General features: G+C 64.7%; 108 protein-coding genes, 2 tRNA genes, 1 pseudogene and 2 riboswitches (2 of these 113 only partly in view). Of the genes and pseudogenes, 46 read left to right on the forward strand and 65 right to left on the reverse strand.

What is annotated here, in order from left to right:
• A protein-coding gene (locus WDM24_RS26545) for a glutathione binding-like protein (protein ID WP_338827757.1) crosses the window boundary here: on the reverse strand, nt 1-448 show its 5' portion. 257 nt of this gene lie to the left of the window's left edge; only the first 448 of its 705 coding nucleotides appear in the window; the start codon lies at nt 446-448; its stop codon lies beyond the left edge, outside the window.
• A 99-nt stretch (nt 449-547) separates the two neighbouring features.
• On the opposite strand from WDM24_RS26545, the gene WDM24_RS26550 reads away from it, so the two are divergent.
• Nucleotides 548-1,570 (forward strand): methionine synthase, encoded by a 1,023-nt coding sequence (locus WDM24_RS26550; protein WP_338827759.1) that lies wholly within the window; start codon nt 548-550, stop codon nt 1,568-1,570.
• 16 nt (nt 1,571-1,586) lie between these two features.
• On the opposite strand, the gene WDM24_RS26555 is transcribed toward WDM24_RS26550, so the two are convergent.
• Genes WDM24_RS26555 through WDM24_RS26565 form a run of 3 tightly spaced genes read right to left on the reverse strand, consistent with a single transcriptional unit; the run spans nt 1,587 to nt 3,544 of the window.
• Complete coding sequence (locus tag WDM24_RS26555; protein ID WP_338827761.1) at nt 1,587-2,210, reverse strand: hypothetical protein; 624 nt, start codon at nt 2,208-2,210, stop codon at nt 1,587-1,589.
• Nucleotides 2,211-2,254: 44 nt separating this feature from the next.
• Nucleotides 2,255-2,782 carry a xanthine phosphoribosyltransferase gene (gene gpt / locus WDM24_RS26560; protein WP_338690481.1) on the reverse strand — a complete coding sequence of 176 codons (528 nt, stop codon included), beginning with the start codon at nt 2,780-2,782 and terminating at the stop codon, nt 2,255-2,257.
• A 6-nt stretch (nt 2,783-2,788) separates the two neighbouring features.
• The gene (locus tag WDM24_RS26565) at nt 2,789-3,544 is read right to left on the reverse strand and encodes a competence/damage-inducible protein A (protein ID WP_338690483.1); all 756 of its coding nucleotides are present in this window, start codon (nt 3,542-3,544) and stop codon (nt 2,789-2,791) included.
• Nucleotides 3,545-3,769: 225 nt separating this feature from the next.
• Here WDM24_RS26565 and WDM24_RS26570 point away from each other — a divergent pair, with 225 nt between their 5' ends.
• From WDM24_RS26570 to WDM24_RS26595, 6 genes are all read left to right on the forward strand, one after another.
• Complete coding sequence (locus WDM24_RS26570; RefSeq protein ID WP_029081555.1) at nt 3,770-5,188, forward strand: circularly permuted type 2 ATP-grasp protein; 1,419 nt, start codon at nt 3,770-3,772, stop codon at nt 5,186-5,188.
• A gap of 176 nt (nt 5,189-5,364) precedes the next feature.
• Complete coding sequence (locus WDM24_RS26575) at nt 5,365-6,312, forward strand: alpha-E domain-containing protein (RefSeq protein WP_029081556.1); 948 nt, start codon at nt 5,365-5,367, stop codon at nt 6,310-6,312.
• Nucleotides 6,313-6,473: 161 nt separating this feature from the next.
• A complete protein-coding gene (locus tag WDM24_RS26580; RefSeq protein ID WP_338827764.1) occupies nt 6,474-7,316 on the forward strand; it encodes a transglutaminase family protein in 843 nt (280 codons plus the stop codon).
• Between the two features lie 189 nt (nt 7,317-7,505).
• Nucleotides 7,506-7,916: a carboxymuconolactone decarboxylase family protein gene (locus WDM24_RS26585; RefSeq protein WP_338827766.1), complete on the forward strand. Its 411-nt coding sequence runs from the start codon at nt 7,506-7,508 to the stop codon at nt 7,914-7,916.
• A gap of 194 nt (nt 7,917-8,110) precedes the next feature.
• The gene (locus WDM24_RS26590) at nt 8,111-8,329 is read left to right on the forward strand and encodes a hypothetical protein (protein ID WP_166306282.1); all 219 of its coding nucleotides are present in this window, start codon (nt 8,111-8,113) and stop codon (nt 8,327-8,329) included.
• Between the two features lie 378 nt (nt 8,330-8,707).
• A complete protein-coding gene (locus WDM24_RS26595; protein ID WP_029081559.1) occupies nt 8,708-9,001 on the forward strand; it encodes a GYD domain-containing protein in 294 nt (97 codons plus the stop codon).
• A 134-nt stretch (nt 9,002-9,135) separates the two neighbouring features.
• Here the strand turns inward: WDM24_RS26595 and WDM24_RS26600 are convergent, their stop codons facing one another.
• The gene (locus WDM24_RS26600; protein WP_338827769.1) at nt 9,136-10,698 is read right to left on the reverse strand and encodes an ABC transporter substrate-binding protein; all 1,563 of its coding nucleotides are present in this window, start codon (nt 10,696-10,698) and stop codon (nt 9,136-9,138) included.
• A 305-nt stretch (nt 10,699-11,003) separates the two neighbouring features.
• Between WDM24_RS26600 and WDM24_RS26605 the strand changes: the two genes are divergently transcribed.
• Nucleotides 11,004-11,765, forward strand: a complete 762-nt coding sequence (locus WDM24_RS26605) for a proteasome-type protease (protein ID WP_166306279.1) — start codon at nt 11,004-11,006, stop codon at nt 11,763-11,765.
• Nucleotides 11,766-11,777: 12 nt separating this feature from the next.
• On the forward strand, nt 11,778-12,539 hold the full coding sequence (locus WDM24_RS26610; RefSeq protein ID WP_338827771.1) for an SDR family oxidoreductase: 762 nt from the start codon (nt 11,778-11,780) through the stop codon (nt 12,537-12,539).
• Between the two features lie 322 nt (nt 12,540-12,861).
• Here the strand turns inward: WDM24_RS26610 and WDM24_RS26615 are convergent, their stop codons facing one another.
• Both WDM24_RS26615 and WDM24_RS26620 read right to left on the reverse strand, forming a co-directional pair.
• Nucleotides 12,862-14,085, reverse strand: coding sequence for an MFS transporter (locus WDM24_RS26615; protein ID WP_029081563.1), 1,224 nt, complete (start codon nt 14,083-14,085; stop codon nt 12,862-12,864).
• A gap of 318 nt (nt 14,086-14,403) precedes the next feature.
• Nucleotides 14,404-15,243 carry a peptidoglycan-binding domain-containing protein gene (locus WDM24_RS26620; RefSeq protein ID WP_338827773.1) on the reverse strand — a complete coding sequence of 280 codons (840 nt, stop codon included), beginning with the start codon at nt 15,241-15,243 and terminating at the stop codon, nt 14,404-14,406.
• Between the two features lie 334 nt (nt 15,244-15,577).
• On the opposite strand from WDM24_RS26620, the gene WDM24_RS26625 reads away from it, so the two are divergent.
• Nucleotides 15,578-16,834, forward strand: coding sequence for a NupC/NupG family nucleoside CNT transporter (locus WDM24_RS26625; RefSeq protein ID WP_338827775.1), 1,257 nt, complete (start codon nt 15,578-15,580; stop codon nt 16,832-16,834).
• A 245-nt stretch (nt 16,835-17,079) separates the two neighbouring features.
• On the opposite strand, the gene WDM24_RS26630 is transcribed toward WDM24_RS26625, so the two are convergent.
• Together WDM24_RS26630 and WDM24_RS26635 are read right to left on the reverse strand one after the other, a co-directional pair.
• Nucleotides 17,080-17,655: a cupin domain-containing protein gene (locus tag WDM24_RS26630; protein ID WP_338827776.1), complete on the reverse strand. Its 576-nt coding sequence runs from the start codon at nt 17,653-17,655 to the stop codon at nt 17,080-17,082.
• A 112-nt stretch (nt 17,656-17,767) separates the two neighbouring features.
• Nucleotides 17,768-18,058 carry an usg protein gene (locus WDM24_RS26635; RefSeq protein ID WP_166306264.1) on the reverse strand — a complete coding sequence of 97 codons (291 nt, stop codon included), beginning with the start codon at nt 18,056-18,058 and terminating at the stop codon, nt 17,768-17,770.
• Between the two features lie 381 nt (nt 18,059-18,439).
• On the opposite strand from WDM24_RS26635, the gene groES reads away from it, so the two are divergent.
• The gene (gene groES / locus WDM24_RS26640) at nt 18,440-18,754 is read left to right on the forward strand and encodes a co-chaperone GroES (protein ID WP_029081568.1); all 315 of its coding nucleotides are present in this window, start codon (nt 18,440-18,442) and stop codon (nt 18,752-18,754) included.
• 58 nt (nt 18,755-18,812) lie between these two features.
• A complete protein-coding gene (gene groL / locus WDM24_RS26645) occupies nt 18,813-20,453 on the forward strand; it encodes a chaperonin GroEL (RefSeq protein WP_029081569.1) in 1,641 nt (546 codons plus the stop codon).
• An 81-nt stretch (nt 20,454-20,534) separates the two neighbouring features.
• On the opposite strand, the gene WDM24_RS26650 is transcribed toward groL, so the two are convergent.
• The 5 genes from WDM24_RS26650 to WDM24_RS26670 all read right to left on the reverse strand — a co-directional run bounded on the left by WDM24_RS26650 (nt 20,535) and on the right by WDM24_RS26670 (nt 26,828).
• A complete protein-coding gene (locus WDM24_RS26650; protein ID WP_338827778.1) occupies nt 20,535-23,894 on the reverse strand; it encodes an adenylate/guanylate cyclase domain-containing protein in 3,360 nt (1,119 codons plus the stop codon).
• 247 nt (nt 23,895-24,141) lie between these two features.
• Complete coding sequence (locus WDM24_RS26655; protein WP_338827780.1) at nt 24,142-25,305, reverse strand: slipin family protein; 1,164 nt, start codon at nt 25,303-25,305, stop codon at nt 24,142-24,144.
• A gap of 337 nt (nt 25,306-25,642) precedes the next feature.
• Nucleotides 25,643-25,708: transfer RNA gene (locus WDM24_RS26660), tRNA-Arg, on the reverse strand.
• A gap of 2 nt (nt 25,709-25,710) precedes the next feature.
• Nucleotides 25,711-25,781 (reverse strand) — tRNA-Phe (locus WDM24_RS26665).
• A gap of 207 nt (nt 25,782-25,988) precedes the next feature.
• The gene (locus tag WDM24_RS26670; protein ID WP_338827782.1) at nt 25,989-26,828 is read right to left on the reverse strand and encodes a LysR family transcriptional regulator; all 840 of its coding nucleotides are present in this window, start codon (nt 26,826-26,828) and stop codon (nt 25,989-25,991) included.
• A gap of 128 nt (nt 26,829-26,956) precedes the next feature.
• Here WDM24_RS26670 and WDM24_RS26675 point away from each other — a divergent pair, with 128 nt between their 5' ends.
• From WDM24_RS26675 to WDM24_RS26695, 5 genes are all read left to right on the forward strand, one after another.
• Nucleotides 26,957-27,550, forward strand: coding sequence for a cysteine hydrolase family protein (locus tag WDM24_RS26675; protein ID WP_338827784.1), 594 nt, complete (start codon nt 26,957-26,959; stop codon nt 27,548-27,550).
• Between the two features lie 10 nt (nt 27,551-27,560).
• The gene (locus WDM24_RS26680) at nt 27,561-28,190 is read left to right on the forward strand and encodes a glutathione binding-like protein (RefSeq protein WP_338827786.1); all 630 of its coding nucleotides are present in this window, start codon (nt 27,561-27,563) and stop codon (nt 28,188-28,190) included.
• 516 nt (nt 28,191-28,706) lie between these two features.
• Nucleotides 28,707-29,063 carry a phasin family protein gene (locus WDM24_RS26685; RefSeq protein ID WP_338832449.1) on the forward strand — a complete coding sequence of 119 codons (357 nt, stop codon included), beginning with the start codon at nt 28,707-28,709 and terminating at the stop codon, nt 29,061-29,063.
• A gap of 218 nt (nt 29,064-29,281) precedes the next feature.
• A complete protein-coding gene (locus tag WDM24_RS26690) occupies nt 29,282-29,494 on the forward strand; it encodes a hypothetical protein (protein ID WP_029081577.1) in 213 nt (70 codons plus the stop codon).
• A gap of 41 nt (nt 29,495-29,535) precedes the next feature.
• Nucleotides 29,536-29,733, forward strand: coding sequence for a hypothetical protein (locus WDM24_RS26695; RefSeq protein WP_029081578.1), 198 nt, complete (start codon nt 29,536-29,538; stop codon nt 29,731-29,733).
• A 16-nt stretch (nt 29,734-29,749) separates the two neighbouring features.
• Here the strand turns inward: WDM24_RS26695 and WDM24_RS26700 are convergent, their stop codons facing one another.
• From WDM24_RS26700 to WDM24_RS26740, 9 genes are all read right to left on the reverse strand, one after another.
• Complete coding sequence (locus tag WDM24_RS26700; protein ID WP_166306243.1) at nt 29,750-30,529, reverse strand: Crp/Fnr family transcriptional regulator; 780 nt, start codon at nt 30,527-30,529, stop codon at nt 29,750-29,752.
• Nucleotides 30,530-30,847: 318 nt separating this feature from the next.
• The gene (locus WDM24_RS26705) at nt 30,848-32,344 is read right to left on the reverse strand and encodes an AMP nucleosidase (protein ID WP_338827789.1); all 1,497 of its coding nucleotides are present in this window, start codon (nt 32,342-32,344) and stop codon (nt 30,848-30,850) included.
• Between the two features lie 145 nt (nt 32,345-32,489).
• A complete protein-coding gene (lepB, locus tag WDM24_RS26710) occupies nt 32,490-33,230 on the reverse strand; it encodes a signal peptidase I (protein ID WP_338827790.1) in 741 nt (246 codons plus the stop codon).
• Between the two features lie 91 nt (nt 33,231-33,321).
• Nucleotides 33,322-34,437 carry a tlde1 domain-containing protein gene (locus WDM24_RS26715; RefSeq protein WP_414645629.1) on the reverse strand — a complete coding sequence of 372 codons (1,116 nt, stop codon included), beginning with the start codon at nt 34,435-34,437 and terminating at the stop codon, nt 33,322-33,324.
• 433 nt (nt 34,438-34,870) lie between these two features.
• Nucleotides 34,871-35,566, reverse strand: a complete 696-nt coding sequence (locus tag WDM24_RS26720) for a DUF899 family protein (protein WP_338827792.1) — start codon at nt 35,564-35,566, stop codon at nt 34,871-34,873.
• Between the two features lie 78 nt (nt 35,567-35,644).
• On the reverse strand, nt 35,645-37,147 hold the full coding sequence (locus tag WDM24_RS26725; RefSeq protein ID WP_338827794.1) for a glycosyltransferase family 39 protein: 1,503 nt from the start codon (nt 37,145-37,147) through the stop codon (nt 35,645-35,647).
• A 7-nt stretch (nt 37,148-37,154) separates the two neighbouring features.
• Nucleotides 37,155-38,288 carry a glycosyltransferase family 2 protein gene (locus tag WDM24_RS26730; RefSeq protein ID WP_338827796.1) on the reverse strand — a complete coding sequence of 378 codons (1,134 nt, stop codon included), beginning with the start codon at nt 38,286-38,288 and terminating at the stop codon, nt 37,155-37,157.
• A gap of 250 nt (nt 38,289-38,538) precedes the next feature.
• A complete protein-coding gene (locus WDM24_RS26735) occupies nt 38,539-38,742 on the reverse strand; it encodes a hypothetical protein (RefSeq protein WP_338827797.1) in 204 nt (67 codons plus the stop codon).
• Between the two features lie 67 nt (nt 38,743-38,809).
• The gene (locus tag WDM24_RS26740; RefSeq protein WP_338827798.1) at nt 38,810-39,166 is read right to left on the reverse strand and encodes a hypothetical protein; all 357 of its coding nucleotides are present in this window, start codon (nt 39,164-39,166) and stop codon (nt 38,810-38,812) included.
• Nucleotides 39,167-39,306: 140 nt separating this feature from the next.
• On the opposite strand from WDM24_RS26740, the gene WDM24_RS26745 reads away from it, so the two are divergent.
• From WDM24_RS26745 to dapD, 3 genes are all read left to right on the forward strand, one after another.
• Nucleotides 39,307-40,140, forward strand: a complete 834-nt coding sequence (locus WDM24_RS26745; RefSeq protein ID WP_338827799.1) for a DUF72 domain-containing protein — start codon at nt 39,307-39,309, stop codon at nt 40,138-40,140.
• 11 nt (nt 40,141-40,151) lie between these two features.
• Nucleotides 40,152-40,613 (forward strand): DUF488 domain-containing protein, encoded by a 462-nt coding sequence (locus WDM24_RS26750; RefSeq protein WP_338827800.1) that lies wholly within the window; start codon nt 40,152-40,154, stop codon nt 40,611-40,613.
• Nucleotides 40,614-40,805: 192 nt separating this feature from the next.
• Entirely contained in the window at nt 40,806-41,777 is a 972-nt protein-coding gene (gene dapD, locus WDM24_RS26755) for a 2,3,4,5-tetrahydropyridine-2,6-dicarboxylate N-succinyltransferase (RefSeq protein ID WP_338827802.1), read from the forward strand.
• Between the two features lie 142 nt (nt 41,778-41,919).
• On the opposite strand, the gene WDM24_RS26760 is transcribed toward dapD, so the two are convergent.
• The 9 genes from WDM24_RS26760 to WDM24_RS26800 all read right to left on the reverse strand — a co-directional run bounded on the left by WDM24_RS26760 (nt 41,920) and on the right by WDM24_RS26800 (nt 51,037).
• Nucleotides 41,920-42,849 (reverse strand): PhzF family phenazine biosynthesis protein, encoded by a 930-nt coding sequence (locus WDM24_RS26760; RefSeq protein ID WP_338827804.1) that lies wholly within the window; start codon nt 42,847-42,849, stop codon nt 41,920-41,922.
• A 100-nt stretch (nt 42,850-42,949) separates the two neighbouring features.
• The gene (locus WDM24_RS26765) at nt 42,950-43,849 is read right to left on the reverse strand and encodes an amidohydrolase family protein (RefSeq protein ID WP_166306213.1); all 900 of its coding nucleotides are present in this window, start codon (nt 43,847-43,849) and stop codon (nt 42,950-42,952) included.
• Nucleotides 43,850-43,864: 15 nt separating this feature from the next.
• A complete protein-coding gene (locus WDM24_RS26770; protein WP_338827806.1) occupies nt 43,865-45,109 on the reverse strand; it encodes an MFS transporter in 1,245 nt (414 codons plus the stop codon).
• A 46-nt stretch (nt 45,110-45,155) separates the two neighbouring features.
• Nucleotides 45,156-45,884, reverse strand: coding sequence for a GntR family transcriptional regulator (locus tag WDM24_RS26775; protein ID WP_338827807.1), 729 nt, complete (start codon nt 45,882-45,884; stop codon nt 45,156-45,158).
• Nucleotides 45,885-45,959: 75 nt separating this feature from the next.
• Entirely contained in the window at nt 45,960-47,276 is a 1,317-nt protein-coding gene (locus WDM24_RS26780; RefSeq protein ID WP_338827808.1) for an adenylate/guanylate cyclase domain-containing protein, read from the reverse strand.
• 127 nt (nt 47,277-47,403) lie between these two features.
• Nucleotides 47,404-48,567, reverse strand: coding sequence for an ABC transporter permease (locus tag WDM24_RS26785; protein ID WP_166306205.1), 1,164 nt, complete (start codon nt 48,565-48,567; stop codon nt 47,404-47,406).
• A gap of 6 nt (nt 48,568-48,573) precedes the next feature.
• Nucleotides 48,574-49,533: an ABC transporter ATP-binding protein gene (locus WDM24_RS26790; RefSeq protein ID WP_338827811.1), complete on the reverse strand. Its 960-nt coding sequence runs from the start codon at nt 49,531-49,533 to the stop codon at nt 48,574-48,576.
• Nucleotides 49,530-50,315 (reverse strand): efflux RND transporter periplasmic adaptor subunit, encoded by a 786-nt coding sequence (locus WDM24_RS26795; RefSeq protein WP_338827812.1) that lies wholly within the window; start codon nt 50,313-50,315, stop codon nt 49,530-49,532. The genes WDM24_RS26790 and WDM24_RS26795 overlap by 4 nt, the downstream gene beginning before the upstream one ends.
• On the reverse strand, nt 50,312-51,037 hold the full coding sequence (locus tag WDM24_RS26800; RefSeq protein WP_338827814.1) for a TetR/AcrR family transcriptional regulator: 726 nt from the start codon (nt 51,035-51,037) through the stop codon (nt 50,312-50,314). Before WDM24_RS26800 ends, WDM24_RS26795 begins: the two co-directional genes overlap by 4 nt.
• Nucleotides 51,038-51,452: 415 nt before the next feature.
• Between WDM24_RS26800 and WDM24_RS26805 the strand changes: the two genes are divergently transcribed.
• A complete protein-coding gene (locus tag WDM24_RS26805; RefSeq protein WP_338827816.1) occupies nt 51,453-52,205 on the forward strand; it encodes a DUF4239 domain-containing protein in 753 nt (250 codons plus the stop codon).
• A 148-nt stretch (nt 52,206-52,353) separates the two neighbouring features.
• Here the strand turns inward: WDM24_RS26805 and WDM24_RS26810 are convergent, their stop codons facing one another.
• On the reverse strand, nt 52,354-52,764 hold the full coding sequence (locus WDM24_RS26810; RefSeq protein WP_029081602.1) for a DUF2000 family protein: 411 nt from the start codon (nt 52,762-52,764) through the stop codon (nt 52,354-52,356).
• A 154-nt stretch (nt 52,765-52,918) separates the two neighbouring features.
• Here WDM24_RS26810 and WDM24_RS26815 point away from each other — a divergent pair, with 154 nt between their 5' ends.
• Nucleotides 52,919-54,031 (forward strand): alpha/beta hydrolase family protein, encoded by a 1,113-nt coding sequence (locus tag WDM24_RS26815; protein WP_338827817.1) that lies wholly within the window; start codon nt 52,919-52,921, stop codon nt 54,029-54,031.
• Nucleotides 54,032-54,143: 112 nt separating this feature from the next.
• Entirely contained in the window at nt 54,144-54,758 is a 615-nt protein-coding gene (locus WDM24_RS26820) for a tetratricopeptide repeat protein (protein WP_338827819.1), read from the forward strand.
• Between the two features lie 208 nt (nt 54,759-54,966).
• On the opposite strand, the gene WDM24_RS26825 is transcribed toward WDM24_RS26820, so the two are convergent.
• From WDM24_RS26825 to WDM24_RS26865, 9 genes are all read right to left on the reverse strand, one after another.
• Nucleotides 54,967-55,317 (reverse strand): DUF4189 domain-containing protein, encoded by a 351-nt coding sequence (locus WDM24_RS26825; RefSeq protein ID WP_338832451.1) that lies wholly within the window; start codon nt 55,315-55,317, stop codon nt 54,967-54,969.
• A gap of 312 nt (nt 55,318-55,629) precedes the next feature.
• Nucleotides 55,630-57,234 carry a molybdopterin-binding/glycosyltransferase family 2 protein gene (locus WDM24_RS26830; protein WP_338827820.1) on the reverse strand — a complete coding sequence of 535 codons (1,605 nt, stop codon included), beginning with the start codon at nt 57,232-57,234 and terminating at the stop codon, nt 55,630-55,632.
• Complete coding sequence (locus WDM24_RS26835; protein WP_338827822.1) at nt 57,231-57,932, reverse strand: XdhC family protein; 702 nt, start codon at nt 57,930-57,932, stop codon at nt 57,231-57,233. The genes WDM24_RS26830 and WDM24_RS26835 overlap by 4 nt, the downstream gene beginning before the upstream one ends.
• A 2-nt stretch (nt 57,933-57,934) precedes the next feature.
• On the reverse strand, nt 57,935-58,258 hold the full coding sequence (locus WDM24_RS26840) for an XdhC family protein (RefSeq protein WP_338827824.1): 324 nt from the start codon (nt 58,256-58,258) through the stop codon (nt 57,935-57,937).
• A gap of 29 nt (nt 58,259-58,287) precedes the next feature.
• Complete coding sequence (locus WDM24_RS26845; RefSeq protein WP_175619325.1) at nt 58,288-59,490, reverse strand: vWA domain-containing protein; 1,203 nt, start codon at nt 59,488-59,490, stop codon at nt 58,288-58,290.
• A 137-nt stretch (nt 59,491-59,627) separates the two neighbouring features.
• Complete coding sequence (locus WDM24_RS26850) at nt 59,628-60,536, reverse strand: AAA family ATPase (RefSeq protein WP_029081610.1); 909 nt, start codon at nt 60,534-60,536, stop codon at nt 59,628-59,630.
• Nucleotides 60,537-60,584: 48 nt separating this feature from the next.
• On the reverse strand, nt 60,585-61,391 hold the full coding sequence (locus tag WDM24_RS26855; RefSeq protein WP_166298090.1) for an FAD binding domain-containing protein: 807 nt from the start codon (nt 61,389-61,391) through the stop codon (nt 60,585-60,587).
• Nucleotides 61,392-61,428: 37 nt separating this feature from the next.
• Entirely contained in the window at nt 61,429-61,914 is a 486-nt protein-coding gene (locus WDM24_RS26860; protein WP_021077804.1) for a (2Fe-2S)-binding protein, read from the reverse strand.
• Between the two features lie 168 nt (nt 61,915-62,082).
• Nucleotides 62,083-62,529 (reverse strand): SRPBCC family protein, encoded by a 447-nt coding sequence (locus WDM24_RS26865; RefSeq protein ID WP_016840413.1) that lies wholly within the window; start codon nt 62,527-62,529, stop codon nt 62,083-62,085.
• A 210-nt stretch (nt 62,530-62,739) separates the two neighbouring features.
• Here WDM24_RS26865 and WDM24_RS26870 point away from each other — a divergent pair, with 210 nt between their 5' ends.
• From WDM24_RS26870 to WDM24_RS26880, 3 genes are all read left to right on the forward strand, one after another.
• On the forward strand, nt 62,740-64,095 hold the full coding sequence (locus WDM24_RS26870; protein WP_338827826.1) for a 3-carboxy-cis,cis-muconate cycloisomerase: 1,356 nt from the start codon (nt 62,740-62,742) through the stop codon (nt 64,093-64,095).
• 18 nt (nt 64,096-64,113) lie between these two features.
• Nucleotides 64,114-64,896, forward strand: a complete 783-nt coding sequence (pcaD, locus tag WDM24_RS26875) for a 3-oxoadipate enol-lactonase (protein ID WP_338827828.1) — start codon at nt 64,114-64,116, stop codon at nt 64,894-64,896.
• 129 nt (nt 64,897-65,025) lie between these two features.
• Nucleotides 65,026-65,418, forward strand: a complete 393-nt coding sequence (locus WDM24_RS26880; RefSeq protein WP_166298094.1) for a carboxymuconolactone decarboxylase family protein — start codon at nt 65,026-65,028, stop codon at nt 65,416-65,418.
• Here the strand turns inward: WDM24_RS26880 and WDM24_RS26885 are convergent.
• Nucleotides 65,398-65,928, reverse strand: coding sequence for a hypothetical protein (locus WDM24_RS26885; protein WP_338827830.1), 531 nt, complete (start codon nt 65,926-65,928; stop codon nt 65,398-65,400). The genes WDM24_RS26880 and WDM24_RS26885 overlap by 21 nt on opposite strands.
• A gap of 513 nt (nt 65,929-66,441) precedes the next feature.
• On the opposite strand from WDM24_RS26885, the gene WDM24_RS26890 reads away from it, so the two are divergent.
• From WDM24_RS26890 to WDM24_RS26925, 8 genes are all read left to right on the forward strand, one after another.
• Nucleotides 66,442-67,359, forward strand: a complete 918-nt coding sequence (locus WDM24_RS26890; protein WP_029081618.1) for an ABC transporter permease subunit — start codon at nt 66,442-66,444, stop codon at nt 67,357-67,359.
• Nucleotides 67,360-67,369: 10 nt separating this feature from the next.
• Nucleotides 67,370-68,695 carry a high-affinity branched-chain amino acid ABC transporter permease LivM gene (livM, locus tag WDM24_RS26895; protein WP_338690604.1) on the forward strand — a complete coding sequence of 442 codons (1,326 nt, stop codon included), beginning with the start codon at nt 67,370-67,372 and terminating at the stop codon, nt 68,693-68,695.
• Nucleotides 68,692-69,525 carry an ABC transporter ATP-binding protein gene (locus WDM24_RS26900; protein WP_166298097.1) on the forward strand — a complete coding sequence of 278 codons (834 nt, stop codon included), beginning with the start codon at nt 68,692-68,694 and terminating at the stop codon, nt 69,523-69,525. Before livM ends, WDM24_RS26900 begins: the two co-directional genes overlap by 4 nt.
• The gene (locus WDM24_RS26905; protein WP_338827834.1) at nt 69,522-70,271 is read left to right on the forward strand and encodes an ABC transporter ATP-binding protein; all 750 of its coding nucleotides are present in this window, start codon (nt 69,522-69,524) and stop codon (nt 70,269-70,271) included. Before WDM24_RS26900 ends, WDM24_RS26905 begins: the two co-directional genes overlap by 4 nt.
• A 154-nt stretch (nt 70,272-70,425) precedes the next feature.
• On the forward strand, nt 70,426-71,544 hold the full coding sequence (locus WDM24_RS26910; RefSeq protein WP_338690609.1) for a branched-chain amino acid ABC transporter substrate-binding protein: 1,119 nt from the start codon (nt 70,426-70,428) through the stop codon (nt 71,542-71,544).
• Between the two features lie 211 nt (nt 71,545-71,755).
• Nucleotides 71,756-71,865, forward strand: a riboswitch (glycine riboswitch).
• Between the two features lie 3 nt (nt 71,866-71,868).
• Nucleotides 71,869-71,985, forward strand: a riboswitch (glycine riboswitch).
• Nucleotides 71,986-72,250: 265 nt separating this feature from the next.
• Entirely contained in the window at nt 72,251-73,861 is a 1,611-nt protein-coding gene (locus WDM24_RS26915) for an ABC transporter substrate-binding protein (RefSeq protein ID WP_338827836.1), read from the forward strand.
• A gap of 160 nt (nt 73,862-74,021) precedes the next feature.
• Nucleotides 74,022-75,566, forward strand: a complete 1,545-nt coding sequence (locus WDM24_RS26920) for a GMC family oxidoreductase (RefSeq protein ID WP_338832452.1) — start codon at nt 74,022-74,024, stop codon at nt 75,564-75,566.
• A 90-nt stretch (nt 75,567-75,656) separates the two neighbouring features.
• Nucleotides 75,657-76,652 carry a P1 family peptidase gene (locus WDM24_RS26925; RefSeq protein WP_338827838.1) on the forward strand — a complete coding sequence of 332 codons (996 nt, stop codon included), beginning with the start codon at nt 75,657-75,659 and terminating at the stop codon, nt 76,650-76,652.
• 203 nt (nt 76,653-76,855) lie between these two features.
• Here the strand turns inward: WDM24_RS26925 and WDM24_RS26930 are convergent, their stop codons facing one another.
• Nucleotides 76,856-77,668: an EF-hand domain-containing protein gene (locus tag WDM24_RS26930; protein ID WP_338827839.1), complete on the reverse strand. Its 813-nt coding sequence runs from the start codon at nt 77,666-77,668 to the stop codon at nt 76,856-76,858.
• A gap of 252 nt (nt 77,669-77,920) precedes the next feature.
• Here WDM24_RS26930 and rpe point away from each other — a divergent pair, with 252 nt between their 5' ends.
• Complete coding sequence (rpe, locus tag WDM24_RS26935) at nt 77,921-78,622, forward strand: ribulose-phosphate 3-epimerase (RefSeq protein WP_029081625.1); 702 nt, start codon at nt 77,921-77,923, stop codon at nt 78,620-78,622.
• Nucleotides 78,623-78,637: 15 nt separating this feature from the next.
• On the opposite strand, the gene WDM24_RS26940 is transcribed toward rpe, so the two are convergent.
• The 7 genes from WDM24_RS26940 to WDM24_RS26970 all read right to left on the reverse strand — a co-directional run bounded on the left by WDM24_RS26940 (nt 78,638) and on the right by WDM24_RS26970 (nt 84,115).
• Complete coding sequence (locus WDM24_RS26940) at nt 78,638-80,098, reverse strand: bifunctional serine/threonine-protein kinase/universal stress protein (RefSeq protein ID WP_338827840.1); 1,461 nt, start codon at nt 80,096-80,098, stop codon at nt 78,638-78,640.
• Between the two features lie 5 nt (nt 80,099-80,103).
• Nucleotides 80,104-80,844 carry a metallophosphoesterase family protein gene (locus WDM24_RS26945; RefSeq protein ID WP_338827841.1) on the reverse strand — a complete coding sequence of 247 codons (741 nt, stop codon included), beginning with the start codon at nt 80,842-80,844 and terminating at the stop codon, nt 80,104-80,106.
• Between the two features lie 94 nt (nt 80,845-80,938).
• Nucleotides 80,939-81,532, reverse strand: a complete 594-nt coding sequence (locus WDM24_RS26950; RefSeq protein WP_166206882.1) for a TetR family transcriptional regulator — start codon at nt 81,530-81,532, stop codon at nt 80,939-80,941.
• Nucleotides 81,529-81,663 (reverse strand): hypothetical protein, encoded by a 135-nt coding sequence (locus WDM24_RS26955; RefSeq protein WP_256375171.1) that lies wholly within the window; start codon nt 81,661-81,663, stop codon nt 81,529-81,531. Before WDM24_RS26955 ends, WDM24_RS26950 begins: the two co-directional genes overlap by 4 nt.
• A 412-nt stretch (nt 81,664-82,075) precedes the next feature.
• Entirely contained in the window at nt 82,076-82,684 is a 609-nt protein-coding gene (locus tag WDM24_RS26960) for a hypothetical protein (RefSeq protein WP_338827843.1), read from the reverse strand.
• On the reverse strand, nt 82,677-83,351 hold the full coding sequence (locus tag WDM24_RS26965) for a hypothetical protein (RefSeq protein WP_029081630.1): 675 nt from the start codon (nt 83,349-83,351) through the stop codon (nt 82,677-82,679). The genes WDM24_RS26960 and WDM24_RS26965 overlap by 8 nt, the downstream gene beginning before the upstream one ends.
• Nucleotides 83,348-84,115, reverse strand: a complete 768-nt coding sequence (locus WDM24_RS26970; RefSeq protein WP_338827845.1) for a MotA/TolQ/ExbB proton channel family protein — start codon at nt 84,113-84,115, stop codon at nt 83,348-83,350. Before WDM24_RS26970 ends, WDM24_RS26965 begins: the two co-directional genes overlap by 4 nt.
• A gap of 285 nt (nt 84,116-84,400) precedes the next feature.
• Here WDM24_RS26970 and WDM24_RS26975 point away from each other — a divergent pair, with 285 nt between their 5' ends.
• From WDM24_RS26975 to WDM24_RS26995, 5 genes are all read left to right on the forward strand, one after another.
• Complete coding sequence (locus WDM24_RS26975) at nt 84,401-85,774, forward strand: sensor histidine kinase (protein ID WP_338827846.1); 1,374 nt, start codon at nt 84,401-84,403, stop codon at nt 85,772-85,774.
• Between the two features lies 1 nt (nt 85,775).
• Entirely contained in the window at nt 85,776-86,447 is a 672-nt protein-coding gene (locus tag WDM24_RS26980; RefSeq protein WP_414645630.1) for a response regulator, read from the forward strand.
• Between the two features lie 8 nt (nt 86,448-86,455).
• Nucleotides 86,456-86,893 (forward strand): hypothetical protein, encoded by a 438-nt coding sequence (locus WDM24_RS26985; RefSeq protein WP_338827849.1) that lies wholly within the window; start codon nt 86,456-86,458, stop codon nt 86,891-86,893.
• Between the two features lie 196 nt (nt 86,894-87,089).
• Complete coding sequence (gene purB / locus WDM24_RS26990) at nt 87,090-88,397, forward strand: adenylosuccinate lyase (protein ID WP_338827850.1); 1,308 nt, start codon at nt 87,090-87,092, stop codon at nt 88,395-88,397.
• A 188-nt stretch (nt 88,398-88,585) separates the two neighbouring features.
• Nucleotides 88,586-89,758 (forward strand): M20 aminoacylase family protein, encoded by a 1,173-nt coding sequence (locus WDM24_RS26995; protein ID WP_338827852.1) that lies wholly within the window; start codon nt 88,586-88,588, stop codon nt 89,756-89,758.
• A 16-nt stretch (nt 89,759-89,774) separates the two neighbouring features.
• Here the strand turns inward: WDM24_RS26995 and WDM24_RS27000 are convergent, their stop codons facing one another.
• From WDM24_RS27000 to WDM24_RS27010, 3 genes are all read right to left on the reverse strand, one after another.
• A complete protein-coding gene (locus WDM24_RS27000) occupies nt 89,775-92,183 on the reverse strand; it encodes a DUF2235 domain-containing protein (RefSeq protein WP_338827853.1) in 2,409 nt (802 codons plus the stop codon).
• Nucleotides 92,184-92,338: 155 nt separating this feature from the next.
• Complete coding sequence (locus tag WDM24_RS27005; protein WP_338827855.1) at nt 92,339-93,325, reverse strand: agmatine deiminase family protein; 987 nt, start codon at nt 93,323-93,325, stop codon at nt 92,339-92,341.
• A 133-nt stretch (nt 93,326-93,458) separates the two neighbouring features.
• Complete coding sequence (locus WDM24_RS27010; RefSeq protein WP_338827856.1) at nt 93,459-94,022, reverse strand: cytochrome b; 564 nt, start codon at nt 94,020-94,022, stop codon at nt 93,459-93,461.
• Between the two features lie 184 nt (nt 94,023-94,206).
• On the opposite strand from WDM24_RS27010, the gene murI reads away from it, so the two are divergent.
• A complete protein-coding gene (gene murI / locus WDM24_RS27015) occupies nt 94,207-95,004 on the forward strand; it encodes a glutamate racemase (protein WP_338827858.1) in 798 nt (265 codons plus the stop codon).
• 59 nt (nt 95,005-95,063) lie between these two features.
• Nucleotides 95,064-95,834 carry an HpcH/HpaI aldolase family protein gene (locus WDM24_RS27020; protein ID WP_338827859.1) on the forward strand — a complete coding sequence of 257 codons (771 nt, stop codon included), beginning with the start codon at nt 95,064-95,066 and terminating at the stop codon, nt 95,832-95,834.
• Nucleotides 95,835-95,841: 7 nt separating this feature from the next.
• On the opposite strand, the gene WDM24_RS27025 is transcribed toward WDM24_RS27020, so the two are convergent.
• From WDM24_RS27025 to WDM24_RS27075, 11 genes are all read right to left on the reverse strand, one after another.
• Nucleotides 95,842-96,837, reverse strand: a complete 996-nt coding sequence (locus WDM24_RS27025) for an ABC transporter substrate-binding protein (RefSeq protein WP_338827861.1) — start codon at nt 96,835-96,837, stop codon at nt 95,842-95,844.
• Nucleotides 96,838-96,859: 22 nt separating this feature from the next.
• On the reverse strand, nt 96,860-98,962 hold the full coding sequence (locus tag WDM24_RS27030) for an adenylate/guanylate cyclase domain-containing protein (protein ID WP_338827863.1): 2,103 nt from the start codon (nt 98,960-98,962) through the stop codon (nt 96,860-96,862).
• Nucleotides 98,963-98,983: 21 nt separating this feature from the next.
• A complete protein-coding gene (locus WDM24_RS27035; RefSeq protein WP_338827865.1) occupies nt 98,984-100,009 on the reverse strand; it encodes a SphA family protein in 1,026 nt (341 codons plus the stop codon).
• Between the two features lie 43 nt (nt 100,010-100,052).
• Nucleotides 100,053-101,081, reverse strand: coding sequence for a DUF1254 domain-containing protein (locus WDM24_RS27040; protein WP_338827867.1), 1,029 nt, complete (start codon nt 101,079-101,081; stop codon nt 100,053-100,055).
• A 74-nt stretch (nt 101,082-101,155) separates the two neighbouring features.
• Complete coding sequence (locus tag WDM24_RS27045) at nt 101,156-102,505, reverse strand: DUF1214 domain-containing protein (RefSeq protein ID WP_338827869.1); 1,350 nt, start codon at nt 102,503-102,505, stop codon at nt 101,156-101,158.
• A 35-nt stretch (nt 102,506-102,540) separates the two neighbouring features.
• Nucleotides 102,541-103,482 carry an efflux RND transporter periplasmic adaptor subunit gene (locus WDM24_RS27050; protein WP_338827870.1) on the reverse strand — a complete coding sequence of 314 codons (942 nt, stop codon included), beginning with the start codon at nt 103,480-103,482 and terminating at the stop codon, nt 102,541-102,543.
• Nucleotides 103,482-103,724 (reverse strand): DUF3302 domain-containing protein, encoded by a 243-nt coding sequence (locus WDM24_RS27055; protein WP_338827871.1) that lies wholly within the window; start codon nt 103,722-103,724, stop codon nt 103,482-103,484. The genes WDM24_RS27050 and WDM24_RS27055 overlap by 1 nt, the downstream gene beginning before the upstream one ends.
• Nucleotides 103,721-104,764 (reverse strand): HAD family hydrolase, encoded by a 1,044-nt coding sequence (locus WDM24_RS27060; RefSeq protein ID WP_338827872.1) that lies wholly within the window; start codon nt 104,762-104,764, stop codon nt 103,721-103,723. The genes WDM24_RS27055 and WDM24_RS27060 overlap by 4 nt, the downstream gene beginning before the upstream one ends.
• Nucleotides 104,765-104,815: 51 nt before the next feature.
• Nucleotides 104,816-106,528, reverse strand: a complete 1,713-nt coding sequence (locus WDM24_RS27065; RefSeq protein WP_338827873.1) for an arylsulfatase — start codon at nt 106,526-106,528, stop codon at nt 104,816-104,818.
• Between the two features lie 86 nt (nt 106,529-106,614).
• A complete protein-coding gene (locus WDM24_RS27070) occupies nt 106,615-108,417 on the reverse strand; it encodes an arylsulfatase (RefSeq protein ID WP_338827875.1) in 1,803 nt (600 codons plus the stop codon).
• A gap of 27 nt (nt 108,418-108,444) precedes the next feature.
• On the reverse strand, nt 108,445-109,446 hold the full coding sequence (locus WDM24_RS27075; protein ID WP_166298123.1) for a formylglycine-generating enzyme family protein: 1,002 nt from the start codon (nt 109,444-109,446) through the stop codon (nt 108,445-108,447).
• A 1,405-nt stretch (nt 109,447-110,851) separates the two neighbouring features.
• Here WDM24_RS27075 and WDM24_RS27080 point away from each other — a divergent pair.
• The 4 genes and pseudogenes from WDM24_RS27080 to WDM24_RS27095 all read left to right on the forward strand — a co-directional run.
• Nucleotides 110,852-111,241 carry a cupin domain-containing protein gene (locus WDM24_RS27080; RefSeq protein ID WP_166206948.1) on the forward strand — a complete coding sequence of 130 codons (390 nt, stop codon included), beginning with the start codon at nt 110,852-110,854 and terminating at the stop codon, nt 111,239-111,241.
• Nucleotides 111,242-111,358: 117 nt separating this feature from the next.
• Nucleotides 111,359-111,871, forward strand: a pseudogene (locus tag WDM24_RS27085) (hypothetical protein).
• Nucleotides 111,872-112,141: 270 nt separating this feature from the next.
• Nucleotides 112,142-112,759 (forward strand): 30S ribosomal protein S4, encoded by a 618-nt coding sequence (gene rpsD, locus WDM24_RS27090; RefSeq protein WP_029081651.1) that lies wholly within the window; start codon nt 112,142-112,144, stop codon nt 112,757-112,759.
• Nucleotides 112,760-112,851: 92 nt separating this feature from the next.
• On the forward strand, nt 112,852-113,190 hold the start of the coding sequence (locus WDM24_RS27095; RefSeq protein WP_338827877.1) for a threonine aldolase family protein. 729 nt of this gene lie beyond the right edge of the window; 339 of the gene's 1,068 nt are visible here — the first part of the coding sequence; it begins with the start codon at nt 112,852-112,854; the stop codon falls past the right edge of the window.

A 113,190-nucleotide genomic window follows, 5' to 3' on the forward strand; every position in this document is an offset into this window, starting at 1 on the left:
TGCCGAGCTGGCGGTTGAGCACGCCATAGAGCCGCGCCGTCTCGTCGCGGTAGCGCTCGATCGCATAGGGAATCTTCTCGGCCGCATAGAGCGCGAAATGGCCGTGCTGGCCGAGCATGGGCCCGAGGCCACCCACCTGCCACATCACCCATTGGATGACGGTCGACCGCGCACGCAGCTCCTGCGACAGGAAGCGGCCGGTCTTGTCGGCGAGATAGATCAGGATCGCGCCGGTCTCGAACACCGGGAACGGCCCGCCACCGTCGGCAGGCGCATGGTCGACGATCGCGGGGATGCGGTTGTTCGGGCTGATCGCCAGGAATTCGGGCCGAAACTGCTCGCCGGCGCGGATGTTGACCGGGATCACCGTGTAGGGCAGCCCGAGTTCCTCCAGCATGATCGAGATCTTCCAGCCGTTCGGCGTCGGCGCGTAGTGCAGGTCGATCATCGGCGTCCTATTCCCCATCACAAAGACTTTTGTTGTTCTGTACGTCCACCTTAGGACATGGCACACAGGCGCTCAATCAGAACCCACCGGGAGGCACCCATGCTGTTTCCAACCACGATCGCAGGCTCGCTGCCGAAGCCGGAATGGCTCGCCGAACCGAACATGTTGTGGGCGCCCTGGAAATCGGAAGGCGCCGAGCTCGCCCGCGCCAAGCGCGATGCCACGGTGCTCGCGGTCAAGCTGCAGGAGGATGCCGGCGTCGACATCGTCACCGAGGGCGAGCAGGCGCGTCAGCATTTCGTGCACGGTTTTCTGGAGCGGATCGAGGGCATCGATTTTGCCCACAAGGTCGAAATGGGCATCCGCAAGGACCGCTACAAGGCAATGGTGCCGCAGGTGGTCGCGCCGCTGCAGCTCAAGGGCCGCGTCCATGAAAGCGAGGCGCGCGCGGCGCGCGCCCACACCAAAAACAGGCTGAAGTTCACCCTGCCCGGCCCGATGACGATCATCGATACCATCGCCGACCAATATTACGGCGACCGCGTCAAAATGGCCTTCGCTTTCGCCGAGCTGTTGAACCAGGAAGCCAGGGCGTTGCAGGCCGACGGCGTCGACATGGTCCAGTTCGATGAGCCCGCCTTCAACGTCTACATGGACGAGGTCCGAGACTGGGGCATCAAGGCGCTGGAGCGTGCCGCCGAGGGCCTGACCTGCGCCACCGCCGTGCACATCTGCTACGGCTACGGCATCAAGGCCAACACCGACTGGAAGCAGACGCTTGGCGGCGAGTGGCGGCAATATGAAGAGACCTTCCCGGTGATCGACAAGAGCACGATCCAGCAGGTCGCGATCGAGTGCCGCAACTCGAAAGTGCCGATCGAACTGCTCGCGGCGCTGCCCGGCAAGATCGTGCAGGCCGGCGTGATCGACGTCGCCAGCGACGAGGTCGAGACCGCCGAGGATGTCGTCAAGGTGATCGAGGCGGTCGCGAAATTCGTGCCGAAGGGCAACATCATCGCAACCACCAATTGCGGCATGGCCCCGATGCGGCGGGACATCGCCGAAGCCAAGCTGATTGCGCTCGGTGCGGGTGCAAAGCTGGCACGGCAGCGGCTGGCGTGAGGGTCGCGCCTGCGGCTCAGCCCAGAGCAGCCGCGGCGCTCGGATGCAACACCGGCCGGTAGCCGGCCTGAAACGCACGGATGGTCGACGGCGGCGTCAGCAGCAACGCGGGACCGGTCACGTCAGCCCGGTCGTAACCGGCGAATGACCAGCGCAACGTCTCGCCATTGGCGACGAGATAGCTTTCCCCGTTCGCCTGCACCATCGTGCCGTCGGGCAGCCCGGCTATCGGCAGCGGCAGCGGATGCAGCCGCTTCTTGCCGCGATCAAGCCGCTCGGCGTGCAGCACCGCATCCATCGCCCTGGCACTGAGATCGCTGACGCCGTTGCCGCTCTCGCAGGCCGCGCGAAACCGCTTGGCGTCATCGCGGCGGCAATAGAAGCACGGCCGGTGCCCGGCCGCGAAGGCGGTCGCTTCATCGAGGAAGAACAGCTCGGTCCAGCTCTGCCGGCTCATCACCTTGCGCCGCCGTCCCCTGAACTCGCAGACACAGGTGAGCCACGCCGGCGACGACCAGCGCTTGTTCAAGAGCGTCCGCGTCGCCGGATCGTGGATGATGCCGCGATTGCCGGTGAAGGTGCCGCGATGCTCTGACGCGACGATGTCTCCGGTCGGGGTGACGCGGTTCTGCAGGGGCATGCTCTTCCTTCTCCCTCGCCCCGCGTGCGGGGCGAGGTGGAAATCTACGCCGCCCCGTCGCGGATCGGCGGCTGGAACGACAGCGCGGTATCCCAGGGAAAGAAGATCCAGGTGTCCTGCGACACCTCGGTGATGTAGGTGTCGACCAGCGGCCGTCCCTTCGGCTTAGCGTAGACGGTTGCGAAATGCGCGTCGGGCAGCATCTCACGCACCAGCTTGCCGGTCTTGCCGGTATCGACGAGGTCATCGACGATCAGCAGCCCCTTGCCGGTGCCGCCGCCGAGCTTGGCGGTCTGCTCGGAAATGCCCTTGAGCACTTTCAGGTCGCCCTGCTTGTCATGGTCGTAGCTGGCGACGCAGACGGTATCGATGATCCGCAGCCCGAGTTCGCGCGCCACGATCGCCGCCGGCACCAGCCCGCCGCGGGTGATGGCGATCACCGCGTGGAACGGGCCGACCTCGTTGAGGCGCCAAGTCAGCGCCCGGCAATCGCGGTGGAATTGATCCCACGAGACCGGGAAGGGCCTGCCGGCCCGCTCCTGCGCACTCGGTTCAGAACTTCTCTCAACCATATCGTCTCAACCCGCTGCCGGCTTTTTCTGCGCGGCCTGCACCTGCTTCAGCATCTCCTTCACCGCGGCCATCGCAGCCGCGAGCTTCTCCGAATCGCGCGAGCGCACCACCAGATTGGTGTTCGGCTTCTGGTTCTCATCCTGGAACGGATAGCTGCCGATGATGGTGTCGGGATGGGCCTCCGCGATCGCCCGCAGCGGACCACCGATATCGCCTTCCCGCGCGTCGGCGCGGACCGAATCCGACAGCATCCGCTGGCCGGATTTCAAGGTCGGCGCCACGATGTCCATCATCGCCTGCATGATGGTCGGGATACCGGCCATCACGATGACATTGCCGAGCTTGAAGCCCGGCGCCAGGATGGTCGCGCTCTGGATCAGCTCGGCGCCGTCGGGCACCCGGGCCATCCGGAGCCGCGCCTCGTTGAGGTCCTGCTCACTCCAGCGCTCCCTGAACCGCGCCACCACGTCAGGATGATGGTGGATCTCGACCCCGAACGCCTTCGCCACGCTGTCGGCGGTGATGTCGTCATGGGTCGGCCCGATGCCGCCGGTGGTGAACACGTAAGCGTATCTATGCCGCAGCGCATCAAGGGCTGCGATGATGTCGGCCTCGTCGTCGGCGACGACGCGGACCTCCTTGAGGTCGATGCCGATATTGGTCAGGTATTCGGCGATGAAGCCGATGTTCTTGTCCTTGGTCCGGCCGGACAGGATCTCGTCGCCGATCACCAATATCCCCGCCGTGACGATCTCGCTCATGGTCTCATTCCCTAACTTGATCCCCTGACATTGCCGACCCAATGCCTTGATGTCACGAGGTTTTGCCGCCGAATTAAGCAGACCTCAGCCGGTTTTTCGGGCAGGCCTTCCGTCTCTCCCTTAGCAAATGCCATAAGCCAATGCATATCGCGCTGGCCCGCCCCTTGCTACCATCCCATCAAGTCATGCACTGTGTCACATGGCTTTGGAGGGCAGTCGGGATATATGGCAGTCGCGTTCGATGAGATGAACGGCCTTGGCGAGGACCTTCGCCCGGCCTACCAGGAGCTTTCCCGCTGGCTCAAAGAGACGCCGCCGGATGCGCTCGAATATCGACGCCAGGAAGCGGAGCTGCTGTTCCGCCGGATCGGGATCACCTTCGCGGTCTATGGCGATACCGAAGCCCAGGAGCGGCTGATCCCGTTCGACGTCATTCCGCGCATCATGTCAGCGAACGAATGGACGCTGCTGGAGAAAGGCCTCAAGCAGCGCGTGCTCGCGCTCAACATGTTCCTCAAGGACATCTATCACGGCCGCGACATTCTGCGCGCCAACGTCATCCCCGAGGATTTGATCTTCCAGAACCCGGTGTTCCGTCCGGAGATGAACGGCCAGGACGTGCCGCACGACATCTACGTGCACATCGCCGGCATCGACATCATCCGCACCGATCCCGACAACTTCATCGTGCTGGAGGACAATGCACGCACGCCGTCCGGCGTCTCCTACATGCTGGAAAACCGCGAGATCATGATGCGGCTGTTTCCGGACCTGTTTGCGCGGCACCGCGTCGCGCCAGTGGAGCGCTATCCGGATGAGCTGCTGTCGGCACTGCGCTCGGTGGCGCCGCACAGCGCGTCCGCCGAGCCGACGGTGGCGCTGATGACGCCCGGCGTCTACAACTCCGCCTATTACGAGCACTCGTTCCTCGCCGACAAGCTCGGCATCGAGCTGGTCGAGGGGCGCGACCTCATCGTCAAGAACGACGAGGTGTTCATGCGCACCACCGAGGGGCTGAAGCGGGTCGACGTGATCTACCGCCGCGTCGACGACGATTTCCTCGACCCCCTCACCTTCCGCCCGGATTCCGCGCTCGGCGTTCCCGGGCTGATGTCGGCCTATGCGGCCGGCAACATCACGCTCGCCAACGCGGTCGGCACCGGCATCGCCGACGACAAGGCGATCTATTCCTACATGCCCGACATCGTGAAGTTCTACCTCAGCGAGGAGCCGATCCTGAAGAACGTGCAGACCTGGCGCTGCCGCGAAGCGCAGGATCTGTCGTACGTACTCGACAACCTCGCCGACCTCGTCGTCAAGGAGGTGCACGGCTCCGGCGGCTACGGCATGCTGATCGGCCCGGCCGCCACCAAGGCCACGATCGAGGCGTTCCGCGACAAGCTCAAGCGCGAGCCCGAAGGCTTCATCGCCCAGCCGACGCTGGCGTTGTCGACCTGCCCGACCTGCACCGACAAGGGCCTGGCGCCGCGCCATGTCGACCTCCGCCCGTTCGTGCTGACCGGCAGCAGCCAGACCACCATCGTGCCCGGCGGGCTGACCCGCGTCGCGCTGAAGGAAGGCTCGCTCGTGGTCAATTCGAGCCAGGGCGGCGGCACCAAGGACACCTGGATTCTGAGTGAGTGATTTGAAGCCCAACGCGCTGCGCAAGCCCTCCCTCCCCCTGCAAGGGGGAGGGTCGGGGTGGGGGTCGGCCACTTGCGCCGAACGGAGAGAAGACCCCCACCCGCCGCTGCGCGCCGACCTTCCCCTTTTAGGGGGAGGTGAATTCAGAACATTTTTCGTCTTGTAGGGACTATCGCATGCTGTCGCGCACCGCCGAAAATCTGTTCTGGCTCGCCCGTTACGTCGAACGTGCCGAATATCTGGCGCGCACGATCGACGCCACGCTACGCGTCACCGCGCTGCCCGCGGCCTATATCGGCAAGACCAATGAATGGGATTCCGCGCTGCTCACCGCCGGCGTCGGCGCGAGCTTCTACGATCACTACCCGGAAGCCAACCAGCAGAACGTCGTCGAATATCTCTCCTTCTCGTCGGAGAACCCCTCCTCGATCAAGAACTGCATCGAGGCGGCGCGGCTGAATTCACGCTCGGTGCGCACCGCCCTGACCTCGGAAATGTGGGACACCATCAATTCGGCCTGGATCGAGTTGCAGGCGGTGTGGGGCAAGGGCGGGACCGGCAGCCGCGAGGAACTGGCCAAATTCCTGCGCTTTGTGCAGGAGACCTCGCTGCGCTTCGACGGCTCGGCCTACCGCACCATGCTGCGCAACGACGCCTATTGGTTCTCGCGGCTCGGGGTGCATCTCGAGCGCGCCGACAACACCGCGCGCATTCTCGACGTGAAGTATCACATGCTGCTGCCCGAAGAGGAGCATGTCGGCGGCCCGCTGGATTACTACCAGTGGACCTCGATCCTGCGCTCGGTGTCGGCAACGACCGCCTATCACTGGGTCTACCGGGAAACCCTGAAACCCTGGCTGATCGCCGACCTTCTGATCCTCAACGACACGCTGCCGCGGTCGCTCGCCAGCTGCTACAGCAACCTCGTGCGCAATCTGGACCAGATCGGCGTCGCCTATGGCCGCCAGGGCGCCGCCCAGCGCCACGCCCGCGGCATCAGGAACCGGCTCGAGCACAGCCATATGGACGACATCTTCCAGCACGGCGTGCACGAGTTCATCCAGGAATTCATCGCGGACAACTCACGGCTCGGTGAGATCGTCACCAAGCAGTACCTGATTTGACCGGTTTTGACGCAAAATCCCGTCATGACCGGGCTTGACCCGGCCATCCCCGTCTTGCTTTGAAGGACGATAAGGGCGAAAGACGGACGCCCGGGACATCTGGCGAGGACGCGCTTCGCGCTTTTGCCCTGATATAACGATCCCAACTGTGTTGGTCGACCATGCGCCTGCGGATAGCCCACACCACCACCTATCGCTACGAGCCGGCGGCCTCGGGCGTGATCCAGATCCTGCGCATGACGCCGGGCAGCCATGACGGCCAATATGTCGCGGATTGGCAGATCGACGTCTCGACCGATTCCCGGCTCGACACCCATGAGGACGCTTTCGGCAACGTCACCCACGTGCTGACCCACGGCGCGATCAGCGACCTCACCATCCATTGCGAAGGCCTGGTCGAGACCCAGGACACCGGCGGCGTGCTGCGCGGCAGCGACGAGCGGTTTCCGCCGAGCCTGTTCCTGCGGCCCACGCCGCTGACCGACCTCAACCCGGCCATGACCGCCTCCGTGCGCGAGCTGCGCGCCGAGGCCGGCGCCGACGTGCTCGGCTTCCTGCACGCGCTGATGGTGCAGATCTACGAGCACATGGCGTTTGACGAGGATCCGACCAACAGCGCCACCTCGGCCTCCGAGGCGTTCGCGCTGAAGCGCGGCGTCTGCCAGGATTACGCGCATATCCTGATCGCGTGCGCACGCGCCGGCGGCGTGCCGGCGCGGTTCGTCTCCGGCCACTTCCTGCGCTCCGACGGCATGGTCAACCAGCAGGCCGGTCATGCCTGGGCCGAGGCGTTCGTGCCCAATCTCGGCTGGGTCGGCTTCGACGCCGCCAACGGCATCTGCACCACCGACGCCCATGCCCGCGTCGCGATCGGCCTCGACTATCTCGGCGCCGCCCCGGTCCGCGGCACCCGCTATGGCGGCGGCAGCGAGACGCTGACAGTCGCGGTCAAGGTCGATCAGGCCGGGCGCCCCGGACAGTGGCAGAGCCAGACGCAGTCGTAGACTGCCTCCTCGCCACCGTCATTCCGGGGCTCGCGAAGCGAGAGACCGGAATCCATCGCGCCCCCGGCTGTGCGGAGAAATGGATTCCGGGCTCGCGCCAAGAGGCGCGCCCTCAGGTGCGCAATTGCGCACCGGGGAATGACGATGGTGATATGATCGCGGCTCCAATCCGAACCAGCGAGACAAGCCATGGCAACCGTAAAACTGCTTTCCGATGACGAACTCTCGCCGGAAGCACGCGCTGTGTTCGAGGATATCCGCACGATTCGGAAGTCGGACTTCGTCAACAATTTCTGGCGCGCGCTCGCGCATGATCCCAAGACGCTGCGGCGGACCTGGGAGAGCATCAAGGAGGTGATGGCACCGGGCGCGCTCGATCCAAAGGTCAAGGAGATGCTTTACGTTGCAGTCTCGGTGGCCCATGGCTGCAGCTACTGCATTCACTCGCACACCGCGAGCGCCCGTGCCAAGGGCATGACCGAGGCAGAATATCTGGAAATGCTCGCGATCGTCGGCATGGCCGCCGAGACCAACCGGCTGGTCACGGCGCTCGACGTGCCGGTGGACGAGGCGTTCCTCGTCGATGCGCGGGATGCGTAGGGTGAGCAGGGCGCACAGCGCCGCCTGCTCGCTCCTGGAGCGGTTCTGCGTCCCAGGTTCTGCTATTTGGTGTTCGAGCCGCGACGATGCAATACTAGGCCAGCTCGCTTTTGGCGCCTGCGTCGGCGGCCGGATCGCTGGGATCGATCGAAGGGATCCGTGGAAACAGCGCCGCGATAGCAGTATAAGAGAGCATGGCAAATGGTCAGGTTGTCCTCGTAACAACTGAGCCGTTGGACGGCGGCCCGCCTATTCGCTCGGTCTTCTTCGTGGCTGAAGGAGATGCGGCAAAGGCCACGGCAATTATTGCGGAAATGATGGCCCCGAATGAAAGGGTCGAAGCGTGGGGCCAGCTTCCCGAAGCAGCTGTCAAAGCGCTCGGATTGAAACCGGGTGATTACACCCACACCTGACTTACACCAGATGGCAGCCCGGCACGCGAAGGCTTTCCGCGGCTCTTACTCGTGCGCAGAGGTGTGACCTCGACGCAGCGTCTCGCCTACGCGAATTCCGGGTGATCGCCGAACCCCGTCACCGCGTTTGCGATCACAACGCGGGGAGCCCTCTTTCTCCAGCAAATGACATGGCGTAATCTGCAGCGAGCTGCTCTTTGAGACGGGACGGGCCGACGTCGCCGTCGGATGGAACAGGCAGCGGTCAGGCCGTCGGCAGGCATCGCAGTCTGAAAGCAGCGCCTGCCTTATGGGGCGCTCCCTCAACTTCAACATGAAGCACGTTGGCCTGCCGCGCGCGCGGCAGACAAGGGCAGTGCGTAACCCTTGGAGGACGACATGGCGACATTCATAGTGAGGATCGACTGGACCGACCAGGGAATTCGTAATGTCAAGGAAGCGCCCAAGCGCAGCCGAGCAGCGAAAGAACTCGCCAAGACTCTCGGTGTCGAGATCAAGGAGGTCTATCTCACCTCCGGCGAGCATGACATCCTTCTCCTCGCCGAAGCGCCTCTCGGCGACAACATCACGAAACTCGCGCTCGCACTCAGTTCTCAGGGAAACATACGGACCTGCACCTCACGGGCCTGGCCCGAGGCCGAGTGGACCAAGCTGATATCCGAGCTTCCGTAGCGGCTTCGGATGTCCGGTCGAGCTCTGCGCGGCCTGATTGACGGGTGCCGTCACTATGTGACACCCGGCGATCGGCGCGAGCACTCAGCGTCTGCGCAGGGCGACTCACGTCGTCGCCAGCGGGGCAGCACGCATTATTTGTCCAGCCAGACGTCCTCGAAGCGCAGATTGTTGTACTGGCTGTTGTCGTGCGGGCGAAAGTTCCTAACGTAGGGCTGCCAGCAATTGCCGGCCGATGAGTGCAGGATCACCGGCCGCGCGGCGTCTTCGACCAGCACGCGCTCGATGTCGAACACGATCTTGCGGCGCTTGTCCTTGTCGACCTCGGCATTGCAATACTGGGTGTAGTTGCGCTCCGAGTTGCAGGAGTAGTTCTCGACCAGGTTGCCGTCGGGATCGTCGACGCTGACGCCGGTGACATTGAGGCCGATCGTGTAATCCTTGCGCTGCAGCCGCGAGTACCAGCGCGGCGTATCCAGGATGTCGAGCTCGGCGACGATATAGATATTCTTGAGCTGGTCGGCGAGGATCACGGCCGGGTCGCGATAGGTCGGCAGATTGCGGGTCTGGATATTGATCGAGAGCGGCTTGGCGTCGCTATAGCCGAGCTTCTGCATGATCGCCTGCGCGTCCGCGAGGTTCTTCTCGGTATCGGGGCCGTAGCCCATCATGGTCGACAGCACGTCTGCCGGCATGCCCCACTCGCCTTCGGGCTTGGCCTGCATCGCGCCGCCGAGCCGACCGGTGCCCTCGAACAGGATGCTGTTGAATGCGTTGCGGTCGAGCGCCAGCGACATCGCCTTGCGGATCTCGGGATTGTCGAACGGCGGATTGACGCGGTTGACCAGCAGATTGATCTGCAGATTGGTCGAGGTCATCTCGCAGATCGCGTTCGGCGCCCGCGCCTTGACGTCCTTCATCAGGGGAATGCTGACGTCGGACGGAAAGGTGATGTCATAGTCGCCGGTCGCAAACGCCAGCATCCGCGTGGCCCGGCTGTCGATCGAGCGCACCGTGATCTCGTCGAGATACGGCCGGTCCTTCTTGAAGTAATCGGGGTTGCGGACGAGACGGATTGAATCTCCGCGCCGGAATTCGACGAACTTGAACGGCCCGGTGCCGACCGGCTTGGTGCGCATCACCTGCTGCGGCACATGGCAGGGATAGACCACCGAGAAGGCGCTGGCGAGCAGCGCCAGCAGGCCAGGCTGCGGCTCGGTCAGCTCGAAGGTCGCTTCATCGTCGCCATTGACGCTGACATCCCTGAGCTTCGTGTACCAGACCTTGCGCGGATTGCGCTTGAAGTCCTGGGTCTCCGCCTTGCCGATCAGCATCCGCCAGGTGCATTGCACGTCCTTGGCGGTGAAAGGCTGGCCGTCGTGCCACTTCACACCGTGATGCAGCTTGAAAGTGAGTTTCGTGTTGGTCTGGTCCCACGACCAGCTGTCGGCGAGATCCGGGATCACGGTGTCGATCGATTCGTGCACCTTGGCGGCATCGAACACCACGAGGTTGTTGAAGACCGCCGCGAACGGCATCACCGAGGCGATGGTCGACTCTTCAAGCAGCGAGGTCGAGGGCGGATTGTCGTTGTGATAGAGCCGCAGCGTGCCGCCCCTCTTCTGCGCCGATGCCGGGCTCGCGGCCGTTGCCACGATACTCAAGGCCACGATGCATGCGGCCAGTTTGAACGACATTCTCGTCTCCCGGAATTTCTTGTTGTTGTCGGTTGCAGGCAGTCGAGCACAAGGGAAAGCCTCTCGCAATCGCGAGAACATCCGATCATTGCCGGCTGCGCGCGGCGCAGAACGAGGTTGGCGCCCGGGCATCTCCGAACGGCCTGCGGGCGGAACAGCCCCATACGGGCCATTCGCCGCGGCAGGCCACCCGCCCCTTTTTGACCGGTCGCCGCATGTCCCGCGGCGGGGAATTGGGGTTGGATGCGACCTCGAAATTGGCTACTAGTTCTGCGCCGAGAAATTCGGATCGTTGGGGACTGGAAATGACCTATTGCTGCGGAATTCTGGTGCGAGACGGCCTCGTCATGATCGCCGATACCCGCACCAATGCCGGCCTCGACAATGTCTCGACCTTCCGCAAGCTGCACATCTTCTCAAAACCCGGCGAGCGCATCATGGCGATCGCCAGCGCCGGCAATCTGGCGATCAGCCAGTCGGTGCTGTCGACCCTGACCGAGGGCATGGAAGATCCGCACACCGGCGAGCTCGAGACGCTGATGAACGCGCCGACCATGTTCCAGGCTGCGCAGCGGATCGGCCGCGCCATCCGCTCGGTGCACGCCACCGAGGGCGACGCGCTGCGCTCCGAGGATATCTCCTTCGACGTGTCGTTCCTGTTCGGCGGCCAGATCAAGGGCTCGCGGATGCGCCTGTTCATGGTCTACACCGCCGGCAACTTCATCGAGTGCACCACCGACACGCCCTATTTGCAGATCGGCGAGCACAAATACGGCAAGCCGGTGCTCGACCGCGCCATGCACTATGATGTCGAGCTCTACGAGGCGCTGAAGACCGGGCTGATCTCGATGGATTCGACGATGCGCTCCAACCTCGGCGTCGGCCTGCCGATCGACGTGCTGGTGGTGCGCACCGACGCCTGCGAGGCTGACCTCAACCACCGCATCGAGGCCGGCGAGCCCTATTTCCACGACCTGCGCTCGCGCTGGTCGGCGGCGCTGCGCGCGGCGCACCAAAACATTCCACGCCCACCCTACAAGAACGAAACCGAAGCAAAAACCAAATAAGAGGAAACTCGGATGACTGAGGCAACCAGCAAGATCGCACTCGTCACCGGCGCCGGCACCGGCGTTGGACGCGCGGCATCGCTCGCCTTGATGAACGCAGGCTATACCGTGGTGCTCGTCGGGCGCCGCATCGAGATGCTGGAAGAGACCAGCAAGCTCGGCCCTGCCGGCAAGAGCCTGTGCGTGTCGGCCGACATGGCCAACCCGGCCGCGATCGCCGCGCTGTTCGACAAGGTGAAGGCGACCTATGGCCGGCTCGACGTTCTCTTCAACAATGCCGGCATGGGCGCGCCGCCGGTGAATTTCGAGGACCTGCCGCTCGAGCAGTGGCAGGCGGTGGTCAACACCAACCTCACCGCGCCGTTCCTGTGCACCCAGCACGCCTTCCGCATCATGAAGGACCAGAAGCCGCGCGGCGGCCGCATCATCAACAACGGCTCGATCTCTGCGCATGCGCCGCGGCCGTTCTCGGCGGCCTACACCTCGACCAAGCACGCCATCACCGGCCTCACCAAGGCCTCCAACCTCGACGGCCGGATGTATGACATCGCGGTCGGCCAGGTCGATATCGGCAATGCCGCGACCCCGATGACCGACCGCATGGTCAACGGCCCCGGCGTCCTGCAGCCGGACGGCACCACCAAGCACGAGCCGCGCATGGACGCCAAGGCGGTCGGCGACGCCGTGGCCTACATGGCCGGCCTGCCGCTCGACGCAAACGTGCTGTTCATGACGGTGATGGCGACCAAAATGCCGTTCGTGGGCCGGGGCTGATCTTCTCCTTGTCCCCGTTTGCGGCAGGACTATCACGTCGTCATGGCCGGACTTGTCCCGGCCATGCCGTCGCGGGGGGCGCGCTGCCAAAATATCGAAAACAACCCCATGCAAAGTAGCCGTCGGCTGCCGGCCTTCGACACGGCAACTTGACACGTCGGGCAAATCAGCGGCACTCTTCCATTATTCCGAAATCGTGCAGGGGTCTTCCACAAAGACGGTGAGGGACGGCTCGCGGAGAGTCCGCCTCACTCGAATCGCATTTCGCTTCGCTGCATGCGATTCAACCTCTCCCGCAAGCGGGGCGAGGCAAGAGAGCCCCCTACTCCAGCTTCTCCACATCCCGCAGCGTCGGAAACAGCTTCATCCAGAGCAGCGCGACCGCAACGGTGGCGACGCCGCCGAGCACGGCTGACGGCACGGCGCCGAGCAGTGCCGCGGTGACGCCGCTCTCGAACTGGCCGAGCTGGTTCGACGCATTGATGAACAGGAAATTGACGGCGCCGACGCGGCCGCGCATCTCGTCCGGGGTCGCAAGCTGCACCAGCGAGAAGCGGATCACGACGCTGATCGTATCGGCGGCGCCGAGCACCGCGAGCGACAGCGCCGACAGCCACATCCAGTGCGACAGCGCGAACACCACCGTCGCCACGCCGAACACGATCACCGCCTGGAACATGCGCATGCCGACGCGGCGGTTGATGGTGTGCCGCGCCAGCACAATCGTCATCAATAGCGCACCGACCGCCGGTGCGGCGCGCAGGATGCCGAGGCCGAGCGGGCCGGTCTGCAGGATGTCGCGCGCATAGATCGGCAGCAGCGCAGTGACGCCGCCGAACAGCACCGCGAACAGGTCGAGCGAGATGGTGCCGAGGATCGCCGGATTGCTGCGCACGAAGGTGACGCCGGCAAACAGATCATCCGACACCTGCCCGTTCTTCGGCGCCGCCTGCTGCAGCCGGCCGATGCCGCCGGTGAGCAGCGCGCCGAACAGCCAGAACACCATCATCACCGCATAGGGCGCACTCGGCATCAGCGCATAGGCGAAGCCGCCGAGCGCGGGTCCGGTGATGGTCGCGACCTGGGCCGCGCCGCTCGAGATCGCGGTCGCCCGCTGCAGCGAGCCCTGCGGCGCGATCAGCGGCAACAGCGCGGCGGTCGCCGGGCTCTCGAACGCGCCGGCAATGCCGAGCACGAAGGTCGCAGCGAAGATCTGGATCTCGGAGATGGTGCCGGCGAACGTGCTTCCGGCGAGAAACAGTGCGGTCAGCGCTTCCGCGATCTGGCAGGCCTGCACCACGCGCTTGCGCTCGAAGCGGTCGGCGGCGTGGCCGGCGACGAACACCAGCAGTGCCGTCGGCAGGAACTGCACCAGTCCGACCATGCCGAGGTCGAACGCGCTGCCAGTCAGCTCATAGATTTGCCAGCCGATCGCGACCGCGCCGATCTGGCTCGAGAATCGCGACAGGCTGCGCGACGACAAAAAGAACAGGAACGGTCTGTGGCCGAGCAGATCGCGGGCGCCGGCCGGCGTGGCGGTGAGCATGGATGATTGCGTGGCTGAGCCCCTGCAACTTGTCAATGGAGACGAGGTAAGAGCTATTCCGTTCCGATAAGATCGGAACGGGCTCTAGATTCTTGCTTTGACGCGTTTTCTTCATGCGAACCGGTGTCCACTTCGCTTGAAAACGCGCTTAGAGCGCCGAGCGCAAGGCCGGCGAGCTAACGCAGCGGGTCTGATCCGTCATCAGGCGCAGTGCGAAGAAGGCAAAGGCAAAAGCCAGATCGCTCGCAGCGACGCTCCGCTCACAGCCGAGGGCGCGGCGCAGGCGCGGGGATAGGTGGGCCGACGCGTCGCGGACCGCTAAAACGCCAACCGCTGTAGCACGGAAGCCACGAAAAGGATGCCGCCTTCGTTCGGCTGTCCCTGAGCGGCGCCGTTGACGGGCGCCAAGGAATTGATGTTTTTGTCCGCGTCGGAGACGGCCAGTGTGCCGGTGAGAACCTCAGCGCGGTCGCCAGGCTTGAGCGCCACACCGACGAGGCAGCCGAGAATATCGTCGAGGGAAACCCCGTTCGAGAACTTCATGGTTCCGACCTGGATGCAGTTGACTGGCGTACCCAGGGTATTCGCAAACTTCACAGGTTTAGAAGTGAGAAAGTTTTCGCTGTTGCCGTCGGGATCGGTCAGCTCCAGCCTGAAGCTAAATATGCTATCCGCATTCGTCTGTAGTTTGAGGCTGAACTTCCAGACGCGGTCCGTCGGTTTGGGCGCGGGCGGCGGAGGCGTCGGACGGGGAGGCGTCGGAGGCGGAGGCGTCGGAGGGGGAGGCGTCGGACCGGGAGGCGTCGGACCGGGATTCGGGCCTTTTCCGGCCATTGCCTTGTCGAGTGCAGCGATGGTCTGGATGCCGACGACACGGTCCGGAACTGTCTGGCCAGGGCCGAGGATCGGCTTGGGACGATGAGCGCTCTTGAAAGCGAACACCGCCTTCGCCGTCGACTCTCCGTAAACGCCGGCCGCATCGGAGATGGTGAAACCCAGCGACCGCAGCGCGGTCTGGATTCGCCCGACCGCGTCCTCCGTGCCGGGAAAATTCGGCGTCTTGTCCTTGAAGATATTAAACTGATGATTGACGGCGCAGTCGGCTAGACGCTTTTTGCCCGGACCTTCCTTTGTGAACAGTTCGGATGAGAGCGGCATGATGCTGTCCTCCGGCGTCGCGAGCGGATGCAAGGTCGCCGATCGTCGCCTGTAACACACGTCTGGCTTCCTGTCCTTGCGGTATGGTTGCGCACAGCGCCGCCATCGAGTTCGGCTGGCAGGGAAACGACGAAATGGAGCCAGCCGAAGGTGACGGTTGGGCCGAACTAAAGGATGACGGCTCACTCGAACGGGAGATCTGCCTCCTCAACGGCGACGACATCGCACTCATCGCACGTCGAGCAAAGACTTCTTCACCAGCCTGCCAAGCGCGCAACAGCATTGCGCTGCGCGAGGCCCCTGCCATAATCCCGCGCGGGTTCCTGGGGGCATCATGCTGCAGTTGCAATCGGCGTTCGGCGTGGTGGCGTTGCTCGTGATCGCCTGGGCGTTGAGCGAGAATCGGAGCGTCGTGTCGCTGCGGCAGGCAGCGATCGGGCTCATCGTCACGGTCGCAACCGCACTGGTGCTGATCAAGGTGCCGCTGGTGACGCAAGCCTTCGGCGCGATCAACGATGCCGTCGGCACCATCGCGGCGGCGACGCGCGCCGGCACCGCCTTCGTGTTCGGTTATGTCGGCGGCGGTCCGGCGCCGTTCGATCCCAAGACGCCGGGTTCGGATTTCATCCTCGCCTTCCAGGCGCTGCCGATCGTGCTCGTCATGAGCGTGCTGACGACGCTGTTGTTCTATTGGCGCGTGCTGCCGCCGGTGGTGCGCGGCATGGCCTGGCTGCTGGAGCGTACGCTCGGCGTCGGCGGCGCGGTCGGGCTCTCGACCGCCGCCAATATCTTCCTCGGCATGGTGGAAGCGCCGCTCTTCATCCGCCCCTATCTGGCGCAACTCAGCCGCAGCGAATTGTTTCTGGTGATGACCGGCGGCATGGCCGGGATCGCCGGCACCGTGCTGGTGCTGTATGCGACGCTGCTCGCACCGCTGATCCCTGACGCGGCCGCGCATTTCGTCATTGCCTCGGTGCTGGGCGCGCCGGCCGCAATTTTAGTCAGCCTGATCATGGTGCCGGAAACGTCTGACAGGCACACCGGCGGATCGCTCGATGAGCCCGATGTCCAGGTGTCATCGACAATGGACGCCATCGTGAAGGGCACCGCCGCCGGCCTCGAGCTCCTGATGAACATCATCGCGATGCTGCTGGTGCTGGTCGCGCTGGTCTATCTCGCGAACGCGATCATCGGCCTGCTGCCGGAGGTCGGCGGCGCGAAGATCTCGCTGCAACGCTTGCTCGGTTACGTCATGGCGCCCGTGTGCTGGCTGATGGGCCTGCCGTGGCCGCAGGCGATCACGGCAGGAAGCCTGATGGGCACCAAGACCGTGCTGAACGAGCTGATCGCCTATGTCGACCTGTCGAAGCTCGGTCCCGACGCGCTCGATCCGCGCTCGCGGCTGATCATGCTCTACGCGATGTGCGGTTTCGCCAACTTCGCGAGCCTCGGCATCATGATCGGCGGCCTCGGCATCATGGCACCCGAGCGGCGCGACGAGATCAACGCGCTCGGGCTGAAGTCGATCGTCTCGGGCACGCTGACGACGTGCCTGATGGGGGCGATTGTCGGGATGATGACACAGCCGTAGCCCGGATGAAGCGAAGCGCAATCCGGGGCCATGCTGATCGTTTGCGCGAATCCCGGATTTCGCTTCGCTCCATCCGGGCTACAAGACCGATGGCCGCCACTTACAAAATCGTCATGCCCGGGCACAGCCGTCCGAAGGACGGCGTCGCTTCCGCTCGCCTATGACCCGGGCATCCATCGCTCGTGAAAGACTCTTGCGAAGCAGGATGGATGGCCGGGTCAAGCCCGGCCATGACAGCGCGAGGCCTACGCCTTCAACTCCACCGTCTTGAATTCGGCCGGCAGGATCACCTCCAGCAGTTCGACGTCGTCTGAGTAATCCAGGATCATGTGCCGGATGCGCGGCGGCTGGGTCCAGGCGCTGCCCTGCTGCATCAGCGTCTCGCCCTCGCCTTCCATGTAGGTTTTCACCCAGCCCTTGAGCACATAGACCATCTGGAAGTCGACGTCGTGGAAGTGCAGCTTCGACACCTCGTCGGGATTGCACGGCCCCTGCAGCCGGATGACGTGCGCCTGGGCGAGGCCATGCGAGGCGGCGGCGATGCCGAGGTCGCGGTACTTGGCGTAGGTGCGCAGCCCATCGGCCTTGAAGTCCTCTTCGCGGTGATGGCTGATGACGACGCGCTGCTTCGGCCGTGCCTTGCTCGCCGCCTTTGTTGCAGTCTTTGTCGCGGTCTTGGGCGCGCTCTTCTTCGCCGCCGGGACGCGGCCCTTGGACTTGATGGTCTTGCGTGCGGACGACTTGGTGCCGGCTCCGAGCCCCGTCCATTTCTTCTTTACCGCGGTCTTGGCTGCGGATCGTGATGCCGTCTTCTTGGCCATTGTTCGCCTCCCGTCTTTTTCTGACGGTGAGAGGCTAACACAAGTCGCGCGGCGCTGGTGGGCAAAGGCGCAAGCTGCGCCCTGCCCGCAAGCTCCAAGTCCAAGGCCTATGTCAATGCAGCCGGAACACGCCGTCGACGGCGCGCAATTCGGCCGGCTTGACCAGCTTGGAATGCGCCACCGTCACCGAGAACAGCGGGCCCTCGAGCTTCGCCTGCCAGAAGGCGAGGAAATCCTGCAGCACCGGAAATCTCGGAAACAGGTCGTAGTTCTGCCAGACATAGGTTTGCAGCAACGAGCGATGATCCGGCATCCGATAGAGGATTTGCGCCGTCGTCAGCCCGTACCCCAGCAACTGCTTCCGGAAATCGTCGGAAGCAACCCCACCAACTCGCGAGACCATGCCAACCTCCTGTGACGGAGCGCATTCACCTGGCGGCCGGATCCCAACCGGACCACCGGCAATGGATGCGCTCACATGAGAGAAATGTGACGCACGCGACTAACCAATCTCAAGCCCAAATGTTTAATAGGTTGTTGAAATTTCTTGCGTTGGCAGCAGCTTACCGCATCTGCTAATAGCCTCGGCGACCCCGCGGGCCGGCATTAAGGATGCCGAAATGATCGTGGCAGCCGTCATTCGCGAGTGCCAATTTTTCTGCTAGAGGCACTTGCCCGCCGCCCAGGCTTGGCCTATCTCCTGCGAAGCTGGCTTGGCACTCGCCGGGCTGGACTGCTAACACTCCAAAAATCTACAGCATCCACAAAAGTTTAGGAGGACTGCATGAAATTCCGTCCGCTTCACGACCGCGTCGTGGTCAAGCGTATCGACGCCGAAGAGAAGACTGCTGGCGGCATCATCATTCCGGACAGTGCCAAGGAAAAGCCCTCCCAGGGCGAAATCATCGCCGTTGGCCCGGGTGGCCGCGACGAGGCTGGCAAGCTGATCCCGATCGACATCAAGGTCGGCGACCGCGTCCTGTTCGGCAAGTGGTCCGGCACCGAGGTCAAGATCGACGGTGAAGACCTGCTGATCATGAAGGAAAGCGACATCATGGGCGTCCTCGACGTCCCCGCTTCCAAGAAGAAGGCGGCCTAAGCGCCTCCTCTCTCCCCAAGATTCCTCCAGGGTAAAACCATTCCAAGGAAAAATTCAGATGGCAGCTAAAGAAGTCAAATTCGGCGTTGATGCGCGTGACAAGATGCTTCGCGGCGTCGACATCCTCGCCAACGCCGTCAAGGTGACGCTCGGCCCCAAGGGCCGCAACGTCGTGCTCGAGAAGTCGTTCGGCGCTCCCCGCATCACCAAGGACGGCGTCACCGTCGCCAAGGAGATCGAGCTCGAGGACAAGTTCGAGAACATGGGCGCCCAGATGGTGCGCGAAGTCGCCTCCAAGTCCGCTGACGCGGCCGGCGACGGCACCACCACCGCAACCGTGCTCGCGGCTGCGATCGTTCGTGAAGGCGCCAAGTCGGTTGCCGCCGGCATGAACCCGATGGACCTGAAGCGCGGCATCGACCTGGCTGTGGAAGCCGTTGTCGCTGACCTCGTCAAGAACTCCAAGAAGGTCACCTCCAACGAGGAGATCGCTCAGGTCGGCACCATCTCGGCCAACGGCGATGCCGAGATCGGCAAGTTCCTCTCCGACGCCATGAAGAAGGTCGGCAACGAGGGCGTGATCACGGTCGAGGAAGCCAAGTCGCTCGAGACCGAGCTCGACGTCGTCGAGGGCATGCAGTTCGATCGCGGCTACATCTCGCCCTACTTCGTCACCAACGCCGACAAGATGCGCGTTGAGATGGACGACGCCTACATCCTCATCAACGAGAAGAAGCTCTCCTCGCTGAACGAGCTGCTGCCGCTGCTCGAGGCCGTGGTGCAGACCGGCAAGCCGCTGATCATCGTCGCTGAAGACGTCGAAGGCGAAGCCCTCGCCACCCTCGTCGTCAACCGCCTGCGCGGCGGCCTGAAGGTCGCGGCCGTCAAGGCTCCGGGCTTCGGCGATCGCCGTAAGGCCATGCTGCAGGACATCGCGATCCTGACCGGCGGCCAGGCCATCTCGGAAGACCTCGGCATCAAGCTCGAGAACGTCACGCTCGCCATGCTCGGTCGCGCCAAGAAGGTGATGATCGACAAGGAGAACACCACGATCGTCAACGGCGCCGGCAAGAAGGCTGACATCGACGCCCGCGTTGCCCAGATCAAGGCGCAGATCGAGGAGACCACCTCGGACTACGACCGTGAGAAGCTGCAGGAGCGTCTCGCCAAGCTCGCAGGCGGCGTCGCGGTGATCCGCGTCGGCGGCGCGACCGAGGTCGAGGTGAAGGAGCGCAAGGATCGCGTTGATGACGCGATGCATGCGACCCGCGCGGCTGTCGAGGAAGGCATCGTCCCGGGCGGCGGCGTCGCCCTGCTCCGTGCTTCCGAGCAGCTCAAGGGCCTGCGCACCAAGAACGACGACCAGAAGACCGGCGTCGAGATCGTGCGCAAGGCGCTGTCGGCTCCGGCTCGCCAGATCGCGATCAACGCCGGTGAAGACGGTTCGGTCATCGTCGGCAAGATCCTGGAGAACAAGGCCTACAATTACGGCTTCGACTCCCAGACCGGCGACTATGCCGACCTCGTCAAGAAGGGCATCATCGACCCGACCAAGGTCGTCCGCACCGCGATCCAGAACGCTGCCTCGGTTGCCGCGCTGCTGATCACCACGGAAGCGATGGTTGCCGAGCTGCCGAAGAAGAACGCCGGCGGCCCCGCGATGCCTCCGGGCGGCGGCATGGGCGGCATGGACTTCTAAGTCCAGCCTCTCAGGGCACTGCAAGACATGCGAAACCCCGGCAGCGATGCCGGGGTTTTGTTTTATCTCCACCGACGTCCGTCAGGATGCACGAGGACGACGGACCAGCCAATCCATCTGACTGAGCAGTTCGTCGGCCTCCTTGATCTCGGCGAGATCCTGCCCCGCATCGAAGCGGGCGCGCGCCGGGGCAAGCACCTCCGGCACCGCATCCACCCGGCCATTGCCGGCGCATAGACGTGCAAGTCCCAGCGCGCTGCGCAGCTCGAAGGTCTTGGTCTGTTGCCCTCGGGCAATCTCGAGGGCGCGGTGGAACGCATCCTCGGCGCCGGAAATGTCAGGGGTGTCGCGACGCGACAGCAGCTCACCCCGCACGCGGTATAGCTCGGCATCCAGCCAGTGCTGCCCGGACTGCTCCGTCGCGTCGATCAGCTCATTGATGATGTCGAGCCCCGCCTCGACATGCCCGGCCTTTGCACTCGCCACGGCAATCTGCAATCCCCAGAACGGCTCACAGAGGTAGCAGTCGTTCTCGTGAAGCAACGTCCAGCCACGCTGCATCTCCGCGAGACCTGCCGCCCGGTCGCCAGCGCGCCACTTCGCCAGACCATTGAGATAGGTGCCGGCGGCAACATACAGCGGCATCGTGTGGTTTTGCGCCAGACCCAGGGCAAGGATCGTCTCGGTCTGCCGCAACCTGCTGCCGCACAGCCCGTCGAAAACCGCCTTGTGAACCAGCGCATTGGCACGGGCGAGCGCGCGCTGCTCCCCGGCGACGCTCACCGCTGCGCCCGCGAGCTGCCGGGCTCGATCGATCTCGCCAAGCGGCCAAAGCACCAAGGCCAGAAATCTCATGATGACGAACGGCAGGTCGAGCGTCGACGCCTTGAAGGTTGCCGGATCCGGCTCGGTCGTATAGGCCGCAAACGCCTGCTCGAGATGGATGCGGGCGTTGAGGTAATCGCCCGCGAACCAGGAGGTCACCCCGCTGCTCCAGCACGCGACAATCGTCGCCACCGGCGATTCCGGATGCCGTTCCGCCGCGCCCATGATCGCCTCCTCCAACTCCCGCATCGGCGCGAGCTCGCCGTGGGTCAAGCAGGCATTGAAAAGGCCCGACTGGATCGGCGCCAGTTCGATTGGATCATCGATACCAGAGGCGAACTGCCGGGCGCGCGTCCAGGCGGCCACCGTCTCGGGGGCGCTGTGCCCAAGACTGCCTCGCAGCGCGCGGCCATACGCGATTTGCAGATGGAGCCGGCCGATCATCCGACCCGGCTCGTCGGGCAGTTCATCGGCGATTGCGACCGCCTTGCCGAGATGTGCGATCGCCTCGCAATAGGCCGAGCGCTTCAGCGCCTGCTGACCCGCCTTGCGCCACCACGCCAGCGCGGTGTCGCCGAGCCCTGCTTCGGTGAAATGGTACGCAACGACTTCCGGCTCGATCTCGGCGATCTCGGCAAACTTGTCGCGCAGCACGTCGCCAATATGCTTGTGGAGCAATTGCCGGCGGCTCTTGAGCAAGCTCTCGTAAGCCGCTTCCTGAACCAACGCATGCTTGAAGCTGTAGCTTGCATCCGGCGGCGTGCCCCGGCGCAACAGCAACTCGGCCTCTTCGAGCTGGGCAAGCGCCGCGCCAAGGGTCAGATCATCGCGCCCGGCCACGCTGCGCAGCAGCGCATATGAGAACTCGCGGCCGATCGCTGCACCGATCTGCGCCACCTCCTTGACCGGCGCCAGCCGGTCGAGCCGGGCCATCAGCGAGTCCTGCAGCGTCGCCGGGATCGCAAGCGGCGGCAGTGGATTGTCGAGGCGATAGCGCCCGGCATTCTCGACGAGCAGCCCCGACTCCATGATCATCTTGGTCAGTTCCTCGACGAACAGCGGGACGCCGTCCGTCCGCTCGATGATCTGCGTCATCATTTCGCCGGGCAGCAACCGACCGACGGTCACCTGCTCGATCAGCGCGCGCGTGTCCTGCCGGTCGAGGCGATCGAGCCGCAGCAGGCTGACATTTGCGAGCCCAGCCCACGGCGGCTCGAACTCGGGCCTGAACGTCATGAGCATGAGGATCGGCAGCCCTCTGATCCGGTCGACCGCGAGGTCGAGCAGTTCGAGCGATGTGGCGTCCGCCCAATGCACGTCTTCGCAGACGACAAGCACCGGCTGCTGCCTGGCGAGGCCCTCGAGCTGGTCGAGTAGTGCTGCGAATGTCTGCCGCCGCTGCTGCGCCGGGCTCATGCCGAGCGGCGGATAGCGGTCGCCGGTTGGGATCGACAGCAGCGCCGCGATCAGCGGCGTCACGCTGGCCACCTGCTGCGTCCCGAGCGCCAGCATGGCTTCGAGCTTGTCCAGCTTCTGCTCCGGCAGATCTTCCGACCTGATGCCGGCGGCGCGCTCGAGCTGGGCGGCGAAGGGATGCAGCGCGCTGTTGGTGTGATAGGGCGAGCATTGATACCGCACACGGCGATGCGTCCCGGGCGGGAGGCTGTCGGAGAGCATCGCCACGATGCGCGACTTGCCGATGCCCGCTTCGCCCGATATCAGCACGGCCTGCCCTTGGCCCTGCCACGCCAGTTGCTGGCGCGACAGCGCAAATTCGATCTCCGCCTTGCGGCCGACGAAGCCGATCGAGCGCGCGGTGCGCACCGCCTCGAAACGGCTTTCCGATGCCAGCTCGCCTTCGACAGCCCACACCGCGATCGGCTCGGCGATGCCCTTGACCTCGCGGCGACCGAGGTTGCGAAGCGTGAACAGATTGCCGAGCAGCCGGCGTGTCGAGGCAGCCACGACGACCACACCAGGCTCCGCCAAGCCCTGCAGCCGTGCGGCGATGTTCGGCGCATCGCCGACCAACGCCTGCTCCTCCGACGCGCCGCCGGAGACGAGGTCGCCGACCACGACGAGCCCGCTCGCGATCGCGACCCGTACCGCGACTCCCTCGTTCGCGCGGATCTCGAGCCCGCCGATTGCGGTGATGACGTCGAGGCCGGCGCGCACCGCGCGCTCCGCGTCATCCTCGTGGGCACGGGGATAGCCGAAATAAGCGAGGATTCCATCGCCGATAAATCTGGCAACGACGCCATCATATGTCGCGATCACCCGCGCACAGGCCGCGCGATAGGCGCGGATCACTTCCCACATGTCCTCGGGATCGAGACGCGCCGACAAGGCCGTCGAGCCGACCAGGTCGCAGAACATCACGGTAAGGTGGCGGCGCTCGGCATCGTGCGGTGAAACCGGCGCGGCGATCAGTTCGGCTTGAGTGAAATCGGCGATCGCACGCAGCATCTTGCGGCGATGGCCGAGCAGGACCCCGAGCCTGTCGAAGTCTTCATCCGTCAACTCGGGAAGAACATCGACGTCGATCCCGTTCTCGGCAAAACGCAGCGCGTATTGCCCAAGCCCCAGCTTCTCGAGCCATTCCGCAATCTGTTGCATTGGCACCACCGACGGGTTGACGGCTGGCCGAATTCCGGACCACGGAGAGCGCAGGTTATCGCAATCTGTCCGGAGTGGCACCTTCTGTTTGCGGAAGTTCGCACGGAGCAGGACATGCGAATTGTGCCATGTTGTGCCTTGGCGGTGCCCCGTTACAGCGGGCCTGCACGCTAACAAACATTCGCAAGAATGCCGGCGGTCCGTTCCGGCGGAAAAACGAAGGGCCGCCCGTGGGCGGCCCCTCTTCTTACGCGCTCTCGGGCGCCTTGAGGCGGACCAGCTTGGTCAGCGGCGCATCGAGGCCCTGGCCGTCGCCGGCATGCAGGTCGATGCGGCCGACCTTCTCGACCAGACGCTCGAGCGACTCCAGCTCCTTGAGCCGCAGCAGCAGAGGGTTCTCCTCCATCAGCTTGGCAGTGTTCAGGAGCGAACGCGTCGCCGCGGTCTCCTCCTGGCGGCGGATCAGGTTGGCCTTCGCCACCCGCTCCGCCTCCACCACCTTGTTGACGAGCTCGCGGATCTCGCCGGGCAGGATCACGTCCTTCACGCCGAGCTCGGTGACCTCGACGCCGGACTCCGCGACACGGCCGCGGACATAGTCGCGAAGCTCATCGTCGAGCGCCGCCTTCGCAGACAGCACCTCGTCCAGCGTGCGGCCGGCCACCGCCTCGCGGATCGCGAACTGCACCAAACGATACAGCCACGCATCCACGTCGGGGACTGTGGCCACGACCCGCGCGGGATCGACGATCCGGCGGAACGCGGTCAGCGTCACGCGCAGCGCGATGCGATCCTTGGTCAGCATCTCCTGCGCCGTGATCTCGACCGCCTGGGGACGCAGGTCGAGGCGCTTGACCTCGATCTTGCGGCCCGCGATCCAGAACGCGTGCCGGCCGGGCGCGAGCCGCTCGACCAGCTTGCCCTCAACCGTGAGCAGGCCGGCCTCGTGGTTCTCGACCACGGCCTCGGTGATGACGCCGGCCCGGTTGGGCTGGATCATCGCCAGATGCCGCGCGGTCACGCGGGGATCGTCAGCCACATCGATGCGCTCGACATCGACTGTGGTTGCGACCTTCCAGTAGACGCGCGTCTGCCAGGGCGTCATCAGCTGCACAGGACGGCCGTCGAGGCTGACGATCGCGACCTCGTTCGCCTTGGTCTCGACCGCCTCGAACAGCGCTTCGGCGAGATCAGGGCGCGCGGCCTTGATCACCGCGAAGCGATCCGCGGGGAATTCGGTCCGCACGACACTGAACAGCTCGGCCTTGAGCTGATGCAGGGGATCGAACAGGCGGTGACGTCCGGGCGCGAGCACCTGCTCGAGCCGGCCGTCGCGCGTCAGCAACGCACGCTCGCCATCCTTCACCGTCAACTTGGTCGTCAGGAAATGCCAGGTCTTGTTCAGAGTCATGACACGCCTCCATTGTTGCCATCGGGCCCACGGGCCGGAGAGCGGGTTTCATTTTGCAAAGGACGTGAGGACGCGAACGCGGCTTCCTGTCAGCCAAGCGGGCCGTGGCTTAAAGCTTGCGCGATGACGGACGCACGCGCGCGTTCGCGCGACATTTGTCGCGCGGCCGAGCGGAGCCACCCGGCATCAGCGCAAGCGGTATCCACCGCGGCGCAAAGCCGGTCTCACAGTGTCTGGGTTCGGACGAAGAGCCTTGCGGCAAGACGGCCGGACTGCGACTGAAGCGCGCGTCCGGTCCCCTTCAGAGGAATCAGCTTTTCAGGCTGAAACGGAGCGCTGGAGCGGGATTTGAACCCGCGACAAGATGATTCGTAGTCACCTGCTCTACCTAACTGAGCTATCCTTTGGTGAGAGACCGGAATCGAACCGATACCTTCGGGATTTCATCCCCGACGCTCACCCATGAGCTTCATCTCGTTGCCTTCATCTCAGCGGAACACGACACCGCAGAGCGGCACGCGCCAGTCGGGATCTCAGAGAGCCCGAACCCATGGCCGAAGCGAAGGAGCGGGCTAATAGACGAAGCACGTCCGGGTTGCAAGGGGGCTCGGCGAGATTTTTTTCAAGACGAGACGGCGCGGTAACGCGCGCACCGCAACACGCTCCACCATCCCGAGGCCGTCTTACCCGCTGTGCGCGACGTCCTGAAAGCAGCCGCGCAGCCAGTCGATGGTGACGCGCGTCGCCGCATCGCGCTTGAGATGGCTCTGCACCAGCAGCCAGACATCGCGCCGCTTCGGCAGCAGCGTGGCGCGCAGCCGGCGGTCGGTCAGCAAGTCCACACAACTATGTTCCGGCAACACGCCGACCGCTTGATGCGACTGGATCAGCTTGTGGATGATCCGGACATTGTCGGTCACGCAGCGCGCGCGAAGTCGCTTTGCGCGCAGGAACTGCATTTCCGGAATCGCTCCGAGCTCATCGGGATAGGCGCACGACACCGCTTCTCCCGCTGTTGTCGCGACTGGCTCGAAGAAATACAGCCTGACCTCCGCGAGCTTCGAGATCGCAAAATCGCCCTTGTCCGGCTTGCGCAGCCGGATCGCGAGGTCGGCTTCCCAGCGCGAAAACTTGACGTTGTCACTCGAGGTCAGGAATTGCAGCGTGAGGCCTGGATTGGCGCGCAGCAATTTGCTGGTGCGCGGCGCCAGCACCTCCTCGGCGATCGCATTGGTGGAGGCGATGCGCAGCCGGCCGACCGGGCCAGGCAGGCTTTCGCCGATCCGGCCGATCTCCTCGGCATGCGCCGCCATCGCCTGGACATGGGCGAGGACCATGTCACACTGCCGGGTCGGCCTGCGGACGCCGTCGGCGGCCTCGAACAGGCGAACACCGAGCGCCCGCTCGATCCGCGCCAGCCTGCGGCCGACCGTGGTCTCGTCGATGCGCAGCCGCGCGCTGGCGCCGGCATAGGTGCCCTCGTCCCTGACGGCTGCGATGATGCGAAGGTCGTCCCAGTTCATCGCATCAGGCTACAGCGTGAGCCGGCTGCCTGCAATAACGCAGCCACCGGCTGCAATATCCCTGCATTACGGCAGGCAGCTCCACCGCTATATTTTCGAGGAGCACATCTCGTGGAGATCTCAGGATCATGACAGCAGCCAAAACCCTGATGCAGCTTGCCGGCATCGACCTCACCCCGCCCCGCCTCGCGAACAGCTGCCTGGTGCTGATCGATATCCAGAACGAATATCTCGCCGGTCCGCTGGCCCTGCCCGGCGCCAACCCGGCGATTGCGCACGCAACGGCACTACTTGCCCGCGCCCGGGAAAGCGGCGCCGCGATCTTCCACATCGCGCACAAGGGACAACCCGGAAGCCTGTTCGACCGCAGCGCGGAGCGCGGCGCCATCGTCGCGCCGCTGGCACCGCGGCCCGGCGAGGCCGTGATCGAGAAGCAATTGCCGAACGCGTTCGCCGGCACCGACCTCAACGCGCAGCTTGCGGCGACCGGCCGCAAGGAGCTCGTGCTCGCCGGCTTCATGACGCATATGTGCGTGAGCTCGACGGCCCGCGCCGCGCTCGATCTCGGCTTCCGCACCACCATCGATGCCGACAGCTGCGCCACCCGCGACCTGCCTGACGGCGTCGGCGGCACCATTGCGGCAAAGCTCATTCACGACGTCGCGCTCGCCGAACTGTCCGACCGCTTCGCGATCATCGCCCGCGGCAACGCCCTCGCCTGAGACATCAGCCATGCTGCAGCTCTATTTCTGGCCGATGGCCTGCTCACTCGCCAGCCGGATCGCGCTGATGGAGGCCGGCATCGAGGCGCGCTACCACATGGTCCATCTCTGGACCAAGAAGGTGCTGGAGAACGACGGCGACTTCCGCACCGTCTCGCCGAAGGGCGCGGTGCCCGTGCTGGTGCTCGAGAACGGCGAGCGGCTCACCGAGAGCGCAGCGGTGCTGCAATATGTCGCGGACCTCAAGCCCGAACTCGGCCTGGCGCCGCCGCCCGGCCATCCGGACCGCTATCGCCTGCAGGAATGGCTGAGCTTCATCGGCACCGAGCTCCACAAGGGATTTTTGTTCCCGACCTTCTGGTACAAGGACGATGCGGCCTTGGCCAAACCGCGCGAACGGATCGGACAGAACGTCGCAATCGTAGCCGCGCATCTCGCCGGCCGTGAATACCTCGTCGGCGAACGTTTCACGGTCGCGGACGCGCATCTGGCCTGGGCATTGACGCTGCTCCGCCCCGCCGGCGTCGATGTCGCGCAATGGCCCGAACTCGCGGGTTATCTCGCACGAATGCAGGCGCGGCCGCAGGTCAAGGCCGCGATCGGCATCGAGACGCAATTGTGGAAGACAGTCACGGCGTGATCGCAGCGGGCACGAACCTCCAGACCCTCCGCTGGAGGGGGTAGAGGCGCTGCCGTGAGAAACGCGAAGGCCGCAACGCCCGGCGATGCCGGCGTTTTCGTATTGGGGCAAACCACCTGGGATCCTTCCACAGCGCGCTCATGGGGATGCTTTGCGCAACCTCACGCTGAAGCAGGTGTCTTCTGCCGCTCACGATATCCACATTATGCACAGCACCCGTAAACATACGTTGGTGTGAGTTGACAATCTTAAAAAAATTCTTCGCGAGAGTCGCAAACCGAACCGACAGTCGCGCTTTCGTTCCGCACAGTAGCGTCGGGACGCGATCGAAGCTCACCCAAAATCTGAATTGAACACGGAGCGTCAGCTCTCGTGACGCGAGCGAGCGTTGCGAGCAACGCTTTCGCTTGAGAAGGGGACTGCATCTTGAGTGAAGGTGAAATGAAAGTCACAGTGAACGATACGAATGTCTTCGGAATGCCGTTGTTGAGCTTTCCGAAGATCGGCTTGCCCGGCGTGATCGGCGATCTTGCCGACCAGGGCTTCTCCCACGCGCGGGCCGCCTCCGGACGGATGACCGAGGTGCTGGGCGAAACGTATTCGTGCAATGCGCGAGGCGCGGCCGACTACGCGCTCAAGGTGATCGAAATCTCCCACGCCAATGCCGCCTCCGCGCTCGATTTCTTCGCCCATCTCCTCGGCAGCAAGTCAGCGGCCGACGTCCTGACCTTGTCCACTGAGCAGGCCCGCAAGGCCTTCGACACGGCATCGGACCAGAACAGGGAATTGTGGGCGCTTGGCCAGAAGCTTGCCACGGAAACAAGTGAGCCGGTCAGGAAGCACTTCGCCAAGGTTCTTCGCCAAGCCGGCTAAAAGAGCGGCACTCAATTCACGTCGAGGATTCGTTTGAGGAGGGATCCGGCCGGTTGGAATAAGCCCAGCGACGAGCATGCAGCCCCCACTGCCCGATGCTCTGTCAAACGCAGCAGGTGCGCGATGCCCCCCAAAGTAGTCGCACCGGCAAACGGGCGCAATCCAACCGGCCGGTACTTTTCTGCAAAGAGCAAGAAGCAATATCGAGGGAGGCTCACATGGGCATGCTCATGGTCAAATGTCCGCAAACCGGAGACGCGATTTCCACCGGCATCCGGACTGATCGCGAGAGCTTTAGACGCAGCGCAGTGTTCTTCTCGCGCACCAATTGCCCGTTCTGCCGCACCGATCACGCCTGGTTCGCGCGGGACGCCTGGGTCGATGAGCCGAGCATCCGCGTCCGGCGCCGCGGCGCCGGCTCACCGGCCTGAACGACGACACAGACCATTGATGATCGCGATGGAGGGACGCCATGGCGCGCATGCAGATCGCAACGGAAACATCCACCTGGCTGGTGCAGGCCAAGGACTTTCTCAACGAAGCTCGACGGCTGAAGCCGGGACCGGAGCGCAATGAATTGCGCCAGACGGCGAAGGTGCTGCGCGAGATTGCGAAGCTCGAGACGGCATCCGCCCCCGCACAGAAGCTTGATCGGCGGCGGAGAAGCTGATCGCGCCGCACCGCGCTCACAGCGCGTCGTCCGTTTCGATTTCGGAGATCCGCGGATTGTCGGTTAGGGCTGCCGCGCGAGATCGGGCCTTATTGTCCGAGAAGATCTCCTCGGCTTCGAGACGCATGACGCGATGGCACTCGCACGCCGCCGCCGAGAGCCGCGACCTGTCGATCTCGATCCGGCCTCGTTGATCGGACCTGATCGCGCCGCGCGTGCGCAGATTGCGCATCAAGAGGGTCACGGTCGTTCGTCGCACGCCGAGGATTTGCGACAGCGCCTGCTGGGTCAGCGGCAGGACGTCGCTGTCGACGCGATCGCGGAGCTGGAGCAGCCAGCGCGCCATCCGGGCCTCGACCGGGTGCAGCGCATTGCAGGCGGAGCCGAGCTGGAACTGGATTAGCATCGACCTGATGTGCTTTTGCATCGCCTGCCGGATCGCAGCACTGCGTCCGAAAGCGGCATGAAAGCGCGGCGCGGAAATCCGCGAGGCGGTGCCCACCGCACGAACGACTGCGGTAATACCCGACGGGGACGACCCGAGCACCGAAAGACTGCCCACTGCCCCTTCGCGCCCGACCACGCCGGTCGCAACCGTGCTCCCGTCTGCCATGTCGATCATCAGCGTGATCGCCCCGCTATGAGGGAAGAAGACGTAGTCGATCTCGTCACCGGCTCGCGCCAGAACCGCATCCTGATCGAGCGCGACCGTTTCGAGCTCGGGACCCAGCAGATCCAGGTCCGCTGCCGGCAGTGTTGCGAGAAGGCGATTACCATTTCCGCCGGAAGCACTCACTGGCGGGGCCCCAAAGTGAAGCGACACCCAACCAACTCACTCAGACAGGCTCTCAAAAATAAACTCCAAACGCTTGACCGCAAGGCGGAATTTTCTGCAGACAGTACACCGAGAAGTTAGATGCAAATGCGCCGCCGGACGCAACAGCAAAATGCGCACGGTCGAACCGTAGAACTGCGGAACCCAAAGTTCCAATTTCCGGGCGCGGAAAATGCTACCTTCGCTTCCGCGGCGTCAGGCAGCCAGCTGGCGAAATACGTGCAGGAGCCGCGATCTGAAGGCCGAGATAGAGCGTCGTCTGCGGCTTGGCGAACGGAGCTATTGAAACGCGACTTCGGCAAAGCTGCGCAGCTTGCGCGAATGCAGCCGCTCGGATTCCTGGTCCTTCAACCTTTCGAGCGCCTTGAGGCCGATCTGAAGATGCTGGCCGACACGCTGGCGATAGAACTCGCTGGCCATGCCGGCGAGCTTGATCTCGCCATGCAGCGGCTTGTCGGACACGCACAGCAGCGTGCCGTAAGGTACGCGGAAACGATAGCCATTGGCGGCGATCGTCGCCGATTCCATATCAAGCGCGATGGAGCGCGATTGCGACATCCGCCGGATCACCTGCGGTCCGCTGATCTCCCAATTGCGATTGTCGACGCTCGCGACCGTGCCGGTGCGCATCAGCCGCTTGAGCTCGAAGCCAGTGAGCCCAGTCACCTCGCCGACCGCCTCCTCGAGCGCCACCTGCATCTCCGCAAGCGCGGGGATCGGCACCCACAGCGGCAGCTCGTGATCGAGCACGTGGTCCTCGCGGACATAGCCGTGGGCCAGCACGTAGTCGCCGAGCCGCTGCGTGTTCCGCAAGCCGGCGCAATGGCCGATCATCAGCCAGGCATGCGGCCGCAGCACCGCGACATGATCGGTGATGTTGCGCGCATTGGACGGACCGATCCCGATATTGATCAGGGTGATGCCGCGATAGTCGGGTTCGACCAGATGAAACGCCGGCATCTGCGGCACGCGCTCCGATGCCGTCCCGCTCACACCGCCGCCTGCCAGCGCGTTGCGCGTGATCACATTGCCGGGCGCGACAAAGGCCTCGAGGCCTGCCTCACCCGAGGCGAGACGCTGCAGGCTCGATTGCGCGAAGGCATCGACATAGAACTGGTAGTTGGTGAAGATCACGAAGTTCTGGAAATGCTCGGGGTCGGTACCGGTGTAGTGATAGAGCCGGCGCAGCGAGTAATCGACCCGTGCCGCGCGAAACAGCGCCAGCGGCTCCGGCGTGCCCGGCGTCAGATCGAACGTCCCGTCGGCGATCGCATCGTCCATCGCGGCGAGATCGGGCGTATCGAACACGTCGCGCAGCGATCGCGTAAACGCCGAGCTGTCGGCGATGCTCAGCGCCGCCTCGATATTGATGTCGCGCCGGTAGGCGAAATGGATCGGTATAGGCTCGCTGGACTCGCCGATCTCGACCGCCACGCCGTGGTTCTTGATCAGGAGCCCGATCTGCTCGGTGAGATAGGTCCGGAAAATATCCGGCCGCGTGATGCTGGTCTCGTGAACGCCGGGCCCCGCGACAAAACCGTAGGCGAGCCGGGAATCCAGCCGCGCATGCGACGAGGTCGTGATGCGCACGAAGGGGTAATGCGCGCGCACCCGCGTCGTGAACGGCACGCCGTTGACATAAGCCTCGAAGCGACTGCGCAGGAAGGCCGTGTTGCGCTCGTAGATCTCTTCGAGGCGGGCAACCGCCGCGCCGGCCTCGACGAACGCTTCGGTCGTGATGGACGGCGGGGTTTCGATGGGAGGTGTGGGAGACATGTCGCCTCTGGCCAGTTACGTTGCCGATCCGAGACTCGCTACGCGGCTGCCGAGAACATTACCACATTCGATATCTGTTCAGGAAACACCACAAGCCGGGTCCGCCATGCGATGGCCCCTGTTCAGCACTTCACGTCCGAGCCGTTCAACGCACGACCGTGCCGATGCGCTCCGTCCGCATCGCTCCGTCAGGTGATCGCGAGAAATAGATCAGCCCGGCCCGGCCGATGATGTTCTCGAGCGGAATTGTGCCCATCGACCGCATGCGGCTATCCGTGGAATTGTCGCGATTGTCGCCGAGCATGAAGAACTGACCGGCGGGCACGGTGAAGACGTTCGTGTTGTCGAGAAGCGCGTTGTCGATGCAATCGAGCGTCTCGTAGCTCGCGCCGTTCGGCAAGGTCTCGCGCCAGCGCCGCGCACCGGCCTCGCCGCTCGATCCGCAGGGGTCGTCGCCGACGAAATCCGGCATCCGCTCGCGCGCCACGGCCGTCTCGTTGATGATGAGCTGGCCGTCCCGCATCTGGATGCGGTCACCGGGCAGCCCGACCACCCGCTTGATGTAATCGACGCGATCGTCCTTCGGCAGCCGGAACACCACGACGTCGCCGCGCGCCGGGGATGATCCGAAGATGCGCCCCTCAAACAGCTTCGGCGAGAACGGAAGGGAATAGTGGGTGTAGCCGTAAGCGAATTTCGAGACGAAAACATAATCGCCGACCAGCACCGTCGGCATCATCGATCTGGCCGGGATATTGAAGGGCTGAAACAGGAAGGTGCGGAACAGCGGCAGCGACACGAACGGAAGCGCGACGATCACGACCAGCGCGATCAGCAGGATCTTGCCCCAGGGCCGCCGCCGGCCGGTGTCCTGCACGAGTGTCATGCGCCTGCCCTGCGCCGAAATTGATGTCGCGCAGGATAGCCGACGATCGCGGGACAGGCCAAGGGGGCAGCGCCCCCGTAGCGGACCGCGCCTACTGAACCCTCGCGAGCACCGCGAGACGGCGGATGCCCTTGTTGCGGTAGGCGTCGAGGAACGCGTAGTAGTCCTTGAACGAGACGCAGCCGTTGGAATCGCCGTTCGGGCCGAGCATGAAGGTGTGCGCGAGCAGGCCATCGCGGTTGAAGATCTTGCCCTCGCCGCCGATCGGATTGAGCCGCAGCGCCGGCACGCCGTGGAACAGCGCCTCGCGCGGCTTGAGCTCGTAAATGTGCGGCGGCGTCACGCCGACCATCTTCAGATGCGATGACCTGGGATCGTCGAGCCTGGAGCCGAGGCCCGAATGCGCCTCGAGGCGCGTGCCGTCCGGCAGGTACACGGTCTTGGCCGAGATGTCGTAGACCGCGGTCTGGCGGTCATAGGGCGGCGAGCCGCCGAGCATCGGATTCTGGTCCAGCGACGAGGGGATGCTGCCGGTGACGTTGGCGTCGGCGGAGGCGAAGGAGAGCAGCCCCCCGCTTGACTCGCGCTTGCCCCACAGCTTCTCGACCATGGTCTGCCGCTCGCTCGATGCGATCGACATCACCGCGGCCTTGGCACGCGCGGCCATGTCACGAACGCCGCCGGATTTCGCAGCCTGCTTGGCTTCGGCGGGCTTCGCTTCCTTGGGCTGAACCGTTGCGGAGGGATCGTTGAGCGCCACCTGCAGATTGGCGGCGGCTTCCTTCTTGGCGGTCTCGACCGACTTCGGCGCCGGCAGCGGCTTCGATGTCTCGGCGAGCTTGGCCGAGGCAACGGCCCTCGCAGCTTCGGCCACCTTGGGCGCGGCCGCCTGCTTGATCGGGTCGATCTGCGGCGCGGCGACGGCCAAGGCGCTGGACGGCACGCCCTCGGGCGATGCCGCCGCAAACCGGTCGTTAAACATAAGCGAAGGTGCCGGGCCTTCCGACTTCGCGACCTCGGTCTTGGCGGGAGCCGCCGGTGCCGGCGTCAGGGACGCGAACACCTCGTTGAACGCCGGCGCCGGCCGTGCGGCGACCGCCGCGGGCCGCTTCACCACCGGCGCATCGAACGCTGCATTGCCCACTGACGGGTAGACGCCCGCCGCGAAGATGTTGGCGTAGACGGTCCAGGCGCAGCCAAGCACCATCCCCGCCACCGCGGCGCTGCCGAGGAAATGCTGTGGGAGGATTTTTCGGGAAGCTTTCTTGCGGCTCGGCGCCCCAAGAACATACGCACTCGCACTCGTACCCATACGCCCGACGCTCAAAACAGGTCCACCTTTGTCCCTCACTCGACGACAGGTCGAACGGATGTTCGGCTCAACGTCGCGCGGGGGCACAGACGGCCATTAAGGCGACTTTTAGTTAAATGCGACTTAACCGGACGCGATCCCCTGCAACGCGGGAAGTGCCTGTGGCATCGGGCTTTTTTAAGATGGCAATGGACCGCCAAAGCGGCTTTTCTGTCCCATCATGGGACATTCCGGCACGCAGTTCCACCCGCTGCATGCCGCACTAAATTAGAGGAGAATTTCCTTGCCGATCACCCCGGATTCGCGCGGGGATTGAGCAAGAATCTCCTCAGTAGCTGAGCTTCGGATACCAGTCCTTGCCGCGCCCTTCGGGCGTGGTGTCGAGCACGGCCCACAGCGGATCCAGGTCCGGCGCGCCGCGCGGATCCTGGCCGGGATCGACGGTGCCGGCCCCCATTTCGCCGGCCCAGAAATGACGGATCGTGCCGTTTTGGCGCGTGAAGACATTGTAGCCGGGCACGTCGCCGTCATCCCTGCTGACATAGTCGCGCGTGTAGTCACCCGACGCGTCGGAACAGACCTTGTGGCGCGTCCAGCCGCGCGCCCGCTTCGCCTCGATCAGCCGCGCGATCGGCGAGCGCGCCACGAACACGAACGCCACGCGCTGCTCGATATCGGGCAGCTTCGCTTCCCACGTGGCCATGAACGACGTGCACATCGGACACGGCTTCTCGCGCTGCGGGCCGAACATGTAGCTGTAGATGATCAGCGTCTGCTTGCTGCCGAACAGATCGGCAAGCGACGCCTCGCCTGCCTCGCCGGTGAACTCGTAGGCCCTGGTCACCTCGCCGCCCGGCGGCAAGGCGCGGCGCAGCTCGGCCACGCGCTCGATATGCCGGCGCAGCTCGATCTCTTCGACGAGCAGCTCCTGGCGCGCGCGGCGATATTCGGCGCTCTCATTGGGAAAGCGCCTGGCATTGGTCTTGGCGAGTTCGGCAGCGGGCTTCAGGACGGAACTGGTCATGTCGGGACCTCGTGTGGTTGACGGGTACCTGGAAGACGAGCCGGAACCGGCCGGTCCGACATTCGACTTCGATGATTTCTACTGCAGTTCCGGCGGCGGCGAGCGGTCGAGGACGTCGCCCTTGGGACCTTCCAGCAGATCGAGCGCATAGGTCTCCACAACCAGCGGCCCACGCATGCGTTTGGCCTCGGCGATGGTTTCGACACGGGCGAAATTGTCGCGCAGCGAAGCCGGCATCGTCTGTTCGAGCTCATGCACATACAGCAGCTTGCCGGACAACTGGGCCGGGCTCGGCTCAGGCATGTTGACCCAGCGAATGCGCTGGCCCTGCTGCGCCACGCAGCTGCCCTCGGGGAGATAGAAGGCAAGCCAGCCGACGGTGCCGTAGTCCGGCGCCAGCACGCAGGTCGCACCGTGACGGACGCGCGCCGCCTCGATCTCGTCGGCGAGCTCCTGCCAGCCGACACCCACGCTGCGCACGGTGGCGTCCCGGCGATAGCCTGAGAGCATACCGGTGTTGGCCTGCACGATCAGCAGCGCGAACAGCACGATGCCGACCGGCGCGGCCCAGCGGCGGCAGAAATCGATCGTGCGCTGCTCGCGCGGCGTCCACTGCACCTGGATCGCGGCGACCGCGGCCGCCACCGCAAAGGCGGGATAAACCGGTGCGAACCAGTTGGCCTCGACCCGCGCATGCAGCGCGTGCCAGGTGAAGTAGACGACGATGGTCCAGAACATCGTGTTGATCAGCACGCGCGCGCCCATCGCGCCGGCGCGGCGCCGAGAGAGCGCGTAAAGGCCCATCACGCCGAGTATGAAGACCAGCGGCGTCGCGAACGCGAACTGCGTCGGGATCAGCTCGGCGATATAGGTCGGCCGGAAATCCTCGATCCGGGCGCGGCCCATCTGCTTGATGAAGGATACCCATTGGTGATCGGCATTCCAGCGGATGACCGGCGCAAACAGGCCGGCTGCGACCAGGCCGCCGAGATAGAGCCAAGGCGAGAGAAACCAGCGCCGCAGCTGCGGCACCGTCGCAAGCCAGATCAGGATCGCGGGACCAAAGAACAGCGCGGTGTATTTCGACAACAGCGCCACACCGGCGCTGGCGCCGACCGCCAGCCACCAGGCGCCGCGGCCGGTCTCCAGCACCTTGGCGAGCGAGAACAGCAACAGGCTGGCAGCAACCAACAGCGGCGCATCCGGCGTCACGATCAGCGTGCCGACGGCGGCCATGAGCGTGACGTTGAGCAGGATCGTCGCGCTCGCGGCGACGCGCTGGCCGCCGAACAGGATCTCGGCCGCCCGGTAGATCGCCCAGCTCATCGGCAGCGCGAGCAGGATCGACACCAGCCGCACCCCGAACGGCGTATCGCCCGCGATCATGGTGCCGAGCCGGATCACGATCGCCACCATCGGCGGATGGTCGTAATAGCCGCCGGCGAGCGACTTCGACCACATCCAGTAATAGGCTTCGTCGAAGGTCAGCGGCGTCCATGCGGCGGCGGCCAGCCGCAGCGCCACGAGCGCGCACACCGCAAGAGCGGTGTTCCGGGCGAGCCGCGCCTCGTTCGCGCTCATGCCACCGTCATCGCTTGCGCCAGACGAACAGCCCGGACATCGCGTAGTTCCACACCACGCCCATCAGCGCGCCGGCCGCGCCAGCAAGCCACCAGATCGGCTCCTGGTCGTAGACCGAGAACGCGACGCCGACATTGGCGAGCAGGCCGACACTGCAGACCAGATAGAACAGCAACAGGCCGCGCAGGATGCCGAACCCCTTCAGCCGCTGGTCGCGGTAGGTCAGGAAGTTGTTGAGGATGAAGTTGCTGGTCATCGCGACGATCGCGCCGGCAGCCTGGGCCTCCGGGAATGGCGCCTTGAACAGCTCCAGCGAGATGAACAGCACGCTGAGATGCACCAGCAGGCCGAGCCCGCCGACGGCTGCGAACAGAATGAAGCGCAGCGAGATCAGATCATTGGTCAGCTTCGCCAGCACCAGGCCAAGGAAGTCGAGCGCGACCATCGAGTCAAGCTTGCTCTCGCCATGCTGGCGGGCGCCGAACGTGAAGGGAATTTCGACCGTACGCAGCTTGCCCTCCGCGGTCGCCACCACGTCGAGCAGGATCTTGAAGCCCTGGATCGACAGCTGCGGCGCAATCTGCTCGAAACGGTCGCGGCGGATCATGAAGAAGCCGCTCATGGGGTCGGCGATCTCGACCTTCAACGTGCGGCGCGCGATCTCGGTGGCGAAGGCGCTGGCGCCGGCGCGCTGCTTGTTGAAGCCGTCGGCCTTGTAGCCCTCGATATAGCGGCTGCCGACCACGAGCTCGGCCTCGCCGCTCTGCAGCAGCGCCACCATCTTCGGCAGCTGGGTCTCGTCATGTTGCAGGTCGGCATCCATCACGGCAGCGTAAGGCGCGCTCGATGCCAGGATGCCCTCGATGCAGGCGCCAGACAGGCCACGCCGGCCGATTCGGCGGATGCAGCGCACGCGGGGATCGTTCCGCGCCAGCTCGCGCACCACGTCCCAGGTTCCATCCGGCGAGTTGTCATCGACGAAGATGACTTCCCACGACACGTCCTTCAGGATCGCATCGAGCCGGCGGTACAGCACCGTGACATTGGCGCGTTCGTTGAAGGTCGGGACGACCACCGAAAGCTGCGGCAGACGTGCTGCCTGCGACAAGGTTTCGGGGCCTGGCTTGATGGCTTCATTCATGAGCGCCAGCGTATAGCGGCAGCCTCTCCCGCTGCCAAGGCGGGCCGAACCGAACGCTGTCTCGGGAAGCGGGAAAACGGGGCCAAAATACCCCTGAAAATACCAACGACCACGAACAAGGGGGCGCGCGTACATCCGGCGCAGCCGACATTGTCGTGGTCGTCCCAGCGCCGGAGCCCTTACAAGCTGCAACGTCGCCGTTCTAGGCTAAATGGGAAGCCCCCGGGCGGTCCGCAAGAGGCGCAGGGCGCTAGTTGTTCGGGACGTCCCGGATGACGGGGCCGCGGGGCGCCGGGGCCGCCGGCGCAGCTTCCGCGGCAGGAGCAGCCCGCGCCGCCGCGGGCTGGGCGGGATTGCGGATCTGGCTCGGCGACGGCCCATAGATGAACGCCGCCGCCAACACGATGACCGCGACCACCGCGCCCAAAAAGCCTGCCGTCGATTGTGAGTTCATGCCGCCGATCCCCTCGCCTGCGCGGATTGATATCAAAAATCGACCGCCCGCAACAGGATTTGGGAACCTATTTCGCCGCGGCCTTGCGCCGGACGAAGGCGGTCACGATGTCCTTCTGCGCAAGCTCGATCGCGCGGTTGGCGGTCGTTAGCTGCGTATCGGCGTCCTGCTTCGGAAATTGCAGCGACAGGAAGTCGATCAGCGACACCCGGAAGTTCTGCCGCTCCGAGGGACAGACACTGGCGATCAGCGAGGTGAATTCCTGGTCGGACATCGTCTTGTTGCTGTCGCGGGGATATTCGCGGGCGAGACAATTCCAGTAGGCGTCGCGGCCGGTGATCGCGAGCTTGTGCGCATCGTCGACGTCGTCGGCCATTGCAGCCGACGACGTGATCAAGAGGGCGGCTGCAACCAGCATGCGCATTGTTGTTCTCCCGTTTTTTTACATCCTAGCCAACACCAGCAAGCACGATAAGCACCGCCGCGCAAACCTAGCAAACTGGCCAATCACGATTATTTTGACTACTCTTGCCCCCCGTTCCCTCCTTCACGATGAGTGCAGTCGTGGCCAAAGCTCCCACCAAGGCGACCAAGACCAAGACAGACGCAGGCAACATCTATATCGGCATCGGCGGCTGGACCTTCGAGCCGTGGCGCGGGGTGTTCTATCCGGAGAAGCTCACGCAGGCGAAGGAGCTGTCCTACGCCGCCTCGAAGCTGACCTCGATCGAGATCAACGGCACCTATTACGGATCGCAGAAGCCGGAGAGCTTTCGCAAATGGGCCAGCGAGGTGCCCGACGGCTTCATCTTCTCGCTGAAGGGACCGCGCTTTGCCACCAACCGCCGCGTGCTCGCCGAGGCCGGCGATTCGGTGAAGCGGTTCTATGATTCGGGCGTGCTGGAATTGAAGGACCGGCTCGGGCCGGTGCTTTGGCAGTTCGCGCCGACCAAGAAGTTCGACGGCGCCGATTTCGGCAAGTTCCTCGAACTGTTGCCGCGCAAGCTCGATGGCCGCGCGCTGCGCCACGTCGTCGAGGTGCGCCACGACAGCTTCTGCGTGCCCGAATTCATCGCACTGCTGCGCCAGTTCGAGGTGCCCGTGGTGTTCGCCGAGCACGGCAAATATCCGGCGATTGCCGATCTCGCCAGCGACTTCGTCTATGCCCGGCTGCAGAAGGGCAATGACGAATTGAAGACCTGCTATCCGCCGAAGCAGCTCGACGCCTGGGCCAAGCGGTTCCAGGACTGGGCCGGCGGCGGCGAGCCGGACGACCTGCCGAAGGTCGACAAGACCAAGCCGAACAAGGCCCCGCGCGACGTGTTCGCCTACGTGATCCACGAGGGCAAGATCCGCGCGCCGGCGGGCGCGATGGAGCTGATCGAACGGGTGAAGTGAGGGAGGTAGCGATGGCGAAGGCATCGAGGCTGTTCACCATCGGCTACGAGCAGACGCCGTCAAAGGCTGTGCTCGAGGAGCTCCAGCACGCCGGCGTCAAGCTATTGGTCGACGTCCGCGCGGTCGCTTCCTCGCGCCGCCCCGGCTTCTCCAAGAGCCAGCTCGCCGCGGGCCTCGACGAGCGCGGCATCGCCTATGTCCATCTGCGCGGCCTCGGCACGCCGAAGAGCGGCCGGGAGGCTGCGCGCAGCGGGCAATATGGGTTGCTGCACAAAATCTATTCGGCGCACCTGAAGACGGTGCAGGCCAAGGAGGAGCTCGACGAGCTGTCGTCGCTGGTCAAGAAATCTGGCCCGGTCTGCATCCTCTGCTACGAGCGCGACCACGAGCATTGTCACCGCCGCTGGATCGCCGAGATCATCGAGGAGCGCGATGGGGTCAAGATCGAGAACCTGGCCGCGCCGCAGGTCTAGGACGCGGTCTCATTAAGCCGCAGCCATAGCCAAGTTGACGCGAGTTGAACGAAGCCAAGTGGACATCACCCGTCGACTCCCCCGCTGAATCCGTCGAAAATCAACCCAAAGCGGACGTGTTTGAGAATGCAGAAGTTGCTAATTCCAGTTCGCGTATGCATTATGTGCAGGGTCGTAGTGTGAGCAATTCAAATGGCGATGGAGCTGAAGGGCGCGAGAGGCGAGGGATTTGCGACGATTGCCGCTGACGGTCGCGTGTTAGATTCCTGGTTTCTTCAGCTGCGCCTGATTGTGGAGGCCGACAAGGCGGCAACGGTACGGCTGACGACGGACGAACTCAAAAGATCGTTGGGTGGATCGGCAGACGGATATGCGCGACACGATGACATCCGCAATGTCGACATCGTTCCAATCCGTACAGAAATTGACTCCCTTGCATCTGCGCCGACTGATGTGCACGACGCATATCTTCGACTCCATCTCCTGAGCCACCGGCTCGTCCAGCCGAACTGCCTGAACCTTGACGGAATTTTCGGTCTGTTACCTAACGTTGCCTGGACGACCCTCGGTCCCTGTGAATGCTCTCGTGTACCGGAAGCACGAATGTTGGCACGAAAGCGTGCTCTCGCATTTGAGGTGACAGGCGTGGATAAGTTTCCGCGCATGACTGACTATGTGACGCCTGCGGACGTGAGAATTGCCGATGCGGATCGCGTAAGGCTCGGAGCCTACCTGGCGCCGGGCACGACCGTCATGCATGAAGGCTTTTGCAATTTTAATGCAGGTACGCTCGGTCCCTGCATGGTCGAAGGCCGGATAAGCGCCGGTGTGGTTGTGGGACGTGGCAGCGACGTTGGTGGCGGAGCGTCGATCATGGGCACTCTGTCCGGAGGAGGGAAAGAGAGGATTACAGTTGGTGAGCGCTGCCTGATCGGAGCGAACGCCGGTATCGGCATTTCATTGGGCGACGATTGTATCGTCGAAGCGGGCTGTTATGTCACGGCAGGCGCGCGCATCCTCTTGGAAGATGGCCGAGTCCTGAAAGCCAAAGAACTCTCAGGCCAGAAGGGCCTTCTTTTTCGTCGTAACTCCCAGAGCGGCGCTCTTGAGGCAACCAGACGCACACCAAATTGGGACGGCCTCAACTCGCAACTTCACAGCTAGGCAGCTCACTCGAAGAAGTCGTCGGCGACATGTGGCGCGTCAGCGATGTCGCTTTCTGGCCCCTCGCGTCATTTGCTGCTGCTGCACAAAGCGGCCGTTATCGGAGCGAAGCGGACATCATGAGAACTTATGAGTACGCGCCCTAGCTTCGGCTCTCACCCTCCTCCCCCGCGACGCTGATCGTCCCCTCCATCATCTTCACGCAGCCGCCGCCGACATGCACCGAATTGATCGCGCCGCCCTGCTTGCGGACCCGCGTCAGCAACAGGCTCGGCCGGCCCATGTCGACACCCTGCCCGATCCGCAGCCGCAACTCGCCGTCACGCGCGGGACCGATATCGGCGAGCAGCGCCGCGCAGGCCGCGGTCGCGCTGCCGGTGGCCGGATCCTCGGACAGGCCGCTGGCGCCAGGGTGGAACATGCGCGCCTGCAGGTCGAGCGGCTGCTCGCTCGCCGGCACGTCGCTTGTGTAGAAATAGACCGCGTCGCTGCCGATCCACGGGAACACCCTGGCAAACGCCGCAGCATCAGGCCGGGCGCGCTTGATGGCCGCACGCGAGGCGATCTCGACCACCAGGAACGGCAGGCCGACCGATACGACCTGCGGCGCATGCCGATTGGTCTTCACGTCGTCCGCCGACAGCGACAGGCAGGCGGCGGCATCCGCCGCGCTCACCTCGTTCGTGCGTTGCAAGGCTTGCGGCGCCGTCAGCTCGGCGCCGATCACCCGGCCGCCGTCGGACAGGATCTCGACCGGCACGAGACCCGCCTTCTCCTCGAACCGCAATCGCGGCGGCGCCTTCGCCGCCTGGCTCGCCAGCACGAAGGCGGTGCCGACATTGGGATGGCCCGCGAACGGAATTTCCGAGCGCACCGTGAAGATGCGAACCTGGGCGTCGTTGTCCCTGTCCTGCGGCGGCAAGACGAAGGTCGTCTCGGAATAGTTGAACTCGGTCGCGATCGCCTGCATTTGCGCCGTCGACAGCCCGCCGGCGTCGAGCACCACGCCGAGCGGGTTGCCGCCGAAGGCGCGGTCGGTGAAAACGTCGACGGTGATATAGCGCCGCTGCATCTTGCTGGTCCCTGTGCTCCCGGTCACTCGCGACCGATGGCGCCATCGTAGCACAGAAGCAACGACGCCCTTCAGAGCACTCGGTGCAATCACGCGCGGGCTAGAAGCGAAACAGCTCGCGCGGTGACGCGAGCACGCGCGCGCGCTCATCGGCATCGGTGACGAGCTCGTCGAGGAATTTGCGGTTCTTCGCGTAGCTCTGCGTCGCCTCGAATTGCGTGTGCGGCCAGTCGCTGCCCCACAGCAGCCGGTCGACGCCGTAGGCCGTGCGCAACAGCGGATAGGCCTGTTTCGCAAATGCCTCGCCGGCCGCGCCGTTGCGATAAGGCGCCGAAATCTTCACCCAGACATTTCGCGTCGCGCCAAGCTTGAGGACCGACTGGAATCCGGGATCGTCGATGCCGAGTTTTGGATCGGGCAAGGCGAAGTGATCGAGCACAACTTTCACGCCATGGTCGAGCAGCCTTGGCGCGAGCATCGCGAGATCGCTCGCGTTGCGCTGGATCTCGATCTGCCAGTCGAGCGTCCTGATCTGTGGCAGCAGCGCCGTCCAGTCCGACGACGTCAGATCGGGAAGCTGCTGGCCGACCAGATTGAGACGGATGCCGACCACGCCGGCGCGGTCGAGCGCGCGAAGCTCATCCGCCGCGACGCCGGGATCGACCACGGCGATGCCGCGCAGCCGGCCGTTGGTCGCCTTCAGGCATTCGACCAGATAGCAATTGTCGGTGCCGAGAAAGCTCGGCTGCACCAGCACACCATTGGTGATGCCGTTCTGGTCGAGCTGCTGCAGATAGAGGCCGAGCGGCGCGTCGTAATCGGGCGCATAGCGCCGTCCCGGCGCGAGCTTCAGGGCGCGATGGAAGACATGGGCATGGGTATCGATCGCTGATTGCGGCACCTCAGCCCTCACCCTGCTCGCCAGTCCGCCTGCTGCCACAGCGCCAATCAATCCCGCGGCAAACCGGCGCCGCGTCACCCCATGTTCGCGTGATGTCATCATCGTCCCTCATCATCACGCGCGCGTGGCGGCGACCTGCTCGAAGACCTTGCCACGGGTCTCCGGCAACATCAGCACAGCGACCAGCACCAGCGAATAGGCGAAGGCCGCATCGATCCCGATCGCCGCACCAAGGCCGATGTGATCGCTGAGATAGCCGACCAGGAACGGGAACGCCGCAGAAACGATGCGGCCGAAATTGTAGCAGAAGCCGACGCCGGTGCCGCGCACTCCGGCCGGATAGAGCTCGCTGAACAGCGCCGCCATGCTGGCGGGAATGCCCGCCGAGAAGAAGCCGAGCGGGAACCCGAGCACCAGCATCTGCGAATTGGAGAGCGGCGCGAAGATGTAGACCAGCACCGTCACCACGCAGGCCGCGGCGAACAGCGTCACATTGGCGCGCCGCCCGATCCGGTCGCTGATGATCCCTGACACCACGCAGCCGCAGAAGAACGCGACGATGATCACGGCAAGATACGCGCTGGAGCCGAGCACCGAGAGATGCCGCACCTCGCGCAGATAGGTCGGCAGGAACGTCGTCAGCGCCGCATAGCCGCCATGGGCGCCGATGCCGAACAGGCCGCCGATCAAGGTCGCACGCAGCACGTCGCGGTGAAAGATTCCGGCGAGTGTGGCGAAGAACGGAGGCTCGGCCTCGCGCGAAGCGGCACGCGGCGGCTCCTTCAATCCGCGGCGGATGTACAGGATCAGCAGCGCCGGGATCAGGCCGACGGCGAACAGGATGCGCCAGGCGATATCGGCCGGCGCGTAAGTGAAGACTAGCGCCGACAGCAGCACCGCGGCGCCCCAGCCGACCGCCCAGGCGCTCTGCACGGCGCCGAGCGCCTTGCCGCGATGCTCGGCGCGAATGATCTCCGCCATCAGCACCGCGCCGCAGGCCCATTCGGCGCCGAAGCCGATGCCCTGGATCGCCTTCAGCACCAGCAGCTGGGGGTAGCTTGTCGCGAAGGCGCAGGCGAAGGTCGCCAGCGCAAAGGTCGCGACCGTGATCTGCAGCGCCTTCACCCGGCCGAAGCGGTCGCCGAGCGCACCGCCGAGCCAGCCGCCGAACGCGCCGAAGAACAGCGTGACCGAGCCAAGCAGGCCGGCGTCGGCCTTGTTGATCCCGAAGGCTGCAATCAGCGCCGGAATAGCGAGGCTGAACATCTGGACGTCGAGCGCATCGAGCCCCCAGCCGCCAAAGCTTGCCCAGAAGGTACGCCGTTCGAGCGGCGAGCATTCGCTGTACCAGTTTGCCATCATTCCACCCTGTGATTTGTTGTGTTGTTGTGTGTTGTTGCCGCGCTCACCTGATCTCGGCGTGGTAGCGGAAGCGGTCCGCCGGCCCGCGCGAGCGGCGCCATTCGATCGGCCGCCGTTCCAGATCGAAGGCGAGGCGCTCGATCACGATCAGCGGCGCGTTGACCTCGAGCCGCAGCAGGCGCGATTGCATCTCGGTCGCGATCTCGACGGTGAGGACTTCATCGGCCGAGACCACGACCTGGCCGCAGCGGTCCTCGTAGAGCGGATACAGCAAGTCGCCGAACTCGGAAGTCGCGAGCGCAAGGATCGCCTCGAAGCGCGATCTCTGCAGCCAGATCTCCTCGGCCAATAGCGGCACATCGTCGATCAGGCGGAGGCGCGACAGGCTGATGACGGGCTCGCCTGCGGGAATGCGCAGCGCCGACGCCACCGCCGAGGTCGCCGGCATCGCCTTCCGCCGCAGGATGCGGCTCTGCGGCACGCGGCGCTCGCCGCTTTCGGACTGGAAGCGGAAGAAGCGGAACAGCGACGAATTGAACCGCGCCCGCCGCACGAAGGTGCCGCGGCCCTGCTGGCGCTCCAGCACGCCGTCACTGACCAGCTGATCGATCGCCTTGCGCACGGTGCCGATGGCGACGCCGTAATGCGCGCCGAGCTCGGCCTCCGAGGGGATCAGGTCCCCGGGACGCCATTCATTGCGGTTGATGCGCGCGGCGAGATCGTCGCGGAGACGCTGGTAGCGCGGCAGGCGGTCGTCGAGCGGTGAATTCATCTAGTCATCTATATGAATATATGACCAAACGTCAATCACTACTTTTATACCTCCATCTATTTCCGATAGTGGCGCCTACCCCAGCTGCCAGACGGGCACCGGGTGCTCGTAACCCCTGACCGGGATCTCGCCGCGCGAGACGGCGTCCTTGCATTCCTCGCCGAGCGCGTCGCGCACCGCGGACGAGATCAAAAACTGCGAGCCGAGCTCCTTGTTGAGCGCTTCGAGCCGGGCGGCGAAATTCACGGTGTCGCCGATCACGGTGTATTCCTTGCGCCGCGGCGAGCCGATATTGCCGGCCACCACCTCGCCGATATGGATGCCGATCCCGATGCGCAGCGGCCAGCTCGACGCTGCGTTGGACCGTTCATTGGCCGCAAGCATTTCGCGCGCCGCGGCGACCGCCTGATGCGCGGCATCGCCGGCCTCGAACGGTGCGCCGAACAGCGCGAGAAAGCCGTCGCCCAAAAACTTGTTCACGATGCCGCCATGGCGATCGAGGATCTCGACCAGCACGGCAAAGGCGCCGTCGAGCCTGTCAACCACCTCCTGCGGCGAGCGCGTGCGTGCGCCGGCGGTGAAGCTGCGGAAATCGACGAACATCACGGCGACGCGCCGGATGTCGCTCCCGGTCGAGGCGCCTTCCGTCATCAGACGTTCGACCACCTGCGGCGAGACGTGCTGGCCGAACAGGTTGGTGATGCGGTCGCGCGCGGTGGCAGCCATGATGCTGGCGCCGAACTGAAGCCGCAGTTGCCGGCCGACGGCGCCGGCAAGGATGCCCGAGACCAGAATCACGACGCTGCGGGCGGCGTGGTAGAAGAAATCCGGCGCGGGATCGAGCGTTCCCTCGGGGCGATAATACATCGCCATCCAGAACAGCTGCGAGGCCGCGACGAGGCCGGTGAACGCCGACAGCCAGAAATCGAGCCGCAAGGTCGAGGCGATGATGAAAATGAAATAGACCAGCGGAGCGACCCAGCCGAGCGCCGCGACCGGGCCCATACTGTCGATATGCAGCGCAAGCGCGACGGTGGGCATCGACGTCTCGATCAGGGCGCCGACATAGCGCCTGAACACCGGCAGGTCGCGGTCCTGCTTCATGTGCCTGGTGATCGCGCCATGCACCCACAATTCGAACAGGATGAACGGCGCAATGACGGAATAGAGATAGGACGGCTTGAAATTTCCGTGCCATACCCGCACCAACGCCTCGGGAGCAATGAGGTAGATCGTACACGTGATCACCGAGAATCCTGCGGCAATGGCGATCAGCACCTTGATGCGGAGCAGCTCGGTGGTCATCACCTCGCGCATCAGGGCGTGTTGGAAGTCCGTTGCGACGGTCGCGCCGCCCTCCGCGCTGTCCTTATTACCCCAGAACCCGGCCATTTCCCCTCGCCCGTCATTCCGGGGCGCGAAGCGAACCCGGAATCTCGAGATTCCCCGATGCGCAATTGCGCATCTGCGGTTCGCCTCTTCGAGGCGCCCCGGAATGAATTGTCACGTCCATTCTGCCTCAATCCAGCGTGCGGCGGAAGCGCGTCACGGCCACCGTCATGGCGAACAGCATCAGGGCGGCCAGCGCGATGGTGTCGTATTGCAGGTTCTGCATGGCGGCGCCCTTCAGCATGATGGCGCGGACGATGCGGACGAAATGGGTCAGCGGCAGCCCCTCGCCGATATATTGCGCCCAGACCGGCATGCCCGCGAACGGAAACATGAAACCGGACAAAAGGATGCTCGGCAGGAAGAACATCATCGAGAGCTGCATCGCCTGCAGCTGGTTCTGCACGATGGTCGAGAATGTGTAGCCGATCGACAGATTGGTGGTGATGAACAGCGTGGTCAGCAGTGCCAGCAGCGTGAGGCTGCCGAGGATCGGCACGCCGAACAGCACGATGCCGATGGCGATGATCAGCGTGGCCTGGATGAAGCCGACCAGCACATAGGGGATGATCTTGCCGAACATCACCTCGACCGGCTTGATCGGCATCGACAGCAGGCTCTCCATGGTGCCGCGCTCGATCTCCCGTGTCACCGACAGCGCGGTGAAGATCAGCATGGTCATGGTCAGGATGGTCCCGACCAGGCCGGGCACGATGTTGAGGCGCGAGTCCGCCGCCGGGTTGTAGCGGGCATGGGCGCGGATCTCGAACGGCATCTCCGGCGGATCGCCGATGTGCAGGTCGTGCGCCAGCGCCGACTGCACCAGCGGCCCGAGCGCGCCGAGCGCAGAGCCCGACGCCACCGGGTCGGTGGCGTCGGCCGCCACCAGCAGCGCCGGCTTGTCGCCGCGCCGCACCGCGCGCTCGAAGCCGCGCGGGATCTCGACGCCGAACAGCACCTTGCCGGATTGCAAGAGATCGTCGAACTCCGCGACGGTGTGGACCTCGCGGGTGAAATGGAAATAGGCGGTGTTCTGCATGGCCTTCAGGATCGAACGCCCGAGATCGCTGTCCTCCTGGGTCAGCACCGCCGTCGGCAGGTTGCGCGGAGTGGTGTTGATAGCGTAGCCGAACAGCGTCAGCTGCATCACCGGCAGCATGATGATCATGGCGAACGAGACGCGATCGCGGCGAAGCTGGATGAATTCCTTGACCAGCATCGCGTAGCTGCGCCGCCAGAAGCCGAATGCAGGCTCCCTGGTCTCGTCATTGTGGATCGTGTCCGTTGCGCTCATCGGAACCTATCCTTGAAAATTGTCCTTGGAGCGACCCATCAGGTCGATGAAGACGTCTTCGAGTGACGGCTCGCTCGCCTGCCAGCGCCACTTCGGGTTGTCGCGGTAGGGCGCAATGGCGGCCTCGAGCGCGGCCTTGTCGCGGCCGGAGACGTGCAGGCTGGTGCCGAACGGCGCCACCATGTCGACACCGGGCCTGCCGGTGAGCTCGGCCATCAGCCCGTTGAAATCCTCGCCCGTCACCGTCCAGGTCGACAGCGCGGAGGCTGCGATCACCTCGTCCACCGTGCCGTGCGCGAGCAGGTGACCGTAAGCGATATAGGCGATCTCGTGACAGCGCTCGGCCTCGTCCATGTAATGGGTCGAGACCAGCACGGTGAGGCCGTCGGCGGCGAGCGCGTGGATCTCGTTCCAGAAATCGCGCCGCGCCTTGGGATCGACGCCAGCGGTCGGCTCGTCCAGCAGCAGCAATTGCGGATTGGGCAGCGTGCAGGCGCCGAGCGCAAGCCGCTGCTTCCAGCCGCCGGAGAGATTGGCGGCAAGCTGCTCCTCCCGGCCCTTGAGGCCGATGCGCGCGATCATGTCGCGCGCGGCGCCGCGCGCATCCGGCATGCCATAGAGTCGCGCCACGAATTCCAGGTTCTCGCGCACCGACAGATCCTGATACAGGCTGAAGCGCTGCGTCATGTAGCCGACCTTGCGCTTGATCTTGTCGGCATCGCGCCTGATATCGTAGCCGAGGCAGGTGCCCTCGCCGCTGTCGGGCGTCAACAGGCCGCACAGGATGCGGATGGTCGTGGTCTTGCCGCTGCCGTTGGGACCGAGGAAGCCGTAGATCGAGCCGCGCTTGACCTGCATCGACAGGTCATGGACCACCTCGCGCCCGCTGAACGATTTGCTCAGGCCCTTCACATCGATCGCGATGCCGGATGCGTTGGGCCGCGCGCTGGTCGGGCCGCTATTCATCTGCGGTCCGCCAACGGCGTCTTGGGATTGAGGTAAATGCTGATCGGCTGGCCGACGCGCAGCACATCGGGCCGGCTCGGCCGCGCCTGGATCAGATAGACCAGCTTGTTGCGCTCATCGAGGCTGTAGATCACCGGCGGCGTGTACTCCGCCGTGGTGGCGATGAAATAGATTTTTGCAGTGAGATCGGCGGCGCAATTGTCGCAGGTCACTCTCACCTCGTCGCCGAGTGCGAGCTTCGGCAACTCGGCCTCCGGCACGAAGAAGCGCAGCTTCATGTTGCCGGGCGGCATGATCGACAGCACCGGCCGCTGCGCCTGCACCATCTCGCCCTCGCGGAAATAGATCTGCTGGATCGCGCCTGCGATCGGCGCAAAGCCCTTGCGGCGATCGAGCCGCGTCTGCGAGCTCACGACGCGGGCCTCGGCGACACGCAGCGCCGAGAGCGTGGAATCCAGATTGGCCTGGGTGCCGGCACCGGTGCCGCGCAGCGAGGCCGCGCGGTCGTAGCTCTGCTGGGCGTTCGCCAGTGTCGCGTTGTTCTGGTTGAGATCGGCGCGCTGCAGATCGTCGTCGACCGAATAAAGCTGATCGCCGGGCTTGACCTCGTCGCCCTCGCGGACGTTGAGCTTGATCACGCGGCCGGACTCGTCCGGGCTGACGAAGATCATGTCGGCCTCGACCCAGCCCTGGAAGCCGGGATCCCGCTTCTCGTTGCAGCCGGCGAGCGCGGCCGCCAGCGCGGTGACGGCCACAAGCTTCATCATGCGCGACGAGGTCATGTTGTCCTCCGTTCGCCGAAGATCAGATCGAGATGCACCTTGAACATCGCGAGCCCGTCGAGCGGTGCATGCCGGGCAAACAGGCTCTGCCAGATCACCGCAACGATCGCGGGCGCGACGACCAGCTGAGGAAACTGCCCGAGCTCCCGGTGCCTGATCTCGCCGCGCGTGATCGCGAGCTGGACCAGCGCCCGCATGCCGGCCAGGCCCTTCGACACCACCTCGCGGAAGTAGAAATCGGCGATAGCCGGAAAGCGCGGCCCTTCCGAAACAATCAGGCGGATGATGTCGCCGCGGCGGGTCGCCACGACCTCGCGGATGAAGGTCTCGGCAAATCCCTCCACCGCGTCGCGCACGGGACCCTTGATGGTCGGAAGCGCGGTCATGCGGCCGATCAGCGGCACCAGCGCGGTGCGGATCAGCTCCTCGAACATCGATTCCTTGTCCTTGAAGTAGAGGTAGAGCGTGCCCTTGGCGACGCCCGCCCGCTTGGCGACGTCGTCGAGCCGGGTCGCGGCAAAGCCGCGCGCGATGAACTCGTCCATCGCCGCCTCGACGATCGCCGCCCGCCGCTCCGCCGATTTCTCGGCACGGTTCGCGGCCGGCTTCGGCTCGGGCAGCTTGGCCGAGGCCACCTTCGGGACCCTCGCCGCGGCCGCCCGGATGGTGGTCCGGCGCCTGGCAGGCGGGGTGCGGGTCGATGTTTTCGTGCGCTTGGTCATGCTCGTGTTATGACTGACTAGTCAGTCATTGTCAATATGATGGAAGAAGACGTCCCGTGACGTTAAGTGTTCCTACCCGCCGGCAGGTCGTCAGGACGCGCCTGAACCCCATCTCTCGCCGTCATTGTTCGGTGTCATCACCCGCGCATGCGGGTGATCCAGTATTCCAGAGACGTCAGTGCTTCAGTCGAGAGGCCGCGGCGTACCGGATCGCCCGGTCCCGTCTACGCCAAGGCTTCGACGAGGCCACGAATCCCCGGCACGCCGAAGCTTTAGCGAAGGCGGCAAGCCGGGCGATGACAGTGCGGGTGGGGACGCAGTTTTACGTTCTCGCGGGTGCAGCGGGAGCTGATACAAGCGATCGGCGGGGGAAACACCAATGAGCGATTGGTTACACAACCTTTCTGTGCCGTGGATGGCCTTCATCGTCTTCGGCTTCACCTATCTTCTTGCCATTCTTGTTTTCGCAGGCGTTGCGATCCTGTCGACCAAGGCGCGAGCACCGTCATTCAAATCGATCTCGCCCGGCATGTTGCCGGTGCTCGGCATCATCTTCGGCCTGTTTGTCGCCTTCACCGCGGCACAGGTCTGGAATGACAGTGATCGCGCCACCGCGGCGGTGAGCCGCGAAGCCAGTTCGCTGCGGGCAGTCATCCTGCTCGCTGGCGGCTTGCCGCCGGAGCAGGAGGCGCGCTTGCGCGACCTCGTTCGCGACTACGTCGAGGAAACTGTCGCCGTGGAATGGCCGATGATGGCGCGCCAGGCGGCTTCACTCAAGGCGGCACCTCCCGCACTGACCGCGGCGTTGCGGCTTGTCGTATCCATGCCCGCGCAAAGCCCTGGCCAGCAGACGACGCAGCACGAGATCATCACCGCGCTGAATTCGGCGCTTGATGCGCGACGACAACGGATCATCGTCAGTCAGTCGGAAGTCAACTCGGTCAAGTGGTGGTGCCTCTACCTTCAGGCCGTCTGCGAGTTGCTGGTCATTGCCCTTGTTCACTGCGACAATCGGCTGGGATCGGCCATCGCGATGGGACTGTTCGCGACGGGGGTGGCCACATCGGCTCTGCTGATTGCCGCGCATGATCGGCCATTCACGGGTCAGATATCGATTGCGCCGACGCCGTTGCTGCAAATCATGCCCGACAAGGAGGCGAGCCGATAATCGCCGGCCTGCACCGGTAGATCCGTAGGATGGAGCGGCTTGTTCGCCGTAGCTCGCAGAGCGAAGGCGGAAGCGATACCCATCATTCGCGCCGCGGACATGATTGATGGGTTTCGCTACGCTCTACCGATGCTACGCCCGCAGCCCGCTACGTGTGAAACTTCAGCCCGTCGAGGATCTTGTCGACCACCTTGCGCTCGGCGCGAAAGGCAAGGCCGACCAGGTTGAGTTCGGTGCGCGCGACCGCCTTCACCACCTCGCGGTTGGCGGCATCATGCGTGGTCCTGAACATGTCCTCGGTGTAGAGCGCCGGCCGCACGTCGCGCGCCAGCGCGCGCTCCAGCGCTCGCGACAGCTGCGCACGGTCGGCGCCGTAGATCAGGATCGGCTGGCCGATCAGGGAGAGATATCTGGTCCCCGAGCCGTCCTCGTAATTGTCGCCGATACATTCGGGAAACGAAGCCGCGATGCCACCGGCCAGAAAGGACGCCACGTTGAGCTTCTGCCAGACTTCCAGGTCGGTGCGGATCACGACCGCGATCTTGGTGTCGAACTGCATCGTGGGAGTTTAGCGGCAACACGCCGGTTCAGACCAGTCCCGGCGATGCAAACCTTGCCTTCATATTCGCAGCAGCCGGACGCTGCTTTCTCCTCGCTGCATCGCGCGGCTCCATGATAAGGCTCGCTCGCGGCCCCTGCCCTGAGGGTTTGACATGCGAATTTTGCTCGCGCTGCTGCTGTCGTTCGTCACCGTCGCGCATGCCGAGGACCGCGGCCTGCTGCCCGGCCTGATCGCCGCGCCGCTGCTGTTGCCCGTCAACATCTCCGGCAAGGACCTGACGCTCGACGCTTACGTCATTCGCCCGGATCGGCCCGGCCGGTTTCCGCTGGTGATCATGACGCATGGCACGCCGAGCGGCGGCGAAGGCTTCTTCGATAAGATCACACGACGCACGCCGATCAGCTTCAACCTCGCCGCTGTCGCACTGGCACAGCGCGGCTACGCGACGCTCTCCATCATGCGCCGCGGCTTCGGACGATCGGGCGGCGGCTATTCGGAGGGACTGCCGGCGCCCTGTGACTACACTTCAGGGGTGCGCATCGGCGCCGACGATGTCATCGCGGCGATCTCAGCGGTGCGCAACGAGCCCTGGGTCGACGGCGATCACATCCTGCTGCTCGGACACTCCACCGGCGGGCTGACCATGCTCGCCGCCGCTGAGCGCAATCCGGCCGGGGTCGTGGGTATCGTGAACTTTGACGGCGGTTACCACTCAACGGTCAAGCCAGGCGAACCTTGTGCGCCTGAGCGTCTCGTCGAAACCGTGGCGGCGCTCAGCCGCGCTGTGCGCGTGCCCGCGCTCTGGCTCTATGCCGAAAACGACCAGTTTTACGGTCCCGATCTGGCGCGCCAGATGTTCGCCGCCTACACGGCCGGCGGCGCGCCGGCCCGACTGCAGATATTGCCGCCCTTTGGCAAAAACGGCCACGACCTCGTCACCGAGGGCGCGGCCAGCAGATGGCTGCCGATCGTCGAGCCGTTCCTGGCCGAACTGAAGCTGCCGAGCGCGGTTGCGATCGATCTGCCGGAGCCCGCCGCGCTTCCTGCACCGCCCGGTCTTTCGCCGGACTGCCAGAAGATGTTTGCCCGCTACACCAGCTATCGCAGCGATGCCAAGGCCTTTGCCGTCGACGACAAGGGCGGCTGCGGCTCCAGCAACGGCCGGACGGTCGCCGAAGCGCGCGACAATGCCATCGCGGAGTGCTCCAACAAGGACAGCGCGTGCCATGTCTATGCCGTTGGACAGCACGTTGGCGAGAACTGAACGGCGCTGGATGCTCCAGCACCAAATCCCTGAACCTGCCTTTCCCCGCCCGCGACAAACGGGCGGGCATGCGGCTTCGCGATGCCCGAACCTTGTCATTCGGACCTCATCGATGGCGAAACGCCGTTCGTCAAAGTCTTCCGCCTGGATGATCGGCGCCGCCCTCGCCCTGACTTGGCCAGCGGCGCATGCGCGCGCTGAGACCGCGCTGGATACGAGATGCACCGGAAAGCCTGACGTCGCTTGGGACGTGCAAGTCGCGGGATGTACCGAGGCAATCACGTCAGGCAAGTTCACCGGCAAGGATCTCGCAAAAGCCCTCACCTCCCGCGCCCAGGCCTATGCGCAGACCGGCGATCTCGACCGCAGCCTCGCCGATATCGAACAGGTGATCCGGCTCGATCCGAGCGATGCCTTTGCGGTCGGGGCGCGCGGCGACATCTATCTGGTGCGGAAGGATTACGACCATGCGCTGGCCGACTACAGCAAGGCGGCCGCGCTCGCGCCCGACTTCGATCTCGCCTTGATCGGCCGTGGCATCGTGTTTCTCGCAACCGGCAAATACGACAATGCGGTCGACGAATTCGATTCAGCGCTCCGGCTGCAACCGGCCTCCGCCGCGGCGCTGTACTGGCGCGGCATCACCAAACGCCAGCAGGGCGATGTTGCGGCCGGCGAGGCAGACATCACTGCGGCGAAAAAGATCGACCCGCATGTCGACCGCTAGAACGCGATGAGTCGGGTCGAATAGCGACCGCGACGGGGCTGCGCTCCCTCTCCCCGTTCTTTACGGGGAGAGGGTCGGGGTGAGGGGCTGTCTCCGCGCATTCGGTGATGGCTGCGTTTGCGGAGACTCCCCCTCACCCGGAACGCATCCAGCGATGCGTTCCGACCTCTCCCCGCACGCGGGGCGAGGTGAAGCGGAGTCCGTTGGTCTAGCCCTTGGCGTCGCAAGCCCAGGCGCGGATCACGCATTCCTTGCCGCCATAGTCGTAGCATTTCTTGGTGGCGGCATTCAGCGAGCTCGAGATCTTCGGCGCCACCGCATAGCCGTGCGCGCCGCAGGGATTTTTCATGTCGATCGCGAGCGCGGTACAGGCGCGCTTCATGGTCACGCTGGTGCAGTCGCCCTTGCACTGCTTCAGCGCCGCGGCACGCGCCGCGCCCTCCGCCGGATAGTCATAGGCCTGGCCATAGGCACCGCATTTGCCGACCGCGAACGCGCCGGCCGCGTGAGCCTTGGGGACAATATTGTCCACGGTGAAACGCGTGGCGCCAATCAGCAATGTCAGGACAAGAATCGTCAGCGCGCGACGCTGCGCGGCGGCGGTCGAAATGATCAAGCGGAAATCCCCCAGAACCCGGCGCGGACTGTACGCGGGGGTCGTTTCCAGATGGTGAATGACGGGTTGATGGCGCAACTGCAACCACGCGTCGTCCCGGCCTAGTGCGCAATTGCGCACGGGGGGCCGGGACCCACAAATGCAGATTGTCTTGCGAGGCTGGGGCCGCTTCCCCGGCGACAACAACGTTCGGTGGTAATGGGTCCCGGCCCCCGTGCGCAATTGCGCACTAGGCCGGGACGACGGCGGATGGAGCTATCCCCGCCTTGCCGCTTCCAGCGCCTGCGGCGTATCGATGTCGAGGAAGGCGCTGTTGCCTTCGACCGGGACCTCGGCGACCACCTCGGCATGCTTGGCGATCAGATGACGGGCGCCGATGTCGCCGTCGAGCGTCATCAATTCCCTGAAGAAGCGCCGCGACCACAGTACCGGATTGCCGCGGCGGCCTTCGCTGACCGGGACCGCGATCAGATGGCCGCGGTCGGGCTCGAAGGTCTCGATCAAACGGTCGACCAGCTGCGCATCGATCAGCGGCATGTCGCCGAGGCAGACGATCGCGCCGTCGGCGGCGTCGGAGACCGCCGCGATGCCCGCCTTCACCGAACTGGCGAGGCCACCGGCGAAATCCGGATTGCGGATGAACTTCACCTTGAGGTCCGCCAGCGCCTGCTCGACCAGATCGGCCTGATGTCCGGTGACGACGATCACCTCCGAGGCCTTCGAGGCCAGCGCCTGCTCGGCGACGATGCGCACGAGCTTCTTGCCGTCGAGCTCAGCGAGCAGCTTGTTCGGGCCGCCCATCCGGGTCGAACGTCCCGCCGCGAGCACGATGGCCGCGACGTTGCGGTTGCCTTCGATGTCCGGCACGGTGCGCGGCTGCGGCCGCGTCACGATCTCCATCAGAAGTCCGCCGACGCCCATGCCGGTGAGATCCGATCGCGTCACCTTGATGCCGGCGAGCAGCCGCATCAGCACCCAGTCAAAGCCGTTCTCGACCGGCGAGCGCGCGCAGCCCGGCGCACCGAGCACCGGCACGCCGCCGGCGCTGCCGATCAACAGCAGATTGCCGGGATCGACCGGCATGCCGAAATGCTCGATCGCGCCGCCGATCTCGGTGATCGCGGCGGGAATCACGTCGCGGCGGTCGGCGATCGCCGATGCCCCGAACACGATGACGAGCTCGGCGCCCAGGCCGAGCAATTCCTTGATCGCGGCCGCCAGCACGGTCTCGTCATGCGGCACGCGGCGCTCGGCAATGATCGTGGCACCGGCGGGCGCGAGCCGCTCGGCGGTGACGCGCAGCGTCTTGTCGATCACCTTCGGCGCGAGGCCCGGCAGCAGCGTCGAGACCACGCCGACCTTTTTGATCACATAGGGCGCGATCCGCAACGTGTCCTTGCCGGCGACCGCGACGGCCGCGTCGCGCAGCCGTCCCTCGACGCCGAACGGGATCAGCTTGACGGTCGCGATCATCTCGCCTTCGACCACCGGCTTATACGCCGCGAGCGTTGCGAAGGTGATGGCCTCGTCGACGCCATTGATGCGATCGACGGCGGCGCGGTCGACCACCAGTACGCCGGGGCGCGCCGCGAACAGATTGGCGCGGCCGGTGAAGGCGCGCTCGACATTGACGCCCTCGCCCGCCACCGCCTGCGCGATGCTGGCGGCCGCGACGTCCTCGGAGACGTCGCCGTCCTCCAGCCGCACCACCACGACGTCCTTGACGCCGGCTTTGGTCAGCGCCTCGACCTCCGCCTCGCCGATCGTGGTGCCCTTCTTGAGCACCAGCGCGCCCTGGCGGAGCGTATGCACGGTGACGCCGCCAATCGCGTCGGCCGGACTGGCGGGACCGAACTTCATGCCGCTTCTTCTTTTTCTTTTGGAGGCAGACGCAGCTGCGCGGTGATCTCGGCCATGATCGCAACCGCGATCTCGGACGGCGACACCGCGCCGATGTCGAGGCCGATCGGCGCGTGGATGCGCGCGATGTCGCTGTCCTTGGCGCCCTGCGCCCGCAGCCGCTCGGCGCGCTTGGCGTGCGTCTTCCGCGAGCCGAGTGCGCCGATATAGAAGCAGTCGCGATCGAAGGCGTGCAGCAGCGCCGGATCGTCGATCTTGGGATCATGCGTCACCGCGACGAACGCCGTATAGTGATCGACGTTGAGCGGCGGCAGCGCGACGTCGGGCCATTCGGCGACCAGCGGCACGTCGGGGAAACGCTCGGGGCTCGCAAACGCGGTGCGCGGATCGACCACCGTCACGTCATAGTCGAGCGAGCGCGCCAGCGGCACCAGCGCCTGGCTGATATGGACCGCGCCGATGATCACGAGTTTTGCCGTCGGCGCGTAGACGTTGAGGAACAGCTTCTTGCCGGCGACCTCGGCATTGCCGCTCTTGCCCATCCTGAGTTGCTTGGCGAGCTCGGCGCGTAGCGGATCGGCCGCGATGTCCTTGGCCTTCACCAGGCGCTGCTCGCCATTGGCGGTGTCGGTGACGATGATGACCGGGCGGCGCGCGGCGCGCTCGGCGTTGAGCTCTTTCAGGACCTCGAGTTTCACGGCTAACCGACCTTCTCGACAAACACGCGGATGGTGCCGCCGCAGGACAGGCCGACATTCCAGGCCGTCTCGTCGGCAACGCCGAATTCGAGCATTTTTGGCTGGCCGCTTGCGATCACGTCGAGCGCCTCGGTGACCACGGCGCCCTCGACGCAGCCGCCGGAGACTGAGCCCAGAAACGTGCCGACGTCATTGATGACGAGGCTCGAGCCTGCCGGGCGAGGCGCCGAGCCCCAGGTCTCGACCACGGTGGCGAGCGCCACGCCGTGGCCCTGTTTCTGCCAGGTCTCGGCGGCCTGCAGGATGTCTTCGTCGCGGTTCAGCATGGTGGCCTCCTGCCTATCAGTCAGGCTTCTTAGGCTACGGAACGGATCAGGCTGCGGTGGTGCGCCGGCGGCGGCGACGACAGCGCCCCGATCAAGCCCTTGATGGACGTCAAGTTATGCACCGGGCGAAATTCGTCAACGTGGGGCAACATCATTTTGATGCCCTGCGCCTTGGCCTCGAAGCCGGAATAGCGCAGCAGCGGATTGAGCCAGATCAGGCGGCGGCAGGAGCGGTGCAATCGGTCCATCTCGAAGGCCAGTTTGGCATCGGCCTCCCGTTCTAGTCCATCAGATATAAGGAGTACGATGGCGCCCTGCCCGAGCACCCGACGGGCCCAGAGCTGGTTGAAGGTGTGCAGCGAGGTCGCGATCCGGGTGCCGCCGGCCCAGTCCTCGACCGAGGACGAGCAGCTCGCCAGCGCCTCGTCGGGGTCACGCGCCCGTAACGCGCGCGTCACATTGGTCAGGCGGGTGCCGAACAGGAACACCGAGACCCGCTTGCGGGCGTCGGTGATGGCATGCAGGAAGTGCAGGAACAGGCGGGTGTACTCGCTCATCGAGCCCGAGATATCGAGCAGCGCCACGATCGGCGCCGGCTTCTCGATCCGGCCCAGCTTTCTGATGTCGATGATCTCGCCGCCGGTGCGCAGCGAGTTGCGCACGGTGCGGCGCATGTCGAGCCGCAGCCCCCGCGCGTCCGGCTGGTAGCGGCGGGTGACGAGCTCGGCCTGCGGCAGCCGCATCTTGGCGATCTCTCTGACGACCTCGGCGATCTCGGCCGCGGTCATCTGCGCAAAATCCTTCTTCTGCAGCACCTCCTTGTCGGAGACCGAGAGTTTCAGCTCCTGCTCCTGGGCCTGCGGCCGCTCCTCGTGCCGCGCCGGTTGCGCTAATGCCTCCTGGACGCGGCGCGAGGCCGGCGGCGGCTTCTTTTTGGCGTGATCCGGCAGCGGCACCGAATCCAGCATGCTCTTCCACTCCTCGGCGGCGCGGAAGAACAGCGCAAAGGCCTGGCGGAAGATCAGCGCATGCTCGTGGCGCTTGACGAAGATCGCTTCCAGCGTGGCGTAGAAATCGCCGCGGTGGCCGACCTCGATTAGCTGCAGCGCGTCGAGCGCATCGATCACCGAACCCGGCCCGACCGGGAGCCCGGCCGCCCGCAGCGCGCGGGCAAAGCCGACTACGTTGTCGGCCATGTGGCCGGTCGGAGGCGCGAGGTGGTTGATCGCCATCGTAATCCATTTCCCGTCGTTCGGGGGCACGCGCAGCGTGAACCTCAGGTGCGCAATTGCGCACCGGGGAACCTCGAGATTCCGGGTTCGATGCTTCGCATCGCCCCGGAATGACGGGCGTTGTTATGACGCGAGCCTTACGTCTCGCTCGTCGCTTCCTTCAATGTCTTCTGCAACGCATCGCCCTGCATCCGCGCGATGTCGTCCTGGTATTTGAGCAGCGCGCCCAGCGTGTCGCCGACCACCTGCGGCGTCAACGAGCGCGCGTCGAGCTCGGACAGCGCGGTGGCCCAGTCGATGGTCTCGGCCACGCCCGGCGACTTGTAGAAATCCTGGTTGCGCAGCGCCTGCACGAAGCGGACGACCTGCTGCGACAGCTTTGCGGAGATTCCCGGTACCCGCGACTTGACGATCGCGAGCTCGCGCTCGGCGATCGGATAGTCCACCCAGTGATAGAGGCAGCGGCGCTTCAGCGCGTCGTGGATCTCGCGGGTGCGGTTCGAGGTGATGATCACGATCGGCGGCGCCGGCGCCTTCACGGTGCCGAGCTCCGGGATGGTCACCTGGAAGTCGCTGAGGATTTCCAGCAGATACGCCTCGAACGCCTCGTCGGCGCGGTCGAGCTCGTCGATCAGCAGCACCGGGGGACCCGCGACGTCGGGCTCGAGCGCCTGCAACAGCGGCCGCTTGATCAGGAAACGCTCGGCGAAGATGTCGCTCGCGAGCTGGTCGCGATCGGTGTCCCCTGAGGCTTCCGCCAGGCGGATCGCGATCATCTGCGCCGCGCTGCTCCACTCGTAGACGGCGGAGGCGACGTCGAGGCCCTCATAGCATTGCAGGCGGATCAGCTTGCGCCCGAGCGCCGCCGACAGGACCTTTGCGATCTCGGTCTTGCCGACGCCGGCCTCGCCTTCGAGGAACAGCGGCCGGCCCATGCGCAGCGCCAGATAGGTCACGGTCGCAAGCGACCGTTCGGCGAGGTAGCCGCGCGACGTCAACAGCTCCTCGAGCGCATCGACGGAAGTGGGTAACGCCGATGCACTCATGGAACAGCCAGTCTTCGAACAGGGGTTAGCAGTGTCACGCCTTGGTACTTAGCCCTTGGCGGTCGCGGCTTCCACCGCCCTGCGCGCCAAGACGCCGATCAGATGCGCGCGGTATTCCGCACTGCCGTGCAGGTCGCTGTTGAGCCCATCGGCCGGAACCGGGATGCCGTCGAGCACCTTGTGCGAGAACCGCTTCTTCAAGGCGTCCTCGAACGCGGTAACGCGGAACACGCCGTCGGAGCCTGCGCCTGTGACCGCGACGCGGACATCGGACGGACGCTTGGCGACGAACACACCGACCAGCGCGTAACGCGAGGCCTGGTTGCGGAATTTCACATAGGCCGCCTTCTTCGGCAGCGGGAACATCACCTTGGTGATGATCTCGTCAGCCTCGAGCGCGGTCGAGAACAGGCCCTGGAAATACTCCTCGGCCTTGAGGCGACGCTTGTTGGTGACGATGGTCGCACCCAGCGCCAGCACCGCAGCCGGATAGTCGGCGGTCGGGTCGTTGTTGGCGAGCGAGCCGCCGATGGTGCCGCGGTGGCGCACGGCGGGATCGCCGATCATGCCGGCAAGCTCCGCCAGCGCCGGGATCGCCTCGCCCACGATCGCGGAGTTCGCGACCTCGGCGTGCTTTGCGGTGGCGCCGATCACCAGCGAGCGGCCCTTCATCTCGATGGTGTCGAGACCTTCGATATGGGAGAGGTCGACCAGATGCGGCGGGCTGGCGAGCCGCTGCTTCATCACCGGCACCAGCGTGTGACCGCCGGCGATCAGCTTGGCGTCCTCGTTCTTCACCAGCAGGTTGGCGGCCTGCCGCACGGTGCCGGGACGATGATATTTGAATTCGTACATTGGAATGTCCTGATCGCTTGTCGCGACGAATTGCTGATTAGGCGAGGTCCGACTTCGCCATCGCCTTGGCGCCGGCGGCGATCGAAGCGACGATGTTCTGGTAGCCGGTGCAGCGGCACAGATTGCCTTCCAGCTCCTCGCGGATCACCTCGTCGGAGAGGTCGTGGCCCTTGCGATGGACGAGGTCGACGGCGGTCATGATCATGCCCGGCGTGCAGAAGCCGCACTGCAGGCCGTGATGCTCGCGGAAGGCCTCCTGCATCGGATGCAGCGGCGCGCCGTCGGCCGCCAGCCCCTCGATGGTCTTGACTTCATGACCATCGGCCATCACCGCAAGCGTCGTGCAGGACTTCACCGCCTTGCCGTCCAGATGCACGACGCAGGCGCCGCACTGCGAGGTGTCGCAGCCGACATGGGTACCTGTCAGCCGCAGATTTTCGCGCAGAAACTGGACCAGAAGGGTACGGGGGTCGACGTTCGCGTTCACGGGGTTGCCGTTCACGATCATTGAAATCTTGGCCATCAGCACTCTCTTATCTGCCCCACCGCATATCGGCGAAGCAGGCGGTTTATAATCATTCCAAACGGCATAATATGGGCGCGTCCCGCGATGGGCAACCGTTCGAGCCACCCATCCAGGACATAGCGGGAAGGCATGGCCGGACCCTAATCATCCAGCCGAAAGGCGGAGCTAACCCTGCACGGCTTTGGCGAAATTTGCAAAGAATTCGTCCGCCAGCTTCTTGGCGGCGCCGTTGATCAGGCGCTGGCCGAGCTGGGCGAGCTTGCCGCCGATCTGCGCCTCCACGTTGTAGCTCAGAAGCGTGCCGCCATCCTTGTCGGCAAGGCCGACGGTGGCGCCGCCCTTGGCGAAGCCGGCGACCCCGCCCTCGCCTTCGCCTGAAATCTTGTAGCCGTTCGGCGGATCGAGGTCGCTCAAGGTGACCTTGCCCTTGAAGCGGGCGGAGACCGGGCCGACCTTCATCTTGGCGGTGGCGCGGAAGCCGCCCTCGTCGGTCTTCTCCAGTTCTTCACAGCCGGGAATGCAGGCCTTCAGCACCTCGGGATCGTTGAGCTTGTCCCACACAGCCTGGCGCGGCGCCGCAAGCTGGACTTCGCCGGTCATTGTCATGGCCATTGGGGACCTCCTCGATCGCTAGAACCTTTTCCCCCCAAGTAAAGCAGCCGGGGCGCAAAGGAAAGGGCACCTTCGGAGGATGAGCGATGCATATTCGCACCGCAGCAAGACCCGTCCGCCGTTCACAAAATCGCGCGATCCGCGCTGTTGAAAATAGCGGCAGCGGCGGGGCATTGGCAGGAGCGCGCGACAGTGGTTAGGTCGCGCGCCATGAGCACAGCCCTCTCCCCCCTGCTTGCGCCGATGCTGTCGAGCGCCGCGATGCGCGCGCTATGCGACGATGCCGCCGCCCTGCAGAACATGCTGGATTTCGAGGCCGCGCTGGCCCGAGCCGAGGTGGCCTGCGGCGTGATTCCTGCCGTTGCGGCCGGCCCGATCGCCGCCGCCTGCAAGGCCGAATCATTCGACCTCGCCCCGCTGGCCGACGCCGCGACGCGGTCGGGCAATCTGGCGATCCCGCTGGTGAAGGCCCTGACCGCCAACGTCGCCAAGAAGGATGCCGAGGCGGCGCGCTATGTGCATTGGGGTGCGACCAGCCAGGACGTCATCGACACCGCGACGATGCTGTCGTTGCGTGCCGGCATCGATGCGCTGCTCGCCGACCTCGACCGCGCCGTTGCCGGTTTTGCCAGGCTTGCGCGCGCCCATCGCAATACCGCGGTGGTGGCGCGGACCTGGCTGCAGCACGCGCTGCCGATGCCGTTTGGACTCAAGCTCGCCGAATATGCCGCGGCCCTGCATCGCTCCCGCAAGCGGCTGCAACGGCTGCGCCGCGAGGCGCTGGCGCTGCAATTCGGCGGTGCCGCCGGCACGCTCGCCGCACTCGGCGACAAGGGTCTGGCGGTCGCCGCGCAGCTTGCCAGGGAGTTGGACCTGCCGCTGCCGGATGCGCCCTGGCACACCCATCGCGACCGCATCGCGGAGGCCGCGTCGGTGTTCGCCATCCTCGCCGGCAGCTGCGGCAAGATCGCGCGCGACGTCTCGCTGATGATGCAGACCGATGTCGGCGAGGCTTTCGAGCCGGCAGGCGCCGGCCGCGGCGGCTCTTCCACCATGCCGCACAAGCGCAATCCCGTCGCTGCTGCGAGCGCGCTGGGCGCCGCGACCATGGCGCCGAACCTCGCCGCCACGATCTTTGCCGCGCAGGTACAGGATCACGAGCGCAGCGCCGGCCCGTGGCATGCGGAATGGCCGACATTGCCTAGCCTGATGCTAGTGACGTCAGGCGCGCTCGCCGCGATCGTCGATCTCGCCGAAGGGCTCGAGGTCGATGCGGCGCGCATGCGCGCCAATCTGGAGACGACCGGCGGGCTGATCATGGCGGAAGCGGTCGCGATGGCGCTGGCCGAGACGATCGGCAAAAGCGACGCCCATCATCTGGTCGAGGCCGCCAGCAAGAAAGCGGTCGCGGAGAACAAGCATCTACGCGACGTGCTGTCATCAGATGCAAAGGTCACCGCGCATCTCGACGCCAAGCGAATCGCAGAACTGTTCGAGCCGATGGCCTATCAGGGCTCTTCGCAAGCGCTGATCGACCGGCTGTTGGCGTCACTCAACGAGACATAGAAGCCGGAGTATTGTCTGATGCCGATGATCAACGCCGACGGGTGCCTGCTCAACGTCCAGGTGGACGGCCGCGACGGCGGACCGACCCTGATGCTGTCGAACTCGCTCGGCTGTACCCTGCAGATGTGGGAGCCGCAGATGCCGGCGCTGACGCAGATGTTCCGCGTCATCCGCTACGACCGCCGCGGTCACGGCAAATCCGGCGTACCGGCGGGCCCCTACTCCATGGAGCGGTTCGGCCGCGACGTGCTTGATATCCTCGACGACCTCAACATCGACAAGGTGCATTGGTGCGGGCTGTCGATGGGCGGCATGGTCGGGCAATGGCTCGGTGCCAACGCGCCTGAAAGATTCGGCAAGATCATCCTCGCCAACACCGCTTGCTACTATCCCGATCCGACCAACTGGCTGAACCGGATCAAGGCGGTGAAGGAAGGCGGCATCGCCGCGGTCGCCGACACCGTGATCGCGGGCTGGCTGACCGCTGATTTCCGCGAGCGTGAGCCCGAGACCACCGCACGGATGAAGGCGATGCTGATAGCCTCGCCGGTCGAGGGCTATCTCGCCTGCTGCGAGGTGCTGTCGACGCTCGACCAGCGCGCGCTGCTGCCCAGGATCAAGAGCCCGACGCTCGTGATTGCAGGAAAGCAGGACATGGCGACGCCGGTGTCGGCCGGCGAAATGATCCGCAGCGGCATTCCCGGCGCCAGCATGACGTTGCTCGATGCCGCGCACATCTCCAATGTCGAGCAGTCGCACGCCTTCACCGAAGCCGTGGTCGGCTTCCTGACGCAACGGTAACGCGGATCGTCATTCCGGGGCGATGCGAAGCATCGAACCGCAGGTGCGCAATTGCGCACCGGGGAATCTCGAGATTCCGGGTTCGGTCCTCCGGACCGCCCCGGAATGACGAAATCAGAGGAACTCTCAATGGACGACAATCAGCGCCGCGACGACGGCATGACGCAGCGCCGGAAGGTGCTGGGCAATGAATGGGTCGACAAGTCGATCACAAACCGCAACGCGTTCAACACCGACTTCCAGGACCTGATCACCCGCTATGCGTGGGGCGACATCTGGACCCGGCCGCATTTCGATCACCGCACACGCCGCGTGCTGGTGATCGGCACCATGGTCGCGCTGGGCCAATGGGACGAATTCCGCCTGCATGTGCGCGCAGCCCTCAGCGAAGGCGGCTTCACCCCTGAGGACATCAAGGAGATCCTGCTGCAGCAGGCGATCTATTGCGGCGTGCCCGCGGCCAATCACGCCGTCAAGGAAGCCGGTGCGATCGTTGCCGAACTAGGGCTGCTGAAGGGATAGCTCGGTCGCCGGCAAGTCCGCTTCGATGGCAGGCGCCTCGGCGGTTCGCTTCGGCGAGGTCTCGAACAGCATCACGATCGCGGTGCCGAGCAGCATCAGAAGCTCCGCCGCATGCATGCGCAGCGCTTCGATCTCGCCGACTTTGGAGGCCATCATCATGCTGGCGAAGCTCAGCACGCTGCCGAGGCAGAGCGCCACCGCAAGCGCCTCGTCGATGCCGCTGGCGCGGCTCTTGCGGAACGGCGCAAAGGCGGCCATCGCGAGGAAGAGCACGAAGAACGCCACCACGGTGATGCGCGCCAGCGCCAGCAGCCATGCGAGCCGCACCGTCGCCATCTTGGCAAGGTGCAGATGGTCGCTCGCATACAGCGCGATCGACACGCTCGGCCGCTCATAGAGGCCGTGGATCGGCGACACCATGATGCTGAAGGCGATGATGGTCCAGACCGGAATGAAATAGGCCGCAAGCAGCGCGCCGTTGAAGGAGCTGATCCGCCAGTTACTCGACATTGCCGCTTCCCGTGGTTCCGGCGCCTTATCGGATTGGCGACGGTTCAGCCTGCGAGGTAACGCCGATCAATTGCCGGCGGCAATTTAAACCCTTTGTTTACCTTAACTAGGCTGGGGATTGCTTGGGGACGGCTAAGGCCGTGCCAAAACGGCGCAGACGGAAGGGCCCCGCCCCTCCGCGAGACCGTCAGTGACGCAGTTGCGCGGGGAACACGGGTTCCGGCGTGATCATTGCAAGGCAACGGCGTGTCGGCCCTGTGACATCGGAACCGCACCGGCCGAAGTAGTTATGTACAAGCCCTTTCGGCGGCAGCCAGCACTGTTGCCGCCGCCGGGGTTCCACTGTTAGAAAATGACACGACGCGACGGATCAGGCTGCCGGGGGCCCTCGCCGCGTCACCCTCGACGTAGCGTTTTCGAGCGAAGTGGGAACCGGTTCGCGTGAAGAAAACGCGTCCAAATCAAAACGAGAGCCCGTTCGGTTCTCCACCGAACAGGCTCTGACGGCAGCGCATGGATTATTTCGCCCAGCAACTGATCAACGGCCTCGTGCTCGGTTCGATCTACGGCCTGATCGCCATCGGCTACACGATGGTCTACGGCATCGTCGGCATGATCAACTTCGCCCATGGCGACATCTTCATGATCGGCGGTTTCATCGCCCTGATCTCCTTCCTGGTGCTGGTGTCGCTCGGCCTCACTGCGATCCCCGTGATCCTGCTGATCGTGCTGCTGGTCTCGATGGCGATCACCGCGCTCTATGGCTGGACCATCGAGCGCATCGCCTATCGTCCCTTGAGGCATTCGTTCCGCCTGGCGCCGATGCTGTCGGCGATCGGCATGTCGTTCGTGCTGACCAACTTCTCGCAGGTGTCGCAGGGCGCGCGGGTGAAGCCGGTGCCGCCGATCATCACCGGCGGCTACACGCTGCACGAAGGCCCGGCCGGCTTTGCCGTGCAGCTCTCCAACGTCCAGATCATGGTCGTGCTCGCCACCATCGTGGTGCTCGCGCTGTTCACCTGGCTGGTCTCGCGCACCCGGCTCGGACGCGACATGCGCGCCTGTGAGCAGGACCAGACCATGGCCGCGCTGCTCGGCGTCGACGTCGACCGCACCATCTCGATGACCTTCGTGATCGGCGCCGCGCTCGCCGCCGTCGCCGGCATGATGTACCTGCTCTATTACGGCCTGGTCGATTTCTTCATGGGCTTCGTCGCCGGCATCAAGGCGTTTACCGCCGCGGTGCTCGGCGGCATCGGCTCGCTGCCGGGCGCGATGCTCGGCGGGCTCGCGATCGGCCTGATCGAGACGATGTGGTCGGCCTATTTCTCGGTCGAGTACAAGGACGTCGCCGCGTTCTCGATCCTGATCGTGGTGCTGATCTTCATGCCGACCGGCCTGCTTGGCCGTCCCGAAGTCGAAAAAGTCTGACAGGCACTTCGTGAGCGCGACCTCAGCCCGCCCATCGCCCGCCGCGCAGCCCTCGGGCGGCGCCTTCATTCTCAAGAAAGCCCTGATCAGCGCTGCCGTCGCGCTGGTGCTGTTCTCGCTGATGATCGGCGTGCGCACCGAGGCCGGACCGCAAGGCGGCCTGATCTACTGGACGCGGTTCGGCGACCTCGCCGCCATGGTCGGCACCGTGTTCGGCGGCAGCATCATCGTCGAGCTGCTGCGGCAATGGTGGGGGCCGGTCGACAAGGACCGCATCGTGCCGAAACCGGTGCAGAGCGCGATGTCGTTCGCCGGACGATGGCTCGCCCCGGCGCTGCTGGTGTTCGCCTTCCTCGTGCCCGTCATCTTCTACAACCAGCGCTACATTCTCGACCTTTCGATCCTGGTCCTGACCTATGTGATGCTGGGATGGGGATTGAACGTCGTGGTCGGCCTCGCCGGCCTGCTCGATCTCGGCTATGTCGCCTTCTACGCGGTCGGCGCCTATTCCTATGCGCTGCTGGCCACCAATTTCGGATTGTCGTTCTGGGTCTGCCTGCCGCTTGCCGGCATCCTGGCGGCGTTCTGGGGCGTGCTGCTCGGCTTCCCGGTGCTGCGGCTGCGCGGCGACTATCTGGCGATCGTGACGCTCGCCTTCGGCGAGATCATCCGCCTCGTCATCATCAACTGGCAGAGCCTGACCGGCGGCCCCAACGGCGTCTCGGGGATTCCGCGCCCGACCATGTTCGGCATTCCGTTGACGCCGGGCGATGACGGGCTCGCCGCCAGGCTCGGCATCGAGTTTTCGCCGACCCACCGCCTGGTCTTCCTGTTCTATCTGATCCTGGCGATGGCGCTGCTCACCAACTGGGTGACGATCCGGCTGCGGCGGCTGCCGATCGGCCGCGCCTGGGAGGCGCTGCGCGAGGACGAGGTCGCCTGCCGCGCGCTCGGCATCAACACCACGACCACCAAGCTGACGGCTTTCGCAACGGGAGCGATGTTCGGCGGCCTCGCCGGCGCGTTCTTCGCCACCCGGCAGGGCTTCATCAGTCCGGAATCCTTCACCTTCCAGGAATCGGCGCTGGTGCTGGCGATCGTCGTCCTCGGCGGCATGGGCTCGCAGCTCGGCGTCGCGCTCGCCGCGCTGACCATGATCGGCGGCTTCGAACTGTTCCGCGGCTTCGATCAATACCGCATGCTGGTGTTCGGCATCGCGATGGTGGTGCTGATGATCTGGCGGCCGCGCGGACTGATCGGCCACCGCGCGCCGACTGTGTTCCTGGAACGCAATCAGGCGATCTCGTCCGACCTCGTCAAGGAGGGCCACGGATGAGCGGCGACCACATCCTCACTGTCGACCGCCTGATGATGCGCTTCGGCGGCATCGTCGCGGTCAACGAACTCTCCTTCGCGGCCGAGCGGCGCAAGATCACCGCGCTGATCGGGCCGAACGGCGCCGGCAAGACCACCGTGTTCAACTGCATCACCGGTTTCTACCGGCCGAGCGGCGGCACAATCCGCCTCACCCATGACGACGGCCGCGGCATCCAGCTCGAGCGGCTGAACGATTTCCGCATCTCCAAGCAGGCCAAGGTCGCCCGCACCTTCCAGAACATCCGGCTGTTTCCCGGCATGACCGCGCTCGAAAACCTGATGGTCGCCCAGCACAACGCGCTGATGCGCGCCTCGGGCCTGACCCTGCTCGGCCTGCTCGGCCTGCCGTCCTGGCGCGAGGCCGAGCAGCGCGCCATCGAACTGGCGCGGACCTGGCTTGAGCGCGTCGGCCTGCTCGACCGCGCCGACGATGCCGCGGGCAATTTGCCCTATGGCGACCAGCGGCGGCTCGAGATCGCGCGCGCGATGTGCACCGAGCCTGCGCTGCTCTGCCTCGACGAGCCGGCGGCGGGACTGAACGCGCGCGAGAGCGGCGGGCTCAATGAGCTCCTGCTGTCGATCCGCAACGAACAGGGCACCTCGATCCTCCTGATCGAGCACGACATGTCGGTGGTGATGGAGATCTCCGACCACGTCGTGGTCATGGACTACGGCGTCAAGATCGCCGAGGGCACGCCGCAGGCCGTGCGCGACGACCCCAAGGTGATCGCCGCCTATCTCGGCGCCGACGAGGAAGAGGCGATCGCCGTGATGGAGAGCGGCACGTGAGCGCGGTATCGGCAACCACTCCTCTCCTCGCGGTGCGCGGCGTGCGTGCGGCGTATGGCAAGATCGAGGCGCTGAAGGGCGTCGACATCGAGATCAATGCCGGCGAGATCGTCGCCCTGATCGGTGCCAATGGCGCCGGCAAGTCGACGCTGATGATGACGATCTTCGGCCGGCCGCGCGCCCGCGCCGGGCGGATCGAATTCGACGGCAATGACATCACCGGCGTGCCGACCCACGAGATCGCGCGGCTGCGCATCGCGCAATCGCCCGAGGGCCGGCGAATATTCCCGCGCATGAGCGTCGCGGAAAACCTGCAGATGGGCGCCGATGCCACCGAATGCAGCGACGCCGAACGCGCGAGCGGCCTGGAGCGCGTGTTTGCGCTGTTCCCGCGGCTGAAGGAACGCGTCGCGCAGCGCGGCGGCACGCTGTCGGGCGGCGAGCAGCAGATGCTGGCGATCGGCCGCGCCCTGATGAGCCGGCCGCGGCTGTTGATGCTGGATGAGCCTTCGCTGGGGCTGGCGCCGCTGATCGCGCGGCAAATCTTCGACGCCATCCGCACGCTGAACCGGCAGGACGGCCTCACCGTCCTGATCGTCGAGCAGAACGCCAACCATGCGCTGAAGCTCGCCCATCGCGGCTATGTCATGGTCAACGGCCTGATCACGCTGGCCGGAACAGGCGCCGAATTGCTGCAGCGCCCGGAGATCCGCGCCGCCTATCTGGAAGGCGGCCGCCGCGGCTAGCGCCGCCCCGAGCAGCAAGATGCGGCGGATGCAGCGTCGATTTGCCTGAAAATTGCCGGTGACTTCGCCGCGAAATCAGCCGAGAATGCGCGCGGTTTTGGGGCCCGGCGCGCCGGGCCCTTCCGCTAGAGGCAACGACCACGAGGGACGTCTCATGAAATCACTGAAGCTGATCGGCCTGGCATTGGGCGCTTCGTTCGCATTATCGGCGAGCGCATTCGCGCAAGACATCACCATCGCCGTCGCGGGCCCCATGACGGGCTCCGAATCCGCTTTCGGCCGGCAGATGAAGAACGGCGCCGAGCAGGCGGTCGCCGACATCAACGCCGCCGGCGGCGTGCTCGGCAAGAAGCTCGCGCTGGAATCCAATGACGACGCCTGCGATCCGAAGCAGGCGCGCTCGATCGCGGAAAAGATCGGCTCTTCGAAGATCCCGTTCGTGGCTGGCCATTTCTGCTCGTCGTCGTCGATCCCGGCCTCCGAGGCCTATGCCGACGCCAACGTGCTGCAGATCACCCCGGCCTCGACCAACCCGCTGTTCACCGAGCGCAAGCTCTGGAACGTGGCGCGCGTCTGCGGGCGTGACGACCAGCAGGGCATCGTCGCCGCCGAGTACATCGCGAAGGCCTACAAGGGCAAGAACATCGCGATCCTGAACGACAAGACCACCTACGGCAAAGGCCTCGCCGACGAGACCAAGAAGGCGCTCAACAAGGCCGGCATCACCGAGAAGGTCAACGAGTCCTACAACAAGGGCGACAAGGACTTCAACGCAATCGTCTCGCGCCTGAAGCGCGACAACATCGATCTGGTCTATGTGGGCGGCTACCACCAGGAAGCCGGCCTGATCCTGCGCCAGATGCGTGACCAGGGCCTGCAGGCGGTGCTGATGGCGGGCGACGCCATGAACGACAAGGAGTTCGCCTCGATCGCCGGCCCGGCCGCTGAAGGCACCCTGTTCACCTTCGGCCCCGACCCGCGCAACAAGCCGACCGCGAAGGCGATCGTCGAGAAGTTCAAGGCCAAGAACATCGACCCCGAAGGCTACACGCTCTACACCTACGCCGCGATGCAGGTGTGGACCCAGGCCGTCGCCAAGGCCGGCTCGACCGACGCCAAGAAGGTGATGGACGTCATCAAGGCCGGCGAGTGGAACACCGTGCTCGGCAAGATGGCCTTCGACGCCAAGGGCGACATCAAGGCGATCGACTACGTCGTCTACAAGTGGGACGCCAAGGGCAATTACACCGAGATCAATCCGAAGGGCTCCTGAGCCCCTCGCACCTGATCTGAATCCGAGAACAACGCCCCGGTTCGCCGGGGCGTTTTTGTTTCGGCAGATCCTCTTCCGAATTGCGCGAGCATCTGCCGCAGTTGACGGAGCGACGAGCCCCGCAAGATCGAACGCATATGATCTGGGCAGGTCACGATTGAAGTTTAATCTTGCCTGGTTTTGGAGCGCACAATAACGTTTGAGCGTCCAACGCGACGATGCGGGAGAGATCGAAACGAAAACAAGCACTACGTTTTCGTGTTCGGCGCCGACGGAGCAACCGCCCCGGAAACTCTCAGGCACAAGGACCGTGTCGTCAGGACGATCTGGAGAGAGACGCCGTGTCCTTGATGCGGCGTCCACCGAAGGGGATATCCGTCATCAAGCCATTGCATTGCGCAAGGGCTCCAGCGGATCAAGCTCTCAGGTACCGGGACAGATGGGGCGCCTCCACCGGTTTACGCCGGCGTCGGGGCGACTCTGGCATCCGGGAGCCTCGTCAAGACATGCCCATCATTGCACCCGTCTGCGCCGGCCTCCCCGGTGCAACGACCATCCGTGCGACGCGGACCCGCGACTGCCTTCGTCCTGCCTTCGACGGATGTCTCGACGCCATGACAAAAGGCATCGCGCATCGGCGAGCAGGCTTCCATTCAATCAGCGTGCTCTTTCACACCAATTGAAGTCCGTTCACCCGAGGAAAATGATGTCAGCCACACCGCGCGCCAAAAACACCCCGATGTCCTGGAAGACCGCGTTACGCGGGCTGCTTGTCGCCACGGCGCTGGCGTGGCCGGGCCTGTCTCACGCCAAGACGATCAGGGCGGTGATGCACTCGGACCTGCGGGCGCTCGATCCGATCGTTTCGTCGGCCTACATCACGCGTGACCACGGCTACATGGTCTACGACACGCTGGTGGCAATGGACTCCAGCTTCACGATCCGGCCGCAAATGGCGGACTGGAAGGTGTCCGACGACAAGCTGACTTACACGTTCACGCTGCGCGACGGCCTGAAGTGGCATGACGGAACGCAGGTCACTGCGGAAGACTGCATCGCTTCATTGAAGCGCTGGGCTGCCGTCGACGGCATGGGCCAGAAGCTGATGGACTTCACCGCCAGCCTGGAAGCCCCCGATGCCAGGACGATCACACTGAAACTCAAGGAGCCCTACGGCCTGGTGCTGGAGTCGCTCGGCAAACCATCCACGCTCGTGCCCTTCATGATGCCGAAGCGCCTTGCCGACACGCCGTCGGACCGGCCGATCCCCGAGCAGATCGGCTCGGGTCCGTTCAAGTTCGTCGCGGCGGAATTCCAGCCCGGCGTGAAGGCCGTCTACGAGAAGAACAAGGACTATGTGCCGCGCGCCGAGCCGCCAAGCTGGACCTCGGGCGGCAAGGTGGTGAAGGTCGATCGCGTCGAATGGATCACGATGCCCGACGTTCAGACCGCAACCAGCGCGCTTCAGTCCGGCGACATCGATTTCCTTGAACGGCCGTCATTCGACATGCTGCCGATCCTGCAAGCCGACAAGGATCTGACGTCGCGCCCTCTGAGCGGCCTTGGCTTCCAGACCATCGGGCGGATGAATTTTCTTTATGCGCCATTCGACAACGTCAAGGTGCGCCGGGCCGCCATGATGGCACTGAGCCAGAAGGACGTGCTCGACGCCATGGTCGGGGATCCGAAGCTCTACAAGATTTGCGGTGCCGTTTTCGGCTGCGACACGCCGCTCGCTACCGATCTCGGATCGGACTCTCTCGTCAAGGGCGGCGGCATGGCCGAGGCCAGGAAGCTGCTCGCCGAATCCGGTTACGACGGCACGCCTGTCGTGATGCTGGCGCCGACCGATGTGGTGACCCTCAAGACCCAGCCCATCGTTGCGGCGCAGTTGCTGCGCCAGGCCGGCTTCCAGGTGACGGTCCAGTCGATGGACTGGCAGACGACGAACATGGTCCTCGCAAGCCAGAAGCCGCCGAAGGACGGCGGCTGGAACATGTTCTTCACCAACTGGGGCATCGCCGACATCATGAACCCCGTCGTCAGCGCTCCCCTGAACAACAGGGGTCGCAAGGGCGGTTGGGTCGGCTGGCCTGATGACCCGCAGATCGAGAGCCTCCGCGATGCCTTCGCTCGCGCCGGCTCGCCGGAAGCGCAGAAGAAGATCGCGGCCGATATCCAGGCGCGCGCGCTCGACCAGGTGACTTACATTCCCCTGGGACAGTATTTTGCGCCGAGTGTGTGGCACAAGGAGCTGACGGGCATGCTCGATGGTCCGGCCACGCCGCTGTTCTGGAACGTCGATAAACCGGAGTGATCCCACATGATCCTGATCGACGCGGGCGGCTATCCGGGACAGGCCGAATCCTCCACCGTGCGATGCAAATGGAAATCTCCGAAAATGTCGGGATGCAATCTGATGTCCCTTCTGCGGACTTTCCGACACAGCAAGGTTTGAAGCCATGTCACTTGATACCATGTACGATGTGATCGTCGTCGGCGGCGGCTCGGCCGGCGCTGCCATCGCCGCCCGGTTGTCCGAGGATCGAAAGCGGCGGGTGCTGCTGCTGGAAGCGGGCCTCGACTGGCGGGCCGATGAAGCGCCCTGGGAAATCAGGACGCCTAATCCGATTCCGATCATTCACAAGCGGGAATTCCAGGAGAAATGGCAGTGGCCCGACCTCCTGACCCGCCGCATCGCAGGCCAGGAGCCGCGCTTCTATTGGCGCGGCAAGGGGCTGGGCGGCAGCTCGATGATGAACGGCCAGATTGCCATTCGCGGCGTCGCGGATGCCTTCGACGAATGGGCCGCGCTCGGCTGCACCGGCTGGTCCGCGCGCGAGATCATGCCGTTTTTCTCGATGATCGAGGACGATGAGGAATTCGGCGACACCAACGGACATGGACGCGGCGGCCCACTGCCGGTCTATCGCGCGCCGCTAGAGACGTGGGGGCCGATTGATCGCGGCCTGCGCGATGCAGCGCTCGCCAGCGGCTATCCGTGGTGCGCCGACGTCAACGGCCCCGATGGCGAAGGCGTAGCCTGCTATCCGATCAACAGCCGCAACAGTCGTCGCATCACAACCAACGAAGGCTATCTCGAGCCGGCGCGCGGCCGCGCCAATCTGGAGATCCGTGGCAAGGCGCTGGTCGACCGGGTCATGATCCGCGACGGCAAGGCGACCGGTGTCCGTGTCCATATCGACGGCCAGGGCACCAGCGAGATCGGCGCGCGTGAGATCGTGCTGTGCGGCGGCGCCATCCACAGCCCCGCGATCCTGTTGCGATCGGGCATCGGCCCGGCGGACGAGCTGCAAGCCATGGGGATCGCGGTCGAGCGTGACCTGCCGGTCGGCCGCAACTTCTTCGACCATCCGCTGTTTCGCATGACGATCCAGTTGCGTGAGGATCTGCGGCCCACCGATCCGGATACGCGTCACACCAATTGCTGCGTGACCTATTCATCCGGTCTCGCCGACGGCGGCAAGCGCGATATGATCATGATCGGGTTCAACCATCGCGGCATCGGAAATCCCGGCGCGATCGGCGCCGGACTGTTCAACGCCTATTCGCGCGGTCAGCTGAAGCTGGCTTCGCCCGATCCGACGATCGATCCGATCGTCGAGGAGAACATGCTGGCCGATCCACGCGACATGCTGCGCATGACTGATGCGGTGAAGCGGTTCGCCGTCCTGGCCACGCAGCCGGCGCTGGCCGGCATATCGGACTGGATCCGCCTCGGAGATACCGAGCTGACCCTGCCCGCCGCCGCGGCCTTGCCGACGGCCGAGCTCGAAGCGGTGTTGCGACGGGAGACCGGCGATATCCAGCACGCAGCCGGGAGCTGCCGGATGGCCGGCGTCAACGATCCCGCGGGCGTGGTCAATCCCGACGGTACGGTGAAGGGCATCGGCGGCCTTCGGGTCGCCGACGCATCGATCATGCCGTCCGATTGCCGGGCCAATACGCACTTCACCACGGTTGTCATCGGCGAAGCCGTCGCCCGGATGATGAGGTCATAGACGAGGCCGTCAGCGCGCCTCTAGCCGTGCCCGCCGCAGCTGCTATACCGGTTCGAGCCAAAGCTCGGACAAGACGCGGACGGACCTATCGTGAAAAACCTTCTCACCGATATTGCCGGCGTCAGCGTTGGCCATGCCGACGACGCGGTGATCGCTTCCGGCGTCACCGCCATCCTGTTCGAGCGGCCGGCGGTCGCTTCAATCGATGTCCGCGGCGGCGGTCCCGGCCTACGCGAAGAGGCGCTGCTGGCCCCGCATAATGTCGTCGAGGCGATCGATGCCATCACGCTGTCGGGCGGCTCCGCGCTCGGGCTCGACGCCGCCGGCGGCGTGCAGGCCTGGCTCGCCGAGCGCGGCCGGGGCTTTCGCATCCGCGACGCGGTGATCCCGATCGTGCCGGGTGCGATCTGCTTCGATCTGCTCAACGGCGGCAACAAGGCTTGGGGACGCTTTCCGCCCTATCGCGATCTCGGCTACGCGGCGGCGAACGCCGCCTCTGACAGCTTCGAGCTCGGCAGCGTCGGCGCCGGCATGGGCGCGACCACCGCCAATTTGAAAGGCGGCCTCGGCTCGGCGTCTGACGTGACCGACGACGGCGTCAAGGTCGCGGCGCTCGCGGTGGTCAACGCGGTCGGCAGCGTGACGGTCGGCGGCGGCCCGTGGTTCTGGGCGGCGCCGTTCGAGGTCGACGGTGAGTTCGGCGGGCGCGGCCTGCCGCCGTCGTTCACGCCTGATATGCTCAAGATACGGCTGAAGGGCGGCGCGGACGCAACCGCCGCCGAGAACACCACGCTGGTCGTGGTCGTGACCGATGCGCAGCTGACCAAGCCGCAGGCGCGGCGCCTTGCGATGATCGCGCAGACCGGCATGGCGCGCGCGATCTATCCGGTGCACGCCCCGCTCGATGGCGATGTGGTGTTTGCCGCGGCGACCGGTGTCAAGCCGATCGATCCGCTGTTCGGGCTGACCAAGCTCGGCGCGATCGCGGCCAACACGGTGGCGCGCGCGATCGCCCGCGGTGTCCATTCAGCCACCGCCCTGCCGTTCCCCGGCGCGCTGCCGAGCTGGCGGGATAGGTTCGGGTAAGGCCGCGAAGGCAGTGCGCTCCCTCGCCCCGTTCTTACGGGGAGAGGGTTGGGGTGAGGGGCTGCCGCCGCATCAAAGGCGATAGACGCACTCGCGGAGACTCCCCCTCACCCGGAACGCATCTTACGATGCGTTCCGGCCTCTCCCGCACGCGGGGCGAGGCAAGGAGCTCGCGGTCAGATCGGATCAGACAAGGTAGCGCCTTAGGCGCTGACCGATACGCTCGACGACGCCTGCGCGGAGATCGCCTGCGACTGGCGCTGGATCAGCTGCTCGATGAAATTGTAGGACGAGGTCGCGCTGCTGCTGGCGGAGGACGAGGTCGTGCTGCTGGTGCTGGAGGCCGCCGCCGGCGATGTCATCGACACCTTTGAGCCGTCGGCATAGGTCATCGTCGTCGTAGTCGAGCCGTCGCTGTTGGTCACCGACGTCGAGGTTGCGCCGTCGAGCGCCTGCATCAAGGGATCGGAGCTCGATCCGCTGCTGGAGCCGGATCCGTCGGTCGCGCCGCCCGCGTGATGGTGATGATGGCCGCCGCCCTTGTGGCCCTGCAGCGCCTGCGACATCTCGTCGAGGCTGACGCTGCCGTCGCCGTTGGTATCGAGCTTGGCGAACACGTCGTCGGCCTGTGCGGTGTTGGTGCCGCCGGCGCCGAGCGCATTCTCGAATTCCGTCTTGGTGATCTGGCCGTTGCCGTCGGCGTCGATCTGCGAGAACAGGTCCTGCAGTGCGTTCGACCGGCTGGTCGGGGTCGTGCTGGTGGAGGACGTGGTCTGCGACTGGCTCTGCGCGGCGAGCAGTGCGCTCATCGTCTCCGCCGAAATCTGCGTCGAGCCAGAGCCCGATCCGGTGCTGGTGCTCGTGCTGGCCGACGTCGAGGTACTGGTCGCAGGCGCGAACAGGCCGGTCGACGCACTTCCCGAACTGGAGCTGCCCGTCTGCGCCGTCGACTTCGACGACATCAGCGAGCTCAGAAGATCGATGGCGGACGACGCAGCGCCTAACGCAAATAGCATGGCAATACTCCAACAAGGCCGCGGCCCCGCGGCTCAAACGCTTCTCAGTGGCTCAGCAAGGGGTGTGCCATGGCAAAAACCCAATAAAACCAGGCCTTGGCGCTCCGATGCGGGTTCCGCGCACCCGGCAAGAGCTGCCGCCAGGGGCAGATTTTTCCGGTCTCCGAACGCCGTCCGCTCGCATTGCCCGCCAGGCGTCCGCGTGTTAGGCGGGATCACCCGTCGCCCCCTGAAGTCTTTCGGAACTGCGCTATGACTCAGTCATTCACCCCGCGTCCCCTCGTTATCGCGCCCTCGATCCTGGCGTCGGATTTCTCAAAGCTCGGCGAGGAGGTCCGCGCCGTCGACCAGGCCGGCGCCGACTGGATCCATCTCGACGTGATGGACGGCCACTTTGTGCCGAACATCTCGTACGGCCCCGACGTCATCAAGGCGATGCGGCCACACACCAAGAAGATCTTCGACGCCCATCTGATGATCTCGCCCTGCGATCCCTATCTCGAGGCCTTCGCCAAGGCGGGCTGCGACCACATCACCGTGCATGCCGAGGCCGGCCCGCATCTGCATCGCTCGCTGCAGGCGATCCGCGCGCTCGGCAAGAAGGCCGGCGTCTCGCTCAATCCGGGCACGCCGCCGAGCGCGATCGAATATGTGCTCGACCTGATCGACCTCGTGCTTGTCATGTCGGTCAATCCCGGCTTCGGCGGCCAGGCTTTCATCCGCTCGGCGATCGGCAAGATCTCTGACGTCAGGGCGATGACGGCGGGCCGGCCGATCGACATCGAGGTCGATGGCGGCGTTGCGCCCGATGTTGCCGGCCAGCTCGCCGCCGCCGGCGCCAACGCCTTTGTCGCAGGCTCCGCCGTGTTCAAGGGCGGCACGGTCGAGGCCTACAAGACCAATATCGCCGCGATCCGCAACGCCGCGGCAGCGGCGCGCGGCGAAGCGATCTGATCGGCCGATCGGGCGTTAGAACAACGCGGGCGGCGTCACCGCGGCATCCGCCGCGTCGTCGCCCGCGTCCGTCGCCGACGCCAGCCGCGATGGCCGCACCACCGTCACCGTGCACGGCGCTTCCGCGGCGACCTTGGCGGAGACGCTGCCGAGCAGCGCGCGCCGCATCGAACTCTGCCGCGCGCCGATGATGATGTGATCGACCAGATTGACATCGGCGAATTCCAGGATGGCGGCCGCCGGATCGATCGCCTCCAGCACATGCACGGTCAGCCTGTTGTCCTCGAGCCTGAACGGGCGCGCCCAGTGCTGCAGTGCCACCAGGCGGTCGATGTGCTTGTTCTGGCCCTGCTCGTCATGGGTGCGGTCGATCGCCAGCCGATTGAGCTTCAACACGTTGACACAGGCGAGCCGCGCCGACGGCGACGTCGACAGCACCCGCTCGGCGGTGACCCGGATGGTGTCGTTCAGCGTCTCCGCCCCCTCCCCGAGATCGAGCGCGACGGCGACGATCGGGCTCGAGGCGAGTTGCGCCGCGACGTCGGACTTCGGCTGCGGCGGCGCCGCGCCGAGATTGAAGCGGCGGCGCCAGACCGTGCCGAGCGGATCACGGTTCAGCCGCTGCGCCCGCGCCGTCAGCTTGACCTGCTCCGGATGGCCGAGATCGAAGGCAAGCTGCGCCGCGGTCGGATAGCGCGCGGCCGGGTCGATCTCCAGACACCGCAGCACGATCTCCTGCAGCCAAAGCGGATAATCGGGCCTCAGTTCGCGCGGCGGGGACGGATCGCGCCACAGCCGCCGGCGCATGCCGCGCAGGGTCTCGGTCTCGCCGAACGGGCGAAGGCCGGTGGTGAAGAAATAGAGCAGCACGCCGAGCGAAAACAGGTCGCTGCGCGGATCGTCGCGCACCCTGAGCAGACGCTCCGGCGCCATGTAGGGCGCGGTGCCGTAAGGCAGGCGAAACTCCTCCTGCAGCAGGTCGGGCAGATGGTTGTGATGCGAGAGACCGAAATCGATCAGCACCGCCTCGCCGCGCTCGCGGAACATTATGCTGCTCGGCTTGATGTCGTGATGGATGACGTTCTGCCGGTGCAGGCTGGCGAGCGCGGTGGCGACCTTGCCGCCGATCACCCTCGCCTCCTCATATGGCAGCGGCAGATCGCCGAGCCGCTTGTAGAGCGTCTGCCCTGGGATGCGCTCCATCACCACATAGGCCTGGCGCTCGAAGTCGCCGGTGCCGAAACAGGCCGGCACGTGCAGCCCGGACAGCCGCGGCAGGATCATCTGCTCCATCTCGAAGCTGACGATCGCGGCCGGATCCTCGCCCTCCGAGGTGAGCGGCACCTTCATCAGCAGCGGCATGGTGATGCCGGGATGGGTGACGCTCCACAGCGTCGCCATGCCACCGCGGTGCACGCGCTCGCCGATGGTGAAGCCATCGATTTCGGCGCCCGGCCGCATCGTCCGCGCCGCCATGTCAGTCACCGGCCGATCGGCAGACGGTCGGCCAGCCAGTGCGGCAGGCCGCTCGCCTTGATCCGCGCTGCGGCCGTCGCGACGTCATAGGGGACCCGCAGATAGGTGATCTCGCGGCTCGCGGTGTCGAACATCGCAAACGCCGCCGCGGGATCGCCGTCGCGCGGCTGGCCGACCGAGCCGAGCACCGCGAGCCAGCGCCGCCCGGTCAGCAATTGCACCGGGACGCCCGAGGTCGGGACGAAGCTCGTCATCTTCGCGGTCGACGACATCGAGTAGAGGCCGGGACGATGGATGTGGCCGCAGAAGGTAATCTGCAGTTCGGTCGCCATCATGCTGCGCGCCGCATCCGACGTGTCGCGGACATAGCGCCACTTCGCGGGATCGGAGGCCTCGGCGTGCACGTAGAGGCGGTTGTCCTCCTCGCGGCTGAGCGGCAGGCCGGCGAGGAAGGCCTTCTGGGCGGCGCTGAGCCTCTCGCGGGTCCAGTCGATGGCGGCCTGCGCATCGGCATTCATGCTGTCGCTCGGGGTGCCGATCGCATTGTCATGATTGCCGCGCACCGCGATCGCGCCCTTTGCGACGAGGTCCATCACGGTGTCGACGGCCCATTCGGGGTCGGCGCCGTAGCCGACGATATCGCCGAGGCAGATCAGCCGCTCGGCGCCGCGCGCACGCGCGGCCTCGAGGCAGGCGGCGAAGGCCTGCCGGTTGGCGTGAATATCGGCGAAGAGTGCAAGCCGCATGTTGATCCTCGTCCGACATCAAGCACATGCGGCCCCGGGCTCGCAATCGGGCCGAAGGCATCTGACGTTCAGGGGATATGGGAAGAAGCGCTGCCTAGTGCTTGCAGGCCTGAAGCCCCTTCATCAGCAAGCTGATCAGGGCGTCGATCCGCGACGGGCATTCCGGCTTGGCCCATTCCTCGGCATGCGCCGGGTGGTGGTAGCGGACGGTGGCGTCGAACACGGCACGCGCGGTGGCCTTGACATTGTCGATCTCGAACACGCCTTGCGAAACGCCGTCGGAGAGTATCTTCGCGACCAGATCGACCTGCTTGTCCTTGTAGGCCTCAACCACCTCGCGCGCCTCCTGGGCGAGCGCGAGATAGGTCGCGAACATCTCGGGATCGTCGCAGACCTTCTTCTGCTTGATCGCAAACATGGTGCGCAGCCACTGCTCCAGCCGCTCCGGCGCCGGGCCTGAGGCGGCCGCGAGCTTGCAGAGGGGTTCATTGGCGCGGTCGAGCCAGCGTTTGGCGACCGCGTCGCGGAGCGAGGCTTTGCTGGGGAAATGGCGGTAGACGCTGCCGTGGCTCACATCCAGCGCACGGGCAACGTCGACAACGGTGGCCTTGGCGAGCCCGAAGCGCCTCAAAACATCCTCGGTTGCTTCGAGGATCCGCTCGGGTGTCAAAACCACCGCCTCGTTCATGCGTTTACCGTCTGGTTATCGCTGTCCTGGCCGCGGCTGAACTTGGCGGCCTGGGCGGCCAAGTGGCGGGCGACGCGAAGATTGAGCCACTGTTGAATCTGGGCGGTCAATTGAAAGATTTCTATCGTCATGGAGGCAGTCCTTCGAGGTAGTCAAATTACGTACGGCTCTCCCGGCCAAACGCCGGAACAGTCACTGGGCGCCCTCCTCCCTTGGGCTGTTGAGTATATACACCATCCCGCTGACAGATTTCAATATCTGTCAGACAGTATCCTGAGGATGACAGCTATGCATTGGACGCGCCCGCTGCGGGACATGCTGGTCGGACCTCAGGTCGGACTTGGGGCAGGAATCGAAAGGGGCCGCTTCACGCAGCGGCCCCTTTGCCGGGAAAAATGGCTTCGGGATAAAATCTAGCCCCGGTTATCCACAGACTACACGGTTCAGGGAATTGAGGAATTCCGGATGATTACTGTCCACCCCGCTGACTGATTATTGGCGATCCCTATTTTTGTGCCACTCCTCTGAATGGTGCGCGTCCTGCTATTGCTGCTCGTCCTTGGGCGGCATCCGGGGCGGCGGCAGCGGCGTAAAGACCGCCCCCTGCGCGCCCGCCGGCGGGGGCACGAAGGTCCCCGTCGTGGAATCGCCGCCCGTGGTCTCCAGGATCGTCTTCGGCGTGATGTACTCCCTGACGAGGTCCATGATGGTGCCGTCGCCACCGCCGAAATCGGCCGCACGTCCGCCCTGCGGATGCCCGGCCTTGATCTCGTTCTCGGCGGTGTGGGTCTGCTCGGCCAAGGCGTCGCTGTAGGGAATGCGGAAGGCGCGCGGCACCGCGCTCGGCCGGTTGTCCTCGTCGAGCTCCTCGACCCAGAGATAGATCGAGCCCGCGTCGCCCTCCAGCGAATGCGGCTCCACGATCCGCGAATACAGCAGCTTGAAGTTTGCCGGCAATCTTTCTGCAGACGCCCAGCCGAGCAGGCCGCGCATGCCGCCGAAGCTGACGAAGTAGAACGCGCTGGTCACGACGATGACGAACGCCTTCAGCGACCAGTGCAGCCGCGCATAGACTAGCACGATCAAGAGCAGCGCGGCGATCACCGCATAGGCGACCGCAAGCGTGAGGATGATTGACTGCAGGCTATTCACGGCCGATCACCCTGACGCCGGTTTTCGGATCGACATCGGCGCCGTTGCGCCAGCTGCTGCGGAAGGTCTCGAGCAACGATTTCGGCCGCCGGTCGACGTTGATCACCTTGCCTTCGGCATCGAGACGAAACCGCACCGCGGTCTTCTCGTCGCCGGTGTGATCGACGGTCAGCTTGTCGTCGAAGATCACCTGCGCGGTCGGATTGAGCTTCTGCACCTTGACATTGGCCTGCACCGGCTCGCCGGTCGTCGCCACGAAATGCGAGATGTTGACGGTGTATTCGCCGGCGACGATGCCGCGCAGCGTGACGATCTCCTCGCGGATCGGGGATGCGATCTTCTTGCCGTTGACGATGATGAAGTCGTTGGCGCCGCCGCGATCGTCGCGGTCGAGCGTCAGGAAACCGGCCTCGCGATGCCGGTACCAGGCGATGTTGCCGGCCGGATCCTGCACGAACAGGTCGAGATCGTCAGGATGATTGTCCGGCCAGTCCATCGTGATGATGAACTCGGCCTTGGATTCGATCTTGCCTTCCTTGGAGTCCGGCGAGACCGCGAGCAGCGCCAGGAAGAACAGGAAGGCGATCACCTGCAGCGCCTTGAACAGCATGACGCCGAGCGGATCGAACGGCTCCTCGCGCGGATAGAGGCCGAACTCATCCATCATGTCGGCGTTCCAAGGCGACGCTCCAGGGCCGGGGTGACGTGCGTCTCGGTCAGCACGACGGCATCGGAAAACACCCGCTGGGTCGCGGAATCGAGCATGTAGTACTGGATCCGGACCAGGATCGATCCGATCAGCCCGGCCAGCGTGGTGTACATCGCGACCGCCATGCCGTCGCTCATCAGGCCCATCGAGGATTTCATCGCGACCTTGTCGGCGGCATCGAGGGATGCGATCGGCGCCAGCATGATGATGAAGCCGATGATGGTGCCGAGCAGGCCGAGCTTCATCAGCGTGTCGGAGACGAAGGCGCCGAAGCCGTTGGAACCGCGCAGGCGGTCGGCCAGCGTCCGCAGCAGCAGGGTCTGGTCGATGCGCCCCTTGGCCTGCGCCTCGGCCTTCTGCACCAGGCTCTTGATGTGATCGGTGACCAGCCCGCCGGGAAGGCCGCGCGCCCCCGATACAAGCGCCCTGGCGCCATCAGGCGCCGCCAGGATCGTGCGGCAGCCGCGCGCCACCTCGCCTTCCCGCGCGATCGCCCGCGTCCGCCAGAAGCAATGGACGCAGGTGACGATGTAGAGGACGCCGATGACGCTGGAAATGTAGGTGCGGTCGGAGGTCACCATCAGGCGGATCAGCCCGTAGCGCCACAGCAGGAAGGCGGCGAACACCGAAAGGCCGGTGAAGATCATCCAGAGCAGCAGGACGCTGCGCTCCGCCGCCTCCGGGCCGGCCGACGCGGCCGCAGCTTCGACCTTGGCATCCATGCTGCGCTCGCTCCCTGTGGCGACTGTTCCATGAGGCTCTGCGGCGGCCTCATTTGCCGTTAGAGCAGAGCCGGCCGGTGCCGTCCAAAGACATCTGCCCAAGTTTCGTCGGGCAAATTTCCCGACCTGCATAGCTTCGCATGCTTGCGATTGGCGGGGAATACCGGTGCTGTTAGCATCACTCTCTCGTTTGAGCATGACCTCCGCGCAAACGCGTTCCGCGTTTGTCGCGAGGGAAACCGGCTCACGCTTTTCCGGATCGTGTTCCGGCCGTGGAGTGATCGCATGCGCCTCGTGCTTCAACTGGTCGCCCGCCTGCTCGTCATCGTCGCGCTGTGCCTCGGCGCCGCCACCGTCTGGGCCACGATCGACGCCTATCGCAGCGTCGATCGCGCCACCGAGGCGTCCGCCGAGCGGGTCTCGCAGGCGCTCGAAGCGCTGTATTGGCGCGAATTGCTGCTGCGCAGCAACCGGATGCGCGAACAATTGCTGCCGGCGCCGGAGTGGCGCACCATCGAAACCATGGGGCTGATCGCGCCCGGGATCTGCGTGCAATTCGAACCGGCCGGCGCCTTCGAGAAGCCGCTCTGCGGCCAGAGCAAGGGCATCGGCAAGGCGCCGCCGCGCTGGTTCGCGGCCACGGTGCAGGCGGTGCTCGGCGATCACGCCACGGTGCAACGGCCGATCAGCGCCCGCACTGCGACCGCGGGAACCGTGCGCGCGACCTCCGATCCGGATGCCGCCACCGCGCTCGCCTGGCAGCACATCCTGGACAATATCCATGTCGCGCTGCTGATGGCACTCGCCATCGCGCTGCTCGCCTCGCTTGCCATCGCGCATACGCTGGCGCCGGCCCACGCGATCGTCACCGCGCTGCGGCGCATGGCGGACGGCGAGTACCGCACCCCGCTGCCGCGCGTCCGCTCGATGGACCTCGCAATGATCGGACGCGCCGTCGGCGATCTCGGCGACCGCCTCGCAGAGGCCGAGGAGGAACGCACGGTGCTGACGCGGCGGCTGCTCGAAATCCGCAACGACGAACGCCGCACGCTGGCCCGCGAGCTGCACGACGAGTTCGGCCAGAACCTCACCGCGATCCTCGCCTTCGCCAACACGATCGAGGCAAGCGCCGGGGACAAATACGCCGCCGGCACCGAAATTGCGCAGGATGCACGGATGATCTCGCAGGCCACGCGCCGCATCATGGCTTGCCTGCGCGATACGCTGAATCGGCTGCGCCATCCGCCGGCCGAGGAGCTCGGGCTGGAGGCAAGCCTGGTCGATCTGGTCGACAGCTGGCGGTCGCGCGCGGCGACGCAGCCGCTGATCCAGCTCGATATGCAGGGCGACCTTGCCGATATCAGCGGCACCGTCGCAGCCACCGCCTATCGCGTCGCGCAGGAGTGCCTCACCAACGCGCTGCGCCACAGCGACGCGCGCGAGATCGTGCTGCGGATCGAGCGGCGAACCGGAGCAGAGAACGCGCTGCTGGTGCGGGTCGAGGATGATGGCGGCGGCGATGCCGCCAAGGTGGCGCAGTCGGCGGGCTTCGGCCTCACCGGCGTCAGCGAACGCGTCGCAGCCCTCGGCGGCTCGCTGTCCATTGCGCGCGCCAGCCACGGCCTCTCCGTCGCCGCCACGATCCCGCTTGCCGCCTGAGATGACGACCGCGAAGACCCCAACCTTGAAGACTCGGGGCATCTCGATCCTGCTGGTCGACGATCATCCCGTCGTCCGCCAGGGCTACCGGCGCGTGCTTGAGCACCAGGACGATTTCCGCGTGGTCGCCGAGGCCGACAACGCCGCCAATGCCTACCGGGAGTTCAAGTCGCACACGCCAGACGTCGTCGTGATGGATATCTCGATGCCCGGCGCCAGCGGGCTGGAAGCGATCCGCAACATCCGCGCCCGCGACGCCGATGCGCGCATCCTTGTCTTCAGCATGCACAGCGAGGCGGCGCAGGTGAAGGCGGCATTCGGCGCCGGCGCCAGCGGCTTCGTCACCAAGGGCAGCGAGCCGGCCGAGCTGATCGCCGCGATCCGCTCGGTGGCGCGCGGCGAGCACGCGATGAGCGACGACGTCGCGCGGGTGCTGGCGCTGGAAAGCCTGGTGCCGACCAGATCGGCGCTCGACCAGCTCGGCGAGCGGGAGATCGAGATCCTCCGCCAGCTCGCGGCAGGCCACACCAAGGAGCAGATCGCGGCCAACCTCAACCTCAGCACCAAGACCGTGCAGAACTACCACTACCTGATCAAGGCCAAGACCGGCCTGCGGACCGACGCCCAGCTGGTCCGCCTGGCCGTCGAATGCGGGCTGGCCAGTCTGACGTAAGGAGCGAAATGCACTTCGATCACATCTCTTCAGCAATTCGCGAAACCGGAACGCCGGCCGAAATGCTGGACGGCAAACAGAGACAGGCACTAATCATCGTATTGCTCGAGAGACTCGGCGTTAACGTCACCACTCGTGCCCCCTGGGACAAGAGGACCGCACACAAAGATCGAGCTGCGTCCGAAGGTAGGCAGATGCTCGGTGGTTGGAGGCTGATTTCCGGCTATGTAGGAGCAAATACCTGCTTGCTATTTCTCGAGGGCGCGCGCGAGATCTGGAAATTCCGAAATGGTTCCGACTTGCTGCGGGTTTTGAGCGACTGCCCACCACTGGAGTTCTATGTCTGCGATCAAGATGCCAGCTATCTATTGTGCAGCAATCACCACGACTTCGTCATAGGCTGGGGTGTGGCCTTGTCGTGGGTACAGAGATTGGGCGGGACGTAGGATTTCTTAGCCGGGGTCAGCGAAGTGAGTCCCGACGATGGGAGGCTGACTGAGCCGTCCACTTCAGCCGTTTTTCCGCCTTTCAAATTCCTGAGCGGGTAGCCTCCTGGGGCCCGATTTGCTAAAGCACGGCGTAAAAAACAATTCGCCCGGGAGCAGCCTTGTGCGCGCCCGCCCGCTCGCTTCGGAGTTTTCGATGATCCCCCGCTATACCCGCCCGGAAATGGCCTCCATCTGGGAGCCGCAGACGCGTTTCAAGATCTGGTTCGAGATCGAGGCGCATGCCGCGGACGCCCTGGCCGAGCTCGGCGTGATCCCCCGGGAGGCCGCCAAGACGATCTGGGCCAAGGGCAAGGACGCCACCTTTGACGTCGCGCGGATCGACGAGATCGAGCGTGAGACCAAGCACGACGTGATCGCCTTCCTGACCCATCTCGCCGAGATCGTCGGCCCCGAGGCGCGCTTCGTGCACCAGGGCATGACCTCCTCCGACGTGCTCGACACCTGCCTCAACGTCCAGCTCAAGCGGGCCGCCGACCTCTTGATCGCCGATCTCGACCGGGTACTGGCGGCGCTGAAGACCCGCGCCTTCGAGCACAAGATGACGCCGACCATCGGCCGCTCCCACGGCATCCATGCCGAACCGGTCACCTTCGGCCTCAAGCTCGCCTATGCCCATGCCGAGTTCGCTCGCGCCCGCGCCCGCCTGGTCGCCGCGCGCGACGAGATCTCGACCTGCGCGATCTCGGGCGCGGTCGGCACCTTCGCCCAGATCGATCCGCGGGTCGAAGAGCACGTCGCGAAAGCAATGGGGCTGCGGCCGGAGCCGGTCTCGACGCAAGTCATCCCGCGCGACCGCCACGCGATGTATTTTGCCACCCTCGGCGTGATCGCCGCCTCGGTCGAGCGGCTCGCGGTGGAGGTGCGCCATCTGCAGCGCACCGAGGTGCTGGAAGCGGAGGAATTCTTCTCCGAGGGCCAGAAGGGCTCCTCGGCGATGCCGCACAAGCGCAATCCGGTGCTGTCGGAAAACCTCTCCGGCCTGTCGCGCATGGTGCGCGCCTATGTGACGCCGGCGCTGGAGAACGTCGCGCTGTGGCACGAGCGCGATATCTCGCATTCCTCGGCCGAGCGCATGATGGGTCCCGACGCCACCGTGACGCTCGACTTCGCGCTGGTCCGCCTCGCCGGACTGATCGAGAAGCTCCTGGTCTATCCGCAGAACATGCAAAAGAACCTCGACCGGCTCGGCGGCCTGGTGCATTCGCAGCGCGTGCTGATCGCGCTGACCCAGAAGGGCGCCAGCCGCGAGGACGCCTACAAATTCGTGCAGCGCAACGCGATGCCGGTGTGGCGCGGCGAAGGCGACTTCCAGACGCTGCTGAAGCAGGACCCCGACGTGAAGAAGTACATGACGGATGCCGAGATCGAGGAGAAGTTCGACCTCGGCTATCACCTCAAGCATGTCGACACGATCTTCAAGCGGGTGTTCGGCGAGAGCTGAGCATCTCTTTGTCATTCCGGAGCGATGCGAAGCATCGAACCCTCAGGTGCGCAATTGCGCACCGAGAATCTCGAGATTCCGGGTTCACCCTTCGGGCGCCCCGGAATGACAGTCGCTTTTCCGTGACAAAGCGGCGGGTTACGCTACGCTGACCCGCCCTACGAATGACAAGAAAACGGACGGTCCCCATGCCCATCGTCAATCGCGTTGCCGCCCTCTCGGATGAAATGGCCGCCTGGCGCCATGACTTCCACGAGAACCCTGAACTGCTTTACGAGGTCCACCGCACCGCCGGCATCGTCGCCGACAGACTGCGCGAGTTCGGCTGCGACGAGGTGGTGACGGGAATCGGGCGCACCGGCGTGGTCGGCGTGATCCGCGGCCGCAAGTCCAGCTCTGGAAAGACCATCGGGCTGCGCGCCGACATGGACGCGCTGCCGATCGCAGAGGCCTCGGGCGTCGCCTACGCCTCGAAGGTTCCCGGCAAGATGCATGCCTGCGGCCATGACGGCCACACCGCGATGCTGCTGGGCGCCGCGAAATATCTCACCGAGACGCGCAATTTCGACGGCACCGCGGTCGTGATCTTCCAGCCCGCCGAGGAAGGCGGCGCCGGCGGCAAGGCGATGGTCGATGACGGGCTGATGACCCGCTGGGGCATCCAGGAGGTCTATGGCCTGCACAACATGCCGGGCCTGCCCGAGGGTTATTTCGCGACCACGCCGGGCCCGATGCTGGCCTCGTCGGACACGCTGAAGATCGTCGTGCACGGCAAGGGCGGCCACGCCGGCGCCGCGCCGCACGAGGCGGTCGACAGCGTGCTGATCGGCGCCCAGATCATCAATGCGCTGCAGTCGATCGTGTCGCGCAATGTCGATCCGCTGAAATCCGCGGTCATCTCGATCACGATGTTCGAAGCCGGCACCGCATTCAACGTGATCCCGGAGACCGTGACGCTGGGCGGCACCGTGCGCACGCTCGATCCGGGAGTGCGCGATCTGGTCGAGCGCCGGATCGGCGAGGTCGCCTCCAGCATCGCCCGCGCCTATGGCGGATCGGCCGAGACCGACTATGGGCGCATGTATCCGGTGACGCTGAACCATGCGCGCGAGGCCGGCGTCGCCGCCGAGGTCGCCCGCGACGTGGTCGGCGCCGACCGCGTCAACGACAATCTGGTGCCCGTGATGGGCGCCGAGGATTTTGCCTTCATGCTGGAGGCGCGCCCCGGCGCGTTCATGTTCCTCGGCATGGGCGATGGCCCGATGTGCCACCACCCGGCCTACAAGTTCAACGACAACATTCTCGGCCACGGCGCGTCCTACTGGGTCCGGCTGGTCGAGAAGCAGATGCCGGCGGGATGAGGTCGCCCGCTGATCGTTATTCGCGCGACTTGATCTGGAGATGCTCGATCGTCACCGACGCGCTGCCGCCGTTGTTGGCGTAGAACTTGCCGTAGACCGACGGCAAGCCCCACACCGCGTCGTTGACGAAGATGAAAACCTCGCCATCGCTGCGCGGCCTGAACCTGGCCTCGTAGAGCGAGCTCTGCCCGGGATCGACCGGCTTAAGATCGAGGACATGCTCCTCTCCGCCCTTGGCCCCGATCCGGATCACCGGTGCGAACCAGCTTGCAAAGACGACCCGGCGGAACGGCAGCCCGAAATACATCGGCCAGGACATCTTGCTGAAGCCGAAGCCGCGAGGATCGGTCGCGATCGTCTGGTCGCTCCAGCCGTCCTTCACGTCGATCGTGATGCGGTAATCCTCGTCCCGCACCACGGCGACCTTCGTCGGCATGCAGATCTCGCTGGTCGCAAAGTTGACCTGGCCGGAGCCCGCCCCGGCGCCCCCGCTGCCGACGCAAAATGCTCCGAAGGAATCGGCGACGCGGAACGCAGTCTGGCTGGCCAATGCCAGCAAGATCAGCAGGATCAGGGCGGCGAACAGCGACGGCAGGCCCTGGTGTTTGGACCAATAGAAGAAGATCCGGTAGGCCGGCTGGGTGCGTATCGCGTAAGCGACCGTATCGAAAGCGCCGGGAGTCACGGGGAGCGACATCCAGATCATCCGCATGACGTCGCGAATTCTTGTTTGCAGCCAACCGCTGACGAATAGCAGAACCGCCACGGTGACCCCGCCCAGTACGAGAAAGCCTGGTGCGGCGCTGTAGGCTGTCAGCCACGGAGCGACCATCGACGGCAAAAACGCGCCTGCAAGCGCAATCAGCGGCCGCAGCAGAACCAGCGGCGTATCCGCGCCGAGCGTCGGATGATCGAGTAACGGCACGGCTGCCAGGGCCACGGATGCGAACACTGTCAGGAAATAGACGATGCGCCGCAGCCAAACCATATTCCAGACCGTGTGGGTCTGCAGCTGATGACGCGGCGGCTCCGGATCGCCCGGATCATTCGCTGCGAAGAGATCACCCGCCTTGTCAGTGACCTGATAGGCGGCGGGCAGCATGATCGGCACGTAGCCGTCGGTCCCGACGCTGAATGGCGGTGCGGGAGTCGGCTTTGCGGTCGCCTCGATCCGTTGAAACACGGCTTTGTGGATGATGGGGTCCGGCTGCCACAGATAGGGCGTGCCCGGCTCCAGATCCTTCATGACCGCCTTCTGTTCGACGCGGCGCTCCGGATCAAGGTTGATCAATTCACCGAGCATGTACTCGATATCGCCGCTGAACGACGGCTTGTACGGCAAGGCGGTGCTGAGTTCGTGCACGTTGCGCGGCTTGTAGCGATAATAGCCGGCGAGCCCGTGGCGTGAATCGTTCAGCTTGTCGAAACGGTCGGCCATCGATCGCACAAGCTCGAGCTGAGGCGGATTGTACAGCAGCCCGAACGACGCGGCGCGGTCCAGCATCCAGCTGAGCGTGAAATACGACAGGCCATCTTGCGGATACCCGCCGCCGATATCGGCGTGAACGCCGACGAACCAGACCTGGCTGAGCCGGCGATTGTCGATCGGCGTCAACCTGCCGCGCCATTCGTCCGTAACGTCCGCGCTCCACCCCTGCTGCATGTCACGCAGCTTTTGGGTGTCGAAATTGCGCACATAACGCTCGTCCCAAAGCACAGGCCTGAAGGCGTCTCGCTCATCCTCGAGCGCAAGCGCATGACAGGCGCGGTGGATCTTCGAGCTCATGAAGCGATCGGGCATCGACAGTGGCCAGTACCAATAGTCGATCGCACTGACGATCTCCTCGATCGGCCCGCCATATGCATCGACCGTGTCCCACAGACCAAGGAAGTGGATTTGCGGGACACCGACCTGATCATCTTTTTCGTATTGCGGAATGCCCCGCAGATGACGATAGATCCTGATGCAGCCGTCGCGCAGGTTGCGCAGCGGCGTGACCAACCCCTTCGTGATGCTGAACCGCCTCCGGTAAACCCGGTAGGCGTCGGTCGCGTAACGCGCGAGCGCAATCTCGTCGCCATGATACGGGACAAGACCTTCATTCGCGATCAGGCCTGCGACAACGCGCATGGTGAAGGCGCCCCGGCTGAGGCCGAAGCCGTAGATGCGGTCACCCGGCACATAATTGCGGCAGCAGAAGCTGTAGATATCGATGACGTTCCGCTTCAACCCGAAGCCAAAAATGCCGCCCAGGATCGCGAACAGCTTGAACGAGGATGTCCCGATGCCGTTGTCGTAATAGGCAATCTGCCGCTGCGCGTCCGACAGGTCGAGCGTCTGGAACATTCGCCAGACATTGGTCTTCAGGACTTTGGCGGAGCTGTTTCCCGTTCCGTCGGAAAGGAGGACAATATTCTTTGGCATGGATGCCTTGCCTGAAAAACTGGAAAAGCAGCATGCTTGCCTGGAATTGCTTTTCAGGCAAGGTACAATCACAGAGAGCAGATAGGAAATCCGCTGGAAAATCCCTCCAGCGTGGCAAACCAGGCGATCGCCGAGCAAGACTGTGGCGTCTCTCGTCAGCGCGGCTGCTGTTGCGTCGTGCAGTGAATTCCGCCGCCGCCAGCGGCGATGCCGTCGATGTTGAGCTGGATAATTTCCCGGTCCGGAAACAGCGCGCGCAACGTGTCGCGCGCGTTGCGGTCCGCGGTCGCGTCGCCGAATTCAGGAGCGATCACGGCGCCGTTGCAAACGTAGAAATTGATGTATCCGGCGGCGAAGTCCTTGTTGACCTTTGGCCGCATCGTCGACGGCCCCTGCAGCACCACGGCCTCCAGGCGCCGGCCCTTCGCATCGACAGCGCCGCGCAGGAGTTCGAGGTGTCGCCTCGTCACCGCATGATCAAACGACGACAGGTCCATCTCCAGACCGGCCACGACAACGCCGGGACTGGCAAAACGTGCGTAGAAATCGGTATGCCCGTCGGTGATGTCCTTGCCGGCAATGCCAGGCAGCCAGATGATCTTCTCCAGCCCGAGCAGGCGAGACAATTCGGCCTCGCATTCGTCCCGGGATACACCCGGATTGCGATTTGGATTGAGGACGCAGCTCTCGGTGATGATGGCCGTCCCCTCGCCGTCGACTTCGATCCCGCCGCCTTCCAGCACCAGGCCGGCCTTGATGAACACAGCCTTTGCGGCCCGGGCCACGTTCGCGGCGACCTCGGCATCGAGCGCATGGCGTTGCTTGTTGCCCCAGCCGTTGAAGTTGAAACCGACGGCGCCGAGTTGGCCCGACGGATCCCTGACAAAAACCGGCCCGGTATCGCGCATCCACACGTCATCGATCGCTTGAACGACGAGGCTGACCGAGGGCCCGCACAGCCGCGCGGCGATCTCCTGGTCCTCCTCGCGCACCAGCATGTTGACGCGTTCATAGGCCGCGATCGCCTTGGCAATGCTGGCGAGATTTTCCCTGGCGACTGGAAGCAGCTTGCCGCCCCAGATCGCGGCGCTGGCGCCAAAAGCCATCCAGGTCGCGGCATGCGAAGCGCCCTCGTCCGGCATCCGCCAGTTCGCATGATCCCGCGCCAATTGATCCACGAGCGTTCAGGCCGCGATGGCCATCCCTGTTTGTCACAAGGTAGCGGAGTTAGCCCCGCACGCGTGGCCAATTTGGGACGCCCGGAGCCGCGGGGCTCTAGCGAGCGCCGTCCGCCTCACCCGCCCCCACCATCCGCGCCACGACGCGGTCGCGCCTGACGAAATGATGGAAAGCGACCGCCGCGAGGTGCAGCACGATCAGTGCGAGCAGCACATAGGCAAAGAAGATGTGGCGATCCTCATAGGCATCCGCCGCCGCCTTGTCGGGCGAGGTGATCTGGGGCACATGAAACAGGCCGAAGAAATCAGAATAATTCTGCGCGCGGGCGCCGGAATGCGCCCAACCCAGCATCGCCACCAGGATGGTGACGGCATAGAGCGCGCCGTGACTGACGCGGGCGGCGATCCGCTGCCAGGAGGGCGTGTCGGCCGGCAGCGACGGCGACGGGTTGACGCCGCGCCAGACCAGCCTGAGCACCGTCAGCAGCAGCACCAGATAGCCGATGTCGGCATGGATCGACCGGTAGAAGAACTTGTCCGCCCGCGCCGGGATGTGGTTCATCCACCAGCCATAGGCCAGCATGCCGATGATGGTGATGCCCAGCACCCAGTGGAACGCGCGGGCGAGCGAGCCCCAGCTCACGGTGGTATTGCGGATCATGGTGGATTGGTCCCCAGGCGGCCCCATTTGGATTTCGCACGTCGCAGCAATAGCTTGCCGTGATACTTGCAGGTATCTGCCAAAGCCATATGAAATTCCCGCCCTTCACCGCCTTTTGTCGGCCCAACTCGCCCGATAGCCAAAAACAACTGAATGGTAACCCTGCTTCGGATAGAATTTCCGCGTGTCCAATCCCCCAACCATCCTTGTCTTCGATTCCGGCCTCGGCGGCCTCACCGTGCTGCGCGAGGTCGTCCGCGCCCGGCCCGACGCACACTACGTCTATGTCGCCGACGACGCGTTCTTCCCCTATGGCCACCACAGCGAGGACGAGATCGTCGCCCGCGTGGTGCCGCTGGTCGGCGAGCTGATCGAGGCCCACGTGCCCGACCTCGTCGTGATCGCCTGCAACACCGCCTCGACGCTGGTCATGTCGCACCTGCGCGACGCCTATCCTTTGCCCTTCGTCGGCACGGTGCCGGCGATCAAGCCGGCATGTGCCTCGTCGAAAACAAGGCGCGTCTCGGTGCTCGGCACCAGGGGCACCGTGAAGCGGGAATATACCCGCAAGCTGATCTCGGATTTTGCGCAGGGCTGCGAGGTGACGCTGGTCGGATCCGGCGAGCTCGCCTCGCTGGCGGAAGCTGCGCTGAGCGGCGAGAGGGTGCGCGACGAGGACATCGCGGCCGAGCTCGCGCCCTGCTTCGTCGGCGATGGCGCTGACGACCCCGCCCGCACCGACACCGTCGTGCTCGCCTGCACGCATTATCCGCTGCTGCTGGAGCGGCTGACCAGGCTCGCGCCCTGGCCGGTCGACTGGATCGATCCGGCGCCGGCGATCGCCCGCCGCGTCGCCGACCTGCTCGGCCCGGCAGGCTCGGAGAGCGACGAGGCCGGCGCCGAGATGATCTTCACCTCGAAGCGCCCGCACAGGCTGACCGAGGCGCTGACGCCGTTCTTCGGCGGCCGCGTCCCGGCCTGATCCTTTTCGCCGTCACCATGTGCTGCTAGCTTCCCTCGCCTCATCGAGGGAGCACTGCATTGACCCCAGCACCGCCGCTCAACCGCTTGCGCAAGGCGTGGCGCGACAAGCGCCCGACCTTCGGCGCGATCGCGACCATTCCGAGCATCCAGACCGTGCAGATCATGGCGCAGTCGCTGGACTGGATCATCGTCGATCTCGAGCACGGCCCGATCGATCTCGGCACCGCGCATGCGATGATCGTCGCGACCTCGGGCACGCCTTGCGTGCCGATGGTGCGGATCGCCGCCAATGAGCCGTATCTCGCCAAGGCGCCGATGGACATCGGCGCGCTCGGCATCAATTTCCCGATGATCTGCAATCGCGGCGATGCCGAGAAGGCGGTGCGCAGCGTGCGCTATCCGCCGAACGGCGACCGGCTCTGGGGCCCGTTCCATGCGCCGTTCCGCTGGGGCGTCTCGATGAACGACTACATGGCGACCGCCGACGACGACATGATCTGCATGATCACGATCGAGCATGTCGAGGCGGTGAACCGGATCGACGAGATCATGGCAACGCCCGGCATCGACCTTGCGGTGATCGGGCCCGGCGATCTCGCCACCTCGATCAACAAGCGCGGCCAGCCTGACGATCCCGAAGTGGTCGCGCTGATGCAGCGCGCCGAAGCAGGGATCTTGAAGAGTGGCGTGCCGATCGGCGGCGTCGCCCGCACCGCCGAGCAGGCCAATGCGATGATCGAGCGTGGTTACCTCGCGCTCGCGCTCGGCTTCGACTGGTCGCTGTTCCAGCGCGGCATCGCCGCCGCCTTCGCCGGGATCAAGCGGTAAGAAAACGCTAGACCGTCGCGAGGTAAAGGCTCGGATCGAAATATTGCGTGGCCGGCGTCGCGGCTGCGATCGGGGCCTCGCTCAGGAAGAAATCGCTGACCTGCTGCAGCCATCGGGCCACGGAGCCGTCGGCATAGAGCCGTTTCCACTCCCGCGACGAGAACATCTTCTGCGCGGCCAGCGCCTCCTCGATATCGGCGATCGTGGCTTGCGGATAATGCTTCTTCTGCAACGCGTCGGCCACGGCCTTGCCGTTGCGCAGCATGTGGTCGTTGGCGTCGGCCCAGCCGCGGATGATCCGGGCGAACACGTCGCGGTTGGCGGCAAAATAGTCCCGGCGGGCGACCCAGCCGCCGACGACGGCGGACTGCGGATAGTAGGCGGATGCGTCGACCAGCTTGACGGCGCCGGGCGCCTTTTCACGCACCGTGATATTGAACGGAACCCACAGCGCAACGGCGGGCACCTCGCCTGCGACGAACGAGTTCACCGCCGCGGACATGCTGCTGTTTGCGATTTCGACATCGGCTGGCGCGAGGCCGTTGGCGCGCAGCGCACGATCGAGGAAGATGTGGGCCGTGGTCATCCTGGTGGTTGCAATGCGCTTGCCGCGCAGGTCGGCGAATGTCGTGACGCCCTTGTCGGGCCGCACCCAGAGCTGAGCGGTCGCGATCTCGATGTCGTTGACAAGGAACGCGGTGTAACCGCCGCGCGGCAGCAGGCTCGAGATGACGCCGCCGGCCGAGAGCACGTCGAGCTTGCCCGCGGCCATCGCCTCTACCACCTCGAAACCGGTGTTGAACTCGATCAGATCGAAATCGATCCCTTCCCGGTCGAACGAGCCGCGGTCGAGGCCGGTGAGAATCTGGCCGTCGACCGCGATGACATGGAGATAGCCGAGCCGCAGCCGGGCTCGCTCTCGCGCAATCGCAGGCGTCCCGAGCGCCGCGGCGCCCAGCGCTGATCCGATGAGAAAGCGCCGCCGGCTGGTCCTGCGAGACAATAGCCTGGCCCCGACCTGCATCTCAGTGCACCGGATGATCGAGCAGCGGTTGCAGGAAGACATCGCGCAGCCGCTCAGCGTGGTATTGCGCGACGCCATCCCCGGGATATTCGGCCAGGAAGTCGGCAATGTGCAGCAGCGCCGTGGCGGGCTCGGCGCCGCGGATCGCAGCGTAGACGGCCTCCCAGCACGCGCAGAACGTCAGCTCCGAATCGCCGCGCTCGCCGCAAAGCTCGTAGACGGTGATTGCCTCGGCAAAGCCCTTCGGCCGGATCTCGTCGACGCTGCGGAACGCGAATTTGTGTTCGGCGCGCGCCCGCACCGCGGCGCTGACCAGCACCTGCGTGCCGTAATTCTTGTTGAGGCCTTCGAGCCGCGAGGCGAGATTGATGGTGGCGCCGAGCGCGGTGTAGTTCATGCGGTCGGCGGAGCCGACATTGCCGACCACGGCGTCGCCGAGATGCAGGCCGAACCGCGTGGTGTAGGCCGGCCAGCCCTCGCTGCGGAACGCCCGGTTGAGCTCGGCGTTGCGCTGCAGGCAGTCCAGTACGGCCTCGCAGGCGTGAATGGCGTGATCGGGATCCTGGTCGGGCGCGTTCCACAGTGCCATCACGGCGTCGCCGATGAATTTGTCGATGGTGCCATGGTGTTTCATGATCGCCTCCGACATCGCGGCGAAATAGCGCGAGGTGAAGATCATGACCTGCGACGGATCGGCTTTCTCCGTCTTCGCGGTGAAGTCGGCGACGTCGGTGAAGAGCACCGTGACCTCGCGCCTGACGCCGCCGAGCTTCAGCGAGGCGCCGGACGCCATCAGTTGGCGGACGATCGGCTGCGGAATGAAGCTGGAGAAATTGCGTACCACGGTGCGCATCGTGAACACCGAACGGCCGAGCTCGTCGAGCTCGTCGATCGCCGATCGCATCCGCGGCCGGTCGGCGAGCTGAAAGCGCTGGATCTCGTCGGTCTGCCGCGCCAGCTCGCGCAGCGAGCGGGCGAGCAGCGAACCGAGCCAGAATGCGAACGGCAGCATCGCGGCCACAAAGCCGAGCGCGATGGCGAACAGCGCGCGTCGCTCCGAGATGATCTGGGCAAAGAACTCGTCGAGCGGGGCGATCACCGCAAGGCGGATGTTGGCCGCGCCGGCGGTCTCGATGCGGTGGAAGGCCGCCACCAAAGTCCGCCCGTCGGCGTCGGTGAAGAACTGCTGCGCGCGTCCGTCGCTGCGCCAGGACTGGATCGCCGCGGACAGGCCGGGAAGCTTGAGGGCGTCGACCCTGGGCAGCGCGTCGCGGCGTTCGGCCATCAGGTCGCGCATCTCGGGATGGCCGACGATCCGGTCGGCGTCGTTGAACAGGAAGGCCAGCCCGGATTTGCCGAGCTTCTGCCGGCTCAGCATCTCCTCCAGCCGGTTGAGCAGGAGGTCGGCGGCCACCACGCCGCGGCGGCCCTCCTTGAGCGGGATGCGCAGCGTGTAGCCGGGCTCGCCGGTCGCATAGAACACATAGGGCCCGGTGAGCAGCGTCTTGCGGTCCTTGAAGGCCTCGACATACCAGGGCCGCTGCCGCGGGTCATAGCTGTCCGGCCCCGCCACCTCGCCGACCTGGATCAAGTTCTCCGACAGGAACAGCGTCACCGGCGCGGCCGCGGCCGCTCCGGTGCGCGCAATCACCACGACGCGGTAGACCGCGTCGGCGTCGACATTCAGCGCCGCGCGGAATTGCGGCTTGGCGCGGTCAATGACGTCCATCTCGAGGAACGAACCGTCTTCGTATCCGACATAGAGATTGAAGATCTGCGGATTGTTGCGCAGCATCGAGGCCAGCAGGCTGTAGAGCTGGCTGTTGTCGGCGATGTCTGCCTCCCGGATCGCCGGCAGACCCGCCAGGATATCGAGATTGTCGCGCACGTTCTTGAACTGCGCGTCGATGCGATCGGCGCCGAGTTGCCCCACCTTGTCGATGAAGGTGCTCGCGGCCATCTGCGTGATCGACGAGACCCGGCGGAAGCTGAGATAGACCAGCGTCAGACCGACGACCAGCACCGCGGCGATGAACACCGTGATGATCGAGGTACGGAAGCCGATCCGAACCGGCCTCCGGCTGGTCGCACGCGCGTCACTCATCGGGCTGGTTGTCCGCCTCCCCTAATATTTCCGCACGATCGGCTTCGCCGGCGCGGTCTGCGGCGCGGCGGTCGAGAGCTGGAACGTCACCCAGGCCGTCCATCCCTCCGCGCGGTTCTCGGCGGCGAAATCCTTGTAGCCCCGGAGGTTCAGATAGCCCTGATAGCCCTCGCCAACGGGAAAGATGAATCCGACCTGCGGGCCAATACCGGCGACGCGCCCCTTGAAATCGCCGAGCTTGGCGCCGGCTCCGCTGTCGCCGGTGAGCTGCTGGAAATAGTAGCCGGCGACGCCGACATGGACATTCTTGGCGACGAACTTCGACAGTCCCCAGTCGAGGTGGAAGTCGATGCCGTTCTGGTATTGCAGATCCTTGTTCATTCCATTGTAGGTGACGCCGGCCAGCACCGAGAACTCCTGGCCGGATTCCGAATTGAGATAGGTGTAAGCGCCGCCAACGTCGATCGCGACAAATCCAAAGCTGAGATTGGCGAGGCGGGTGCTGTCATAGGTCCCGCTCGGGATGTTGCCGAAAATGTAGAACATCTCGTTGTTGACACCCTGATTCCATTTCAGCGTGCCCTGGTAGAAGACATCAGAGATCGTCGTGCGGTTGTCGGTTGCGACGCCCGAGATCGTGTTGCCCCGCGGGCCCGTCAGCGTCGCGTCGACACCGACACCGATGTTCCCCGGCGCGGTCAGGAAGGTCACCGCCGCCTGCCCGCCTAGCACGGCCTGTGCCCAAGTATAGGTGAAGCCTTCAATCAGCACGTCCGCATGCGCGTTGAGACCGGCGACGACCGATCCCGGCACGCGGTTGCCGATGACGAAATTCTTGCTCGCGTTGGCGCTTTGATCCAGGTGGATATAGATCGTCTCATAGGCCCAACCGGGCATCGCCGGCGCCGCCGTCAGGCTTGCGAACGCGCCGGGGAGCCAGAAGCTCAGTCCACCGGCGTCGGCCAACGCCGTGCGCGGCATCGCCGACAGCGCCAGTGCGCCAACAATGCCAAGCACCGCACGCTTGTGACGTTTGACCATTGTCATCTGAACCTCCCCACCTCGTTCAAGACATCGTAACGGATTCGCATCAGCTCGCTGGCTGCGGCTCCGGGAATTTCCACTTGCCGTTCAGGATTTCGGCGCGCGGCCGATAGAGCCGGACCGTGTAGTTCCAGCCCTTGGTGATCGGCAGGCAGTTCACAATCTTGCCGTCGCAGCCGCCAAACTGGATCGCGATCGCGCCGTCGTCACTGCGCCTGGCGGTGAGGTTGTTCAGCGTATAGGCGTTGTCGGAATTCTTCTCGTAATAACCCTGCTCGTTATAGACGCTGACCGACCAGAAGCCGTCCACGGGCACGTCCTTGACCTTGAGCTTGTAGACGGTGGTGCCGTCGTTCTTCGCGGGCGTGATGTTGAGATAGGTCGCGTCCTTGTCGGGATTGCCGCCCCAGGCGGACGCGGTCCCGACCAGATGCCTGATAGGATCGACCTGCTGTTTGGTGCCGAACGCCTTCTTGAAGTCGGGAATGGTGGAGCCCAGCACGAGCAGCGCATCGCGGACCTTCTTCTGGCTGGCCGGATCCCAGTTCGGCACCTCGAACTTGCCGGCAGTCTTCTGGCTGACCTTGATGGCGTCCTGAAGCTTGTGGACCGCATCGACATCCTTGGCGTCCGTTGGATCGACCAGCGTGCGGATGGCGACAACGACGTAGCGCGTGCCGACCTTGTCTTTCGACAAGGTCCGGGTGCCGGCGCCATAGTCAACCTCCACGACGTAGTGATCCTGATTGATCACCTCCATCGACATGAATCGCTTGCCTGCATCCGGCAGCGTAATCGAGACCGGTCCCGCGTCGAGATCGAAGACCGCGCCGGAGTAGAGCGTGTCGCGGTTGAGGCGGATGACAGCCTGCTTGTCGAGAGAAGCGGGTTCACGATTATGATTGAACCTGCCGAAGCCGTTCTCCCGGGCGATGTTGCCGAGATAGAGGTCCGACTCGGCGCGAATGAAGTTGTCGACCGTGACCGGCACAGCGCCGTCCGCGGGCGGCTCAGCCTGTGCGCTCGTGATCAGGGTGAACGCCACCAAGCCAAAGCCAATCTTCCTGATCATCATGAACCAACTCCACTACTTGCACGTAGAACGAGAATCTGCTCCGGGCGCCGGCAATCCGTCCGGCCCCCGAAAACTCAATTGACCTTTGTCAGAGCCGGCGGTGTCCATTCACACGTCCTTGCCGGCTCCTTCGGCACATATGTCCGGAATGTCAGCGAGAACGGCTTGCCGTCGGCGGCCGGCAGCCAGTTAGCCTCGGGAACGCCGGCCACCGGCTTCGCTCCGATGCCGATCTTCAGCGAACCATCCGCCTCCTTCACCAACGGCGAGTGATTGTTAAAGTTGTATCGTTTCAGGGGATTCTGCACCACACGATAGTCCGGCACGCCGACCAGGATGACAGACCAGTAGGCATCGACTACCGATTGCGGCAGTCCATTGGCCGGAAAGTGCATGACATAGCTGTTGCTGCCATTGAGCGGCTGCTCATTGGCGTCGCGGGTCGCCGGAAAGTACACGACCTCGGCGGGGTTGTTCGCCCAGATCCCCGCATAGTTGGCCGACGAGCGCAATCGATAGCCTGCGCCATAGTTGCCACCGGACGACGCGCACAGCCAATGATTCACGTATGGCGCGGTCTTGGTCAGGGCATCCTCGCGAAACTGCGTCGAGACCTTCTTGAGCTGCGCATCGATCGATGCGCGCGCCTCCTTGCCGGACGCGACATAGGCCGCGACGGCGCGGACCTTCTGCTGCATCTCGGCGGCGTTCGGCGAGACATCGAGCGCGCTCCCGAGCTTGGCGTCGACGTCGTCGAAAATCTCGACGCCAATCAGGTCCACATTGCTGAACATCGGAATGGCCGGAGGCGGCGCAATCGCCGGCTTCCCGAGCGCTGTCACGGTGAACGCACGCTGAAGCTTCACGGCACCATCCGGATCGCCCTTCAACTCGACGCGGCCGAGCATTTTCGCCTTGCTGGAATGCAGCTCGATGCGGCCGGCGTCAGCGGGGATCTTTGCGGAGGAACCCGGCTTCACCAGAGCGAACTTGCCGTATGGTTTGGTCGGAAAGATGCGCTCGTTGATATTGGCGATGACCTCGCCCCACTCATCCAGAATCTGCGCGGTGTAGTAGCGCCCCTTGATCTCGGGTACCTCCAGGATGACAGGCGTCTTGTCGTCGACCGCGAACCACGCCTCCAGATAGGCAACATCAAAGTTCGGGTTGACGAAATCGGCCGAGCCGAGCGGATTGTACTTGATCTTGTTGTAGGCGAAGCCCTCACCCTTGCGATCTATGTGCTCCTGGCGGATCACGAGGACGCGCCCGAGCAGATAGATATAGGCATCGGCGACGGTCTTCTCGTCTGGCGTCACGCCGAGAACTGTGGCCGCCTGCTGCGCGGCAGCCGGCGAACTCGGCGCAGCCAGAACCGTCGATACGCAGAATGCCGCCGTGATCGCTTTGGAAATGTGTCTCACCCGTACTGCTCCCTGCATTTGTCAATCCGCTCCCCTCAGAACGGATTGACGTAATTGACGATCGCGACCTGGCGCAGAATCACGCGCCGCACGACATGCGTCGGTTTGAGATGCTCCGTGTAGATCGCCGCCGTGCCGGTTGCGCCCGCGGGCAGCCGGTCGGCGAAGGCAGCATCGTCGAGCTTGACACGCACGACGAATGGCGCAGCCTCGATCGCCTTCGGCGCCACGGCCGTACCCGAGGTCTGGGTCTGACCCGTCGCGATCGCCTGCAACACACTTTCGACCTTGCCGGAATAAATTTGCCCGGGAGCGAACTTGAACGTGACTTCGGCCTCCTGTCCCGGCGCGACATACCGCGCATCGATCTGGTTGATCTCGACGCCGATGATCGTGCTCGAGGTGTCGATGAACGCCATCACCGGCGACAGCGGCAGGTTCGCCACCCGCGCGCCCTTGCGCAGCGCGAGGTTGGTGACGTAACCGTCGGCCGGCGCGCGGACCACCGTCTTGTCGCTGTTCCACTGTGCTGCCTCGAGCTGGCCGCTGAGCTGATCGACCTCGGACTGCCGCTGCTCGACGTCAAAGCCGCGCCCGGCATCGCGTTCGTAGAGCGTCGTCATCTGGGCGAGCCGCGTCCTGGACAGCTTGAGCTGCGCCTCGATCGCCTTGACCTGTGCGTCGTAGGGCGTCGGATCGATCTTGAAGAGAATGTCGCCCGCCTTCAGCGGCGTGTTGGCGACGACGGGCACCTCGGTCACCTCGCCCGCGACGTCGGGGACGATCGACACCGCATTGCGCACAACCAGCGCCGAGCCCTGCGGCGCGCCCCAACCCATCGGCACCAGCAGGCCGAACAGCAAGAGCACCAGCACGACGAAGGGCGACGCTTTCCAGAACAGGTTGAAGCGCACGATCCTGAACTGCACCAGCAAGAACAGCAGCACCAGATAGGTGTTGAAGATCGCGACACCCATCACGCATCTTCCGCCCGGTGCGGCGCCGGCACGTCGACATAGGCCCAGACGAAAGCGACCGGCCACAGCGCAAAGCCGCAGATCAAGGTGATCCAGCCGGCGACGGTCACGGCCTGCGCGTAAGGGTGATTGCGGGATTTCGCGATATGCCCGGGCAACCAGCCGGCGATGCAGAACATACTGATCGCGCTCGCGACCAGGATAAGCAGCACGATCCAGGCGAAGATGTCGTAGCCGCTCATGGCTTCGCCTCCTTCGCAGCACCTGTTGTGGCCAGGGGCGGAAAGACCTCTTTCCAATCCTGCTTCATGTCGACCACGGTCCAGCCGCCCGCAATGGCCGCGTCGAGCGCCTTGTCGAGCTTGCCGATCTTCGATTGCCGGTCATAGGCGTATTCGCGCGCGGCATCGGTGTGGTGCACGATGCCGGCGAAGCGCGCGCCCTGCCCCGCCGCGGTCCATTGCAACATCTGCAGATCGCCATCCGAGTTGCCGAACGCGAAGATCGGACGGCGACCGATAAAGCGGTTGATCCCGACCGGCTTGCCCGGACCGTCATCGATGAATTCGACCTTGGCTTCCTTCATCAGCACCGGCTTGCCGTCAGCACCGATCTGGAATTTCACCACGCCCGACGAGCCGACCACCTGCTCCGGCGGAATGCCGTAGACCCGTTCCATCCACGGCCGCATGAACTCGACGCCGCCGCCGGAGACGACGAAGGTCTTGAAGCCGTTGGCCCTGAGATAAACCAGCAGCTCCAGCATCGGTTGATAGACCAGGCTGTCATAGGGACGGTTGAACCGCGGATGCCTTGCCGTCGCGAGCCAGTCGCGGACGGACTGCGCAAACGCCTCCGTGGTCATGCCGGCATGCGTGACCGCCAGGATTTGCAACAGCCCTTTCTCTCCGCTGGCCGCAAGCGCCTTGGTGTCCTTCTCCAGCAGCGCCTTGAAGGGTTGCCGCGTCTTCCAGTCCGGATGCTCCGGCGCCATCGCCTTGACGCGGTCGAACGCGAAGGCGAGTTGGAAATAGAGTGGCTGCTCGGTCCACAGCGTGCCGTCATTGTCGAAAGTGGCGATGCGCTCCGCCGGCGGGACGAAATCCGCCCCGCTTTGCGTCGTCACCCGCGCGACGAAATCGGTGATCGCCTGCTTTGCCGCGCCGTCGTTCCAGGACGGCAGCGGGTCGGCCTGGGCACGGGCACCGACAACGCTGCACAGCACGAGAGCGACGAGCGCCGCAACGGCCGCTCGTCGGTTCAGTCCTGTGCATCCAGCCATCACTGCAATCCGCAACGGATTTCCCCTACCGCCTCTCGTTGAGCTTCATGCCTATTGGGTCACCTCAAAGCTCTTCTGCATCTTCTCGACCAGCTGGTCGATGCTGAAGCTCGATGGCCGCTGGCTCGGAGGATAATCCTTGAAAGTCGCGAGAAAGTCTCCGACGACCGCCGAGGACGCCAGGAATGCGCCGGCAGCGTCCGACATGAACCAGTCGTAGTAAGTGTTCGAGGTGACGTCCGCACGTTCGTACGGATCGGAACGCAGATTGAAGAATTTCGGCACCCGCAGCTTGGTGAACGGCTCCGCCCAGATCCGCATGGTGCCGTTGACGCGCTGCTCTTCGAACACCGCTTTCCAGTTCTCATAACGCATCGCCACGACATCGCCGTCGTCGTTGAAGTAGATGAATTCCTTGCGGGCGCCGCGATCCTGCTGGCCGGTGAGATATGGAAGCTGGTTGTAACCGTCGAGGTGAACCTTGAATGTCTTGCCACCGACGTTATAGCCGTTGAGCAGCTTCTGCTTGATCTCCGTATCGCCGGCCGCGGCCATGAGTGTGGGGAACCAGTCGAGTCCGCTGATCATTTCGTTCGAGACCGAACCCGGCTGGATTCGTCCCGGCCAGCGGATCATGCAGGGCACGCGGAACGCGCCTTCCCAGTTGGTGTTCTTCTCGCTGCGGAACGGCGTCGTGCCGGCGTCCGGCCAGGAGTTCTGATGCGGGCCGTTGTCGGTCGTGTAGAGAACGATCGTATCATTGGCGACGCCGAGATCGTCCAGGGCCTTGAGGTTCGTGCCGATCGTCGCATCGTGCTCGATCATCCCGTCGGCATATTCGGTCCGTGAAGTCAGGCCCGGCTTGTCGCGATGCTCCGCCCGCACATGGGTGCGGAAATGCATGCGGGTGGAGTTGAACCAGCAGAAGAACGGCGTGTTCGCCTGAACCTGACGCCGCATGAAATCGACCGCCGCGGCCGACGTCTCATCGTCGATGGTTTCCATGCGCTTCTTGGAGAGCGGCCCGGTGTCCTCGATGGTCTGCTTGCCAACCCTGCCCCAGCGTGGCTGCTCGGTCGGGTCGTCGCGGTCGGATGCCTTGCAACGCAACACGCCGCGCGGTCCGAACTTGTCGAAGAAGCCGGGGTCTTTCGGGTAGAACCAGTTCTCGGGGTCTTCTTCGGCGTTGAGGTGATAAAGGTTGCCGTAGAACTCGTCGAAGCCGTGCACCGTCGGCAAATATTCGTTGCGGTCGCCAAGGTGGTTCTTGCCGAACTGGCCGGTGGCGTAGCCCAGCGGCTTGAGCACTTGGGCGATCGTGACGTCCCTAGCCTGCAGGCCAACGGTCGCGCCGGGGACGCCAACCTTCGAGAGGCCGGTTCGCAACGTGCATTGGCCGGTGATGAAGGATGATCGCCCTGCCGTGCAGCTTTGCTCGGCATAATAGTCGGTAAACATCATGCCTTCTTTGGCAACGCGATCGATATTCGGCGTGCGATAGCCCATCAGGCCGAATGAATAGGCGCTCAGGTTGGTCTGGCCGATATCGTCGCCGAAGATGATAAGAATATTCGGCTTGCGCCCCGAGGCCGCCGCCGCGGCCGGACTTGCAGCCGGCGCCGGGGCAGCCTTCTGCGCCTGTGCCAGCGCGTCCGATGTCAACGCCGCTGCTGCGACCAGCGAGGATGTACCGAGCAGCAGATTTCGACGATTGATCGCCTGTTCCGCTTCGGTCTGGCTCCTGTTCCTGGTTTCATTGCTCATTCGACACTCCTTACTTTTCAGAAGGCTGTAGCGACGGTCGAGAAACTGCAGGCCGGCTCACCGAAGGATGAGCCGGGTGCGCAGAGTTAGCGATTTTGCAGTTGCTGCTGGATGATCCGGTTCAGTCCGGCGCGGACCTTGTCGACATCCATTCCTTCGATTAGCGCCTTCTTCTGCTTGATCCCATCCATCATGCCTTCCAGGATGTTGGCGGGATTGAAGCTCGGCGGGAAGGCGCGCGGCGGAAACTCCTTGAACGTCGCGACGAACTGGAACACCTCATCCATCATGCCGTAGGCGCTGCCGACATGATTCAGATTCCAGTCCCAGAAGGTGTTGGAGGTGATGTCGGCGCGCTCGAAGGGGTCCTGCATCAGGTTAAATATCTTCTGCAGGCGGAGCGTGGTGAAGGGTTCGGCCCACAGCCCCATCGTCCCTTCCTTGCGCTGCTCGGAGAAGACGTATTTGTAGTCGCCCTGCCGGAAGCACACCAACAGGCCATCATCGTCCGAGTAGAAAAACTTGTCGCGCGCGCTCTTGGTGCCGTTGTTGTTGGCGGCGGTCCCGCTGACGTTGCGGAGGAACGCCGACTGGTCATAGCCGTCGAGATGGACTTTGTAGCTGGTGCCGTTCGCGGTGTAGCCAGCCCTCAGCTTGTTGACGATGTCGGGTTCGCCGGCGATCGAACATAACGTTGGGATCCAGTCGTTGTGGCTCATGAGTTCGTTGCTGACCGTACCGGGCTTGATCACACCGGGCCAGCGGACAAGGCAGGGCACGCGGAAAGCGCCCTCCCAATTGGTGTTCTTCTCGGAGCGGAACCAGGTCATGGCACCGTCGGGCCAGGTGTTCATGTGGGGCCCGTTGTCGCTCGAATAGACCACAATGGTGTCGTTCGCGATTCCCAGATCGTCCAGCGCTTTGAGCAGTGAGCCGACGGTGTCGTCGTGCTCCATCATGCCGTCAATGTATTCGCTGTCGCCGTGGGTGTAGCGGCCCCGGTGGTCGGCGCGCACATGCGTTCGCAGATGCATGCGCGTCGCGTTGAACCAGCAGAAGAACGGCTTGCCGGCCGCCTGCTGCCGCTTGATGAAATCGATCGCCGCCGCGGACGTTTCGTCATCGACCGTCTCCATGCGCTTCTTGGTCAGGGCGCCGGTATCCTCGATGGTCTGCTTGCCGATCTTGCCGAACCGCGGATCGACCGTGGGATCGTCACGATCCGTCGCCTTGCAGCGCAGGACGCCGCGCGGGCCAAACTTGGCGCGGTAGGCCGGATCCTTGGGATAGTCGGGCAGCTCCGGCTCTTCCTCGGCATTGAGATGGTAGAGGTTGCCGAAGAACTCGTCGAAGCCGTTCACAGTCGGCAGCGATTCGTTGCGGTCGCCGACGTGATTTTTGCCGAACTGACCGGTGGTATAGCCGAGATTCTTGAGCAGACCGCCGACCGACGGATCGAGCTGGCTCATCCCCATTGGCGCACCGGGAAAGCCGACCTTGGTCAGACCGGAACGAATACCATGCTGGCCGGTGAGAAACGCAGCGCGGCCGGCCGTGCAAGACTGCTCGCCGTAATAATGCTGCATCTTGAGGCCTTCGCGCGCAATGCGGTCGATGCTTGGCGTCTCGTATCCCATCAAGCCATTCGAATAGGCGCTGATGTTCGCGATGCCGATGTCGTCACCCCAGATCACCAGGATATTCGGCTTGCGGCCCGAGGTCGCCGCAGGGGACGGACTTGCAGCCGACGAAGGCGCTGCCTTCTGCGCCTGCGCGAACGCATCGGACGTCAATGTCGCCGCGGCCACCAGGGTGGATGTGCCCAGCAAGAGATTGCGACGGTCGATAGCCTTGTCGGCCTGTTTGTTGTTGTCGGCGTCGTTGCTCATAAGAAACTCCTTACATTGCAAAGGCCTTCATTTCGGCGGGTGAGAAACGGCTGGCGACGACCGCACCACGCAGCGGAATCCGACATGGCTGGTCGAGGTATCGACCGGCTCGGCATGGCGCGCGGCCGGGCGATAGCGGCGGCAGTAGTTCGGCGCGCAGAGATGCGAGCCGCCTTTCAGGACCTTGCGGGGAATCCTGATCGCCGGCTGGGCGGGGTCGTAGCTCGCGCTCTCGCGGCCGCCGCGCGGATTCTGCGGAATGCAGCAAGGTTTCGCGGCATCGGCCTCATGGCGGGCCGACCACCAGTCGGCGGTCCACTCCCAGACATTGCCGATCATGTCGTGGACGCCATAGCCGTTCGGCGGGAACGCGGTCACCGGCGAGGTCCGGTCAAAACCGTCCTCGCAGAGATTCTGCAGCGGGAAATTGCCCTGCCAGGTATTGGCCATGTGCTTGCCGCCGGGCGTCAGGGCATTGCCCCAGGCATATTCCTCATCCTCGAGCCCGCCGCGTGCCGCGAACTCCCACTCCGCTTCGGTCGGCAGCTCCTTGCCGGCCCATTTGGCGTAGGCCAGCGCATCGGCATAGGCGACGTGGACGACGGGATGGCTGCCGAGCACGTTGATGTTGCTGCGCGGGCCATAGGGGCGACGCCAGTTCGCGCCCCGCAGGTAGGTCCACCATTGGCTCCAGTCGCGCAGGGTGTGGACGCGGCGCGGCGGAGAAAACACCAGCGAGCCGGCATAGAGCATGTGCGGCAGCGCGCCCGGATATTGCGCGGGATCGGGCGGCCGCTCGGCGAACGTGATGTGGCCGGTCTCCCGCACGAAGTCGCGGAATTGGGCGTTGGTCACCGGCGTGCGGTCGATCCAGAAACCATCGACCGACGCGCGATGCGACGGCGCTTCCTCGGGATAATGCTGGTCCGATCCCATGCGGAACGTGCCGCCGGGAATCCAGACCATGTCGTCGGTCTGCATGCGGTCGTCCGGCTCTGCTTCAGCGGAAGCGATCTCGGCCCGGGACATGGCGATACACCTGTTCGCGCATTACCGCGGGCAACAGTCCCAAAAACCCTGTGTTCTCGATGGGTCGGTGATTTCGTTGAGTGCTACGCGGAAGATCTTGCCGAAGATCGCAGGCTTGAAGATCGCAGGATTGGCTTCTCGGTGATCGAACGTCGTGCTCGATTGCATTGTCGCGCCCTTCCATTTTTTGATGCTGCACTTTTCGGCAGCGTTGATTGCGTCAGGCCTTCTTCCCTTTCTCTCCTCGTCGCCATCTACCCGAGCGCTCGCGTGCGCAGCCGCCCATGCGGCGCGTGATCCGTCCCGCCGGACGTTGTCACGAGCTGTTTCGCTTTGAGATCAAACGATAGCGCAACGTGTTATGCGTGGCATGTGCACTTTGTGCCAATCTCAACCCCAAGGCGTGCAGCCTTAACGAACGATGTCCCAATTCCATCAATCCGATGCCGCGGGCATCATTGCCTTCTTGGAAAAACAAGCGAAAATTTGCACGTCGGCAAATCCGCGCCACGATCTCGCCGTGCAAATCAAACCGGCGTTGTCGCCGGGGAAGTTCTTGTCCTGACTTCAAGCACTTGGTCTCGGCAGATCAATCGCACTCTCCAGTTGTGAACCTGAAAATAAGCGAGCACCTCTCGGTCAGCACCAGCGAACTCGTCGGCTTCGAAGGACTTCACGACGCCGCCAAAGGCTCGCACGTCGGGGCCATGCAGCTTGAGCGCGGCAGGCTGCGCGGCACATTGTCTCACGCGAATTGAACGGCCTGCACGAACCGGAACTCGGCCCGCTGCGGGTACGGCGCAACGAGCCGGCGTCGCCCGAAATCGCGATCACTGAGTTGCCCGACGTGGCAAGACCCGTCGTCAAAAATATTTCTGTTTATCGGCACACCCAACTCAGTGTATAGATTTGCCCGTCTCACCCGATCGAGGGGCGCTTGCGCATCGTCACGGGTGTTGCGGTGAGATGCGGTGGACGCTGAGGTCACGACCGACGAAGCGTGATCGATGCGGACGGCGAAATCGTGTGGTCCTGACGCCCTAGCGGCAGGTGTCTCGTCGCAATATGCGAAAGCGTTTTGCGAGGGCGGTGACAAGGAAGCCCAGTCTCGCCGGGGAGAGCACGTATAAGCCGTAACCCATCGCGCGGGGAAAGCCGGAGTTCCCGGTTACACCTGTGGTCCTACCTCCCGTGCTTTTTGTTGCACGGGACCCATGGGTGCGATCGGCACCTGGCTTTCCCTGCGCCCTCTGATAATCGAGGGCGGACAAATGATGCAGAAACTCGGGTGGTTCGCGCCGCGAGATGAACGGACTTATCCGAACGTCGCAAGCGCACATCACACTTCGCAGGCTTTCCGCCGCGAGTCCGCGCTGCTAGGCTTTGGCGCCTTGGGAGGAAATGCATGTTCAGGAAATTGCTGATTGGTCTCACCGTGATTGCCTTTGCCGGTGCCGGCGCTGCTGTTGCGCAGCAGAGCGGCATCAAGCGCACGCCGCTGCAAAAGGTCGATTTCCCGGCGGGCTACAACACGGTGACCGCGATCGCCGAGGTTCCGGCCGGGGGCGCGTCGGGGCGTCACAGCCATCCCGGTGCTGAAACCGGCTATGTGCTCGAAGGCGAGCTCGAACTTGTGATCGACGGCCAGCCGCCGTTGAAAGTGAAGGCGGGCGATTCCTACCAGATCCCGGAAGGTGCGGTGCACGACGCCAAGGCCTCCGGCGACAAGCCGCTCAAGGTGCTCGGGGTCTACGTGGTCAAGGCCGGCGAGCCCCTGGCAAAACCGGCGCCGTGAGCAGAACCAATTGGCTTACCGCCAGTTGGTTCATCTGAACTTCAGGTACGGCGAGCGACAATTTGCGCTCGCCGGACATTGATATTTTGCCGGTTTATAGGGACTTGAACTGAACGGATGCGCGGTCGATTTCGTCGAATTTCATTGCCGCGCCGTCCCGTCGCCGATCTGATGTACGCGTCGGCCGGCGTGCCGTTCGTTTCCCTGACACGCTCCCTGAATGTCCGCGCCGTGGTCGAGGCCCGCGCTGGCACCCGGCTGGGCCGCGATCTTCGTCAAGGCGTTCGCGCTGGTCGCCAAGACCGAGCCGACCCTGCGCACGCTGCACGTCAAATGGCCCTGGCCGTGCCTCTATGAGCTGCCGCGCAGCGTCGGCATGGTGGCGATTGCGCGGGTAAATTGCACGCGCTGAGCCCGGGCCCATTCCTGCTGAGCTATGGCGTGATCAAGCCGGATCACACCGTCGATGTGGTGCTGCGCTGGGACCATTTGGTCTGCGACGCGGCGCTGATCGCCCGGACGCTGGCCCGGCTCGAGCAGGTATTGAGCGGCGTGATTGCCCCCGAATTGGGCGCGATCCGGCCGGAAACCGGCACTCGGCCGGTCCGGGCGGCGGCAACCAGGCTTTGAGGGGCGAAAACAGCCGATTTTGGCGTCGATTCGGCCCAAACCGCCCCGCGTTTTGTTTGACAGACCCGGACTTTCTCCTTAAGACCACCCTTGCTCGCGGGCCGGTTTCGGCCCGCGATGCGTTTCGCGACCCGTGGTTCTCCCCGAGCTTTCGAGGCGGACCTGTCGGTACAGGCCTTTTGGCCGGTACACAGGAGGGCGCGTCTCCTCAAACCTGAAACTGACAAAACGCCGGGCGCGACGCAGCGACGGCTATACAAAGAGGACGCGATGACAAAGCGCAGTGAGGCGAAGTACAAGATCGATCGCCGCATGGGCCAGAATATCTGGGGCCGCCCGAAGAGCCCCGTGAACCGCCGCGAATACGGCCCCGGCCAGCACGGCCAGCGCCGCAAAGGCAAGCTCTCCGACTTCGGCGTGCAGCTCCGCGCCAAGCAGAAGCTCAAGGGCTACTACGCCAACATTTCCGAGCGCCAGTTCCACGGCATCTATGTCGAAGCCAGCCGCCTGAAGGGCGACACCGGCGAGAACCTGATCGGCCTGCTGGAGCGCCGTCTCGACACCGTGGTGTACCGCGCCAAGTTCGTCGCCACGATGTTCGCCGCGCGCCAGTTCATCAACCACGGCCACGTCAAGGTGAACGGCCGCAAGGTCAACATCGGCAGCTACAAGCTGAAGGTCGGCGACAGCATCGAGGTCAAGGAAGCCTCCAAGCAGCTCACCCCGGTGCTGGAAGCCGCCCAGCTGCCCGAGCGCGACGTGCCCGACTTCCTCGAGGTCGATCACGGCAAGATGACCGCGAAGTTCGCCCGCATCCCGGCGCTCGGCGACGTGCCGTTCCCGGTGCAGATGGAGCCGCATCTGATCGTCGAATTCTATTCGCGCTGATCACGGCACGCATGCGAGATCCGAAAGGCCCCGGTTTTGCCGGGGCCTTTTTGTTTGGCTAAAGTCAGCACACATCGACCGAGAGAGACATCATGCACTACACCCCTGCCCCGCCCGATCCGAAGGCGCCGCCCGTCCGCATCAACCTGCTGTCGGACACCCAGACCAGGCCGACGCCGGCGATGCGCGAGGCGATGGCGAAGGCTGAGGTCGGCGACGAGCAGGTTGGCGACGATCCGACCACCAATGAGCTCTGCGCCCGCGTCGCCGATCTGCTCGGCAAGGGGGCCGCCGTGTTCATGCCGTCGGGCACGATGTGCAACGTCGCGGCGACGCTGGCCTATTGCCGCCCCGGCGACGAGATCCTGGCGCACGCCACCGCGCACATCATCGCACGCGAGGGCGGCGCGCATGCGGCGCTCGGCGGCTTC

Source organism: Bradyrhizobium sp. 27S5, from assembly GCF_037217225.1.
GTDB classification, from domain to species: domain Bacteria; phylum Pseudomonadota; class Alphaproteobacteria; order Rhizobiales; family Xanthobacteraceae; genus Bradyrhizobium; species Bradyrhizobium septentrionale.

Coding starts and splice junctions, on each gene's coding strand:
- WDM24_RS26550 (WP_338827759.1), top strand. CDS start 548: ATGCTGTTTCCAACCACGATCGCAGGCTCGCTGCCGAAGCCGGAATGG.
- WDM24_RS26555 (WP_338827761.1), bottom strand. CDS start 2,210: ATGCCCCTGCAGAACCGCGTCACCCCGACCGGAGACATCGTCGCGTCA.
- gpt (WP_338690481.1), bottom strand. CDS start 2,782: ATGGTTGAGAGAAGTTCTGAACCGAGTGCGCAGGAGCGGGCCGGCAGG.
- WDM24_RS26565 (WP_338690483.1), bottom strand. CDS start 3,544: ATGAGCGAGATCGTCACGGCGGGGATATTGGTGATCGGCGACGAGATC.
- WDM24_RS26570 (WP_029081555.1), top strand. CDS start 3,770: ATGGCAGTCGCGTTCGATGAGATGAACGGCCTTGGCGAGGACCTTCGC.
- WDM24_RS26575 (WP_029081556.1), top strand. CDS start 5,365: ATGCTGTCGCGCACCGCCGAAAATCTGTTCTGGCTCGCCCGTTACGTC.
- WDM24_RS26580 (WP_338827764.1), top strand. CDS start 6,474: ATGCGCCTGCGGATAGCCCACACCACCACCTATCGCTACGAGCCGGCG.
- WDM24_RS26585 (WP_338827766.1), top strand. CDS start 7,506: ATGGCAACCGTAAAACTGCTTTCCGATGACGAACTCTCGCCGGAAGCA.
- WDM24_RS26590 (WP_166306282.1), top strand. CDS start 8,111: ATGGCAAATGGTCAGGTTGTCCTCGTAACAACTGAGCCGTTGGACGGC.
- WDM24_RS26595 (WP_029081559.1), top strand. CDS start 8,708: ATGGCGACATTCATAGTGAGGATCGACTGGACCGACCAGGGAATTCGT.
- WDM24_RS26600 (WP_338827769.1), bottom strand. CDS start 10,698: ATGTCGTTCAAACTGGCCGCATGCATCGTGGCCTTGAGTATCGTGGCA.
- WDM24_RS26605 (WP_166306279.1), top strand. CDS start 11,004: ATGACCTATTGCTGCGGAATTCTGGTGCGAGACGGCCTCGTCATGATC.
- WDM24_RS26610 (WP_338827771.1), top strand. CDS start 11,778: ATGACTGAGGCAACCAGCAAGATCGCACTCGTCACCGGCGCCGGCACC.
- WDM24_RS26615 (WP_029081563.1), bottom strand. CDS start 14,085: ATGCTCACCGCCACGCCGGCCGGCGCCCGCGATCTGCTCGGCCACAGA.
- WDM24_RS26620 (WP_338827773.1), bottom strand. CDS start 15,243: ATGCCGCTCTCATCCGAACTGTTCACAAAGGAAGGTCCGGGCAAAAAG.
- WDM24_RS26625 (WP_338827775.1), top strand. CDS start 15,578: ATGCTGCAGTTGCAATCGGCGTTCGGCGTGGTGGCGTTGCTCGTGATC.
- WDM24_RS26630 (WP_338827776.1), bottom strand. CDS start 17,655: ATGGCCAAGAAGACGGCATCACGATCCGCAGCCAAGACCGCGGTAAAG.
- WDM24_RS26635 (WP_166306264.1), bottom strand. CDS start 18,058: ATGGTCTCGCGAGTTGGTGGGGTTGCTTCCGACGATTTCCGGAAGCAG.
- groES (WP_029081568.1), top strand. CDS start 18,440: ATGAAATTCCGTCCGCTTCACGACCGCGTCGTGGTCAAGCGTATCGAC.
- groL (WP_029081569.1), top strand. CDS start 18,813: ATGGCAGCTAAAGAAGTCAAATTCGGCGTTGATGCGCGTGACAAGATG.
- WDM24_RS26650 (WP_338827778.1), bottom strand. CDS start 23,894: ATGCAACAGATTGCGGAATGGCTCGAGAAGCTGGGGCTTGGGCAATAC.
- WDM24_RS26655 (WP_338827780.1), bottom strand. CDS start 25,305: ATGACTCTGAACAAGACCTGGCATTTCCTGACGACCAAGTTGACGGTG.
- WDM24_RS26670 (WP_338827782.1), bottom strand. CDS start 26,828: ATGAACTGGGACGACCTTCGCATCATCGCAGCCGTCAGGGACGAGGGC.
- WDM24_RS26675 (WP_338827784.1), top strand. CDS start 26,957: ATGACAGCAGCCAAAACCCTGATGCAGCTTGCCGGCATCGACCTCACC.
- WDM24_RS26680 (WP_338827786.1), top strand. CDS start 27,561: ATGCTGCAGCTCTATTTCTGGCCGATGGCCTGCTCACTCGCCAGCCGG.
- WDM24_RS26690 (WP_029081577.1), top strand. CDS start 29,282: ATGGGCATGCTCATGGTCAAATGTCCGCAAACCGGAGACGCGATTTCC.
- WDM24_RS26695 (WP_029081578.1), top strand. CDS start 29,536: ATGGCGCGCATGCAGATCGCAACGGAAACATCCACCTGGCTGGTGCAG.
- WDM24_RS26705 (WP_338827789.1), bottom strand. CDS start 32,344: ATGTCTCCCACACCTCCCATCGAAACCCCGCCGTCCATCACGACCGAA.
- lepB (WP_338827790.1), bottom strand. CDS start 33,230: ATGACACTCGTGCAGGACACCGGCCGGCGGCGGCCCTGGGGCAAGATC.
- WDM24_RS26715 (WP_414645629.1), bottom strand. CDS start 34,437: ATGGTGCTTGGCTGCGCCTGGACCGTCTACGCCAACATCTTCGCGGCG.
- WDM24_RS26720 (WP_338827792.1), bottom strand. CDS start 35,566: ATGACCAGTTCCGTCCTGAAGCCCGCTGCCGAACTCGCCAAGACCAAT.
- WDM24_RS26725 (WP_338827794.1), bottom strand. CDS start 37,147: ATGAGCGCGAACGAGGCGCGGCTCGCCCGGAACACCGCTCTTGCGGTG.
- WDM24_RS26730 (WP_338827796.1), bottom strand. CDS start 38,288: ATGAATGAAGCCATCAAGCCAGGCCCCGAAACCTTGTCGCAGGCAGCA.
- WDM24_RS26735 (WP_338827797.1), bottom strand. CDS start 38,742: ATGAACTCACAATCGACGGCAGGCTTTTTGGGCGCGGTGGTCGCGGTC.
- WDM24_RS26740 (WP_338827798.1), bottom strand. CDS start 39,166: ATGCGCATGCTGGTTGCAGCCGCCCTCTTGATCACGTCGTCGGCTGCA.
- WDM24_RS26750 (WP_338827800.1), top strand. CDS start 40,152: ATGGCGAAGGCATCGAGGCTGTTCACCATCGGCTACGAGCAGACGCCG.
- dapD (WP_338827802.1), top strand. CDS start 40,806: ATGGCGATGGAGCTGAAGGGCGCGAGAGGCGAGGGATTTGCGACGATT.
- WDM24_RS26760 (WP_338827804.1), bottom strand. CDS start 42,849: ATGCAGCGGCGCTATATCACCGTCGACGTTTTCACCGACCGCGCCTTC.
- WDM24_RS26765 (WP_166306213.1), bottom strand. CDS start 43,849: ATGACATCACGCGAACATGGGGTGACGCGGCGCCGGTTTGCCGCGGGA.
- WDM24_RS26770 (WP_338827806.1), bottom strand. CDS start 45,109: ATGGCAAACTGGTACAGCGAATGCTCGCCGCTCGAACGGCGTACCTTC.
- WDM24_RS26775 (WP_338827807.1), bottom strand. CDS start 45,884: ATGAATTCACCGCTCGACGACCGCCTGCCGCGCTACCAGCGTCTCCGC.
- WDM24_RS26780 (WP_338827808.1), bottom strand. CDS start 47,276: ATGGCCGGGTTCTGGGGTAATAAGGACAGCGCGGAGGGCGGCGCGACC.
- WDM24_RS26785 (WP_166306205.1), bottom strand. CDS start 48,567: ATGAGCGCAACGGACACGATCCACAATGACGAGACCAGGGAGCCTGCA.
- WDM24_RS26790 (WP_338827811.1), bottom strand. CDS start 49,533: ATGAATAGCGGCCCGACCAGCGCGCGGCCCAACGCATCCGGCATCGCG.
- WDM24_RS26795 (WP_338827812.1), bottom strand. CDS start 50,315: ATGACCTCGTCGCGCATGATGAAGCTTGTGGCCGTCACCGCGCTGGCG.
- WDM24_RS26800 (WP_338827814.1), bottom strand. CDS start 51,037: ATGACCAAGCGCACGAAAACATCGACCCGCACCCCGCCTGCCAGGCGC.
- WDM24_RS26805 (WP_338827816.1), top strand. CDS start 51,453: ATGGCCTTCATCGTCTTCGGCTTCACCTATCTTCTTGCCATTCTTGTT.
- WDM24_RS26810 (WP_029081602.1), bottom strand. CDS start 52,764: ATGCAGTTCGACACCAAGATCGCGGTCGTGATCCGCACCGACCTGGAA.
- WDM24_RS26815 (WP_338827817.1), top strand. CDS start 52,919: ATGCGAATTTTGCTCGCGCTGCTGCTGTCGTTCGTCACCGTCGCGCAT.
- WDM24_RS26820 (WP_338827819.1), top strand. CDS start 54,144: ATGGCGAAACGCCGTTCGTCAAAGTCTTCCGCCTGGATGATCGGCGCC.
- WDM24_RS26830 (WP_338827820.1), bottom strand. CDS start 57,234: ATGAAGTTCGGTCCCGCCAGTCCGGCCGACGCGATTGGCGGCGTCACC.
- WDM24_RS26840 (WP_338827824.1), bottom strand. CDS start 58,258: ATGCTGAACCGCGACGAAGACATCCTGCAGGCCGCCGAGACCTGGCAG.
- WDM24_RS26845 (WP_175619325.1), bottom strand. CDS start 59,490: ATGGCGATCAACCACCTCGCGCCTCCGACCGGCCACATGGCCGACAAC.
- WDM24_RS26850 (WP_029081610.1), bottom strand. CDS start 60,536: ATGAGTGCATCGGCGTTACCCACTTCCGTCGATGCGCTCGAGGAGCTG.
- WDM24_RS26855 (WP_166298090.1), bottom strand. CDS start 61,391: ATGTACGAATTCAAATATCATCGTCCCGGCACCGTGCGGCAGGCCGCC.
- WDM24_RS26860 (WP_021077804.1), bottom strand. CDS start 61,914: ATGGCCAAGATTTCAATGATCGTGAACGGCAACCCCGTGAACGCGAAC.
- WDM24_RS26865 (WP_016840413.1), bottom strand. CDS start 62,529: ATGGCCATGACAATGACCGGCGAAGTCCAGCTTGCGGCGCCGCGCCAG.
- WDM24_RS26870 (WP_338827826.1), top strand. CDS start 62,740: ATGAGCACAGCCCTCTCCCCCCTGCTTGCGCCGATGCTGTCGAGCGCC.
- pcaD (WP_338827828.1), top strand. CDS start 64,114: ATGCCGATGATCAACGCCGACGGGTGCCTGCTCAACGTCCAGGTGGAC.
- WDM24_RS26880 (WP_166298094.1), top strand. CDS start 65,026: ATGGACGACAATCAGCGCCGCGACGACGGCATGACGCAGCGCCGGAAG.
- WDM24_RS26885 (WP_338827830.1), bottom strand. CDS start 65,928: ATGTCGAGTAACTGGCGGATCAGCTCCTTCAACGGCGCGCTGCTTGCG.
- WDM24_RS26890 (WP_029081618.1), top strand. CDS start 66,442: ATGGATTATTTCGCCCAGCAACTGATCAACGGCCTCGTGCTCGGTTCG.
- WDM24_RS26900 (WP_166298097.1), top strand. CDS start 68,692: ATGAGCGGCGACCACATCCTCACTGTCGACCGCCTGATGATGCGCTTC.
- WDM24_RS26910 (WP_338690609.1), top strand. CDS start 70,426: ATGAAATCACTGAAGCTGATCGGCCTGGCATTGGGCGCTTCGTTCGCA.
- WDM24_RS26915 (WP_338827836.1), top strand. CDS start 72,251: ATGTCAGCCACACCGCGCGCCAAAAACACCCCGATGTCCTGGAAGACC.
- WDM24_RS26920 (WP_338832452.1), top strand. CDS start 74,022: ATGTACGATGTGATCGTCGTCGGCGGCGGCTCGGCCGGCGCTGCCATC.
- WDM24_RS26930 (WP_338827839.1), bottom strand. CDS start 77,668: ATGCTATTTGCGTTAGGCGCTGCGTCGTCCGCCATCGATCTTCTGAGC.
- rpe (WP_029081625.1), top strand. CDS start 77,921: ATGACTCAGTCATTCACCCCGCGTCCCCTCGTTATCGCGCCCTCGATC.
- WDM24_RS26940 (WP_338827840.1), bottom strand. CDS start 80,098: ATGGCGGCGCGGACGATGCGGCCGGGCGCCGAAATCGATGGCTTCACC.
- WDM24_RS26945 (WP_338827841.1), bottom strand. CDS start 80,844: ATGCGGCTTGCACTCTTCGCCGATATTCACGCCAACCGGCAGGCCTTC.
- WDM24_RS26950 (WP_166206882.1), bottom strand. CDS start 81,532: ATGAACGAGGCGGTGGTTTTGACACCCGAGCGGATCCTCGAAGCAACC.
- WDM24_RS26955 (WP_256375171.1), bottom strand. CDS start 81,663: ATGACGATAGAAATCTTTCAATTGACCGCCCAGATTCAACAGTGGCTC.
- WDM24_RS26965 (WP_029081630.1), bottom strand. CDS start 83,351: ATGATGGATGAGTTCGGCCTCTATCCGCGCGAGGAGCCGTTCGATCCG.
- WDM24_RS26970 (WP_338827845.1), bottom strand. CDS start 84,115: ATGGATGCCAAGGTCGAAGCTGCGGCCGCGTCGGCCGGCCCGGAGGCG.
- WDM24_RS26975 (WP_338827846.1), top strand. CDS start 84,401: ATGCGCCTCGTGCTTCAACTGGTCGCCCGCCTGCTCGTCATCGTCGCG.
- WDM24_RS26980 (WP_414645630.1), top strand. CDS start 85,776: ATGACGACCGCGAAGACCCCAACCTTGAAGACTCGGGGCATCTCGATC.
- WDM24_RS26985 (WP_338827849.1), top strand. CDS start 86,456: ATGCACTTCGATCACATCTCTTCAGCAATTCGCGAAACCGGAACGCCG.
- purB (WP_338827850.1), top strand. CDS start 87,090: ATGATCCCCCGCTATACCCGCCCGGAAATGGCCTCCATCTGGGAGCCG.
- WDM24_RS26995 (WP_338827852.1), top strand. CDS start 88,586: ATGCCCATCGTCAATCGCGTTGCCGCCCTCTCGGATGAAATGGCCGCC.
- WDM24_RS27000 (WP_338827853.1), bottom strand. CDS start 92,183: ATGCCAAAGAATATTGTCCTCCTTTCCGACGGAACGGGAAACAGCTCC.
- WDM24_RS27005 (WP_338827855.1), bottom strand. CDS start 93,325: ATGCCGGACGAGGGCGCTTCGCATGCCGCGACCTGGATGGCTTTTGGC.
- WDM24_RS27010 (WP_338827856.1), bottom strand. CDS start 94,022: ATGATCCGCAATACCACCGTGAGCTGGGGCTCGCTCGCCCGCGCGTTC.
- WDM24_RS27030 (WP_338827863.1), bottom strand. CDS start 98,962: ATGAGTGACGCGCGTGCGACCAGCCGGAGGCCGGTTCGGATCGGCTTC.
- WDM24_RS27035 (WP_338827865.1), bottom strand. CDS start 100,009: ATGACAATGGTCAAACGTCACAAGCGTGCGGTGCTTGGCATTGTTGGC.
- WDM24_RS27040 (WP_338827867.1), bottom strand. CDS start 101,081: ATGATGATCAGGAAGATTGGCTTTGGCTTGGTGGCGTTCACCCTGATC.
- WDM24_RS27050 (WP_338827870.1), bottom strand. CDS start 103,482: ATGGGTGTCGCGATCTTCAACACCTATCTGGTGCTGCTGTTCTTGCTG.
- WDM24_RS27055 (WP_338827871.1), bottom strand. CDS start 103,724: ATGAGCGGCTACGACATCTTCGCCTGGATCGTGCTGCTTATCCTGGTC.
- WDM24_RS27060 (WP_338827872.1), bottom strand. CDS start 104,764: ATGGCTGGATGCACAGGACTGAACCGACGAGCGGCCGTTGCGGCGCTC.
- WDM24_RS27065 (WP_338827873.1), bottom strand. CDS start 106,528: ATGAGCAATGAAACCAGGAACAGGAGCCAGACCGAAGCGGAACAGGCG.
- WDM24_RS27070 (WP_338827875.1), bottom strand. CDS start 108,417: ATGAGCAACGACGCCGACAACAACAAACAGGCCGACAAGGCTATCGAC.
- WDM24_RS27075 (WP_166298123.1), bottom strand. CDS start 109,446: ATGTCCCGGGCCGAGATCGCTTCCGCTGAAGCAGAGCCGGACGACCGC.
- WDM24_RS27080 (WP_166206948.1), top strand. CDS start 110,852: ATGTTCAGGAAATTGCTGATTGGTCTCACCGTGATTGCCTTTGCCGGT.
- rpsD (WP_029081651.1), top strand. CDS start 112,142: ATGACAAAGCGCAGTGAGGCGAAGTACAAGATCGATCGCCGCATGGGC.